The 111,542-nt window shown below is 73.1% G+C and carries 84 protein-coding genes, 1 tRNA gene and 1 rRNA gene; 30 read left to right on the plus strand and 56 right to left on the minus strand.

What is annotated here, in order from left to right; genetic code table 11:
• The 4 genes from ABT084_RS19070 to ABT084_RS19085 all read right to left on the minus strand — a co-directional run.
• The coding region (locus tag ABT084_RS19070) for an ATP-binding cassette domain-containing protein (protein WP_351045009.1) at positions 1 to 1,076 on the minus strand (1,076 nt) is incomplete at its 3' end.
• A 110-nt stretch (positions 1,077 to 1,186) separates the two neighbouring features.
• On the minus strand, positions 1,187 to 1,936 hold the full coding sequence (locus ABT084_RS19075) for an NUDIX hydrolase (RefSeq protein ID WP_351045012.1): 750 nt from the start codon (positions 1,934 to 1,936) through the stop codon (positions 1,187 to 1,189).
• 132 nt (positions 1,937 to 2,068) lie between these two features.
• Positions 2,069 to 4,036 carry a glycogen debranching N-terminal domain-containing protein gene (locus tag ABT084_RS19080; protein ID WP_351045015.1) on the minus strand — a complete coding sequence of 656 codons (1,968 nt, stop codon included), beginning with the start codon at positions 4,034 to 4,036 and terminating at the stop codon, positions 2,069 to 2,071.
• A 242-nt stretch (positions 4,037 to 4,278) separates the two neighbouring features.
• Entirely contained in the window at positions 4,279 to 5,595 is a 1,317-nt protein-coding gene (locus tag ABT084_RS19085; RefSeq protein WP_351045018.1) for a DUF4192 domain-containing protein, read from the minus strand.
• Between the two features lie 110 nt (positions 5,596 to 5,705).
• Here ABT084_RS19085 and ABT084_RS19090 point away from each other — a divergent pair, with 110 nt between their 5' ends.
• Positions 5,706 to 7,865: a RecQ family ATP-dependent DNA helicase gene (locus ABT084_RS19090; RefSeq protein WP_351045020.1), complete on the plus strand. Its 2,160-nt coding sequence runs from the start codon at positions 5,706 to 5,708 to the stop codon at positions 7,863 to 7,865.
• 214 nt (positions 7,866 to 8,079) lie between these two features.
• On the plus strand, positions 8,080 to 8,709 hold the full coding sequence (locus tag ABT084_RS19095) for a hypothetical protein (protein ID WP_351045023.1): 630 nt from the start codon (positions 8,080 to 8,082) through the stop codon (positions 8,707 to 8,709).
• Between the two features lie 207 nt (positions 8,710 to 8,916).
• Here ABT084_RS19095 and ABT084_RS19100 read toward each other — a convergent pair whose 3' ends face one another.
• From ABT084_RS19100 to ABT084_RS19110, 3 genes are read right to left on the minus strand one after another with little or no spacing between them, the layout of a single operon-like run.
• Entirely contained in the window at positions 8,917 to 9,597 is a 681-nt protein-coding gene (locus ABT084_RS19100; protein ID WP_351045026.1) for a hypothetical protein, read from the minus strand.
• A gap of 59 nt (positions 9,598 to 9,656) precedes the next feature.
• Positions 9,657 to 10,367 (minus strand): ribonuclease HII, encoded by a 711-nt coding sequence (gene rnhB, locus ABT084_RS19105; protein ID WP_351045029.1) that lies wholly within the window; start codon positions 10,365 to 10,367, stop codon positions 9,657 to 9,659.
• Positions 10,368 to 10,424: 57 nt separating this feature from the next.
• Complete coding sequence (locus ABT084_RS19110; protein ID WP_502968970.1) at positions 10,425 to 11,027, minus strand: TetR/AcrR family transcriptional regulator; 603 nt, start codon at positions 11,025 to 11,027, stop codon at positions 10,425 to 10,427.
• 142 nt (positions 11,028 to 11,169) lie between these two features.
• On the opposite strand from ABT084_RS19110, the gene ABT084_RS19115 reads away from it, so the two are divergent.
• Entirely contained in the window at positions 11,170 to 12,723 is a 1,554-nt protein-coding gene (locus ABT084_RS19115) for an MFS transporter (RefSeq protein ID WP_351045035.1), read from the plus strand.
• A gap of 137 nt (positions 12,724 to 12,860) precedes the next feature.
• Here the strand turns inward: ABT084_RS19115 and ABT084_RS19120 are convergent, their stop codons facing one another.
• The 8 genes from ABT084_RS19120 to nrdR form a co-directional block, all read right to left on the minus strand.
• The gene (locus tag ABT084_RS19120; RefSeq protein ID WP_351045037.1) at positions 12,861 to 14,687 is read right to left on the minus strand and encodes a DUF4153 domain-containing protein; all 1,827 of its coding nucleotides are present in this window, start codon (positions 14,685 to 14,687) and stop codon (positions 12,861 to 12,863) included.
• A 155-nt stretch (positions 14,688 to 14,842) separates the two neighbouring features.
• The gene (locus tag ABT084_RS19125) at positions 14,843 to 15,754 is read right to left on the minus strand and encodes an ADP-ribosylglycohydrolase family protein (protein ID WP_351045040.1); all 912 of its coding nucleotides are present in this window, start codon (positions 15,752 to 15,754) and stop codon (positions 14,843 to 14,845) included.
• 11 nt (positions 15,755 to 15,765) lie between these two features.
• A complete protein-coding gene (locus tag ABT084_RS19130) occupies positions 15,766 to 16,425 on the minus strand; it encodes a histidine phosphatase family protein (protein ID WP_351045043.1) in 660 nt (219 codons plus the stop codon).
• A gap of 137 nt (positions 16,426 to 16,562) precedes the next feature.
• A complete protein-coding gene (locus tag ABT084_RS19135) occupies positions 16,563 to 17,168 on the minus strand; it encodes a YdbC family protein (protein ID WP_351045046.1) in 606 nt (201 codons plus the stop codon).
• 33 nt (positions 17,169 to 17,201) lie between these two features.
• A complete protein-coding gene (locus ABT084_RS19140) occupies positions 17,202 to 18,032 on the minus strand; it encodes an arylamine N-acetyltransferase family protein (RefSeq protein WP_351045048.1) in 831 nt (276 codons plus the stop codon).
• Positions 18,033 to 18,162: 130 nt separating this feature from the next.
• A complete protein-coding gene (locus ABT084_RS19145; protein WP_351045051.1) occupies positions 18,163 to 18,852 on the minus strand; it encodes a DUF6215 domain-containing protein in 690 nt (229 codons plus the stop codon).
• Between the two features lie 211 nt (positions 18,853 to 19,063).
• On the minus strand, positions 19,064 to 21,952 hold the full coding sequence (locus tag ABT084_RS19150) for a vitamin B12-dependent ribonucleotide reductase (RefSeq protein WP_351045054.1): 2,889 nt from the start codon (positions 21,950 to 21,952) through the stop codon (positions 19,064 to 19,066).
• Positions 21,953 to 22,070: 118 nt separating this feature from the next.
• On the minus strand, positions 22,071 to 22,583 hold the full coding sequence (gene nrdR, locus ABT084_RS19155; RefSeq protein ID WP_351045056.1) for a transcriptional regulator NrdR: 513 nt from the start codon (positions 22,581 to 22,583) through the stop codon (positions 22,071 to 22,073).
• Between the two features lie 482 nt (positions 22,584 to 23,065).
• Between nrdR and lexA the strand changes: the two genes are divergently transcribed.
• Positions 23,066 to 23,857: a transcriptional repressor LexA gene (lexA, locus tag ABT084_RS19160; RefSeq protein ID WP_351045059.1), complete on the plus strand. Its 792-nt coding sequence runs from the start codon at positions 23,066 to 23,068 to the stop codon at positions 23,855 to 23,857.
• A gap of 133 nt (positions 23,858 to 23,990) precedes the next feature.
• Here lexA and ABT084_RS19165 read toward each other — a convergent pair whose 3' ends face one another.
• Genes ABT084_RS19165 through ABT084_RS19180 form a run of 4 tightly spaced genes read right to left on the minus strand, consistent with a single transcriptional unit; the run spans position 23,991 to position 30,533 of the window.
• The gene (locus tag ABT084_RS19165) at positions 23,991 to 25,961 is read right to left on the minus strand and encodes an ATP-dependent DNA helicase (RefSeq protein ID WP_351045062.1); all 1,971 of its coding nucleotides are present in this window, start codon (positions 25,959 to 25,961) and stop codon (positions 23,991 to 23,993) included.
• A gap of 52 nt (positions 25,962 to 26,013) precedes the next feature.
• A complete protein-coding gene (locus ABT084_RS19170) occupies positions 26,014 to 27,870 on the minus strand; it encodes an IucA/IucC family protein (RefSeq protein WP_351045065.1) in 1,857 nt (618 codons plus the stop codon).
• Between the two features lie 50 nt (positions 27,871 to 27,920).
• Positions 27,921 to 28,577, minus strand: coding sequence for a GNAT family N-acetyltransferase (locus ABT084_RS19175; RefSeq protein WP_351045067.1), 657 nt, complete (start codon positions 28,575 to 28,577; stop codon positions 27,921 to 27,923).
• A 15-nt stretch (positions 28,578 to 28,592) separates the two neighbouring features.
• Positions 28,593 to 30,533, minus strand: a complete 1,941-nt coding sequence (locus ABT084_RS19180; RefSeq protein ID WP_502968974.1) for an IucA/IucC family protein — start codon at positions 30,531 to 30,533, stop codon at positions 28,593 to 28,595.
• Positions 30,534 to 30,753: 220 nt separating this feature from the next.
• Between ABT084_RS19180 and ABT084_RS19185 the strand changes: the two genes are divergently transcribed.
• A complete protein-coding gene (locus tag ABT084_RS19185; RefSeq protein WP_351045073.1) occupies positions 30,754 to 31,641 on the plus strand; it encodes a hypothetical protein in 888 nt (295 codons plus the stop codon).
• Between the two features lie 10 nt (positions 31,642 to 31,651).
• Here the strand turns inward: ABT084_RS19185 and ABT084_RS19190 are convergent, their stop codons facing one another.
• The gene (locus ABT084_RS19190; protein WP_351045211.1) at positions 31,652 to 33,046 is read right to left on the minus strand and encodes a diaminobutyrate--2-oxoglutarate transaminase family protein; all 1,395 of its coding nucleotides are present in this window, start codon (positions 33,044 to 33,046) and stop codon (positions 31,652 to 31,654) included.
• A gap of 939 nt (positions 33,047 to 33,985) precedes the next feature.
• On the opposite strand from ABT084_RS19190, the gene ABT084_RS19195 reads away from it, so the two are divergent.
• Positions 33,986 to 35,164, plus strand: coding sequence for a trypsin-like serine peptidase (locus ABT084_RS19195; protein WP_351045076.1), 1,179 nt, complete (start codon positions 33,986 to 33,988; stop codon positions 35,162 to 35,164).
• A gap of 107 nt (positions 35,165 to 35,271) precedes the next feature.
• Here the strand turns inward: ABT084_RS19195 and hflX are convergent, their stop codons facing one another.
• The 6 genes from hflX to miaA form a co-directional block, all read right to left on the minus strand.
• Positions 35,272 to 36,777 (minus strand): GTPase HflX, encoded by a 1,506-nt coding sequence (hflX, locus tag ABT084_RS19200; RefSeq protein WP_351045079.1) that lies wholly within the window; start codon positions 36,775 to 36,777, stop codon positions 35,272 to 35,274.
• Between the two features lie 188 nt (positions 36,778 to 36,965).
• Complete coding sequence (locus tag ABT084_RS19205) at positions 36,966 to 38,405, minus strand: M1 family metallopeptidase (protein ID WP_351045082.1); 1,440 nt, start codon at positions 38,403 to 38,405, stop codon at positions 36,966 to 36,968.
• 143 nt (positions 38,406 to 38,548) lie between these two features.
• The gene (locus ABT084_RS19210; RefSeq protein WP_351045085.1) at positions 38,549 to 40,645 is read right to left on the minus strand and encodes a RelA/SpoT family protein; all 2,097 of its coding nucleotides are present in this window, start codon (positions 40,643 to 40,645) and stop codon (positions 38,549 to 38,551) included.
• A 141-nt stretch (positions 40,646 to 40,786) separates the two neighbouring features.
• The gene (dapF, locus tag ABT084_RS19215; RefSeq protein WP_351045088.1) at positions 40,787 to 41,668 is read right to left on the minus strand and encodes a diaminopimelate epimerase; all 882 of its coding nucleotides are present in this window, start codon (positions 41,666 to 41,668) and stop codon (positions 40,787 to 40,789) included.
• Between the two features lie 34 nt (positions 41,669 to 41,702).
• Positions 41,703 to 42,272: a hypothetical protein gene (locus tag ABT084_RS19220; RefSeq protein ID WP_351045213.1), complete on the minus strand. Its 570-nt coding sequence runs from the start codon at positions 42,270 to 42,272 to the stop codon at positions 41,703 to 41,705.
• A gap of 132 nt (positions 42,273 to 42,404) precedes the next feature.
• Positions 42,405 to 43,343, minus strand: coding sequence for a tRNA (adenosine(37)-N6)-dimethylallyltransferase MiaA (miaA, locus tag ABT084_RS19225; protein ID WP_351045091.1), 939 nt, complete (start codon positions 43,341 to 43,343; stop codon positions 42,405 to 42,407).
• Positions 43,344 to 43,517: 174 nt separating this feature from the next.
• Here miaA and ABT084_RS19230 point away from each other — a divergent pair, with 174 nt between their 5' ends.
• Positions 43,518 to 43,736: a gliding motility protein gene (locus ABT084_RS19230; protein ID WP_351045093.1), complete on the plus strand. Its 219-nt coding sequence runs from the start codon at positions 43,518 to 43,520 to the stop codon at positions 43,734 to 43,736.
• 26 nt (positions 43,737 to 43,762) lie between these two features.
• Positions 43,763 to 44,008: an antitoxin gene (locus ABT084_RS19235; protein WP_351045096.1), complete on the plus strand. Its 246-nt coding sequence runs from the start codon at positions 43,763 to 43,765 to the stop codon at positions 44,006 to 44,008.
• A gap of 153 nt (positions 44,009 to 44,161) precedes the next feature.
• On the opposite strand, the gene ABT084_RS19240 is transcribed toward ABT084_RS19235, so the two are convergent.
• Both ABT084_RS19240 and miaB read right to left on the minus strand, forming a co-directional pair.
• On the minus strand, positions 44,162 to 44,884 hold the full coding sequence (locus tag ABT084_RS19240) for a class III extradiol dioxygenase subunit B-like domain-containing protein (protein WP_351045098.1): 723 nt from the start codon (positions 44,882 to 44,884) through the stop codon (positions 44,162 to 44,164).
• A gap of 352 nt (positions 44,885 to 45,236) precedes the next feature.
• Positions 45,237 to 46,766 carry a tRNA (N6-isopentenyl adenosine(37)-C2)-methylthiotransferase MiaB gene (gene miaB, locus ABT084_RS19245; protein ID WP_502968971.1) on the minus strand — a complete coding sequence of 510 codons (1,530 nt, stop codon included), beginning with the start codon at positions 46,764 to 46,766 and terminating at the stop codon, positions 45,237 to 45,239.
• Between the two features lie 63 nt (positions 46,767 to 46,829).
• Between miaB and ABT084_RS19250 the strand changes: the two genes are divergently transcribed.
• Positions 46,830 to 47,825: a TAXI family TRAP transporter solute-binding subunit gene (locus ABT084_RS19250; RefSeq protein ID WP_351045101.1), complete on the plus strand. Its 996-nt coding sequence runs from the start codon at positions 46,830 to 46,832 to the stop codon at positions 47,823 to 47,825.
• A gap of 9 nt (positions 47,826 to 47,834) precedes the next feature.
• Here the strand turns inward: ABT084_RS19250 and ABT084_RS19255 are convergent, their stop codons facing one another.
• From ABT084_RS19255 to ABT084_RS19265, 3 genes are all read right to left on the minus strand, one after another.
• Positions 47,835 to 48,770: an ROK family protein gene (locus ABT084_RS19255; protein WP_351045218.1), complete on the minus strand. Its 936-nt coding sequence runs from the start codon at positions 48,768 to 48,770 to the stop codon at positions 47,835 to 47,837.
• 88 nt (positions 48,771 to 48,858) lie between these two features.
• Entirely contained in the window at positions 48,859 to 49,896 is a 1,038-nt protein-coding gene (locus tag ABT084_RS19260; protein WP_351045103.1) for a LacI family DNA-binding transcriptional regulator, read from the minus strand.
• Between the two features lie 11 nt (positions 49,897 to 49,907).
• Positions 49,908 to 54,215, minus strand: a complete 4,308-nt coding sequence (locus tag ABT084_RS19265) for a glycoside hydrolase family 38 N-terminal domain-containing protein (protein WP_351045105.1) — start codon at positions 54,213 to 54,215, stop codon at positions 49,908 to 49,910.
• Between the two features lie 270 nt (positions 54,216 to 54,485).
• On the opposite strand from ABT084_RS19265, the gene ABT084_RS19270 reads away from it, so the two are divergent.
• Both ABT084_RS19270 and ABT084_RS19275 read left to right on the plus strand, forming a co-directional pair.
• The gene (locus ABT084_RS19270) at positions 54,486 to 55,763 is read left to right on the plus strand and encodes a glycoside hydrolase 5 family protein (protein ID WP_351045107.1); all 1,278 of its coding nucleotides are present in this window, start codon (positions 54,486 to 54,488) and stop codon (positions 55,761 to 55,763) included.
• Positions 55,764 to 55,805: 42 nt separating this feature from the next.
• The gene (locus tag ABT084_RS19275) at positions 55,806 to 57,911 is read left to right on the plus strand and encodes an endo-beta-N-acetylglucosaminidase (protein ID WP_351045110.1); all 2,106 of its coding nucleotides are present in this window, start codon (positions 55,806 to 55,808) and stop codon (positions 57,909 to 57,911) included.
• Between the two features lie 35 nt (positions 57,912 to 57,946).
• Here ABT084_RS19275 and ABT084_RS19280 read toward each other — a convergent pair whose 3' ends face one another.
• Positions 57,947 to 59,359, minus strand: a complete 1,413-nt coding sequence (locus tag ABT084_RS19280) for a sensor histidine kinase (protein ID WP_351045113.1) — start codon at positions 59,357 to 59,359, stop codon at positions 57,947 to 57,949.
• A 10-nt stretch (positions 59,360 to 59,369) separates the two neighbouring features.
• Positions 59,370 to 60,074 carry a response regulator transcription factor gene (locus ABT084_RS19285; protein WP_351045116.1) on the minus strand — a complete coding sequence of 235 codons (705 nt, stop codon included), beginning with the start codon at positions 60,072 to 60,074 and terminating at the stop codon, positions 59,370 to 59,372.
• Between the two features lie 258 nt (positions 60,075 to 60,332).
• Between ABT084_RS19285 and ABT084_RS19290 the strand changes: the two genes are divergently transcribed.
• The 8 genes from ABT084_RS19290 to ABT084_RS19325 all read left to right on the plus strand — a co-directional run bounded on the left by ABT084_RS19290 (position 60,333) and on the right by ABT084_RS19325 (position 66,594).
• A complete protein-coding gene (locus ABT084_RS19290; protein WP_351045119.1) occupies positions 60,333 to 61,118 on the plus strand; it encodes an amino acid ABC transporter ATP-binding protein in 786 nt (261 codons plus the stop codon).
• 82 nt (positions 61,119 to 61,200) lie between these two features.
• Positions 61,201 to 62,058, plus strand: a complete 858-nt coding sequence (locus ABT084_RS19295) for a glutamate ABC transporter substrate-binding protein (protein ID WP_351045122.1) — start codon at positions 61,201 to 61,203, stop codon at positions 62,056 to 62,058.
• Positions 62,059 to 62,141: 83 nt separating this feature from the next.
• Positions 62,142 to 62,816 (plus strand): amino acid ABC transporter permease, encoded by a 675-nt coding sequence (locus ABT084_RS19300; protein ID WP_351045125.1) that lies wholly within the window; start codon positions 62,142 to 62,144, stop codon positions 62,814 to 62,816.
• Positions 62,813 to 63,694, plus strand: coding sequence for an amino acid ABC transporter permease (locus tag ABT084_RS19305; protein ID WP_351045128.1), 882 nt, complete (start codon positions 62,813 to 62,815; stop codon positions 63,692 to 63,694). Before ABT084_RS19300 ends, ABT084_RS19305 begins: the two co-directional genes overlap by 4 nt.
• 164 nt (positions 63,695 to 63,858) lie before the next feature.
• Positions 63,859 to 65,466, plus strand: coding sequence for an FAD-dependent monooxygenase (locus ABT084_RS19310; RefSeq protein WP_351045130.1), 1,608 nt, complete (start codon positions 63,859 to 63,861; stop codon positions 65,464 to 65,466).
• A gap of 79 nt (positions 65,467 to 65,545) precedes the next feature.
• Positions 65,546 to 65,593, plus strand: coding sequence for a hypothetical protein (locus ABT084_RS38045; protein ID WP_311314449.1), 48 nt, complete (start codon positions 65,546 to 65,548; stop codon positions 65,591 to 65,593).
• A gap of 60 nt (positions 65,594 to 65,653) precedes the next feature.
• The gene (locus tag ABT084_RS19320) at positions 65,654 to 66,202 is read left to right on the plus strand and encodes a cupin domain-containing protein (RefSeq protein ID WP_351045133.1); all 549 of its coding nucleotides are present in this window, start codon (positions 65,654 to 65,656) and stop codon (positions 66,200 to 66,202) included.
• Positions 66,199 to 66,594, plus strand: a complete 396-nt coding sequence (locus tag ABT084_RS19325; RefSeq protein WP_351045135.1) for a rhodanese-like domain-containing protein — start codon at positions 66,199 to 66,201, stop codon at positions 66,592 to 66,594. Before ABT084_RS19320 ends, ABT084_RS19325 begins: the two co-directional genes overlap by 4 nt.
• A gap of 77 nt (positions 66,595 to 66,671) precedes the next feature.
• On the opposite strand, the gene ABT084_RS19330 is transcribed toward ABT084_RS19325, so the two are convergent.
• The 4 genes from ABT084_RS19330 to ABT084_RS19345 all read right to left on the minus strand — a co-directional run bounded on the left by ABT084_RS19330 (position 66,672) and on the right by ABT084_RS19345 (position 71,907).
• On the minus strand, positions 66,672 to 69,233 hold the full coding sequence (locus ABT084_RS19330; protein WP_351045136.1) for an FtsX-like permease family protein: 2,562 nt from the start codon (positions 69,231 to 69,233) through the stop codon (positions 66,672 to 66,674).
• A gap of 140 nt (positions 69,234 to 69,373) precedes the next feature.
• Positions 69,374 to 69,943 (minus strand): recombination regulator RecX, encoded by a 570-nt coding sequence (gene recX / locus ABT084_RS19335; protein ID WP_502968972.1) that lies wholly within the window; start codon positions 69,941 to 69,943, stop codon positions 69,374 to 69,376.
• Between the two features lie 2 nt (positions 69,944 to 69,945).
• Positions 69,946 to 71,073 carry a recombinase RecA gene (recA, locus tag ABT084_RS19340; RefSeq protein WP_351045139.1) on the minus strand — a complete coding sequence of 376 codons (1,128 nt, stop codon included), beginning with the start codon at positions 71,071 to 71,073 and terminating at the stop codon, positions 69,946 to 69,948.
• A gap of 216 nt (positions 71,074 to 71,289) precedes the next feature.
• A complete protein-coding gene (locus tag ABT084_RS19345; protein ID WP_351045142.1) occupies positions 71,290 to 71,907 on the minus strand; it encodes a TOPRIM nucleotidyl transferase/hydrolase domain-containing protein in 618 nt (205 codons plus the stop codon).
• Between the two features lie 93 nt (positions 71,908 to 72,000).
• Between ABT084_RS19345 and ABT084_RS19350 the strand changes: the two genes are divergently transcribed.
• Together ABT084_RS19350 and gap are read left to right on the plus strand one after the other, a co-directional pair.
• Entirely contained in the window at positions 72,001 to 72,957 is a 957-nt protein-coding gene (locus tag ABT084_RS19350) for a GlxA family transcriptional regulator (RefSeq protein ID WP_351045145.1), read from the plus strand.
• A gap of 117 nt (positions 72,958 to 73,074) precedes the next feature.
• Positions 73,075 to 74,076, plus strand: a complete 1,002-nt coding sequence (gene gap / locus ABT084_RS19355) for a type I glyceraldehyde-3-phosphate dehydrogenase (protein ID WP_351045148.1) — start codon at positions 73,075 to 73,077, stop codon at positions 74,074 to 74,076.
• 82 nt (positions 74,077 to 74,158) lie between these two features.
• Here the strand turns inward: gap and ABT084_RS19360 are convergent, their stop codons facing one another.
• The 3 genes from ABT084_RS19360 to ABT084_RS19370 form a co-directional block, all read right to left on the minus strand.
• Complete coding sequence (locus ABT084_RS19360) at positions 74,159 to 75,004, minus strand: S1 family peptidase (protein WP_351045151.1); 846 nt, start codon at positions 75,002 to 75,004, stop codon at positions 74,159 to 74,161.
• 396 nt (positions 75,005 to 75,400) lie between these two features.
• Positions 75,401 to 76,846, minus strand: a complete 1,446-nt coding sequence (locus ABT084_RS19365) for a glyceraldehyde-3-phosphate dehydrogenase (RefSeq protein WP_351045153.1) — start codon at positions 76,844 to 76,846, stop codon at positions 75,401 to 75,403.
• Positions 76,847 to 76,919: 73 nt separating this feature from the next.
• A complete protein-coding gene (locus ABT084_RS19370; RefSeq protein WP_351045156.1) occupies positions 76,920 to 77,879 on the minus strand; it encodes a TIGR04222 domain-containing membrane protein in 960 nt (319 codons plus the stop codon).
• Between the two features lie 109 nt (positions 77,880 to 77,988).
• Here ABT084_RS19370 and ABT084_RS19375 point away from each other — a divergent pair, with 109 nt between their 5' ends.
• Complete coding sequence (locus tag ABT084_RS19375; protein ID WP_351045157.1) at positions 77,989 to 78,789, plus strand: Clp protease N-terminal domain-containing protein; 801 nt, start codon at positions 77,989 to 77,991, stop codon at positions 78,787 to 78,789.
• Here the strand turns inward: ABT084_RS19375 and ABT084_RS19380 are convergent.
• On the minus strand, positions 78,722 to 79,882 hold the full coding sequence (locus ABT084_RS19380) for an AI-2E family transporter (RefSeq protein WP_351045223.1): 1,161 nt from the start codon (positions 79,880 to 79,882) through the stop codon (positions 78,722 to 78,724). The two genes, ABT084_RS19375 and ABT084_RS19380, sit on opposite strands and share 68 nt — an antisense overlap.
• A 222-nt stretch (positions 79,883 to 80,104) precedes the next feature.
• Positions 80,105 to 80,299, minus strand: a complete 195-nt coding sequence (locus tag ABT084_RS19385; RefSeq protein WP_351045160.1) for a DUF3046 domain-containing protein — start codon at positions 80,297 to 80,299, stop codon at positions 80,105 to 80,107.
• 87 nt (positions 80,300 to 80,386) lie between these two features.
• On the opposite strand from ABT084_RS19385, the gene ABT084_RS19390 reads away from it, so the two are divergent.
• A complete protein-coding gene (locus ABT084_RS19390; RefSeq protein WP_502968975.1) occupies positions 80,387 to 81,340 on the plus strand; it encodes a hypothetical protein in 954 nt (317 codons plus the stop codon).
• Here ABT084_RS19390 and ABT084_RS19395 read toward each other — a convergent pair.
• Together ABT084_RS19395 and ABT084_RS19400 are read right to left on the minus strand one after the other, a co-directional pair.
• A complete protein-coding gene (locus tag ABT084_RS19395) occupies positions 81,309 to 81,617 on the minus strand; it encodes an AzlD domain-containing protein (protein ID WP_351045165.1) in 309 nt (102 codons plus the stop codon). The genes ABT084_RS19390 and ABT084_RS19395 overlap by 32 nt on opposite strands.
• Entirely contained in the window at positions 81,614 to 82,384 is a 771-nt protein-coding gene (locus ABT084_RS19400; protein ID WP_502968973.1) for an AzlC family ABC transporter permease, read from the minus strand. The genes ABT084_RS19395 and ABT084_RS19400 overlap by 4 nt, the downstream gene beginning before the upstream one ends.
• A 112-nt stretch (positions 82,385 to 82,496) precedes the next feature.
• Between ABT084_RS19400 and ABT084_RS19405 the strand changes: the two genes are divergently transcribed.
• The gene (locus tag ABT084_RS19405; protein ID WP_351045168.1) at positions 82,497 to 85,517 is read left to right on the plus strand and encodes a hypothetical protein; all 3,021 of its coding nucleotides are present in this window, start codon (positions 82,497 to 82,499) and stop codon (positions 85,515 to 85,517) included.
• Here the strand turns inward: ABT084_RS19405 and ABT084_RS19410 are convergent.
• Positions 85,456 to 86,316, minus strand: coding sequence for an AraC family transcriptional regulator (locus ABT084_RS19410; protein ID WP_351045170.1), 861 nt, complete (start codon positions 86,314 to 86,316; stop codon positions 85,456 to 85,458). The genes ABT084_RS19405 and ABT084_RS19410 overlap by 62 nt on opposite strands.
• A gap of 80 nt (positions 86,317 to 86,396) precedes the next feature.
• Between ABT084_RS19410 and ABT084_RS19415 the strand changes: the two genes are divergently transcribed.
• The 4 genes from ABT084_RS19415 to ABT084_RS19430 all read left to right on the plus strand — a co-directional run bounded on the left by ABT084_RS19415 (position 86,397) and on the right by ABT084_RS19430 (position 93,625).
• Positions 86,397 to 91,010: an Lhr family ATP-dependent helicase gene (locus tag ABT084_RS19415; RefSeq protein WP_351045172.1), complete on the plus strand. Its 4,614-nt coding sequence runs from the start codon at positions 86,397 to 86,399 to the stop codon at positions 91,008 to 91,010.
• A 127-nt stretch (positions 91,011 to 91,137) separates the two neighbouring features.
• Positions 91,138 to 91,815, plus strand: coding sequence for a hypothetical protein (locus ABT084_RS19420; RefSeq protein WP_351045175.1), 678 nt, complete (start codon positions 91,138 to 91,140; stop codon positions 91,813 to 91,815).
• Positions 91,816 to 91,921: 106 nt separating this feature from the next.
• Positions 91,922 to 92,713, plus strand: a complete 792-nt coding sequence (locus ABT084_RS19425) for an Fpg/Nei family DNA glycosylase (protein WP_351045176.1) — start codon at positions 91,922 to 91,924, stop codon at positions 92,711 to 92,713.
• Positions 92,714 to 92,749: 36 nt separating this feature from the next.
• Positions 92,750 to 93,625, plus strand: coding sequence for an SDR family NAD(P)-dependent oxidoreductase (locus ABT084_RS19430; RefSeq protein WP_351045179.1), 876 nt, complete (start codon positions 92,750 to 92,752; stop codon positions 93,623 to 93,625).
• Here ABT084_RS19430 and ABT084_RS19435 read toward each other — a convergent pair.
• The 9 genes from ABT084_RS19435 to ABT084_RS19475 form a co-directional block, all read right to left on the minus strand.
• Positions 93,573 to 93,800 carry a hypothetical protein gene (locus tag ABT084_RS19435; RefSeq protein ID WP_351045181.1) on the minus strand — a complete coding sequence of 76 codons (228 nt, stop codon included), beginning with the start codon at positions 93,798 to 93,800 and terminating at the stop codon, positions 93,573 to 93,575. The two genes, ABT084_RS19430 and ABT084_RS19435, sit on opposite strands and share 53 nt — an antisense overlap.
• Before the next feature lie 164 nt (positions 93,801 to 93,964).
• Positions 93,965 to 94,348, minus strand: a complete 384-nt coding sequence (locus ABT084_RS19440) for a helix-turn-helix domain-containing protein (protein ID WP_351045184.1) — start codon at positions 94,346 to 94,348, stop codon at positions 93,965 to 93,967.
• 109 nt (positions 94,349 to 94,457) lie between these two features.
• Positions 94,458 to 94,937, minus strand: coding sequence for a CinA family protein (locus tag ABT084_RS19445; RefSeq protein ID WP_351045229.1), 480 nt, complete (start codon positions 94,935 to 94,937; stop codon positions 94,458 to 94,460).
• Between the two features lie 86 nt (positions 94,938 to 95,023).
• On the minus strand, positions 95,024 to 95,680 hold the full coding sequence (gene pgsA, locus ABT084_RS19450; protein ID WP_351045187.1) for a CDP-diacylglycerol--glycerol-3-phosphate 3-phosphatidyltransferase: 657 nt from the start codon (positions 95,678 to 95,680) through the stop codon (positions 95,024 to 95,026).
• Positions 95,677 to 97,197, minus strand: coding sequence for a 30S ribosomal protein S12 methylthiotransferase RimO (gene rimO, locus ABT084_RS19455; protein ID WP_351045190.1), 1,521 nt, complete (start codon positions 97,195 to 97,197; stop codon positions 95,677 to 95,679). Before rimO ends, pgsA begins: the two co-directional genes overlap by 4 nt.
• 136 nt (positions 97,198 to 97,333) lie before the next feature.
• The gene (locus ABT084_RS19460; RefSeq protein ID WP_351045193.1) at positions 97,334 to 98,227 is read right to left on the minus strand and encodes a helix-turn-helix domain-containing protein; all 894 of its coding nucleotides are present in this window, start codon (positions 98,225 to 98,227) and stop codon (positions 97,334 to 97,336) included.
• 224 nt (positions 98,228 to 98,451) lie between these two features.
• Positions 98,452 to 101,256, minus strand: a complete 2,805-nt coding sequence (locus ABT084_RS19465; protein WP_351045196.1) for a DNA translocase FtsK — start codon at positions 101,254 to 101,256, stop codon at positions 98,452 to 98,454.
• Between the two features lie 185 nt (positions 101,257 to 101,441).
• Entirely contained in the window at positions 101,442 to 102,122 is a 681-nt protein-coding gene (locus ABT084_RS19470; protein WP_351045199.1) for a response regulator, read from the minus strand.
• 274 nt (positions 102,123 to 102,396) lie between these two features.
• Positions 102,397 to 107,955 carry a hybrid sensor histidine kinase/response regulator gene (locus ABT084_RS19475; protein WP_351045202.1) on the minus strand — a complete coding sequence of 1,853 codons (5,559 nt, stop codon included), beginning with the start codon at positions 107,953 to 107,955 and terminating at the stop codon, positions 102,397 to 102,399.
• A 188-nt stretch (positions 107,956 to 108,143) separates the two neighbouring features.
• Here ABT084_RS19475 and ABT084_RS19480 point away from each other — a divergent pair, with 188 nt between their 5' ends.
• Positions 108,144 to 110,702, plus strand: a complete 2,559-nt coding sequence (locus tag ABT084_RS19480; protein WP_502968976.1) for a SpoIIE family protein phosphatase — start codon at positions 108,144 to 108,146, stop codon at positions 110,700 to 110,702.
• A 106-nt stretch (positions 110,703 to 110,808) separates the two neighbouring features.
• Complete coding sequence (locus ABT084_RS19485; protein WP_351045208.1) at positions 110,809 to 111,318, plus strand: DinB family protein; 510 nt, start codon at positions 110,809 to 110,811, stop codon at positions 111,316 to 111,318.
• A gap of 50 nt (positions 111,319 to 111,368) precedes the next feature.
• Here the strand turns inward: ABT084_RS19485 and ABT084_RS19490 are convergent.
• Both ABT084_RS19490 and rrf read right to left on the minus strand, forming a co-directional pair.
• Positions 111,369 to 111,444 (minus strand) — tRNA-Thr (locus ABT084_RS19490).
• Between the two features lie 5 nt (positions 111,445 to 111,449).
• Positions 111,450 to 111,542, minus strand: a 5S ribosomal RNA gene (gene rrf / locus ABT084_RS19495); the annotation flags it as partial.

Consider the following 111,542-nt stretch of genomic DNA (forward strand, 5'->3'; position numbering starts at 1 on the left):
GTCTGGAGCACGCCGAAGACGCTGGTCACGACCGCGGTGAGGATCATGCCGAGCGAGCCCCCGGCGGGGGCCGGCACGAGCGGCGCGGCAAGCCCGCCCTGTGGCCCGCTCTGTGGCCCGCCGTCCGCCGCGTCCTCCGGCGCCCGCCGCGGCCCCGCGACCGGGCCCGGGGAGGCCGCGGTTCGGACCTGCGGCACGGGGGCGCCGCTGTCGCCGGTCTCGTCGGCCAGCTGGTGGACGAGCACGCCGTGCCGGAAGGCGGCCTCGCCGACCTCGGCGCAGTTGCTGCCGTAGACGGAGAGGCGGCTGCCGCTCTCCTCGACGATCTCCACCGGCCGCCGGGCCGCCCGGGCCTCGCGGCCCAGTACGTCGGCCAGGCGGGCCGCGTGCGGTGTCCGCACGGCCACGCGCGGGCGCAGCCGGGTCCGAGCGAAGTCGGCGGCCTCCTGGTCGGCCACGAGCCGGCCCGCCTCGATGCTGACCACCCGGTCGGCGCTACGGGCCGCTTCCTTGGCGTCGTCGGTGGTGAACAGCACCGCCCCGCCGAGGGAGGCGTGACCGCGCAGCAGGCCGTGGATCCAGTTCCGCTCCCGCGGGGAGAGCCCGGCGGCGGGCTCGTCGAGGAGCAGGGTGCACGGATCGGCGAGCAGGGCGGCGGCGAGACCGACCCGGCGGTCCATCCCGAGCGAGAGCGAGCCGAGCCGCTGGTCGCGCAGGCCCGCGATGCCGACGACGTCGAGCATGGTGTCCGCCCGGGAGGCCGACACCCCGGCGGCGGCGCAGAGCATCCGCAGCTGACCGCGGACCGTGCGCGCCGGGTGCCCCGGCACGTCGCCGAGCAGGACGCCGACCTCGCGCCCCGGATGCGGGATCCGGTGCAGGGGGCGACCGCGGAAGTAGGTGACGCCTCGGCCCGGTTCGAGTTCGAGCATGAGCCGGAGCGCGGTGGTCTTGCCCGAACCGGGCGCGCCCAGCAGGGCGGTGACCTGCCCGGGGCGGGCCTCGAAGGTGAGGTCGTCCACCATAGGGGGAAGGCCTCGACGGGGTGCACTGGTGAGTCCGATGGCCTGGAGCATCGCTTCTCTCGCGGGGTGTGAGACCACTGTGCGGCGGTGTGGGTACCACAAGCAAGATAACGCGATATGTCCTATTTGCCCCGTATCTGGCAGACCGTGGTGTCGGCTCGTCAGACTTCCGGGCGCAGCATCGGCGGGTTGAGCAGGGTGGCTCCCCCGGCCCTGAACAGCTGTGCGGGGCGACCGCCCTGACGGGTCGTGGTGCCACCCGCGGGGACCAGGAACCCGGGGGTGCCGGTGACCTTGCGGTGGAAGTTGCGCGGGTCCAGGGCCACGCCCCAGACCGCCTCGTACACCCGGCGCAGCTCTCCGACGGTGAACTCGGGCGGGCAGAAGGCCGTGGCCAGCGAGGAGTACTCAATCTTCGAGCGGGCCCGCTCCACACCGTCGCCCAGGATGCGCGCGTGGTCGAAGGCGAGCCCCGCGGACGCCTCCTCCTCGGCGGCGAGCAGCTCGTCGACGGGGGCCCAGCGCGCGCTGTTGGCGTCCCCTCCGGCCCGGGGCGCGGGCAGGTCGGGTGCCAGCACCAGATGCGCCACGCTGACCACCCGCATCCGCGGGTCCCGGCGGGGGTCTCCGTAGGTGGCGAGCTGTTCAAGGTGCGCGCCGTGCACCCCGTCGCCACCGGCGGCCGATTCCTGGGCGCACAGCCCGGTCTCCTCGGAGAGTTCCCTGGCCGCCGCGGCGGCCAGGTCCTCGTCCCCGCGGACGAATCCGCCGGGCAGCGCCCATCGTCCCTGGAACGGCTGCTCACCCCGTCGGACGACCAGCGCGCAGAGCGCGTGGCGCCGCACGGTGAGCACGACCAGGTCGACGGTGACGGCGAAGGGCGGAAAGGCCGACGGGTCGTAGGGCGACATGCCGCGATCATAGTCGTCTGCCTGACGATAAACAGCGTTTTGGTGATCCGGGAGCCCCCGCGCGAGCACCCGATCCGGCCAGGACGCGTCCCCGCGGCGGCCCCACGCCCCGTCCGGGGCCACCAGAGCTTTCTAGACACCCAGCTGCAGCGCATCGGAGGCCTCCTCCACCATGCCCATGCCCTGGCGGCTGACCCGGACCGCGAACGGCTCGCCGGCCACCCGCAGCCCCGAGAGCCGCAGCTCACCGAGCGGCGCCCCGGACAGCGGGGCCAGCGCGACAGTGCCCGCGGGGGCGTCGGGGCGGATCCCCGCCAGGGCCGCCAGCACATGGATCGCGGCCGCCGCCGCCACCGCGGCGGGACGGCAGGCCGCGGGGTGCGGCAGCGGGGCGCTGCCCGCGGTGCGCTGCTCGGCGGCATACATCTCGGGCAGCCGGTAGCCGAACCGCTCCGCCGCGTCGAGGAGGCCCCGGAGCAGCCCGGCCGCCTCCTTCTCGAAACCGGCGCCCGCCAGCCCCGCCACCGCGACGGCGCTCTCGTACGCCCGCACGGCGCCCGAGTGGTGCCCGAACGGGTTGTGCCCCGGCTCGCGCACCGCCATGCTGCGCAGCCCCCAGCCGGAGTCCATGGACGGCGCTCCCAGCAGCCGGGCCAGCCGCTCGGTCCGGATCCGGTCCAGCAGACCGGGGGCGCGGCGCCCCCCGCCGAGCAGGCCCGTATCCAGCAGATGCGCGGCCGCCCCGGTCAGCCGGGGCAGCGGCCGCCCGTCCGGATGCAGCGCGGCCGCGGGCCGGCCGCCGTCGGGACCGTCGAGCCAGAAGGCCTCCGCGAACCGGGCCCGCAGGGCGGCGGCCCACTCGCGCCACTCCTCCGCGCCGGGCCGACCGCACCCGTCCAGCAGGTCCGCCCCGAGCAGCGCGGCCCGATGGGCATGGGCCTGTGTCTCGCACCGCCGCGGCCCCGGGTCCGGATCGGCCAGGAACCCGTCCTGCGACACGGCCCCGCGCAGCCACTCCAGGCAGCGCTCCGCGGTCGGCAGCAGCCGCTCCACCTCCGCCTCCGGCATCCCCCACCGCCGTGCCTCGGCGAGCACGGTGGGAAAGGCCAGGGTCGCCTCCGTACCGGTGCAGCCGGGCGGCAGCTGCGGCCCGGCCCCCCGCAACGGCCCGGGGATCTTCCCGGCGCCGGGCCCCTTCCCGGTCTCCTGGGCCCGGGCCAGGACGCGCAGGGTGGCGGCGGCGAGCCCCGTACCGAGCGGCAGCGCCATCCGGGCGGCCCACAGCGATTCGGCGGGAGCCAGCCCGCACCGCCACGGAACTCCCGCTGCCGCGAAGGCGTCCGAGGGGTCTTGGGAGTCTCTGAGCAGCAGGGCTCCCAGGTCGTCGAGGCTGGTGCGCAGCCACGGGTCGACCCGCGGGTCGTCGCACTCCGCGCGGGCCGGGGCGAGCGGGTTGGCGACCTGTCCGGCGGACGCACGCGCGCCGCGGTCGTGGGAGGTGCGCAGTTCGATGGTGCGCGACTCGCCGGGGGCCAGTTCCAGCTGCCAGCGCAGCAGGCCGGTCGCGGCGAGGGCGTCGTCGGGGGCCGGGTCCGCCGTGGTGACGGCCTGGGCCTGGCCGGTGCTCCAGCGCAGTCCCCCCGCGTGCACCGCGGCGGGCAGTTCGGGCCCGCCGCGCCCGGCGGCGATCGCCGCCAGCTCGGCCAGATCGGTGGCGAGGGAGATCTCGACGGGCAGCCGCACCCGGCGGCCCGTGTAACTGCGCAGGGTGATCCGCTCGGTGCCGTCGGCATGCCGGACCCGCTCCACACCGATGTCCGGGTCGGGCCCCGGTTCCGCCCCGATGCGGACGGTCGAGGTGAAGGCGGCCCGGTCCGCGGCGACGCTGCGGCCCTGGACGGCGACCGGGTCGCGGCCGCCGATCCGCAGGACACAGCGGGACAGCAACCGCCGGCCCGAGCGGTAGATCCCGTCGATCCCGTGCCCGGTCAGCTGTCCGTGCTCGGGCGAGATGACGAGGCAGGGCGCGGCGACGCAGATGAGCGCGCCGTGCACGGGCGGCAGCTCGGGCCGTCGGGCGGGGGGAACGGTGTGCACCATGCGTCGCCTTGTCTGCGCTCCGGTCTGCTGTTTCGCAGGGCGGCGGCGTGACCAGGGCCCCGCCTCCCCACAGCTGAACGCCCTCACCCCCGCCCGGGACACGGCTCGTGGGGGCGGCTGCGCCCGCCGGGTGTCCCTGCGGTGACTCAGGACGGCGCTCACCGTGCCCCACCAGCGGTGCGCCGCGCGTCGTACCAACGCTCCGTGCGCGGCTCCTCGGCGGCGCGGCGCCCGGTGCCGGTTCACTGCTCGCTCCCCGCCGTGCGGCGCGATCCGGGGCGGGAGTTCTTGGTGCGCCGCCCCGGCGGCCGGGTGACGGCGGCCGTGCGCTTGCGCCGCGGCTCCCGCCGCCCACGCTCCGCGCGCAGGCATTCCCGCAGGCCTTCCGGGTCGATGCCTTCGTTGCAGGCGTGGTGGAGCAATTGGGCGAAGCGGTAGTCGGCATCGGCCCGCAGGGCCAGCCCGAGGACGATGCGGGCGGTGGGCTCGTCACCGGTGGACCAGGAGACCCAGCCCGCCAGGGTCAGCGGGGCGGCCGCGTGCTCGCCGTAGGCACCGACGCAGCGCCGGGCGAGGGCCCGCCACAGCCGCAGTGCCGGGGCCGCCTCCTCGTCCTCCATCCACTCCGCGGCGATGTCCCTGGTCTCGCGGTCCTGGAGGCCGAGGATGAGGGAGGCCGCCTCGTCGTGTCCCAGGAGCGCGTCGTCCCAGTCCTCGGCGCAGGGACCGCCCTCCGCGGGCGGGGCGAGGGTGAGCCGCCGCATCAGCGTCCGCGCCAGCTCCAGGGTGTCCGCGCCCACCTCCTCCCGGGTCGCTCCGTCGAGGATCATCGGCACCAGGGCGGCGGCGGCCTGGTCCAGGGCCCGCTCCTGCTCGTCGGCGAGCGGTCCGCGCAGCGGTGCCAGGCGGCCCTCGATCTCCCGGAGCGAGCCCCTGACCTGGAGTCCGGCGTAGGTGGCGGCGGCTGCCATCACCGAGGTGCCCGGCGCATTGAGAGCGGTCCCCTCGGCCGGGCAGCACCGCGGATCGGGGCAGCAGTAGGACCAGTACCGGCCGCCCGAGACACACAGCGCCTCGAGCACGGGCACGTCCAGCGCTCCACAGGCGAGCCTGATGCGCTGGGCGAGCGGGCGCAGCCGGGTCATCACCCGCTGCCCGCTCTCCTCGCCCCGTGGGTCCTGGCAGAGGAAGACGACGATGCCGTCGGGCTTGGCGCCGCGCCGCTCGCTGCCGTGCACCAGGCAGTCGGCGACCTGCCGGGCGGTGTCCTCCCACTCCCCCCGGTCGGCGGGAATGCCGACCCGCAGGCGGCCGCCGAAGCGGCCGCCCTCACCGTGCACGGCGACCATGACGAGGGAGTCGGTCGGGTGGAAGCCGAGCATGTAGGGCAGCGCGTCGGCCAGTTCGGCCGGGCTGCGCAGCGTGATCGGCGGGTCGCCGGCGACCGGCGGAGCGGCCGGGCGGGCGGGCACCGCCGTGTGGTTGACGGAAGGCTTGCCGGGCGCCGCCTTACGGGGGCTGGTACCGGACGGGTCGTGGGATTCCTGGTTCTTCGTCATGGCTCGACGGTCCCGTGAGCGCTCGAATCGGGAAACCCCTGTGGATAACTTTATCCACAGGCCCAGGGCGCCATTGGCGCGATGTCACAGGCATCGGGTTGCATGGGGGCATGAACCCTGACCTGAGGTCTTCCGCAGATTCCGTACTCGCCCGCCTGGTCGGCGATCCGACGGGCACTGCTCGGCTGCGCGAGGACCAGTGGCGGGCGATCGAAGCCCTGGTCGCGCACAAGCGCCGGGCGCTGGTGGTCCAGCGGACGGGCTGGGGCAAGTCCGCCGTGTACTTCGTCGCGACCTCGCTGCTGCGGGCGAGCGGGGCCGGGCCCACCGTGATCGTCTCCCCGCTGCTCGCTCTGATGCGCAATCAGGTCGAGGCGGCCGCCCGCGCCGGGATCCGTGCCCGCACCATCAACTCCGCCAACCCGGAGGAGTGGGAGGGGATCCAGGCCGAAGTGGCGGCCGGGGAGGTCGATGTGCTGCTGGTGAGTCCGGAGCGGCTCAACAATCCGGACTTCCGCGACCAGGTGCTCCCCAAGCTCTCCGCCGCCACCGGCCTCCTGGTGGTGGACGAGGCGCACTGCATCTCCGACTGGGGTCACGATTTCCGGCCCGACTACCGGCGGCTGCGCACGATGCTCGCGGACCTGCCGCCCGGCGTGCCGGTGCTCGCGACGACGGCGACGGCCAACGCCCGGGTGACCGCGGACGTCGCGGAGCAGCTGGGCACCGGAGCGGGCACGGACGCGCTGGTCCTGCGCGGCCCGCTGGACCGGGAGAGCCTGAGCCTGGCCGTACTGGCGCTGCCCGACGCCGCACACCGGCTGGCCTGGCTCGCCGACCACCTGGGCGATCTGCCGGGCTCCGGGATCATCTACACCCTGACGGTCGCCGCCGCCGAGGAGGTGACGGCGTACCTGCGCCACCGCGGGCACACCGTCTCCTCGTACACCGGCAAGACGGAGAACGCGGACCGCGAGCAGGCGGAGAACGACCTCCAGGCCAACCGGGTCAAGGCCCTGGTGGCGACCTCGGCGCTGGGGATGGGATTCGACAAGCCGGACCTCGGCTTCGTGGTGCACCTGGGCTCGCCGTCCTCGCCGATCGCCTACTACCAGCAAGTCGGCCGGGCGGGACGCGGTGTGGAGCACGCCGAGGTGCTGCTGCTGCCGGGGCGCGAGGACGAGGCGATCTGGCAGTACTTCGCGTCGGTGGCCTTCCCGCCGGAGGAGCAGGTCCGCCGCACCCTGGACGTGCTGGCCCAGGCGGGGCGGCCGCTGTCGCTGCCCGCTCTGGAACCCCTGGTCGACCTGCGGCGGACCCGGCTCGAGACCATGCTCAAGGTGCTCGACGTGGACGGCGCGGTGCACCGCGTGAAGGGGGGCTGGACCTCGACGGGCGAGCCCTGGGCCTACGACGCGGAGCGGTACGCGTGGGTGGCCCGCCAGCGCTCCGCCGAACAGCAGGCGATGCGCGACTACGCGGCGTCCACCGGCTGCCGGATGGAGTTCCTGCGGCGCCAGCTGGACGACGAGGAGGCCGCGCCGTGCGGCCGCTGTGACAACTGCGCCGGGGCCCGCTTCACCGTGGAGGTGTCGGAGAAGGCCCTGGACACCGCGCGCGGGGAGCTGGGACGCCCGGGTGTGGAGCTGGACCCGCGCAAGATGTGGCCGACCGGTCTGGCGGCCGTCGGTGTGGACCTCAAGGGCCGCATCCCCGCCGGGGAGCAGGCCTCGACGGGCCGGGCCCTGGGCCGGCTGTCCGACATCGGGTGGGGCAACCGGCTGCGCCCGATGCTGGCGGCGCAGACGGCCGACCAACCGGTTCCGGACGATGTCGCCCAGGCCGTGGTGGCCGTCCTCGCCGACTGGGCACGGGGGCCGGGCGGTTGGGCCTCCGGAGCGGCGAACGCGCCCGCCCGCCCCGTGGGAGTGGTCGCGCTGCCCTCGCGGAGCAAGCCCCTGCTGATCGGCTCGCTGGCGGCGCGGATCGCGGAAGTCGGTCGGATGCCGCTGCTCGGATCACTCGAGTACACCGACCAGGCGCCGGAGTTCGGGCTGCCCTCGTCCAACAGCGCGCAGCGTGTGCGGGGGCTCCACCAGGCCTTGACCGTCCCTGCGGCCCTCACTGCGACGCTCGCGGAGGCCCCCGGTCCGGTGCTCCTCGTGGACGACCGGGCGGAGAGCGGGTGGACGCTGGCCGTCGCCGCCCGACTGCTGCGGCGGGCCGGCGCGAAGGAGGTGTTCCCGCTGGTACTGGCGGTCCAGCCCTGATCGGATGAGTCATCGGGGGCGCGGCCGGGCAAGGATATGAACGGCATACCAGCCAATTACGGTCCGCGTCGCCAATTGCTCGTTGCCGCATGCTCACGGGCCGCGCGAGAATTGTGGTGTTCCCGCTCGGCTCGTCGGCACTCTTGAGGGCCGCGCTGCGGCGCGCCCACAACCCAGCCGTGCCCGTCCGCGTCGCGTACCCGAAGGGAGGACCGTGACCTTCGGATTCGCCCCGCCCGCGACCACGTCGTCGGCAGTAGTCACCGGCGGCGCCAGCCGGCACGGCAGACTGCTGGAACCCTCCGAATGGACCGCCGCCGGGATCCCCCTGCTCCGCAATCCGCGCGAGGTCGTCAGCGGGCTGCATTCCCGCCACAGCCCCGTGCCCTCGACAGCTGTGATCGCCGTCCTCGGCCCCGAGGAACGGCTGGTGGCCAGCGCCTCGTTCGTGCAGCGCGCCGCGTCGGTGGACGGCTGGGAGTACCGCAACGCGCTGCTGGCGCGGCTGCGCCGGGTGCTTCCGCACGACCTGCGCAGACGGACCCCGGTGCGCACCGCGGTGCTGCTCTACTGCCGCGACGGCGACGAGCGCTGGACCGAGGAGGACGGCGCCTGGATGTGGGGGCTGCGGGACGCCTGCACCCTGCACGGGCTGCGCTGCGGCGCGTACATCACGCTGACCCGGGGCGGCTGGCAGGTGCTCGGCGAGGGCCGGGTGGGCCGGCGGCCCAGCTCGGACTCCCAGCCGGCCCGGATCGGCGAGATCGTGACGGATCCGACTCCGCTGACCCTGCGTACCGGCGGTGGCGCGGCCGAGGCGTTGCGCCGTACCGCCGCCCGCTGAGCCGACGCCGCGTGCGCACCCCGTCGTAGAACCGCGCGCGCCTGCGCGCAGACGCGCATGGAACACGGTCGCGCCAGCACGGGCGCACGAGCACCACGCATGCGCACCGGCCCACGGACGCCACACGGGCGCCGCCCACACCGCGGGAAGCGGTGGGGCGGGCACACGGGCCCGCCCCACCGCTCGCCCGCGGGTGGATACGGGACGTCAGACGCCCGCGCCCAGGACGGAGTTGATCCGCTCCGGGTCGCCACACACGACCAGCAGCGCACCGGCACGCGCGAGCGCCGTCGGCAGGGCCGTGGCGATCGCGTCGGCCGATTCGCCGTTGGCCGCGAAGACCACGACCGGGCGGGAGGCGGCGCGCTGCACCTGCGCCGCGTCCGCGTAGAAGACGTCGTCCCGGGCGTCCTGCTGGGCCCAGTACGCGCTCTCTCCGAAGGACAGCTCGTGCGTCGCCCACGGGTGCGGGTCGCCGCTGGTGAGCACCAGGATGTCGCCCGGCGCACGGCCGGTGTCGAGCAGCAGGTCCACGGCCTCTTCGGCCGCGTCCAGCGCGCCCTCGGCCGAGGCCGGGATCAGCTGGATCTGCGGCACCGCGGCGGAGACCGACGGTGCGGTGGGGGCCGCGGGCGCGGCCGGGGTGACGGAGGGGGTTCCGGGGGTGGCCTGCTGCGGCACGCGCTGTGCGGCCGGAGCGGGCCTGGGGGTACCGCCCGCGCGGCTTGCCGCTGCGGGGGAGGGACCGGGACGCCCGGGCCGAGGTACGGCGGCGGGACGCGGACCAGGTACGGGGCGGGGGGTCTGCGCGGTGCGGCTCGCGGCCGGTGTGACGCGGGGACCCTGGGCACTCTCGTGAATCTGAGGCTCCTCGTGGGTGAGAGGCATGAGTGGAGATCTTTCAAACACCGGTGCGAAACGTACCGGTGGGCTGCACATCGGTGCGATCAGAATTCGAAGCCGAGCTGGCCTCCGTTTTCCAGTTCGAGCGATTCCTCGCTGCGGCGCACCTTCTTGAGGTGGCGCCACTGCGGTAGCGCGTCGAGGTAGGACCACGAGAGCCGGTGGTACGCGGTGGGCCCCCGCTCCTCGAGCGCCGCCCGGTGCACGGGCGAGGGATATCCGGCGTTGGCGCCGAAGGCGAAGTCCTCGAGGCCGTCGCCCGGTTCACCGAGTCCGGCCATCATCCGGTCGCGCCACACCTTGGCGATGACCGAGGCCGCGGCGACGGCGACACAGGACTGATCGCCCTTGATCACCGTACGGACCCGCCAGGGCGAGCCGAGGTAGTCGTGCTTGCCGTCGAGGATCACCGCGTCGGGCCGCACGGGAAGGGCCTCCAGGGCGCGCACCGCGGCGAGCCGCAGCGCCGCGGTCATCCCCAGCTCGTCGATCTCCTCCGGGGTGGCGTGTCCGAGGGCGTGCGCCGTGACCCAGTCCTCCAGGACGACGGCGAGCTTGTCGCGGCGCTTGGGAGTGATCAGCTTGGAGTCGGTCAGACCTTCGGGCGGGCGGCGCAGGCCGGTGACGGCCGCGCACACGGTGACGGGCCCGGCCCAGGCTCCTCGTCCGACTTCGTCGACTCCGGCTACGACCTTGGCGCCGGTGGTTGCGCGGAGGGAGCGTTCGACGGCGTGTGTGGGTGCTTCGTACGGCATGGCGCCAGCAAGGTTACGCCGCTCGGCGCCGCCTGCACACCCCGGGCCCGCCCTGGCTCACGCACTGAGAAGCGGCACCAGCACCTGGTCGATCATCTCCCGGATATCCACATCCCCCCATTCGCTGCCGCACACCTTCGACCGGTACATCATGAGCGCCGGAATGACATCGGCGACAAACTCTCCGGTGGCGTCCGGCCGGACGTCTCCCCGCGCGATTCCACGCTGCACGAGGTCACAGAAGAGCCGATGGGAGGGCTCGGTGAGGCCGGTCCGGATCAGCTCGTGGAACCGCCCCGCACTCGCGTCATCGCATTCGTGAAGGACGGAGCGAAGCGCCGTACCGGCCCGGGAACTCATCGCGTCGCGCATGCCGCGGCACAGCACGACGAGGTCCTCGCGGATGGAGCCGTGGTCCGGGATCTCGCCGAGCGGCGGAAGCCCCGCCCGCAGCACGTCGGCGACCAGGTCGGCCTTCGAGGACCAACGCCGGTAGACCGCCGCCTTGCCCGTACGGGCCTGCGCGGCCACCCCTTCCATCGTCAGGCCGTTCCAGCCGACGGTGCTCAGCTGCTCCAGGGCCGCGTCGAGAATCGCCAAGTCCAGCTCGGGCCCCCGCCTGCGCCCCGGGGACCCCACTGACCAGCGCGAACCGACCACTTGTCGCCCCCTCCGCCCGGCGCGGACGCCGGTCGCACACGTTTTCCGCCTTAGTGAACGCTTGCGTTCACTAGATCGCAGCTCCTACCGTGGGCCCGCAGTGAACGAATGCGTTCACTATTTCACTTTGGGGGGATCCTCAGTGACAAGTCCGCAACTCGCCAAGCCCCGGATACCGGGCGCCGCCCGGCGCGAGGGGCGCCCCGGAGTGGCGCTGGCCGTCATCGCCGCCTGCCAGCTCATGGTGGTCCTCGACGCCACCATCGTGAACATCGCCCTCCCCCACATCCAGACCGCCCTGGCGTTCTCCACCACCGATCTCTCCTGGGTGCTGAGCGCCTACACCCTGACCTTCGGCGGCCTGCTGCTGCTCGGCGGCCGGGCCGGGGACATCCTGGGCCGACGCCGCGTGTTCATGGCCGGAATCCTGCTCTTCACCCTGGCCTCCCTGCTCGGCGGGTTCGCCCAGGAGCCCTGGCACCTGCTGGCCGCCCGCGCCCTCCAGGGGGTCGGCGGCGCCATCGCCTCCCCCACCGCGCTCGCCCTGATCACCACGACCTTCGCCGAAGGACCCGAGCGCAACCGGGCCTTCGGGGTCTTCGCCGCCGTCTCCGCGGGCGGCGGCGCCATCGGCCTGCTCACCGGCGGCATGCTCACCGAGTGGCTCGACTGGCGCTGGGTGCTCTTCGTCAACGTGCCCATCGGCGTGCTGATCGCGGTCCTGGCCCCGCTCTACATCACCGAGTCGGAGCGCCACCCGGGCCGCTTCGACCTCGCGGGCGCGCTCACCTCCACCGGCGGCATGGCCTCGCTCGTCTACGGCTTCATCCGGGCCTCGGAGAACGGCTGGCGCGACGGCCTGACCCTCGGCTCCTTCGCCGCCGCCGTCGTCCTGCTCCTGCTCTTCGCCCTCGTCGAGTCCCGGGCGCGCGAACCGATCACGCCCTTGCGGATGTTCGCCGACCGCAACCGCGCGGGCACCTACCTGATCATGCTCAGCCTCGCCGCCGCGATGTTCGGAATGTTCTTCTTCATCGTCCAGTTCGTGCAGAACGTCCTGGGGTTCAGCCCGATCAGGTCCGGCTTCGCCTTCCTGCCGGTGACCGTCGCGATCGTCACCGCCGCCGGTCTCTCCCAGCGGTTCCTGCCGCGCTTCGGCCCCAAGCCCTTCATGGTCATCGGCTCCACCCTGGTCGGATCCGGGCTGGCCTGGCTGACGTTCATCCGTACCGATTCCTCGTACGTCTCCGGCGTGCTCGGCCCGATGCTGCTCTTCGGCTTCGGCATGGGCCTCAACTTCGTCACCCTCACCCTGACCGCCGTCTCCGGGGTGGCCCCCCAGGAAGCGGGCGCCGCGTCCGGGCTCCTCAACGCCAGCCAGCAGGTGGGCGGCTCACTCGGCCTGTCCATCCTGGTCACCGTCTTCGGCACCGCTGGCCGCACCGAGGCCGAGAAGCAGATCCCGGACTTCATGGCCCACGCCGACCCGGATCAGCTGGCCGCGTTCAAGGAGACCGGCCGGCTGCCCGGGGTCTGGGGGCACGCGGTCCTGGCCCAGGGCATCTCCACCGCGTTCATCGCCGCCGTGGGCATGGCAGCAGTCGCCCTGCTGTCGGCGACGCTGGTGATCCGGGTCCGCAAGAGTGACCTGGAAGCCCTCAACGGCACGGCCACGAAGGCCGGCCCGGCGGCCTGACCCCGCTCGCGCCGGGGGACCGTACGGACATTCCGCACGGTCCCCCGCATCCCGGCGGATCAGCGCGTCGGACCGGTGCGTCGGTCCGGCTCGTCGGATCAGCGCGTCGGACCGGCTCGTCGGATCAGCGCCCGTCCTCAGCGCCCCTCGGACGGCACCCCGTGGGAGGTGAAGCCGTTCAGCCCCAGGCAGACCTCGAACGGCACCGTCACCGGGCGTTCGCGCAGGATCTCCCGGGCCCGGCGGTCGCCGAGGCTCATCCCGTACCAGGGGACCTCGCCCTCGTCGGCCAGATCGTTGTTGATCCCGTACAGCGCGCAGGAGCGCTGCGGCTCCGGGAGCCGGTCAAGCGCCGGTACTGCGTCCGCGGACAGTTCCTGGAAGTAGCCGAGGTCGATCTTGTGGTCCTCCTTGAAGCGGGTCACGTTGTTCTCCGCGATCATCCCGTCCGGCGAGAGCAGACCGAAGGCGAGTACGGTCACCCCCGCGCTCGCCATCACGGCCCTCGGCAGCCACCGCGCACCGAAGATCCCGGCCGCGATGATCAGTACGATCACCACGCCGAGCCACAGCTCCATCGTGACCACCGAGATCCGCAGCCGTGACAGCCCGAAGGCAGCCACGTAGAAGTCCATACGGCGTACCGCCGAGGCCACCACGACGAGCGTGAGCAGGCACAGCGTGCCCAGCACGCCCCGTACGAGCCGCTTGTCCCCGGGTCCGGAACGCGGCGCCCAGCGCAGGGCGAAGGCGATCACGGCGAGGGTGAGCACGGTGGCCCACAGCAGCTGCCAGAAACCCTGGCGGGCGTATTCGGCCGGGTAGAGGCCGGTGCGCTCCTTCACCTTGTCGTACCCGCCCAGGAGGACGGCGAGCTGGACGGCGATGAAGCCGGCGAAGAGCAGGTCGAGCAGCACCAGCGGAAGGGCCCACTCCACCCGGGACCGGGGCGTGCCCGGCGTCGGCGTGACCCGGTCCCAGCGCAGCGGGGCCCCTGCGGCCCGCGCGGCCGCCAGCGCCACGACCGCACCCAGCACGAACAGCGGCACCCGCACCGGCCCGCCGGAGACGGACAGGTCGGGGACCAGATCGCCGAGGACATCGGCGAAGGCCGCGTCGGCGGACGCGAACAGGCCACCGAAGACCACCAGCAGAGCGAGCCCCACACCCGCTGCCTTCACAACGGGCCACCAGTTGCGTCCGTTCCCGCTCCGGCGTTCCAACAGCCCGTGCCACGCCCAGCGCACGCCGGTCGGCGCCGCTTCGATGAACCCGAGCGGGCTGAGCAGCACCCCGAGCCAGGTCCGGCTGCCGAAGAGGGCGAGGGCGCCGAACCCGATCGCGGCCAGGATCGCCAGCGTGGAGGGCCACGCGGATTCCCGCAGGGCCGGTACGACGAGCAGCGCGAGGCCGCCGACCGCCCACACCAGGGTCCAGGGCCGGGGCCCGCGCCCCGCCGCGCGCGCGGCGACGTAGGCCGCGGCGGCGACGGGTACGGCGGCGATCAGCAGCCCCGGACCGAGCCCGTCACCCAGCAGCAGGGCGGCGGCGAGGCCGCTCACCAGGGCGGCGACCAGAGTGCCGGTCCGGATCGGCGCCAGCTCGGCCGGCCGCAGCGCGGCGGACCAACCCTCGTTGCGGGCCTGCTTCTTGGCCAGGCGCTCCGCCTGGCGGGCGGCTTGCTGCGCCTCCCAGTACCGCTGCCGCTCCCAGTGCTGGGCCATCCTGGCCTGTTGCACGGTCACCTGCCCGGCGTGCTGACCGGCGTCATGCCCGCCCTGTGACGCGGCGGGCATGACGGGTGCGGCCGCCACAACGGGCGCGGCAGGTACGGCAGGCGAGGCAGGCGCGGCAGCAGCTGCGCCGGGTTCGGCGTCGGCGTGCGCGGTGGTCTGCGGCGGCGCCTGGGGTGCCGTCCCCTGGCCGCCCGGCGCCTCGGCCCCATCGGCGTTGTTCTCTGTCATTGGGTCCCCTCCCGACAACCGCCCCGATCACTCGGCAGAGGGGCGGCGAAGCGGTCAGAGTAGGGGCCTGACGTGCGTATTCGGCCAATCGGGAAGTCGCCTGTGGCAGGACCGTGACAATCCGCGGAGGCGGCGGCCAGGTCGGATGAGACGGCCTAGAGCGCCGCGGCCTCCGGCAGCCACGCGGGCAGCGCCTCCGTCTGCGCCAGCCAGGCCGTCGGCAGCACCTCGTCGCCACGCGCCCCCAGCACCCCGCCGACGATCGCGCAGGTCGTGTCCACGTCTCCGCCGACCTGCGCCGTCGTCCAGAACGCCCGCTCGTAGTCGTCCAGCGAGCGCGCGGCCGACCACAGGGCGAAGGGCACGGTGTCGTGGGCGCTGGTGCGCCGCCCGCAGCCCAGTACCGCCGCGACGGTGGTGGCGTCGGCGTAGTCCAGCATGTCCCGCGCGCGGCGCAGCCCGGCGCCGACCGCGCTGCGCGGGACCAGCGCGATCACACCGTCCAGCAGCTGCCCGGGCGTCGGCGCTCCGGCGGGCGCCGCCGCCAGCGCGGCCGCGGCGGCCACCGCCATGGCACCGCACACGGCCTCGCGGTGCTGGTGCGTGGTGTAGGCGGAGATCTCCGCCTGGTGGGTGGCCTGCTCGGGGTCGTCGGCGTACCAGGCCCCGAGCGGGGCGATGCGCATCGCGGCGCCGTTGCCCCACGAGCCCTGCCCGTTGAACAGGGCGGAGGCCAGCTCACGCCAGTCCTGGCCCTCGCGCACGAGGCGCAGCATGCGGTTGACGGCGGGCCCGTAGCCGCGGTCGAAGTCGTGGTGGTCCGCGAAGGAGAGGGCCAGGGCGTCCTGGTCGATCCGCCCGTGGTCGGCGAGGACGGCGGCGACCGAGCACGCCATCTCGGTGTCGTCGGTCCACTGCCAGGGACCGGGCGGCAGCTCGCGCCTCTTGAGCAGGGGGTAATTGACGGGGACGAAGAACTGGGAGCCCAGCGCGTCACCCAGTGCCAGCCCGCGCAGGCTGGCCATGGCGCGTGCGTAGCGCCGGTCGGAAGCGGGTTCAGGGGTCATCGCGGGTCACTCTAGCCGTCCAGGTCGTAGGGCTCGGGTGTGGTCCATCTTTCAAATGGGCGGTCCATCCGATAGCGGCCGTCGTCCCCGAGCCGCAGTACCCGGAAGTCACCGTTCGGGGGGTTGGACAGGCACTCGAACTCGGCCACCGACCAGTGGAACCAGCGCATGCAGAACAGCCGCATGGTCAGCCCGTGGGTCACCAGCAGTACGTTCGGCGGGTGATCCGGGGCCTCGAAGCTGCGGTAGAGGCTCTCCAGGAAGGACCCGACCCGGTCGTAGACGTCGGCTCCCGACTCACCTTGTGCGAACCGGTAGAAGAAGTGCCCGTACGCGTCCCGGTAGGCCTTCTGGAGCCGGACGTCGTCGCGGTCCTGCCAGTTGCCCCAGTCCTGTTCGCGCAGCCGCGGCTCTTCCCGGACCCGCACCCGGGCCGGGTCCAGTCTCAGGTCGCGGAAGGTCTGCAGGGTGCGCCGGTAGGGGGAGAGGTACGCGCTGACGGGCTCGTCGCCGAAGAGCGCCCGCAGGCGTTCGCCCGTGGCCGCTGCCTGCGCGTGCCCGATGCGGGTCATCCGCAGGGCGTGGTCGGGCTCTCGCTCGTACACCGAGTCGTCGGCATTGCCCTCCGATTCCCCGTGACGGACGAGGACGATGCGCCGCGGTCTTGCCATTCCACGACCCTAATCCGGCCATCGGCGGTGGACGGCCGGAGCGCGCCGAACACGCATGTGGTCATGGCGACATTCCTACCGTCACACCGTCACACGGCCGCGCGCTCCTACCGTCCAGGACGGCTCGGGCCGCGCGCTCATACCGTCCAGGACGGTTCCAGATCGACGACGTCGCCGGTCAGCGCCTCGACGTCGGCCTCGGTCTGCGCCCGCAGGGTGAGCCGCTCGACGCGTTCCTGACGGTACTTGCCGTGCTCGGCCGCCGCGTGCCACATGGACAGCACCAGGAACTCCCGGCCGGGGGCCTCCCCGAAGAGCCCGCGCACCATGCCGGGGGAGCCCGCCATGGCCGGATTCCACACCTTTTCCTGCATGAGCGCGAAGTGGTCCGTCCGGCCCTCCCGCACCCGGCAGTGCGCCACGCGCACCACGTCGGCGTCGGTGAAGCGCGGTTCGAACCCGGTCTTCACGTCGAAGCGGTGGTCGAAGAGGGTGACCCGGGGGTTGGTGTACGTCCCGTGCTGGGCGGCGGCCAGCCGGTCGTGCGACCGCGCCATGAAAGAGTCGTAGAACGAGCGGCTCTCCCAGAACGCGAAGACATGCGCGACGCCTTGCCGGCCCCGGCTCCAGCCGCCGCCCTGCCCCCGGAATCCCGGTTCACCCGGCAGCCCCGCCCATTTGCGCTGCCCCCGCTCGAACCCGCGTCGGTCCGTCACCGTGCAGCGAATCCACTTGACCAGCACCGCGCCATCGTACGGTGCCCAGCCCGGCCCGGGTCAGTACTCGGCCCGGTACATCCGTACCAGTTCGCCCGCATCCCGCTCGGACAGCCGGATCCCGAACTCCCGGTCGAGGATGCCGTGCAGTTCGTCGGCCGCGACGGGACGCCGCTCGGTCCGCCCGTCGGGGTGGATCACGGTGAACTCGTCCCGCACGAGCGAGATCCGGTGGGCGGATCCGGGCACTCCGGGGCGGTGCGCGACGAGCTGGCCGACGAAGGCGGAGCGGGGGTGCGAGGAGCTGTAGTGGTTCATCAGGACGTAGTCGACGGGGTAGGCGGGCTGCGGGCCGAAGGCGTACAGATCCCGCCAGGCGCCCTCGCGCAGGAAGGTCAGGACCAGCACGCCGTCCCCCTCCTCGCGCACGGCGTACGTCCACTCCCCCTGCGGTACCTCGGTGCCCGGCCGGCCGAGCGGGACGGGCTCGCGCGGCCCCTGGTGGCCGAAGCCCGCATCGCACAGCCAGGGTTCGCCGTCCACGGTGACGACGAGGACGGCGTGGGTGACCGGCAGGAGCGCCTCGCCGCGGGTCCGGTTGCGGGCGCCGCGCCCGGCGACGGCGAAGCCGATCCGCTCCAGGGCGGCGGCGAGCAGCGTGTTCTGCTCGTAGCAGTACCCGCCGCGGCGGCCGCGCACGAGCTTGTCCTCGATGCTCTTGACCTCGAGCGAGATCGGGTGACCGAGCAGGACGTCGATGCTCTCGAAGGGGATGGCGGCGGTGTGCGCCCGGTGCACCGCGCGCAAGGTGTCCAGGTCCGGGAGGAGTTCCCCCGCGTATCCGATCCGTGCCAGATAGGCATCCAGATCCAGCTCGTCACCGCTCCACATGGCTCCCCCGCTCCCCGGCCCGAAGGCGCCCGTCCGGCGCGCCCCCGGACAATGATCCACACGAGGGCGCGCCACACCAAGGGTTATTCGCCCGGCCACGGCCTCCCGGCCGGAGGCGGTACGGACGTCCTCAGGAGGCGCTCCAGCCCGGGACCGTCGGCAGCACCTGCTCGGCGATGCGGGTCAGCGTCGCGTCGTCGGGCAGCATGCCGTCCGGACGCCAGACGACGAGCTCGTAGGAGCCACCGCCGTCCTTCGCGTCCTTGGCGACCAGCAGGCTGCGGGCCATGACACCCGGCTGCGAACTGCTCTTGCCGCCCGCGTTGAAGGTGAGGGCCAGGGTCCGGTCCGAGGAGAAGAACGCCGGGTGCCCCAGTACCGTCTGCTTCTGCACGGTCGTGCCCAGGAGCTCGGCCAGCTGGGCGACCGGGAACCGGTCGTAGGACGACGAGAGCTTCACATGGTGGCTCTTCAGCCCGACCTCGGCCCCGGGAGTGGCCGTCTTGGTGCCGTCGGCGTGCTCGATCGCACCGTCGTTGCCCCAGGCGTTCACCGCGTGCTCGTCCGGCGTCCCGAGGAGCGCCGGCAGGTCCGGCCGGTTCAGCGCCGCGCACATCTGCGCCCCCGTGACGATCTGCGATGTCGGCGGAGCGCTGTGCGAGGGCGAGCAGGTGGCCGGTTTGTCCGGGTCGTACGGCTTGCCGACCAGGTCCCCCACGCCCCACAGGGCGCCCAGGAGGCCCCCGACCACCACCACCGCCGCCACTACCTGAGCCCCCGCGCTCATGCCCTTCTCGGATCCGGCGATTTCGTCGACCATGTCCCCCACCTTGCGGTCCCCCACTCTGCGTTCACGCCGTGTGCGCGACGGTGGAGCCTAGCCGGTGATCGTTTTCTGGGAAACAGGGAAAATCACAGGTCACAGGTCACAGGTCGCTTGTCAGCGCGCGCGGGTACGACGAAGGGGACCGGCCAAAGACCGGTCCCCTTCGTCAGCCGAACATCAGCCGAACATCAGCCGCGCCCGAACATCAGCTGCAACCGCTGGTCGAGCCGCAGCCCTCGCAGATGTAGCAGGATCCCGCGCGCTGCATCTTCGTACCGCAGGAGAAGCACAGCGGTGCGTCGGCGCTCACGCCGAGCTGCATCTCCACCAGTTCCGCGCTCGAGTGCGCCTGCTTGGGAGCGGGCACCTCCACGACCGCGACCGGCTTGAGCACGGCCGGGACGACCGTGAGCGGGGCCGCCGGAGTCAGGGACTCCGTGTCCAGCTCCTCCTCGAGCGGCTCGTACGAACCGGTGTCGAGGTGACGCTGGCGCTCCTCGGCGGAGTGGATGCCGAGGGCGGAGCGGGTCTCGAAGGGCAGGAAGTCGAGCGCGACGCGCCGGAAGATGTAGTCGACGATCGACTGCGCCATCCGCACGTCCGGGTCGTCCGTCATACCGGCCGGCTCGAAGCGCATGTTCGTGAACTTCGCGACGTACGTCTCCAGGGGGACGCCGTACTGCAGACCGACCGAGACGGCGATGGAGAAGGCGTCCATCATGCCCGCGAGGGTCGAACCCTGCTTGGACATCTTCAGGAAGACCTCGCCCAGACCGTCGTCCGGGTAGGAGTTCGCCGTCATGTAACCCTCGGCGCCACCGACCGTGAAGGAGGTGGTGATGCCCGGGCGGCCCTTGGGCAGGCGCTTGCGGACGGGACGGTACTCGATGACCTTCTCGACCGCCGTGCGGATGGTGTCCTCGGCCTTGGCGGTGACCTCGGCCTTCTCCTCTTCCTTCTTCTTCGCGGAGAGGGGCTGGCCGACCTTGCAGTTGTCGCGGTAGATCGCGAGCGCCTTGACGCCGAGCTTCCAGGCCTCGAAGTAGATCTCCTCGATCTCTTCGACGGTCGCCGTCTCCGGCATGTTGACCGTCTTGGAGATCGCGCCGGAGATCCAGGGCTGGATCGCGGCCATCATGCGGACGTGGCCCATCGCGGAGATGGAACGCTCGCCCATCGCGCAGTCGAAGACCGAGTAGTGCTCGAGCTTGAGGCCCGGGGCGTCCACGACCACACCGTGTTCGGCGATGTGGGCGACGATCGCCTCGATCTGCTCCTCCTGGTAACCCAGGCGGCGCAGGGCCTGCGGGACGGTGCCGTTGACGATCTGCATCGAGCCGCCGCCGACGAGCTTCTTGAACTTGACCAGGGCCAGGTCAGGCTCGACACCGGTGGTGTCACAGGACATCGCGAGACCGATGGTGCCGGTCGGCGCGAGCACGGAGGCCTGCGCGTTGCGGAAGCCGTTCTTCTCGCCGAGGCGCAGGACGTCCTGCCAGGCCTCGGTGGCCGCGGCCCAGATCGAGTTGTCCAGGTCCTCGGTGCGCGGCGCGACGGCGTTGGCGTCGGCGTGCTGCTTCATGACGCGCTTGTGCGACTCGGCGTTGCGGGCGTAACCGTCGTACGGGCCGACGATCGCGGCCAGCTCGGCGGAGCGCCTGTACGCCGTACCGGTCATCAGCGAGGTGATCGAGGCGGCGAGGGTGCGGCCGCCGTCCGAGTCGTACGCGTGGCCGGTGGCCATCAGCAGGGCGCCGAGGTTGGCGTAGCCGATGCCCAGCTGGCGGAAGGCGCGGGTGTTCTCGCCGATCTTCTGCGTCGGGAAGTCCGCGAAGCAGATGGAGATGTCCATCGCGGTGATGACCAGCTCGACGACCTTGGCGAAGCGCTCGGCGTCGAAGGACTGGTTGCCCTTGCCGTCGTCGTTGAGGAACTTCATCAGGTTCAGCGAGGCGAGGTTGCAGGACGTGTTGTCCAGGTGCATGTACTCGCTGCACGGGTTGGACGCGGTGATGCGGCCGGACTCGGGGCAGGTGTGCCAGTTATTGATCACACCGTCGTACTGGATGCCCGGGTCGGCGCAGGCCCACGCGGCCTCGGCGAGCTTGCGGAAGAGCGCCTTGGCGTCGACCTTCTCGATGACCTCGCCGGTCATGCGGGCGCGCAGACCGAACTCGGTGCCGTTCTCGACGGCCGTCATGAACTCGTCGTTCACACGGACGGAGTTGTTGGCGTTCTGGTACTGGACGGACGTGATGTCGTCGCCGCCCAGGTCCATGTCGAAGCCCGCGTCGCGCAGGGCGCGGATCTTCTCCTCTTCCTTCACCTTGGTCGCGATGAAGTCCTCGACGTCCGGGTGGTCCACGTCCAGGACGACCATCTTGGCCGCGCGGCGGGTGGCGCCGCCCGACTTGATCGTTCCGGCGGACGCGTCGGCGCCGCGCATGAAGGAGACCGGGCCGGAAGCGTTGCCGCCGGAGGAGAGGAGCTCCTTGGAGGAGCGGATCCGGGAGAGGTTCAGGCCGGCGCCGGAGCCGCCCTTGAAGATCATGCCCTCTTCCTTGTACCAGTCGAGGATCGACTCCATGGAGTCGTCGACGGCCAGGATGAAGCAGGCGGAGACCTGCTGCGGCTGGGGCGTGCCGACGTTGAACCACACCGGCGAGTTGAAGCTGAAGATCTGGTGCAGGAGCGCGTAGGTCAGCTCGTGCTCGAAGATCTCGGCGTCGGCGGGCGAGGAGAAGTAGTCGAAGTCCTCGCCGGCCTTCGTGTAGGTCTTCACGATCCGGTCGATCAGCTGCTTGAGACCGGTCTCGCGCTGCGGGGTGCCGACGGCCCCGCGGAAGTACTTGCTGGTGACGATGTTGACCGCGTTCACCGACCAGAAGTCGGGGAACTCGACGCCACGCTGCTCGAAATTGACCGAGCCGTCGCGCCAGTTGGTCATGACGACGTCACGACGCTCCCAGGCCACCTCGTCGTACGGGTGCACGCCAGGGGTCGTGTGGATGCGCTCGATCCGAAGGCCGCTCTTCGAGGCCTTGGTTCCCTTGGTGCGGGAACCTCGTGCCGAGCCGCTCGCCGTCTCTGTCATTGCCGCCTCCCATATACGGGCGAAACGCCCTATTGTGCCCGCGAAATTCCGTGGCACGGTGTTGACTGTGATCTACGTACGTGGCCTGGCTGATCCCGGCCGCGCTGCGGCCGCCCGATCAGTCGGCGGCGGAGGCGGGCACGGGGACCGCGGAGGTCCCACCGGGCTCGCACTCTTGGGTGTGAGTCCGCCGGTCACGGAGTTCCGTGATGGCGGTCTCGAAGTCTTCCAGCGTGTCGAACGCTTTGTACACGGACGCGAACCTGAGGTACGCGACCAGGTCCAGCTCCTGCAGCGGACCGAGTATGGCCAGACCCACGTCGTGGGTGGTCAGCTCGGCGCTGCCGGTGGCGCGCAGCGCCTCCTCGACCCGCTGGCCGAGCTTGGCGAGGGCGTCCTCGGTGACCGGCCGCCCCTGGCATGCCTTGCGGACGCCCGAGATGACCTTGCTCCGGCTGAAGGGCTCGGTCACTCCGCTGCGCTTGATCACCATCAGTGACGCGGTCTCGACGGTGGTGAAGCGGCGGGAGCAGTCCGGACACTGACGGCGCCTGCGGATCGACGTCCCGTCGTCCGTGGTGCGACTGTCCACGACGCGACTGTCGGGGTGCCTGCAGAAGGGGCAATGCAAGGCTTCCGACCCTCCTTCTCGGCACGACTGAATGACCTCCCGAAAGGCCCGGACAGCAGCAGCCGACAACAGAGGCACGGCTCTGTCAGGGGCTCGGGAAGCAGCCACCAGCATATGCGATGTCGGGGCTCTCGGCAGACCGGGGACCACAACCTCTGGGCGGCTTCGCCCATCCAACCACTAGATCTTGGGTTGCGGAGGATTTACGTCGCTCCGCGTGTCGCGACCCGTGTCGGCCGGATATGGGGCCCGCGAGTGCCACACTGGGCGCAACCGGACCGGGGCGATCCAACCGGCAACGGTACCGTAAGCGGTGGATGCCGGACCGAACCCGCGTTCGGCAGACCGCTCGTCTATACACCCCTCAACATGGCCGCGATAAGCAATCTGCGATTTTTCACTCGAACGTGTGTTTGGCGCAACCTTTCGAAAGCAACTACCGTTGTCCAGCGAGGGAGAACATTTCGAGAGGGGCCGCAGACGTGACCACCACCGCAGACAGTGCCACCATCACTGCCCAGAACCGCTCCCAGAGCCGACTCGAGCCGGTGCATGCCATGAACGACGCCAGCCTGAACCCGGAGGCGGAGCCTGTGCGCCCCGCACGCTCGCTGCCAGGGCGCCCTCCAGGCATCCGCGCCGACAGCTCAGGACTCACGGACCGGCAGCGGAGGGTCATCGAGGTCATCCGCGACTCGGTGCAGCGCCGCGGCTACCCGCCGTCGATGCGCGAGATCGGCCAGGCGGTCGGCCTGTCCAGCACCTCTTCGGTCGCCCACCAGCTGATGGCCCTGGAGCGCAAGGGCTTCCTGCGCCGTGACCCGCACCGGCCGCGGGCGTACGAGGTGCGCGGCTCCGACCAGCCCAGCTCGCAGCCCACCGACACCACCGGCAAGCCCGCCGCCTCCTACGTCCCCCTGGTGGGCCGGATCGCCGCGGGCGGACCGATCCTCGCCGAGGAGTCGGTCGAGGACGTGTTCCCCCTCCCCCGGCAGCTCGTCGGCGACGGTGAGCTGTTCGTCCTCAAGGTCGTCGGCGACTCCATGATCGAGGCCGCCATCTGCGACGGCGACTGGGTCACGGTCCGCCGCCAGCCCGTCGCGGAGAACGGCGACATCGTCGCCGCCATGCTGGACGGCGAGGCCACGGTCAAGCGTTTCAAGCGCGAGGACGGCCATGTCTGGCTGCTCCCGCACAACTCCGCGTACCAGCCGATCCCCGGCGACGAGGCGACCATCCTCGGCAAGGTGGTCGCGGTCCTGCGGCGTCTCTGACGGTCGCCGCCACCATCCGGCCCCGGGACTCACTGCGCCGTGTCCCGGGGCTGCTCCATGCCCGCCGTGTCCGTGGGCTGGCCCGCCGGGTCCGGGGGCTGCTCCATGCCGACGGCGGGCAGCCGCTACCGGTCTACTTGCCGTCGGCCTTCGCGGTCGCGTCGATGGCGGCCAGCGAGCGGCGGACCTGGTTGCGGTCCGTGGTGTACCAGAAGTCGGGCAGCGTGGCCCGGACGAAGCTGCCGTAGCGGGCGGTGGCGAGCCGCGGGTCCAGCACCGCGACCACGCCGCGGTCGCCGGAGGCCCGTACCAGCCGGCCCGCGCCCTGGGCCATGAGCAGCGCCGCGTGGGTCGCGGCGACGGCCATGAAGCCGTTGCCGCCGCGCTCCTCCACCGACTTCTGGCGTGCGCTCATCAGCGGGTCGTCCGGGCGCGGGAACGGAATCCGGTCCATGACCACCAGCTGGCAGCTGGGGCCGGGCACGTCCACGCCCTGCCAGAGCGAGAGCGTTCCGAACAGACAGGTCTGCGGATCGGCGGCGAACGCCTTGATCAATTCGCCGAGCGTCTCCTCACCCTGGAGCAGGATCGGGTTCTCCAGCCGCCCGCGCAGCTCCTCGGCCGCCGCCTTCGCGCCGCGCATGGAGGAGAACAGGCCGAGGGTGCGGCCGCCCGCCGCCTCGATCAGCTCGGCCAGCTCGTCGATCATGTCCCCGCGGGTGCCCTCGCGGCCGGGCGTGGCCAGGTGCTTGGCGACGTAGAGGATGCCCTGCTTCGGGTAGTCGAACGGCGAGCCGACGTCCAGGCCCTTCCAGACCGGTGCGTCGTCCCCCTCGACCCCCTCGGGAGAGAGCCCCATCGAGGCCGCGACGCCGTTGAAGTCCCCGCCCAGCTTCAGGGTCGCGGAGGTCAGGACCACGGAGCGGTCCTCGAAGAGCTTCTCGCGCAGCAGCCCGGACACCGAGAGCGGGGCGACCCGCAGGGTCGCGCCGAAGCGGTCGTGACGCTCGTACCAGACCACGTCGTATGCGGAGCCGAGGGTGATCCGCTCCGCCACGCCGTGGATGCTCTCCACCGCGGCGAGGGCTTGCTTGCGCACCGCGTCCTCGTCGTGGACGGACTTGTCGCGGGTGCCGCCGATCGCCGAGATCACGTTGCGCGAGGCGTCGCGGAGCGCGAGCAGGGCGTAGCCGAGGTCCTCGGGGATCTCCTCCAGGCGGCCGGGCAGGGCCAGCTCCATCACCCGCTCGAAGGTCTCGGCGGCGGTCTGGAGGGAGTCCGCGATCTTCTCGTTGACCAGCTTCGCGGAGCGTTTCACGGCGCGGTTGACCTGGCCGGGAGTGAGCTCGCCGGTGGCGACCCCGGTGACCCGCGAGACCAGCTCGTGGGCCTCGTCGACGATCAGCACCTCGTGCTGCGGGAGCACCGGAGCGCCTTCGATGGCGTCGATGGCGAGCAGCGCGTGGTTGGTGACCACGACGTCGGCGAGCTTGGCGCGCTCGCGCGCGGCCTCGGCGAAGCACTCCGCGCCGTACGCGCACTTCGTCGCGCCCAGGCATTCCCGGGAGGAGACGGAGATCTGGGCCCAGGCCTTGTCGGAGACGCCCGGGGTCAGGTCGTCCCGGTCGCCGGTCTCCGTCTCGTCCGACCAGTCGCGCAGGCGCAGCAGGTCCTGCCCGAGCTTGCTCGTGGGGGCGGCCGCTTCGAACTGGTCGAAGAGGCCCTCCTCCTCGTCCTGCGGCGCGCCTTCGTGCAGGCGGTGCAGGCAGAGGTAGTTGGACCGGCCCTTGAGCATGGCGAACTGCGGCCGCCGGCGCAGCTGCGGGTGCAGCGCCTCGACCGTGCGCGGCAGGTCGCGCTCGACGAGCTGGCGCTGGAGCGCGAGCGTGGCGGTGGCCACGACCACGCGCTCGCCGTGGGCGAGGGCGGGCACCAGATAGCCGAGGGACTTTCCGGTGCCGGTGCCGGCCTGGATGAGCCGGTGGGAGCTGTCGTCGATCGCTTCGGCGACGGCTTCGGCCATGGCCACCTGGCCGGGACGCTCCGTGCCGCCGACGGCGGTGACGGCGGCGTGCAGCAGGTCGGTGAGAGAGGGCTTCGTCATAGCACTGCCAACCCTACGGGGCGCCACCGACAGCGAGCGCACCGGCGAGTGATCACGACGGGTACAGGGGGTTGGGCACGGTGCCGTGCACGACGGCGTGCGGACGGTCCGGGCGGTCGCGGTAGCCGTCCTCGTAGAGCCGGTTCCGGTTCAGGCAGAGCCGCGCGATCCGCTCGGTGAGCAGGTCGAACAGCTCGTAGCGCTCCTTCAGCTCGGGGAAGCGGGCCTGGTGACGGAGGATTTCCGCCCGTACGAGCGACCAGAAATCGCGCTCGGGAACGCCGAGCCGGTCCTCGCAGATCGCCGAGAGGTAGCGGAAGACCCCGATGAAGAGTCCCGAGTGGATGAACTGGGGCAGGAAGTCCGCGGGCTCGGTGAGGAGCACCGCGCGGACCTCGTCGGGCATGGTCGCCTGTTCGGGCAGCGGCTCGCGGCTGACGTTGATGTCGTCGACGAAGTCCTTGACCGCGAGCCGGACGGGAACGTCGCGCTCGTCGAAGATCACGATCGTGTTCTCGCCGTGGGGGGAGAACACGGTGCCGTAGCGGTAGAGGAAGTGGAGCAGGGGCGGCAGCAGGGCGGCGAAGAGGTGCCGTAGCCAGAGCGCCGGAGACAGGCCGGAGCGGGCGATCAGCTCGGCGGTGAAGGACCGGCCGCGCGGGTCGATGTGAAGCAGCGAGGCGAGCGTCCGGGCCCGCTCCCCCGGGGCGAGGTGGCCGGTGAGCGGTTCGCGCCAGATCGCGCCGAGCAGCTCTCGGTACTGGTAGGGGACCTCGGGCAGCTCGTCGTACACCGGATGCCGCACGGTGACGGAGGCGACCTCGCCGAGCAGCACGACCCGGCATTCGTCGCGCAGGAAGGGATCGGCGTCGCGCAGGGAGTGGACCCAGGCCGTGACGGCGGGCGCGGCGAGGGTGAGGTCGGTGGGCAGGCCGCGCCAGACCATGGTGTTGAAGACGGACAGGGGGAGCTTGACGGTGTGCCGGTCGGGGCGGGTGAGGTTGAGGAAGGTCCGGATCGACTGCTGCGGAAGGCGTACGTCGAGGTCCGCGGGCAGCGGGACCAGGGCGCCCGACGCCAGGGCGGGGGCGAAGAGCGGGAGCACCACCTCGTCCCACTGCCAGGGGTGGACCGGGAGGTAGAGGTAGCCGCTGGGGTCGAGGCCGCGGTCGCGCAGGGTCCGGTCGAAGGCGGCGCGGGTGACGGGGTCCAGCTCGGCGGCGTAGAGGCGGGCGGGGTCCGCGAGGCCGGCGGTGCCGCGGTAGGCGGCGAGCGAGGTGTGGGCGGCGAGCCAGGGCAGGCGCTGGCGGGTCCGCGCCTCAGGGGCCCAGGCCGCGGCGTCCGCGGCGGAGAAGCCGAGGCGGCCCTTGTTGAGGACGAGCCAGGGGTGACCGCTCTGGTGTCCTTCGAGCGCCGCGTGGTCGAGGTCGGCCAGGAGGTCCGCGGTGAGCGCGGTGTGGTCGACGCGCGCGTCGGCGGCGAGGGTCGCGCTCAGTTCGCGGACGAGGTGGCCGAGGGTGGTGCCGTCGAGGCCGAGGAGGTTCCGGGCGCGGACGAGGAAGCCGTAGGGGTCCCCGAAGGCGGTGGCGGGGGCGGTCGAGGGGGCCGGGGCGGCGAGGGTGATGGTGCCGGGGTCGACCTGCCAGCTCCCGTAGACGCGGCGGCGGGCCCGGAAGCCGAGGGAGCCGCCGTCGTCGAGGGTGAGCGTCCAGGCGTCACCGTCGGCGGCCGGGGCCGGGACGGGGCGGATGATTTCCTCGTAGGCGAATTCACCGAGCATCTTGGCCAGGAGCCGACGGGCGACCACGTCCCAGGTCACCCGGTTCAGTTCGGGTGGGGTGCGGGGGTCCTGCGGCGACGGTGGCAGCGCCGCCTCGGCGGAGTCCGGGGCAGCGGAGAAATTCGGCACAAGACTCCTCGGGATCGGGAACTTAGCTGCGTGGCGCAGAGTTTTCATGGTCAGAGGAGATTGCGCAGGGCCCTCTCGCGGATCATCAGGGCGGCGCGCTTCTCGGGAAGGTCGATTTCCGCGGAACAGCGGAAACCGGAGTTGAGGAAGGCTGATACGGAGGGGGTGTTGCGCATGTCCGGTTCGGCGATGACGCGCGCGCAGCGGGGGCGGTTGTCGAGCACCAGGTCGGCGACGGCCCGCAGCAGAGCGGTGCCCAGCCCCCTGCCCCGGTTCGTTCCGTCCCCGATGAGCAGATGGATACCGGTGTCGTGGGGGCGCGCCGGGTAGTGGCGCGCGATCGGGTCGAGGTCGGCCCGGTAGATCTCCCAGTAGCTCATCGGGGTGCCGTCGAGCATGCCGAGACAGGGAATGCTGCGGCCGTCTCCGTCGAGCTGCTCCCGCAGGTGCGCGGCGGTCACGGAGGCGGGGCCCTCGAGTTCCCAGAAGGCGGCCACCTCCGGGTCGTTCATCCACCGGGTCAGCAGTTCCAGGTCGCGCCCGATGCGTACGGGCTCCAGGCGGAAGGCACCGAACGGGGTGGCGGCGGCGCCCCAGGCGGCCGGTGACTCCAGGAGGTCGGCCTCGGCGAGCAAGGGCAGCAGCTCGGCGGGAATGCGCAGTTCGAGTGTGTCGGCGGCGGCGAATCCGGCGTCGGTCGGGGGCATGGGCTCTTCTCCGCGTCAGTCGTGAAGGGGGTTGGCGATGGTGACGTAGACGGATTGGGTGTCGACGGGGCCGACGAGCTCGTCGAGGCCGCCGAGGCGGGTGAGCAGATTCGCCTTGCACCGCAGGGTGGGTGAGTCGAGCAGCTGCGCGGGAAGCGGTCCGAGGGCGGTGGCCTTGCCGAGGAAGCGGCGGAAGGCGGCGAGCAGGACGCGTTCGTCGGCGAGCCGCTGGGAGCCGAAGGCCCCGATGAGACCGAACACGTTGTTGATGGCGAGGTAGTACGCGAAGCGCTCGTCGGTGACGGCGTCGGAGACGAAGGTGTCGCTGGCGCTGCCGATACCGGGCAGCCGGTGCTCCAGTTCCGCGCGGTGGGAGTCGCGGAAGTAGTAGCCCTGGTTGTCGCGGTAGCGGCCGCCGACGGGCCAGCCCGCGGGGTCGAGCAGGACCAGGGTGTTCTGCTGGTGCGCTTCGAGGGCGATGCCCGCGAGGGCGTCGAGGGCCAGCACCGGCAGGACGACGTGGTCGAGGTAGCGCAGGAACCACTCGGCGGCGACGGCGGATGTGGGCCGCCCGGTGGCGAAGGCGAGCCGGGCGACCAGCTCGGCCAGGCGTGAACGCATCGTGGTGCGGCCGGGCCGAGGCCGGGGGGAGGTGAGCGCGGCGACGCAGACGGCGTCGTCGCCCGGACGGAAGGGGTTGTGGCGCAGCAGGGCGTCGAGGCCGGGGACGGGGGCGCCGTCCAGGGCGTCGACGGCGACCCAGGCGGGGTCGCGCACGATGTCGAAGCCGGGGTGGACCGCCTGCCACTCCTCGACCAGGCCGGAGCGCAGCAGTCGGTGCACCTCGACGCCCCGGTGGAGTTCCTTGCGGAGGTTCTCCCGGCGGGAGTTGGTGATGCGCAGGCCGAGCGACAGCTTGATCATCGCCGCGGCGCCGGGGCGATGGACGGTGCGGATGGAGGAGGTCGGGTACCAGGGGTCGCCGTGCGGCCCGAGGTCGTGCAGGAGTCCCGCGTCGAGGAGGGCCGCGACGGCGGGGCGCTGGAAGAGGTCGCGGGCCTGCCAAGGGTGCAGGGGAAGGGGGGTGGTGCCGTCGGGGAGCCGGAGTCCGGGGGCGAGCCGGCCGAGCAGCCGCTCGGCCGGGACGAGCCGGCCGCGTTCGGTCCAGGCGGAGTCGGTGGCGAGGACGCAGGGGTCGACGGCGGTCCAGTGCAGGGGGAAGGAGCCGTGCAGTTCGGGTGAGTACCGGCGGACCTCCGCTTCGGAGAGGCCCTCGCGGCTCTTCGGGGTGGGATGAAGGGGGTGACCGAGGAGCAGGGACTGCTCGGCGGTGAGGAAGAGGTCACCGTCGACGGGGGCGGGGGCGACGGGGCGGGTGCGCCGGTCGGCGATGAACTCGGCGGTGCGGCGGACCGAGTCGGCGACCCGGCCGACCAGATCGGCGCCACCGCGCGCGCCGCCTTCGCGGGCGATGAGTCCGGCGAGGGTGACCGCGTCCAGCGCGGGGGCGTCGGCGGGAGCGCCCTCGAGCCGGGCGGGGGCGAAGCGGTGCCAGCCTGCCGGGGACCAGTGCCGGACCGCGATGAGCAGGGCCGTGCCCGAGGCGGGCAGGGGGATGCGCAGCGGGGTGCCGGGGGGCCCGTCGGGGCGGCCGACGCCACTCTCACGTACCCAGCACCGCAGCAGGTTCTCCACGGCCGCCGCCTCGGCCGCGACGGCCGGGTCGGGATGGTCCAGCAACTCGGGCAGCACCACCGGCCCGGCCTCGGGCAGGCGGCCCGCGGGCGAGGGCCCGGCTGCATCGGTCCGGGGCAGGCGGGTCGCGGGCGGGGAGCCGGCCGTAGGCGGGCGAGCACCGGGCGAAGCCTCGGCCGTCGGCAGGCGGCCACCGGGCGGGGCCCCGGCCGTCGGCAGGCGGCCCCCGGGCGGAGCCCCGGCCTCTTCGGTCCCGGGCAGGCGGGTCGCGGGCGGGGCCCCGGCCGCCAGCAAGCGGCCACCGGGCGGAGTCTCGGCCTCTTCGGTCCCGGGCAGGCGGGTCGCGGTCGGGGCCCCGGCCGTCGGCAGGCGGCCCCCGGGCGGAGCCCCGGCCGTCGGCAAGCGGCCACCGGGCGGAGTCTCGGCCTCTTCGGTCCCGGGCAGGCGGGTCGCGGGCGGGGCGCCGGCTGCGTCGGTCGGGGTGCTGGTCGCACCTTGCCCGGGTGCCGGGATCCCGGGTGCGCTGGGCTCGGGTGCGCTGGACTCGGGCGCGCTGGGCTCGGGCGCGCTGGGGGTGGATGCGCTGGGGCCGGGCGGTCGGAGCCCCGTCGGGGCGAGCCTGGGCGTCGCGGTGCTGGTCGGTGCGGCGCGGGTCGGCTCGGGGGTGGCTGGCCCGATGCTGGCCGGTGCGGTGCTGGCCGGTGCGAGCCCGGCCGCCCCGGTGCCGGTCGGCTCGGGGGGCGTCAAGCCGCTGGTAGTCGGTGCGGTGCCGGCCTGTGCGGTGCTGGCCGGTCCAAACCCGGCCGCCCCGGGGCTGGTCGACTGGGGGGTGGTCGGCCCGCTGGTAGTCGGTGGGGTGCCGGCCTGTGCGGTGCTGGCCGGTCCAAACCCGGCCGCCCCGGGGCTGGTCGGCTGGGGGGTGGTCGGGGCGAGCTCGGGCGCCCGGGCGGGGACCGGGTCGGTGCTCGCCGGCTCGGCGCCGACTACTCCTGGCCCGGCCGCACTTGTGCCGGCTGCGCCGGTCCCGGTCGGTGTGGGCGCGGCTGTACCCCCGGCCGCCTGGGTGCCGGTCAGTCCGGTGCTGGTCGGTCCGGTGCTGGTCGGTCCGGTGCTGGTCGGTCCGAGGTGGGTCCCCTCGGCCCCGGCCGCTCGGGTGGTGGTCAGGTTGGACCCTGCCACCCAGGTGCTGGCCGGTGTGGTGTGGGTGAGCCCTGGGCCGGCCGTGCCCGCCGCTCCGGAGGCGGTGGCTTCCGCGCTCGTCGCGGCCGGGACGGGGGTTGCCGGGGTGCAGTCCTTCTGGCGGGGGACGGTGGCCGGGGCGTGGGGGTGGGGGTGGGGGCCGGGGGTGGGGGTCACGGGGGTTCCTTGAGGGGCTCGGTTCAGGGGTGCCGGGTGCGTTCGGCCGCGGTGATGGCGTCGGCGAGGCGGTCCAGGACGGCCGCGGCCTGCTCGTCGGTGATGGTGAGCGGGGGCAGCAGCCGGACGACGCTGGAGTGGCGCCCGCCCAGCTCGACGATGAGGCCGCGGTCCAGGCACTCCTGGCGCACGGCGGCGGCGAGGTGCGGGGCCCCGCCCCCCGCTCCGGACCCGGCCCTGCCGTCGCTCGCGTGGTCGAGGCCCTCGGGAGCGCCCGGGGCGGCGGGCGCCGTGGGGGCGGCGGGATCGACGAGTTCGACACCCAGCATCAGGCCGCGGCCTCGAACGTCGCCGATGCAGGGGTGGTCGGCGGCCAGCCCTCGCAGGGCGGCGAGCATCCGGTCGCCCACCTCGGCCGCGCGTGCGGCCAGGCCGTTCTGCCGGACGTGGGCGAGGGTGGCGGTGCCGGCTGCCATGGCCAGCTGGTTGCCCCGGAAGGTGCCGGCGTGGGCGCCCGGTTCCCAGACGTCCAGTTCGGCCCGGTACACGATCACGGCGAGCGGCAGGCTGCCGCCGATCGCCTTGGACAGCACCATCACGTCCGGGACCACCCCGGCGTGGTCGACGCCCCAGAAGGCACCGGTGCGCCCGACGCCGGTCTGGACCTCGTCGGCGATCAGCGGGATGCCACGGGCCGCGGTGATCTCGCGCATCCGGCGCAGCCAGGCGTCCGGGGCCGGGATGACCCCGCCCTCACCCTGGAGCGGCTCGACGATCATCCCGCCGGGCGTGGGCACCCCGCTCTTGGGGTCGTCCAGGAGGCTCTCGGTCCAGCGGGCGCTGAGCCGGACGCCCTCCGGTCCGCCGACGCCGAAGGGGCAGTCGTGGTCGCGGGGGTAGGGCAGCCGGGTCACCGAGACGTCCCGGGCTCCGCCGGAGGCGGCCAGGGCCCCGGCGGTCATGCCGTGGTAGGCGCCGGTGAAGGCGAGCAGACCGCTGCGGCCAGTGGCGGTGCGGACGAGTTTGAGCGCGGCCTCGACCGCGTCCGTACCGGCCGGTCCGCAGAACTGGACGCGCGCGTTGGCCGCCAGGGCGGGCGGCAGGTTCGCGAACAGCTCGGTGGTGAAGGCGTCCTTGACCGGTGTCGCCAGGTCCAGGACGTGCAGCGGGGCTCCGGAGTCGATGACCTTGCGGATCGCCTCCAGAACCACGGGGTGGTTGTGCCCGAGGGCGAGCGTTCCGGCGCCGGAGAGGCAGTCGAGGTACCGGCGGCCGTCGGCGCCCTCGATCGTCATCCCGCGCGCCCGGACAGGGACGATCGGCAGCGCGCGGGCGTAGGTCCGGGCGGCGGACTCCCGGAGGGACTGCCTGCGCAGGATGCCCTCCGCGCCCCCGCCCGGCCCGGTCGCCGACGCCACGGAGAATCTCGCGGGCGCGTGCTGCGCGGGCACCCGCGCAGCGGGCTCGCAAGGCGACGGAGGGGACAGCGTCGGCCCGGGCGGCGCAGCCGCGCACAGTGCGGGCTCGGCCGGCGCCTCGACGGACGACCCGAGAACGGCCGGCGCGGGCTCGCAAGGCGCAGCAGCCGGAAACGTCGGCTCAGGCGGCGCAGCAGCGGACAGCGCGGGCTCACCCCCCGCGAGGGCGGACAGCGCAGGCACGGGCGCCGTAAGTGCTGAAGGCGACGCGGCGGACGCCACCGGGGCACACCGCGTCGGATCGGCCGGCGCCGCGGCGAACGGCGCGGGCTCGCACCGCGCAGCAGCGGACAGCGCCGGCTCAGGCGGCACAGCCGCGCACAGTGCGGGCTCGGCCGGCACCGCGGCGCACGGCCCGAGGACCGACGGCGCAGCCGCGGACAGCGCGGGCTCGGGCGGCACAGCCGCGGGCAGCGCGGGCTCCGCCGCCGCCACGGCGGACAGCGCCGGCTCGGGCGCCGTGGGGGTGGAAAGCGGTGGGGTGGACGGCGCGGGGGCGGTCCGTGCCGCCGCCGCGGCCGGCTCGGTCAAGGCCACGGGTGTCGGTCCTCCCACTTGGTTCGCCCGGTGCGCGCCGGTGCGCGCGGCCGGGTCTTCGGTCCGGGTGATCTCGCGGCCCGCGCCGCCGGGTTGCCGGGCCCGTCCGGGCCGCGGTTCCGGACTGCTCGTCCGGATTGCGCCTCGAACACGAACGCTGCTTCCCCATCCCCCGTACGTACCAACGACGATGACGGCGACGGATCACGGCCGAACGCCAAGATCCTTATGGGCAGGGGGCGTCCGGCCGCAACCGCCGCCCCGCCCGGTGTCGTCCCCCAGGGCAGCGGCATAGTGGGGTGCTGCACTCCACGCCTCGACCCACCCAGGGGGATTCACGACATGCGACGACCGAACCGACCGGTCACCGCCGTACTGTGCGCGGCCGCGCTCGCGCTGACCGCCGCGGCCTGCGGACCCGGCAACGGTGAGGCCGGCGGAGACGCCAAGCCGACCGCCGCGGCGAGCCTTCCGTCCGGATCCGACACCATCAAGATCCCGGACGAGCTGAAGGACAAGCTCAAGCAGCACGGCTTCGACATGGACAAGTGGAAGGGAGGTGCGTGGAAGAACTGGAAGAAGGAGGACTGGCTCCGCGAGGCGGGCGACTACGTCAACCCGATCATCGCGGGCCTGTGGGACCCGGACCGGATGCGTGACGCCGACGTCCCGCCGGACCGCCCCGTCACCGACCCCGACATCGGCAAGGACCAGGGCGTCACCGACCCGACGCCCGCCCCGGTCACCGCGAAGGCGGCGACCCCGCCCTTCCACACGAGCGTCCCGGAGGCCGGCAAGGTCTTCTTCGACGGACCCGAGGGCTCGATGGTCTGCTCGGCGACCGTCGTCAAGGACCCGGCACACCCCGGCAAGTCCAACATGGTCTGGACGGCGGGCCACTGCGTGCACGCGGGCAAGAGCGGCGGCTGGTACCGCAACATCGCCTTCGTGCCCGCCTACAACAACTCCGGCAAGACCTCGGCGCAGCTCAAGGGGGCGGCCCGCGAGCAGGTGGCGCCGTACGGCGTCTGGTGGAGCGACTGGGCGCAGACCTCGGACCAGTGGATCGCCCAGGGCGGTCCGACCGGTGGCGCGGGCGCCCCGTACGACTTCGCGGTGCTGCATGTGACCCCGGAGGAGGGTGCCGGCAAGTCCCTGGAGGAGACGGTCGGTTCGGCCCTCCCGGTGGACTTCAACGCCCCGGCCGTGGGCAAGGTCGCGAGCATCACCGCGACCGGTTTCCCGGCGGCGGCCCCGTTCGACGGCCAGAAGGCCTACCAGTGCACCGACAAGCCGGGCCGGCTCTCGCTCGTCGCGTCCGCGCCGGTGATGTACCGCATCGGCTGCACCATGACCGGCGGTTCCTCGGGTGGCGGCTGGGTCGCGACCGGCTCCGACGGCAAGCGCGCGCTGGTGTCGAACACCTCGATCGGCCCGGTCAAGGCCGGCTGGCTGGCCGGTCCGCGGCTGGGCCCGGAGGCGAAGGGCGTCTACGACGCGGTGAGCGGCAAGTTCAAGTAGGCCGGACGTACCCGCACACAGGACGTACCCGCACACAGGGAGGGCCCCCCCATCGCGGGGGCCCTCCCTGTGTGTCTGTTCCTGTTCCTACGCCGCGCCGCGCCCCGTCAGTGCTTCGCGGGGACGTACGGCGCGAGGTCCGCCGCCAGTTCGGGGTGGACCCGTGCCTTGAGCAGGGTGCCCTCCGGGGTGTGCTCCTCGGAGATGACCTCGCCCTCGGCGTGTGCCCGGGCGATCAGACCGCCGCGCGTGTACGGCACCAGCGCCTCCACCTCGACCTCGGGCCGGGGCAGTTCGCGGTCGATGAGCTCGAGCAGTTCCTCGATGCCCAGGCCCGTGCGGGCCGAGACGGCGATGGAGTGCCGCTCGATGCGCAGCAGGCGCTGCAGGACCAGCGGGTCCGCGGCGTCCGCCTTGTTGATGACGACGATCTCGGGCACGTTGACCGCGCCGACCTCGCGGATCACCTCGCGCACCGCCGCCAGCTGCTCCTCCGGCGCCGGGTGCGAGCCGTCCACGATGTGCAGGATGAGGTCGGAGTCGCCGACCTCCTCCATCGTGGAGCGGAATGCCTCGACGAGGTGGTGGGGCAGGTGCCGGACGAAGCCGACGGTGTCGGCCAGGGTGTAGATCCGGCCGCTCGGCGTCTCGGCCCGGCGCACGGTCGGGTCGAGGGTGGCGAACAGCGAGTTCTCCACCAGCACGCCCGCGCCCGTGAGGCGGTTGAGCAGCGAGGACTTGCCCGCGTTGGTGTAACCGGCGATGGCGACCGACGGCACCTTGTTGCGGCGCCGTTCCTGCCGCTTGATGTCACGGCCGGTCTTCATCTCGGCGATCTCGCGGCGCATCTTCGCCATCTTCTCGCGAATCCGGCGCCGGTCCGTCTCGATCTTGGTTTCACCGGGACCACGCGTGGCCATGCCGCCACCGCCGCCGCCACCCATCTGCCGGGAGAGCGAGGCACCCCAGCCGCGCAGTCGCGGCAGCATGTACTGCATCTGCGCGAGCGCGACCTGTGCCTTGCCCTCGCGGGACTTGGCGTGCTGGGCGAAGATGTCGAGGATCAGCGCGGTCCGGTCGACCACCTTGACCTTGACGACGTCTTCGAGGGCGATGAGCTGGCCGGGGCTGAGCTCGCCGTCGCAGACGACGGTGTCCGCGCCGGTCTCGGTGACGATGTCCCGCAGCTCGCGCGCCTTGCCGGAACCGATGAAGGTGGCCGGGTCGGGCTTGTCACGGCGCTGGATCACGCCGTCGAGTACGAGGGCGCCCGCCGTCTCGGCGAGGGCGGCCAGCTCCGCGAGGGAGTTGTCCGCGTCCTGCACGGTGCCGGTGGTCCAGACGCCGACGAGGACCACGCGCTCCAGGCGGAGCTGGCGGTACTCGACCTCGGTGACGTCTTCGAGCTCGGTGGAGAGGCCGACGACGCGCCGCAGCGCGGCGCGCTCGGAGCGCTCCAGCTGCTCGCCGTCGCGCTCCCCGTCGATCTCGTGGCTCCAGGCGACGTCCTCTTCCATCAGGGCATCGGCCCGAAGGCTCTCGGTGAAGCTCTGCGCGTCCTTCGCCTCGGGCGAGTCCTGCGCGTCCTGGGAAGGGGAAGAAGAGGAGGTCATTGGATCCTTACGTCGTTTTCGGATGGTCACCGCATGCGGTGTCCCGGGCGGGAGTGCGGGCCCGTACGTACAACGTGTCACACCGGCCGGAGATTCCCTACGGGGCCCCGGTCCGGCGGCCGCGTCGTCGTGCTGTCGATGGTGACATGCCCGTTCCCCGGCCGTCACACCCTTTTCCGCCCGGCCGCTCAGGTGCTCTTCGGCGTGGACCACTCCGGGTGGCCGGGCATCGGCGGGGTCGTCTTGCCGTACAGCCACGGCCGCAGGAAGGCGGCGAGGTCCCGCCCGGCCACCTGCGAGGCCAGTCGTACGAAGTCCTCCGTGCCCACGACCTCGTCGCGGTGCTCCGCCACCCAGCGGCGCTCGAGGTCCTCGAAGGCCGCCGCGCCGATCTCCTGGCGCAGCGCGTACAGGATGAGTGCGGCGCCGTCGTAGACCACCGGGCGGAACAGTCCGATCTTCTCGCCGGGCGCCGCCGCCTTGGGGGCGGCCGGGGGGCCGCCCGCCGCCCGCCACTGGTCGGAGCGCTGGTAGGCCTCGCGCATCCGGCGCTCCAGGGAGTAGGTGCCGAGCCCGTCGGCGTACAGGGCCTCGTACCAGGTGGCGTGTCCTTCGTTGAGCCAGAGGTCGGACCAGGTGCGCGGGGAGACGCTGTCGCCGAACCACTGGTGCGCCAGCTCGTGGACCATGATCGAATCGACGTACCACTCGGGGTAGCCGGGCTGGGTGAAGATGCCGCGTTCGAAGAGCGAGAGGGTCTGGGTCTCCAGCTCGAATCCGGTGCTGGCGTGCGCGATCAGCACCCCGTAGGTCTCGAAGGGGTAGCGGCCGACCCGCTTCTCCATCCACTCCATCTGGGCCGGGGTCTTCTTCAGCCAGGGCTCCAGCCGCGCCCGGTCCGCGGTCGGCACCACGTCGCGCAGCTCCATCCCGTGCGGGCCCTCGCGGTGGATCACCGAGGAGGCTCCGAGCGAGACCTGGGCCAGTTCGGTCGCCATGGGGTGCACCGTGCGGTACGTCCAGGTGGTCGCGGCGGCGGAACGCTCGGCCGAGACCACTGGAAGGCCGTTCGCGACCGCGGTCGTGCCGTTCGGGGCGGTGATCCGGAAGGTGAAGAACGCCTTGTCGGAGGGGTGGTCGTTGCAGGGGAAGACCCAGTGGGCGACGTCCGCCTGGTTGGCCATGGCCAGGCCGTCCGCGGTGGTGACCCAGCCGCCGTCCCCGCCGCGCGGGTCGCTGGTGTGGTGGATGGTGATGTGCAGCGGCTCTCCGGCCGCGAGGGAGCGCTCGGGGGTCAGTACGAGGTCCTCCCCGGCGCTCGCGAAGGGCGCGGGACGGCCGTTGACCTCGGCGGACAGCACCGTGCCGTGGGTGAAGTCCAGGTTGACCCGCTCCAGCGCGGCCGTGGTGCGGGCGTCGATGACGGTGACCGCGTCGAGGGGGGTGCGGTTGTTCTTGTACGTGAAGGACAGGTCGTACGAGCGGACGTCGTAACCCGGGTTGCCGAGCTGCGGGAAGAGCGGGTCGCCGATGCCCAGCGGCTGCGGCGGGGGCAGCACGGCGGCGACGAGGGTGAGGGAGGCCACGGCGAGCAGGGCGGCACGCGTGCGGGAGGAGGTGAGGCGCATCCCCACCGCATACCAGCGGCCGTCGCCCGGGCCCGCGCGACGCGTCGGCGGCGCGGACGGCCCCACCCGAAGGGGTGACTCCGCGGCCCGCCCCGCCCCTTCCCCCGTGGCGCCTCACGTGCCGGCGCGAGGCGCGTCCCGCGCTACACGCGGCTCACGTCGTAGACCCCCGGCACGTCCCGCATGGCCCGCATCAGTCCCGGCAGCCCGGTCGCGTCGCGCAGGTGCAGCGTGTAGGTGTGCCGGACGCGCTGCTCGACGGGCGGCTCGACCGTGGCCGAGATGACCTCGACGCCCTCGTGGGCGATGGCCTCGGTGAGGTCGGCCAGCAGGTGCGGCCGGCCGAAGGATTCGGCGACCAGGGTCACCCGGCAGTCGGCGGTGGCCCGCCAGTGCACGGCGACCGAGGTCCGGCCCACGGACCGCATCCGCTCGACGGCCGGGCACGCGATGCGGTGCACGGTGACGGCCCCGCCACGGACGACGAACCCGGCGACCGAGTCGGGCGGGACCGGGGTGCAGCACCCGGCGAGCCGTACGGTCGCGTCCGGCAGGTCCGCGACGGCGTTGCGCCCGCCGGGCCGCAGGCTGACCATCGGCAGCGGGGCGCGGGGCGGGGCGGTGGGCGGCTTGACGGCGGCGGGGTGGGACTGGAGCCAGGCGCTGATCGCGATCCGGGCGGCCGGGGTGCGCGCGTGGTCGAGCCAGTCGGGGGCGGGACCGGAGGACGCGTCCTGCGCCAGCAGCAGCTGCACGGTGTCGGCGTCGGCCAGCGGGGTGGCCAGGGAGGTGAGGCGCCCGTTCACACGGGCGCCGATACAGCCGTGCGCGGCCTCGCCGTACTGGGCGTAGGCCGCGTCGATACAGCTGGCCCCGGCCGGCAGGCTGATGGTGCCGTCGGCGCCCCCGCCGTCGGCCCGGAAGACGGTGATCTCCCGGTCCTGCGCCAGCTCGGCCCGCAGCGAACTCCAGAAGGTGTCGGGATCGGGCGCGGACTGCTGCCAGTCCAGCAGCCGGGAGAGCCATCCCGGCCGGGTGGGGTCGACCCGCTCCTCGTCCCCTTCGGCCTCGCCGGAGCCGCCGGGGGGCGCCGGGGCGCCGGACGCCACGGGGTTGCCGAGGGCGACGACCCCGGCCTCCGCGACCCGGTGCATCCGGTGGGTGCGGACGATGACCTCGGCGACGTTGCCCTCGGGGGTGGCGATGGCGGTGTGCAGGGACTGGTACAGGTTGAACTTGGGTACCGCGATGAAGTCCTTGAACTCGGAGACGACCGGGGTGAAACAGGTGTGCAGCTCCCCCAGCACCCCGTAGCAGTCGGCGTTCTCGGCGACGAGGACGAGGATGCGGCCGAAGTCGGAGCCGCGCGGTTCGCCCCGGGTGAGGGAGATGCGGTGGACGGAGACGAAGTGCCGGGGACGGATCTGGACCTCGGCCTGGATGCCGGAGTCGCGCAGGACGGCGCGGACGGAGTCGGCGATGCCGGGCAAGGGGTCGCGCTCGCCCGCGTGGGCGGCGATGAGGGCGCGGGTGCGCTCGTACTCCTCGGGGTGCAGGATCGCGAAGACGAGGTCCTCCAGCTCGGTCTTGAGGGCCTGTACGCCGAGCCGCTCGGCCAGCGGGATGAGGACGTCCCGGGTGACCTTGGCGATGCGGACCTGTTTCTCCGGGCGCATCACGCCGAGGGTGCGCATGTTGTGCAGCCGGTCGGCGAGTTTGATGGACATGACGCGGACGTCGTTGCCGGTGGCGACGAGCATCTTGCGGAAGGTCTCGGGCTCGGCGGCGGCGCCGTAGTCGATCCGCTCGACCTTGGTGACGCCGTCGACGATGAAGCAGACCTCGTCGCCGAATTCCTCGCGGACCTGATCGAGGGTCACGTCGGTGTCCTCGACGGTGTCGTGGAGGAGAGAGGCCGTCAAGGTGGTGGTCTCGGCGCCGAGTTCGGCCAGGATGAGGGTGACGGCGAGGGGGTGGGTGATGTAGGGCTCGCCGCTCTTGCGCATCTGCCCCCGGTGGGAGCTCTCGGCGAGCATGTAGGCGCGGCGCAGCACGGACAGGTCCGCGTCCGGGTGGTGGGCGCGGTGGGCTTCGGCGACGTGACCGATGGCATCGGGGAGCCGGTCCCGGGACGTCGGCCCCAGCAGGGCCGCGCGTCCCAGCCTGAGCAGATCGAGCCGGGTCCGGCCACGTCTGCGGAACTCGGGTCGTGCGTCGGGGTTCGTGGCCTCTGCACTCATGGGGCACCTCCGGCGGCTTCGACCGGCGGTGGTGGGCATGGGGTGAGCCCGCAGGGCCGGTGCCTGATGCTACCGACCCCACCACGTGGCGCAGTCCAGCTCTCGCTCAGCGTGAAACGGATCACCCATTAGAGGGAAGCTCTAGCCGAAAGCCGTTTCGGTGAGCCAGGCGGGATCGAACTCGCCCGTGGCCACGATGACGGCCGCTCCGGTCATGTCGACCGAGCCGTCCGGATGCTCGGTGATGGTCAGCGTGCCGCCGGGCAGGTCGACGGTGTACGTCACCGGCTCGCCGGTGACGGCGGGGTCGGCCCCGTCGCGGCGGGCGGTGGCCACGGCGACCGCGCAGGCGCCGGTGCCGCAGGAGCGGGTCTCGCCGGAGCCGCGCTCGTGGACGCGCATGGCGACGTGGCGGGGGCCGCGGTCGACGACGAACTCGACGTTGACACCCGTCGGGTAGGCGGACGCCGGGGCGAAGTCAGGGGCGGCGAACAGGGTCCCGGCGTCGTCGAGGGATTCAACGAAGGCGACGGCGTGCGGGTTCCCCATGTTCACGTTGCGCGCGGGCCAGCTGTTCGGGCCGACCGCGACCGTGACCTCGCCCTCGGGGAGGGCGGCGCGGCCCATGGCGACGGTGACGTTCCCGTCCTTGTGGAGGTGGACGTGCTTGACGCCGCCGCGGGTGGCGACGGCGAGGTCGCCCGCCTCGACGTGCCCGGCGTACTGGAGGTAGCGGGCGAAGACGCGCACGCCGTTGCCGCACATCTCGGCGATGGAGCCGTCACCGTTGCGGTAGTCCATGAACCACTCGGCCTCGCCGGCCATGGCCAGGGCCTCGGGGTGCGCGGCGGAGCGCACCACGTGCAGCACTCCGTCACCGCCGATCCCGGCCCGGCGGTCGCACAGCCGGGCCACGGCCGCGGCGGGCAGGTCGACGGCGTTGTCCGGGTCCGGGACGATCACGAAGTCGTTCTCGGTCCCGTGGCCCTTGAGGAAGGCGAGCGGCGCGGTGGTGGTGGTCACGTTCACATCGTACAAACCCGCGCCGCGGACGGGCTCAGCGGAGCCGGGCCACGCGCAGCACGGCCAGGGCCGCGACGGTCAGGACGACCAGCGCGTAGAGGGCGGCGATGCGCCAGTCCAGGCGGCGGCCGGAGCCGCGGGCGGGGAGTCCCGGCCAGGTGTAGCCGACGCGGCGGGCCGCCATCATGCCCCAGCCGCCCGCGCAGGAGCTGATCAGCAGGCCCAGCATGGCGACGACGGCGCCACCGTCGCCGAACTCGAAGGCGAGTGGGAAGGCGAACATCAGCGATCCGGCGGCGGCCAACATCACGATGGGCGCGATCTGCCAGATCCGCAGGCGCCGCTGCGGGCGCAGCTCGACCTCGAATTCGGGGGCCTGCGCGGCCGCGGCGTCCGCGGGGTCCAGACCCGACAGGTCGTCCAGGCCGCCCGGCAGACCGTCGATGCCCGCCAGGCCGTCCAGGCCCGCCAGCGCGCCGGGTCCGTCCGGGCCGTCGGGAGTCAGCCGCACGGGTTCGGCGGGCAGGCCGAGTCCGTCCTGAAGCACCGGATCCGTTTCCTGCCGGTCGCTGTCCCGCCCGGTGTCTCGAGGGCCGGCCTCCATCGCCACGCGCCCTCCCCACTCGGACTTCGTACGTTGTTGATCACCGCCGGTGTCCACACCGGCCGGAGTTTGATGATGGCACGCCCCTGGGCTCCGAACAGGCGCCCGGAGCGTCCCGATGCCATCACGTGATCAGGCTGTGACCGCTCGTTCGACCAACGACTGCGCGAGTCCGGGGAGTTCCGCGCGGTCCCGCGCCGCCCCGCTAAGCCACTGGACCCGGGGATCACGGCGGAACCAGGAGTCCTGACGGCGCGCGAACCGCTTGGTGGCCCGGACCGTTTCGGCCTTGGCCTCCGCCTCGGTGCAGCGGCCCGCCAGGGCGTCCAGCACCTGCTGGTAGCCGAGTGCCCGGGAGGCGGTGACGCCCTCGCGCAGCCCCTGGGCCTCAAGCGTCCGGACCTCGTCGACGAGGCCGTCCTCCCACATCCGGTCGACGCGCAGGGCGATCCGCTCGTCCAGCTCGGGCCGCGCCACGTCCACCCCGATCTGCACGGTGTCGTAGACGGACTCGTGACCGGGCAGGTTCGCCGTGTACGGGCGCCCCGTGATCTCGATGACCTCCAGCGCCCGGACGATCCGGCGGCCGTTGCTGGGCAGGATGGCGAGGGCCGCGGCCGGGTCGGCGGCGGCGAGGCGGGCGTGCAGGGCGCCGGGGCCGCGCAGCGTGACCTCCTCCTCCAGCCGGGCCCGGACGGCCGGGTCGGTCCCGGGGAACTCCATGGCGTCCAGGGCGCCGCGGACGTACAGGCCGGAGCCTCCGACGAGGACGGGCGTACGGCCCTCGGCGAGCAGCCGGTCGATCTCGATCCGGGCAAGGCGCTGGTACTCGGCGACGCTGGCTGTTTCGGTCACGTCCCAGACGTCCAAGAGCCGGTGGACGACGCCGCCGCGCTCCTCGGTCGTCAGTTTGGCGGTCCCGATGTCCATCCCCCGGTAGAGCTGCATGGAGTCGGCGTTGACGACCTCGCCGTCGAACCGGCGGGCCAGGGCGACGCCCAGATCGGACTTTCCGGCTGCCGTGGGGCCGACGACGGCGATGACCCGCGGTGCGGGGGCTGGGCTTTTCACCGGTCCAGTCTCGCAGCCCCCGGTCAAGGCACGGCCATGTACCCGATCGAGTTACGTGACGGGGCGGGGACGGGGTCGTTGCCTTGGCGGGGTTCCAGCCGGGCGTACGCCGGGCGGTGGCCGGTCCGGCCAAGGCGGAACTTCACCCGCACGAGTAACGTTATGGGAGTAGACATGGGCGTTTTTGATCGGTTTCGCCGGAAGGCCGCGGAGGCTCCTGCCGAGGTGGCCGCGGAGGGTGCCGAGTCGACCGCCGCGGCGGAAGCCGAGGTGACCGACGAGGCCCCGAAGGCCGAGACGGAGAGCGCCGCGCCGGAGGGCGTGGAGATCCCCAAGCAGCAGTGCGCGGAGGAAGCCGCGGACAGCGAGGCCGGTGAGGGCGCCCGTACGTAGGAGTCACTGCCACTGGAAGGTGTCCCATGGGCCTGCTGGACAATTTGAAGGCCAAGCTCGCGCCGGCCAAGGACAAGCTGGGTGACCTCGCGCAGCAGCACGAGGGCAAGATCGGCGATGGTCTGGACAAGGTCGCCAAGGTCGTGGACTCCAAGACCAAGGGGAAGTACAGCGACCAGATCTCCTCCGGTACGGGCAAGGCGAAGGGCGCCCTGGGCAAGGTCGCGCACAAGGACAGCCCCGGCGGGCCGACACCGCCGGCGTCTGCTTGACGTGATCCGGAAGGGGCGCGAGGGAATTCCCCCCGCGCCCCTTTTCCGGTTCCTCGTGCGGTTCCGCTCCCGGGTTCCGCTCCCGGGTTCCGCTCCCGGTTTCGCCACGGGGCGTTCTGTGTCAGGTCGGGGCGGCCCGATGACCCGTACGGCCTAGGACCAGGCGGCCACGAAGTACCCGACCCCGTAGGGCGCGTCCTCGTACAGCAGGCGGCCCTCCAGGCCCGCGCCCTCGGCGGCGCCCGCGAGCACCTGCCAGGAGGCCCGGCCCGCCGCCTTCAGCTCGGCCGCGAGGCCGGTGTCGATGGCGGCCAGGGCCGTGACGTCGGCGGCGCCCAGCGCGCGGGCGGCGGCCTCGTCGAAGGCGGCGGCCCGCTCGTCCAGATAGCCGGGGGCCTTGAGGGTCCGGCAGGCGCTGCCGTCACCCATGACGAGCAGCGCCACCCGCTCGGCGCGGGCGGCCAGCTCGCGGCCCGTCTCCAGGCAGCGGGCGGCCTCCAGCGGCTCCTCGACGCCGAGGCCTTCGACCGGCGCCCCGGACCAGGCGGTGTGGCCGAGCAGCCAGGCGGCGACGGACAGGGACGCGGGGAGCGGGCGGGCGCCGTCCGGGAGGTCGCCCTCCGGTGCTTCGCCCAGGCGTACGTCGTCCGGGACGCCGAAGGCGTGGAAGCCGCCGCGGGCGCCCTGCGGGTACGGGCCCCCCGCGCCCGGGCCGGCGGGGCCGACCACGACCAGCCGGTCGGGGCGGGAAGCGGCGAGCACCGCGAGGGCGTCGGAGCAGGCGGTGCGGGCGTCGGCGAGTTCGCCGGCGGCTCCGGCGGCCACCGAGGGCACGAGGAGGGGCGGAGCGGGGCAGACGGCTGCGGCTACGAGCATGATCGGCAGCCTAGCCCCCGGGCCCGCCGGTGCCCCTCCCCCGGTTCGGCCGGGCCGCCGGACCCGCCCCTGAACCGGGCTTCGCGCCCGCCGCGATGCGGGTCGGCGAGCGGCGGGGCGGTGAGTGACCGGCCTGCGGCCGGGGTGCCTCCGGCGGCGCCTCAAACGCCGGCGGGGCTGGGGGTTCCACCCGGCCTGCGGTCGGGCCGAGGGCACCGCGCAACCCGAAGGGGAGGCCGACAGCAGGACCGGGCACCCAGGGCCCGGCACCTCAAAACGCCGGCGGGGCTGGGGGTGCCAGCGGGGCCGGGGGTGCCGACGGGGCGGTGACCGGCCCGCGGGCGGGGGCGCGTCAGGGCGTGGGGGCCGCGCAGCCCGCGGTGGTCGGGGGGAGCGGGGTCGGGACGCCCAGGGTGGGGATGCCCAGCATGACGCCGGCGGGCTGGGGCGGGGCGGCGTTGCGCTTCTCCCACGCGTCGCCCGCGCGGGTGCGGCGGACCGACAGTGTCGGGCCCTCGGCCAGCAGGTGGTGCGGGGCGGCATAGGTGATGTCCACCGTCACCACGTCACCGGGGCGGACGTCCTCGTCCGGCTTGGTGAAGTGGACCAGGCGGTTGTCGGGCGCGCGCCCGGACAGCCTGTGCGTGGCGCCGTCCTTGCGGCCCTCGCCCTCCGCGACCATGACCTCCAGGGTCCGGCCGACCTGCTTCTTGTTCTCCTCCCAGGAGATCTCCTCCTGGAGCGCCACGAGCCGCATGTAGCGCTCCTGGACGACCTCCTTGGGGATCTGCCCCTCCATGTCGGCCGCCGGGGTCCCGGGCCGCTTGGAGTACTGGAAGGTGAAGGCGTTCGCGAAGCGGGCCTCGCGCACGGCGTGCATCGTCTGCTGGAAGTCCTCCTCGGTCTCGCCGGGGAAGCCCACGATGATGTCGGTGGAGATGGCCGCGTGCGGGATGGCTGCGCGGACCTTCTCGATGATGCCGAGGAACCGGTCCTGCCGGTACGAGCGGCGCATCGCCTTGAGGATCGCGTCCGAACCGGACTGCATCGGCATGTGCAGCTGCGGCATCACGTTCGGCGTCTCGGCCATCGCCGCGATCACGTCGTCCGTGAAGTCCCGCGGGTGCGGCGAGGTGAAGCGGACCCGCTCCAGGCCCTCGATCTGTCCGCAGGCGCGCAGCAGCTTCGAGAAGGCCTCGCGGTCGCCCATGCCGGAGCCGTAGGCGTTCACGTTCTGGCCGAGCAGGGTGATCTCGGAGACGCCCTCGGCGACGAGGGCCTCGATCTCGGCGAGGATGTCGCCGGGGCGGCGGTCCTCCTCCTTGCCGCGCAGCGCCGGGACGATGCAGAAGGTGCAGGTGTTGTTGCAGCCGACGGAGATCGACACCCAGGCCGCGTACGCGGACTCGCGGCGGGTCGGCAGCGTGGACGGGAACGCCTCGAGCGACTCGGCGATCTCGACCTGCGCCTCCTCCTGGATCCGGGCGCGCTCCAGCAGCACCGGCAGCTTGCCGATGTTGTGCGTGCCGAAGACCACGTCCACCCACGGGGCCCGCTGGACGATGGTGTCGCGGTCCTTCTGGGCGAGGCAGCCGCCGACGGCGATCTGCATGCCGGGACGCTTGGTCTTCATGGGCGCGAGGCGGCCGAGGTTGCCGTACAGCTTGTTGTCGGCGTTCTCGCGGACCGCGCAGGTGTTGAAGACGACGACGTCGGCGTCGCCGTCGCAGCCCTCGGGGGCGCGGACGTATCCGGCGCCCTCCAGCAGACCCGAGAGCCGCTCGGAATCGTGCACGTTCATCTGGCACCCGTACGTGCGCACCTCGTACGTGCCCTTGGCTTCCATGACGTCCACTGCTCCACCCGGCTCCACGCTGCTCATGTGACAAGGGTAGGCGCTCGGCGCGCCGTGACAGGACGCCGGTCGGCTGGCAGGATCGCGGCCATGCTCCTCGCACGCGACCCGGTCCGCAGGCGCCGCGCCCTGCGGGGCCTGGTGGCCGTGCTGGCCGTGCTCGGGGTGCTGCTGTGGTGGCTGTGGCCCTTCGGCCCGGCCGAGCTGCGCGGGCGGCTGGTCTTCAGTACGGGCGTGCGCTCCGGGGTCTACCAGCGGTACGGGGAGCTGCTCCAGCAGGAGCTCGCCACCGACGTGCCGGGGGTCGACGTACGGCTGGTGACCAGCGAGGGATCCCAGCAGAACCTGGAGCGGGTGGCCGGCGGCCAGGCGGACTTCACCGTGGCGACCGCGGACGCGGTGGCCAAGTACAAGCGCGACGGGAAGCCCGGTGCGGAGCACCTGCGCGGGGTCGCGCGGCTCTACGACGACTACGTGCAGCTGGTGGTCCCCGCGGTGTCGAAGATCCAGTCGGCCAAGGACCTGCGGGGCAAGCGGGTCGCGGTCGGCCAGCCGGGATCCGGGGTCCGGCTGATCTCCGACCGGATGCTGACGGCGGCCGGACTGGATCCGGCGCGGGACATCACGGCCGTGCCCATCGGCATCGACACGATGCCGGCGGAGCTGGAGGCCGGGCGGATCGACGCGTTCTTCTGGTCGGGCGGGCTGCCGACCAGCGCCGTGCGGGGGCTGTCGGAGCGCTTCGAGATCCGGCTGGTGCCGCTCGGGGATCTGGTGCCCGCGCTGCAGCGCGGCGGCAGCCCGACGCACTACTACCGGGCGGCGGTGATGCCGCAGGACGCCTACGCGCGGGCCCGGAACACCTCGGCGGTCGCGACCCTGGCGGTGCCGAACCTGCTGGTCACCACGGACCGGACCGGGCAGGAGCTGACCGAGGCCTTCACCAGGACCGTGATCCTCAGCCGGGACCGGATCGGCCACGAGGTGCACGCGGCGCAGCTCGTGGACCTGCGCACGGCGATCTACACGGAGCCCCTGGACCTGCACGAGGGCGCGAGCCGGTACTACCGGTCGGTCAAACCCTGAGGGTGCAGCTCAAGCCTCCGCGCCGAGCAGCATCGCCGCCGAGGCGGCGGCCCCGATGAGGCCCGCGTGGGTGCCGAGGGTGGCCGGGACCACCTGGAGGCCCTGGACGAAGGAGAGCGTCGCGTACGAGGCCAGGTGGGCGCGGATCGGGCCGAGGAGGGTGTCCCCGGCGGCCGCGACCCCGCCGCCGATGACGACGATGTCCGTCTCGACCAGGGTCGCGGTGGCCGCGATGGCGGCGGCCAGGGCGCGGCCCGCGCGGTCGAAGGCGGCCAGGGCGACGGGATCGCCCGCCGCGGCGGCCGCGGCGACGCCCGCGGCGCTCCGGTCGGCCCCTTCGGCGGGGGTCCAGCCCTGGTCCAGGGCGCGCCGGGCGATGGCGGTGCCGGAGGCGAGGGATTCCACGCAGCCGCGGCCGCCGCAGGCGCACGGTTCGCCGTCGAAGGCGACGCTGATGTGACCGATGTGACCGGCGTTGCCCGTGGGGCCGGGGTGGAGCTGGTTGTTCAGGATCAGGCCTCCGCCGACGCCCGTGGACACGACCATGCACAGCGCGTTCGCGTGCCCGCGGGCCGCGCCCAGCCAGTGCTCGGCCGCGGTCATGGCCACGCCGTCGCCCGCGAGGACGGTCGGCAGCCGCGCCCCGTGCCGCTCCAGCTCGGCGACGACCCGGTCCAGGACCGGGAATTCCCGCCAGGCGCCGATGTTCACCGGGCTGACGGTGCCCCGCGAGGTGTCCACGGGGCCCGCGCTGCCGATCCCGCACCGCACCGCCGAGGGCCACAGCGGGGACCGGGCGAGGTCGGCGACGACCTCGGCGACGGCCGCCATCACGGCCTCGCCGTCGGTCCCGCGCGGGGTGGGGCGCCGGGTGGTGGCGCTCATCGTGCCGTCGGCGTGCACCAGCGCACCGGCGATCTTCGTACCGCCGATGTCGATGGCCACGGTCGGCCCGGCGGCCTGGGCGGCCGCGAGGCGGGGCGCCGGGAAAGCGGAGGTGGGAGTGGTCACGGGAGGCTCCTGGGGTTCTCAGTCAGTATGCCGTCGGCGGCGGAGCCGTACTCTCGCGGGGCTCCAGCCTGGGCTGTTCGCCCTGCCGGGCGCGCGGGGCGCCGCCCGCCAGGACGGCGAGGAGCTCCTCGGCGGCGAGCCGGCCGAATCCGGCGGTGTCGCGGACCAGGGCGGTGAGCCGGGGGTGGGTGACCCTGCACAGCGCGGAGTCGTCCCAGGCGACCACGGAGAGCCGCCCGGGCACGGCGATGCCCGCCTCGGCGGCGACGGCGAGCCCGGCCACGGCCATCACGTCGTTGTCGTAGACGAGGGCGGTCGGCGGGAGCGGCCCGCGCAGCACCCGCCGGGTGGCCTCGGCGCCCTGCGCGTCGGAGTAGTCGGTGGTGATCGAGGAGACCTCGGCCCCGGTGAGGCCGCGCCGGTCGGCCTCGGCCCGCAGCGAGGCGATGCGGCGGGCGGTGTGGGCGAGGCCGGGCAGGCCCGCGATGTGGGTGATCCGACGGTGCCCGAGGGAGTGCAGGTGGTCGAGGATGCGGGCCATGGCTCCGGCGTCGTCGGCCCACACGGAGGACAGCACGGCGGGCTCCGGGCCGCCCGGGGCGCCGACGGTGACGGCGGGCAGGCCCAGCCGGTCGAGGAGGCGCGGGCGCGGGTCGTCCGTCCGGGGGTCGACGACGAGCACGCCGTCCACGCGCCGCTCGGCCCACCAGCGGCGGTAGAGGGCGCATTCGGCGTCGAGGTCGTCGACGACCTGGAAGAGCAGGGCCGTGCGCTGGGCGGCGAGGACCTCCTGTATCCCGGAGACCAGCTGGAGGAAGAAGGATTCGACGCCGAGGGTGTGCGCGGGGCGGCCCAGCACCAGCCCGACGGCGCCGGCGCGCTCGCCGGACAGCGCGCGGGCCGCGATGTTGGGCTGCCAGCCCAGCTCCTCGGCGACGCGCCGGATCCGGGCCCGGGTGTCCTGGGAGACGCCCGGGCGGTCGTTGAGCGCGAAGGACACGGCGCTTTCGGACACCCCGGCCTGGCGGGCGATGTCCTTGATGGTGGGTCTGCGGGCCATGGCCTGCCTCTTCATCCTTCGGGTGCGTGCGGTGCGGGCGGCGCGGGGGGCGCACCGGCCACACGGAGGGCAATGGCCGGACCGTACGCGATCCTGCCCTGGCACACCGCCTTGACCGCGGCCCAGTACGTCCCCGGCACGGTGCCGGGCGGCGGGTGGACCTCGAACTCCAGCTCGGCCGGGGCTCCGTCGGGCACGCGCAGGGGCAGGGTGGCGGGCCCGACGAGCCGCCGGGTGCCGTGCGGGGAGACGAGGTACGCCCGCCCGGTCAGCGGGGTGCGCGTGCCGACGGCGCCGATGGTGGCCCGTACGACGGCCCGCGCGCCCGCGGTGACGCACACCTCGGCGTCGGGCGCGGCCACCCACAGCCCGGCCGGGGTCTCGCCGCCGGGGACGGTCACGGTGAGCACGTCCTCGAAGCGACCCGCGGGGGTGGAGGCGAGCACCCGGACCAGGTGGTCGCCGGGCGCGGCCGCCGGGCCGGGCTGGACGGCGAGCGTCCGCCGCACGTGCCCGCCGGCGGGCAGCTCGGCCTCGTGGACCGTCCAGGCGGTCCACCAGCCCTCGGGCGGGAGGACCTCCAGGCGCACCGGGCCGCCCGCGCCGTGGGCGGCGAGCGTGACCCGGGCCTCGCGGGCGGTGCCCTCCACGGTGACCGTGCAGGGGGCGTCGCCGAGGGGGGCGGTGCCGGTGTTGTGCAGCCAGTAGCGGCTGAAGACCGGCTGGTGGGGCTCCTGTTCCCCGGTCCGTTCCGGCAGCGGGGCGCGGGCCGGGAGCAGGACGGTGGTGGTCGCACCCGCGGGGACCGCGCCGCCGAAGGGGCGCAGCGGCCGGTCGAGGAGGTCGGCTTCCACGGCGGTGCCGACTTCCGCGGGGGCGGGGGTGGAGGTGGTGAGGCGGGCCCGGGCGGGGCTGCCGTGCGTTTCGCGCAGCCGCACGGCGAGGTCGCCCGTCGTGGCGGCCCGTTTCACGGTTTCGACGAGGACGCGGTCGGCGGCTTCCACGGCGAGCAGGGAGCGGGCGGCCGGATGCGGACCCGGGGCGGGCGCCGCCGTGACCGCGGTGAGGGGTTTGCTGAACTCCCGCCCCAGGCGGACCAGGTCGGCCGCGCGCCAGTCACCGTCGGCGGCGATCAGGGCGTGCTCGAAGACGTGGGTCCAGTGCTGGAGCTGGAAGGAGCTGCCGTCGGGGGCGGTGCGCCGGGGCGGGTCCATCCACGCGCCGCTGGGGCGGCCGGTGCAGGAGCGCATGAGGGAGCTGTGCAGGCGGCCCGCGGTGTCGACGGCGCATCCGGGGGTGCCCCGGCCGAGCAGGGCGACCGTGCGGTCCTCGAAGGCGGCGTGTTCGGCGGCGCCTTCGGCCGGGAGCGGGTGGTGCGCGTCGATCCGGCCGGCCTCGGCGAGGGCGCGCGCGAGGGCGGCGGCCCCGGCGGTGACCACCAGGACGGGCAGGTCCCGTACGCCGGTCAGGTCGCAGCCGGGCCGCCACACCTCGCGGAGCGGGGCCCGGGCCGGAATCCACACGGTGGAGTGGTGTCGCAGGGCGTCGGCGTACGTACGGTCGCAGGCGGCCAGGACCTGTGCGGTGAACGCGTTCTCCGCGGGTCCGCCGAGGGCGATCCGGACGTCGGGGAGGCTGCTGTCGACGGCCAAGTCCCCCCACCGCGGCCCTGCCGGCCGGGTCGGGGCGGCCGTGACCCCGCGGTGTCCTAGCGCGGTGACCAACTCCCGCAGCCCCGCCGGGGCGCCCGCGTCCGGCAGGACGATCTCCGCCGCGCCGAGCGCCCGCTGTCCGGCCGCGTCCCCGTCGGGGCCGGTCAGCGCCGCGCGGAGGGTGGAGGAGAGGGCGAACCAGTTGAGGCAGGCGCTGTCCAGGGTCCAGGGGGCCCGGGTGTGGTCGGCTCCGGTGTCGGCCTCGGGGAAGGCGAAGCCGCGGCCGACGGCCGAGGCGGCGGTCTCGGCCACGGGGAGCGCGCCGGGCACATCGGCGGGAACGCGCAGCCGCAGCAGCTGGTCGCTGCCGTCGAACGCGTCGACGCGCGTGGTGAGTTCGACCCGGTCGAGGCCGTCCCAGAGGGTGGTGGTGCGGGTCCAGCGGACGGGCCCGGTGCGGCCGGTGGCCACGATCCGCGAGCCGAGCGGGCCGCGTTCGGTGAGGCAGGTGAGGGCGGGCGCGGCGCCCGAGCCGATGCCCGGGCCCCGGGGCAGCAGGTGCCAGGGGCCTTCCCCGAAGGAGGGGTGCTGGTCGTACTCGTCCTGCACGACCAGCTCGTCGACCTGGCCCTCGGTGAACAGTTCGCGGCCGGTGCGCCGGTCGCGCAGGCGGGCCAGGCCGCCGCCGCGCGCGGGGTCGGCCTCGGCGCGGAAGGCCTCGTTCTCGATGGCGAGCCCGGGCGCGGGCGCCCAGCCGCCGGACCGGGCGGGGCCGTCGGCGGTGAGCCACCAGGTGCGGTGGCCGAGCGGGGGGACGTCCGCGGCGAGGAAGGCGACTTCGGCGGTGCCGTCGGCGACGGCTTCCAGATGGACGGGGGTGCTGCGGCCCGCGGCGTCGCACAGGGCGATGCGGCGCGGGTCGGCGGGGCCACCATCACTGACGGCGACACCGCCGTCGCCGTCGCCGTCGCCGTCGCCGGAGAAACCGTCGCCGCCGAGTGCCGCGAGGTCCACGGTGGCGCGGACGAGGTCCGTTCGCGTCCAGGACAGCGGGTTGTGCACGGTGACCGCGAGGCGCGCGCTCAGGGGGGCCGGCGCGCGGGTGTCGGCGGCCGCCGTCAGGGCCCTCAGGGCGCCCGTCCGTACGGCGTCGGCGAGGTCCTGGGCCTCGCGCCACGTGGGCAGCAGGTCCAGGTAGACCTGGTCGGAGAAGGTGCCCGTGACGGCGTCGTGATGCGCCGCGTGAAGGATGTGACGCCAGGCCTTGTCGAGGGTCTGGCGCGGATAGTCGGCGAGGCCTTCGGCGCAGGCCAGAGCGGCGAAGGTCTCGGCTTCCTCGACGAGGTTCTCGGCCGCCCTGTGAGCCTGTTTCACATCGATGTAGGTGACGTCCTTGCCGGTGTAGACGGGTCCCATCTCACGGGTGACGGGGAGCGGTTCCTCGCCGCGCGCGGCGAGTTCGGCCCGGACGGCGTCGAAGTGGGCGCGCGGGCCGGAGTGTTCCATGCGCGGCCAGCAGTAGCGGCGGTTCCATGCGTGCTGGACGTCCAGGCCCCAGCGGTGCGGCCAGGAGAAGTCGGTGCCCATGGGGATGAGGACGTTGCGGGTGGTCGCGCTCTGGCGCAGCAGCTCGTACAGGTCCAGGAGCTGCTCGGCGGCGCTCTGCGCGTCGGGTGCCTGGTGGGAGAACCAGCCCGCCGAGTAGTGGGCGGGCAGGTAGTGCAGCAGCAGCCCTTCGCCGCTGGGCGCGATCCATTCGTACTCGGCGGGCAGCTGCATGGCGGTCGGCGCGCGCAGCGCGGCGCCCCAGGTGTCCATCATCGGCCCCCAGTGGTGGTGGGGGCCGCGGGCGATGACCGCCGAGTCCAGACCCGCGCCCGCCATCAGCGCGGGGAAGGACGGGTCGTGACCGAAGACGTCGAGCTGCCAGGCGGTGCGGGGGTCGGCGCCGAGGGTGCCGCGGTGCAGGGCCTGGCCGTGGAAGGTGCTGCGGACGGTGGATTCGGCGGAAGTGAGGTTGGTGCTGGGCTCGTTGTAGGTGCCGCCGACGATCTCCACGCGGCCTTCGGCGATCAGGGCGAGCAGCTCGGCGCGCTCCTCGGGGTGGCTGTCCCACCAGGGCTTGAGGTAGTCGACCTCGGAGAGGACGAAGGTGTACGCCGGGTCGTCGCGGGCCTGTTGGAGGTGGAGCGGGACGAGGGTGAAGGCCGGTACGCCGGTGTACTCCCAGCCGCGCGCCGGGGCGCCGGGCGCCGCCGGGCCGTCCCACAGGGCGGTGTAGGCGGCCTGGGTGTTCCACCACATGGGGTCGTAGTGGAAGTGCGGGACCAGGCGGACGGTCCAGCCGGGTTCGGCGACGGTCAGCTCGAAGGGGCGCGCGGCGAGCGGGCGGCCGTCGGCGGAGGCGACCGTGACGGTCGCGGGCAGCCGCGCCCCGGGGGCCGCTCCGGGCGTGCGGACGGCGACCTCGACGGTGGCGTCCGCGGTGTCGGCGCGCAGGATCCGCGGGTGCGGGGTGGAGACGCCCGGGCCGCGCACGCCGACGTACAGCGGCCCGGCCGGCCCGGGCCGGTGGATTCCGACCCGGACCACCTGGAGCGGATCACCGGGAGAGCCGGTGAAGAGGGCCGGGGTGGCGACGGACATGACCGAGATACCGCTGTCCATTTTCCGCACGCTTCCTTGTCCACGGCCATTGAGGAGGTCAAACTAAAGCGCATTAGTCACGCCAGCTTCCCGTTCCAGAACCCTGCTGTCAACGGGACTGAAGCGCATAAGTACCGGATTACCCCAGGCCCGGGACTTTGATCCCCCGACTGCGGGGCGTTCGGCGATATGGGCCCTGTTGACTTTCCCCCGGAGAGGACGGCAGCGTGGGGCACCCCGGCGAATTCCCGAGATGCACGACGCCCCGGTTCCTCCGACTCCAGGACACTCATGCACCACGCTGCCGTACCCGCCCCCCGTCCGCGCGGCCTCCGGTTCGGGGCGAACTACACGCCGACGCGCGGGTGGTTCCACCACTGGCTGGACTTCGACCTGGACGAGGTGAAGGCGGACCTCGACTCCCTCGCCGCCCTCGGCCTGGACCACGTACGGGTCTTCCCGCTCTGGCCTCTCTTCCAGCCGAACCGGACCCTGATCCGGCCGCGCGCCGTCGAGCAGCTCGTCGAGCTGGCCGACGCGGCGGGCGAGCGCGGTCTCGACGTCACCGTGGACGGCCTCCAGGGCCATCTGTCGAGCTTCGACTTCCTGCCCGCCTGGACGCGGACCTGGCACCGGCGCAACCTCTTCAGCGACCTCGAGGTCGTCGCCGGGCAGGAGGAGTACCTGCGCACGCTCGCCGCCGCCCTCGCCGACCGGCCGCACTTCATCGGCATGACCGTGGGCAACGAGGTCAACCAGTTCTCGGACGCCCCGCACCCCGACCCGGACCGGATCACCCGGGAGCAGGCGGACCGCTGGCTGGAGCGGATGCTGGCCGCCTGCGAGCGGGGGGCGCCGGGACGGTTCCACCTGCACGCCGCATACGACGCCGCCTGGTACCAGGACGGACACCCTTTCACCGTGGCGCAGGCGGCCCGGCTCGGCGCGGCCACCGCCGTCCACTCCTGGGTCTTCAACGGCACCGCCCAGCGCCACGGCCACGCCGGAGCGGCGACCGAGCACCATGCGGCCTACATGATCGAGATGTCCAAGGCCTGGGCCACGGATCCGCGCCGGCCGGTCTGGCTCCAGGAAGTGGGCGCCCCGGCCCCGCTGATCCGGCCCGAGCACGCCGCCTCCTTCACCGAGGCCACCGTGGCCAACGCCCTGGACTGCGCGGACCTGTGGGGCGTGACCTGGTGGTGCTCGCACGACGTGAGCCGCGAGCTGGCCGACTTCCCGGAGCTGGAGTACGGCCTCGGCCTGCTCACCAACGACCGCGCCGCCAAGCCCGCGGGCGAGTCCGTCGCCCGGATCGCCAAGGAGTGGCGCGGCCGCGAGCACCGCCCCGCGGTTCGGTCCACCGCGCTGGTGGCCGATGTCGGCGGGGCGCTGGCCGCTCCCCGGCGCTCGGTGTGCGCGCCCGGCGGCGCGTTCTTCGAGGCGTGGGCCGTGCTGGCCGCCCAGGGCGTGCGCCCCGCGGTGGTGCTGGCCGACCACGCCGAGGACCGGGCCCATCTGGCCGCGCGCGGGATCACCGAGGTGGTCCGCGTGGCCGACGTCCATTGACCGCACCATGCCACCCCCACTCCCCCTCTTGAGGAGACCTCCATGTCCGAGACCGACAACGGCGTCGACGCTCGTTCCCCACGGCCCACCCGGCGCGGACTGCTGCTCGCGGGCGCCGGGGCCGGAGCGGGCGCGCTGCTGGGCGGGCCCGCCCTGAGCGGCGTCGCCTCGGCGGCTCCCCGGGCGCCGCTGGCCGCCCCGGCCGACCCGGCCCCGTACGCCTCGTACTGGTTCCCGGACTCGCTCCCGGCGGGCAGCCCCGGCGCGGGGATCGTGTGGCGCTCGCTGAAGCAGTGGCGGGCCGAGAGCGACCCCGATCTGGCCCACAACACCGCGACCGTGCCGCTGGCCTCCCGGTTCACCCCGGTGGCGGCCAACGCGACGGCCCGGGCCGGGCAGGCCCGGATCTCCTCGCTGGTCTCCTTCGGGCCGACGGCGGGGAACCCGTCCCAGGGCAGTGCGAGCGCCGACTACTACGCGCTGACGCACTGGGCGTACCTCGACGAGCTGGTCTTCTGGGGCGGTTCCGCCGGCGAGGGCATCGTGCTCGCGCCGAACGCTCCGGTCATCGACGCGGCGCACCGCAACGGCGTACGGGTGCTGGGCAATGTGTTCCTGCCGCCGGTGGCCTACGGCGGCGACCTCCGGTGGACCCGCGACCTGGTGCAGCAGGACGCCCTCGGCCGCTGGCCGATCGCCGAGAAGCTGGTGGAGGTGGCCGCGGCCTACGGGTTCGACGGCTGGTTCATCAATGCGGAGACCGACGGCGGCGACAGCGAACTGGCCACCCGGATGCGGGGGTTCCTGCGCGCGCTGCGCGCGGCCGGGGAGCCTAAGGGGCTGCGGATCACCTGGTACGACGCGATGAACAGCACCGGCCGCGTCGGCTGGCGGGGCGCCCTCGACCCGTCCAACCAGGATTTCTTCGAGGACCGCCAGGGCAAGGTCGCCGACACCATGTTCGTCGACTTCCGCTGGACGGCGGGCTCGCTGGCCTCCTCGGGCGCGCTCGCCGGGCAGCTGGGGCGCGACCGGTACGAGCTGTGGGCGGGCGTGGACGTCGAGTCGGCGGGGTGGAACACCGATCCCGGCTGGGACGCGATCGTGCCGCGCGGGCGCGATCACGTCGTCAGCTACGGCTTCTACCGGCCCGAGTGGACCCGCAACCACCTCACCGACCGCTCCCCCGGCGCCTTCCACGCGGCCGACGACCGGTTCTGGACCGGGGAGTCCCTGGACCCGTCCCGGCCCGCGGCGGGCAGTGCCTGGCGGGCCCCGGCCACCGTGGTCGCCGACCGGTCCACGGTCACCGCCCTGCCCTTCGCCACCACCTTCAACACCGGGCACGGGCTGCGCTGGTACCAGGACGGCAAGGTCACCTCACCGGCCCCCTGGAACCACCTCGGGCTCCAGGACCGGCTGCCGGGCCGCCGCTGGGCCGTGCGGAGCTCCGGCGCGCGGCCCGCGGTGACCCTGGACTTCGCGGATGCCTGGCGCGGCGGTTCCAGCCTGCTGGTCGCTGGGGCGCTGGCCGCTCCGGCCACCGTCGGGCTGCACGCGACGCGGCTGCCGCTGACCCGCGCGAGCGTGCTGGAGCTGGTGCACCGCACCGATTCCGGCGCGGTGGACGTGGAGGTCGGGGTGGCCGTGCGCGAGCCCTCGAAGCCGGGCGGGGAGGTCCCGTACACCTGGCTGAAGGCACCGGCGGCCGGCGGCGTCCAGGGCTGGCGGACCTCCCGGGTGCCGCTGGCCGCGCTGGCCGGGAAGACGGCGTACGGCCTGGCGGTCCGGCTGACCGGGCGCGGGGGTGCTGCCGTGCGCTGGCGGCTGGGCAGCCTCGCGGTGGCGGACGCGGCGCAGACGCCCGCGGCTCCGGGCGCGGCGGGCGTGGACGCGGCGGTCCGGGAGGGGGCGAAGGTGTCGCTGCGCCTGTCGTGGCAGCGGGCGCCGGGCGCGGTGCGGCACTACGAGCTGTACCGGGTGCTCGCGGACGGCACCCGGAGCTTCCTGGGCGGCACCTGCGGTACGGCCCTGTACGTGCCGGGGCTGGAGCGGTCCGGGCCGGAGCCGAGGACCGCCTTCGAGGTGCGGGCGGTGGGCGAGCTGTTCACGGTATCGCCGCCCGCCGGCGCCTCGTACACCTGGTGACGCACCGGCCGGCCCGCGCCGGATGAGGGAGCGCGTCAGGACGCGTGGGGCCCGGTGCGCGGCACCGTGACCGTGACGCGCAGCCCGTGCGGCGGGTTCGTCTCGTACGAGAGGGACCCGCCGCCCGCGGCCAGCAGGGCGCGGGAGATCGACAGGCCCAGCCCCGAGCCCTTGACGTTCTGGTGGCGGCCGCTGCGCCAGAACCGGTCGCCGACGCGGGCCAGCTCCTCCTCGGTCAGGCCGGGTCCCCGGTCGGCGACGGTCACCAGGACCGAGCGCGCCTCGGCGGTCACCGAGACCCGCACCTCCTCGCCCGCGGGGGTGAACTTGAGGGCGTTGTCGATGACGGCGTCGAGGGCGCTGGACAGCGCGATGGGGTCGGCCCAGCCGGTGACGGCCGTGCGGCCCTCCTCGGTGAGCCGGACGCCCTTCTCCTCGGCGAGCGGGCGCCAGGCGGCGACGCGCTCGCCGGTCAGCTCCCCGATGTCGGTGAGGCTGATCTCGGCGGAGGCGTGCTCGGCCAGCGCCAGGTCCAGCAGGTCGTCCAGGACCTGGGTCAGGCGCTTGCCCTCGGTGCGCACCGAGGCGATCTCCTCGTTGCCCTCGGGGAGTTCGAGGGCGAGCAGCTCGATGCGCAGGAGCAGCGCGGCGAGCGGATTGCGCAGCTGGTGGGAGGCGTCCGCGACGAACGCCCGCTGCTGCTCCAGTACCTCTTCGACGTTGTCGGCCATCTCGTTGAACGACCGGGCCAGGCGCCGGAGTTCCGGCGGGCCGCCACCGGCCGCGACGCGCGAGTTCATCCGTCCGGTGGCGATCCCGTGGGCGGCCGCGTCCAGGGTGCGGACGGGCTTGAGCACCCAGCTGGTCAGGCGCAGCGCGGCCCCGAAGGCCACGAGCATCGCGGCGCCCAGGCCCCCGATGATGAACAGCCAGCCGCGCAGGGTGCTCGCGCGCATCCGATCGGTGGGCGATTCGGTGACGACCACGGCGACGACATCGCCGTCGAGGACCACCGGGGAGGCCACGAGCAGTTTCCCGCCGCGCTGCCAGGGCCAGACCTGGGCGGGGTCGTGGCTGCGCCGGCCCGCGAGGGCCTCCTCGAAGGCGCGCCGGCCCTCGCCGGTCTCGGGGAGCTGCCACCAGCCGGGGGCGCGGGCCATGGCGTTGTCGTCGCGGTAGAAGATGCCGACCCGGATGCCGTACAGCTCCTGGTAGCGGGCGAGTTCGAGCTGGAGGGTCTCGCGGCGGTCGTCGGAGCCCTTGTCCCCGGAGCCCTCGGAGTCGATGACGAACTGGGCGAGGGCCGCGAAGCGGGCGCTGTCGTCGATCCGGTCGACGACCACGCGCTGCTGCTGCGCGGCGGCCAGGCTGACCGCGAGCGGGAAGCCGAGGGCGAGCAGGGTGCCCGCCATCAGGATGACGAGCAGGGGCAGCAGGCGGGTGCGCACGGCCGGTCCGTTAGGGGGTGGGCGGGGCGACGAGCCGGTAGCCCACCCCGCGGACGGTTTCGATGAGCGCGGGCATCGCGAGCTTGGAGCGCAGCGAGGCGACGTGCACTTCGAGGGTGCGTCCGGTGCCTTCCCAACTGGTGCGCCAGACCTCGCTGATGATCTGTTCGCGCCGGAAGACCACACCGGGGCGCTGCGCGAGGAGCGCGAGCAGGTCGAATTCCTTGCGGGTGAGCGGGACGTCGGTCCCGTCCACGCAGACGCGCCGGGTGGGCAGTTCGATGCTGACGCGCCCGAAGCGGACGACGGCGGGGGCGCCGCCGGGTGTCGTGGAGCCGTCGTCGGAGACGCCGGTGCGCCGGGCCACGGCGTGGATCCGGGCGAGCAGCTCACCGGTGTCGTAGGGCTTGGTGACGTAGTCGTCGGCGCCCATGTTGAGGCCGTGGATGCGCGAGCGGACGTCGGCCCGCGCGGTCACCATGATCACGGGGGTGCTGGTGCGCTTGCGGATCTTGCCGCAGACCTCGTAGCCGTCCTGGTCGGGCAGGCCGAGGTCGAGCAGGACCACACCGAAGGGCGGGGCGCCCGCGGGCAGCAGGGCCTGGAGGGCCTCCTCGCCGTTGCGGGCGTGCGTCACCTTGAAGCCGTGGCGGGCGAGGATCGCGGACAGGGCCGCGGCGACGTGGTCGTCGTCCTCCACGAGCAGCAGTCTCATGCGTCCCCCTTTCCTCATCCCGGTATGTGGGCAAACATGGCCACCATGCATCCACGCCGATGCGGAGCCCCACGTCAAGGGGGTTCAGGTCCGGCGCGCCCACCGTTATGCACCCGGTACGGGTACGACGAGACCGTACACGGAGCGTGTCGGGTCGAGGCCGGATCGTTATCCTCAATTCTCGCTCAGATGTGATGACGGTGTGCGCATTGCCTCATTACTGTCCTCCCCAACCGAGGTGGACGGAGCAAGAGGCCGATGAGCGGAGTATCAGTGACCGATGGCACGCAGGACGCGGCGCCGGCCGCGGACGGCCTGGTCGTACTGAGCAACGTCAACAAGCACTTCGGCGCGCTGCACGTGCTTCAGGACATCGATCTGAGCATTGCCCGCGGCGAAGTCGTCGTGGTGATCGGCCCCTCGGGGTCGGGCAAGTCCACGCTGTGCCGGACGATCAACCGGCTGGAGACGATCGATTCGGGCACCATCACGCTCGACGGCCGCCCGCTGCCCGCCGAGGGCAAGGCGCTGGCCGGGCTGCGCGCCGATGTCGGCATGGTGTTCCAGTCCTTCAACCTCTTCGCGCACAAGACGGTGCTGGAGAACGTGATGCTGGGCCAGCTCAAGGTCCGCAAGACGGACCGGCCCGCGGCCGAGGAGAAGGCGCGGGCGCTGCTGGACCGGGTGGGTGTGGGCACGCAGGCCGACAAGTACCCGGCGCAGCTGTCCGGTGGCCAGCAGCAGCGCGTGGCCATCGCCCGCGCGCTCGCCATGGACCCGAAGGTGATGCTCTTCGACGAGCCGACGTCGGCGCTCGACCCGGAGATGATCAACGAGGTGCTGGAGGTCATGCAGCAGCTCGCCCGGGAGGGCATGACGATGGTCGTCGTCACGCACGAGATGGGCTTCGCCCGCTCTGCGGCCAACCGGGTGGTCTTCATGGCGGACGGAAAGATCGTCGAAGAGGCCACGCCGGACCAGTTCTTCAGCAATCCGCGCAGCGACCGCGCCAAGGACTTCCTGTCGAAGATCCTGCACCACTGACGCCTTCGTCTGGTAGTGATCCGGTCGACGGGGAACATCGTCGCCCGTCGTACAACAACGTCTCATCCGAGGGAAGTTCACCATGAAGGTTCTGAAGGCCGGCGCGGCCGTGGCCATCGCCGTCGCCCTGACGCTGACCGCCTCCGCCTGTGGCAGCAGCAAGAAGGACGACACCGCGAGCGACGCGGGCAGCTCGGGCGGTGCCAAGAAGGACAAGATCGTCATCGGCATCAAGTTCGACCAGCCGGGTGTGGGCCTGAAGACCCCCGACGGCAAGTACGCCGGTTTCGACGTCGACGTGGCGACCTACGTCGCCAAGGAGCTGGGCTACGCGCCGGACCAGATCCAGTTCAAGCAGGCCGTCAGCGCCGAGCGCGAGAACCTGATCTCCAACGGTGACGTCAAGTTCATCGTCGCGAGCTACTCGATCAACGACAAGCGCAAGGAGAAGGTCGACTTCGCCGGCCCGTACTTCCTCGCGCACCAGGACCTGCTGGTCCGCGCCGACGACACCTCGATCACCAAGCCCGAGGACCTCAACAGCAAGAAGCTGTGCTCGGTCACCGGCTCGACCTCGGCGCAGAACGTCAAGACGAAGCTGGCCCCCAAGGCCGACCTTCAGGAGTTCCCGGGCTACTCCGAGTGCCTGACGGGCCTGGAGAGCAAGGCCGTGGACGCGCTGACCACGGACAACTCGATCCTGGCCGGTTACGCCGCGCAGGACAAGAACAAGGGCAAGTTCAAGCTGGTCGGGCTGAGCCTGAGCAACGAGAACTACGGCATCGGTCTGAAGAAGGGCGACAAGGAGCTCCAGACCAAGATCAACGCCGCCATCGCGAAGATGGAAGCGGACGGTTCCTGGGAAGCGGCCGTGAAGAAGAACTTCGGTCCGGCCAACTACAAGAACGAGCCGGCCCCGCAGATCACCGAAGGCAAGTGATTCATCGGTGAGGTGCGTCGCCGCCCGCCTGTCACGGGCGGCGCCGCACCTCACCGGCCATCCTGGGGAGAGCGCAGGGCATCGTGTTCGATTTTCTTGATTCCGGGCAGTACGACCTGCTCGGAGCCTTCTGGGTGACGGTTCAGCTCACCCTCTACTCGGCGGCCGGATCCCTGGTCTGGGGCACCGTCCTGGCCGGGATGCGGGTCAGTCCCGTCCCCCTCATGCGGGGCTTCGGCACCGCCTACGTCAACGTGGTGCGCAACACGCCGCTGACCGTGCTGATCATCGGCTGCTCCCTGGGCCTGAACCAGACGCTCGGCATCACACTCGGCGGCGGCAACTTCAAGGACATCGGCTTCCGGCTCGCCGTCCTCGCGCTGACCGCCTACACCGGCACCTTCGTCTGCGAGGCACTGCGCTCGGGCATCAACACCGTGCCCGTCGGCCAGGCGGAGGCGGCCCGCGCGCTGGGGCTGAGCTTCTTCCAGGTGCTCACCCTGATCGTGCTCCCCCAGGCCTTCCGGGCGGTCATCGGACCGCTCACGAACGTACTGATCGCCCTCACCAAGAACACCACGGTGGCGGCGGCCATCGGCGTGGCCGAAGCGGCCCTGCTGATGAAGGAAATGATCGAGAACGAGGCGCAGGCCCTCTTCACGGTCTTCGGCATCTTCGCCCTCGGCTTCGTCCTGCTGACCCTGCCCACCGGCCTGATCCTCGGCTGGGTGGCCAAGCGAGTGGCGGTGAAGCGATGACCTCCGTGCTGTACGACACGCCGGGCCCCAAGGCCAAGGCGCGCAACTGGATCTATTCCGCCGTCTTCCTCGTGGTGCTCGGTCTCGCCCTGTGGTGGATCCTCTCCACCATGTCGGACAAGGGCCAGCTCGACGGCGACAAGTGGTCGCCGTTCCTCACCGACGGCGAGATCTGGACGACCTGGCTGATCCCGGGTCTGCTGGAGACGCTGACGGCCGGCCTGATCGCCATGGTCATCGCACTGCCGCTGGGCGCGGTGCTCGGCATCGGCCGGCTCTCCGACCACGCCTGGGTCCGTCGGTCGGTCGGCGCCTTCGTCGAGTTCTTCCGCGCCATCCCGGTGCTGATGCTGATGCTCTTCGGGTCCGCGCTGTACGTGCGGTTCAGTGACGTCAGCTCGGAACTGCGGCCGATCTACGCCGTGGTGACCGGCCTGGTCCTGTACAACGCCGCGGTCATCGCGGAGATCGTCCGGGCGGGCGTGCTCTCGCTGCCCTCGGGCCAGACCGACGCGGCCAAGGCGATCGGCATGCGCAAGGGCCAGACCATGGTCTACGTGCTGGTCCCACAGGCCGTGACGGCGATGCTCCCGGCGCTGGTCAGCCAGCTCGTGGTGATCCTCAAGGACACCGCGCTCGGCGGTTCGCTGCTCGGCCTGGCCGAGCTGCTCTCGATGGCCCGGCAGATCTCGGCCAACTACAGCAACACCATCCCGTCCCTGGTGGTGATCGCCGCGCTCTTCATCGCCATGAACTTCGCGCTGACCACGGCCGCTTCCGCGCTGGAGAAGCGCCTGCGCAAGTCGAAGAAGAGCACCGGCGCGACGGTCCACATCACCGAGGTCATGGACGCGGGCATGGGCGGCGGCGCGGTCTGACGCGCGCCTGACACCCGGTCAGTATGATGGCGTGATCCCTGTGGTGCGGCGGAAGTCTTCCGTCGCACCACAAGGCGTCACACCTACCAGTGTCACTTGACGCATGCGCATTCAGTGGGTTGCATACGTTCTGTGATCGCATACCGGACATCGGGAGCCGTGCCGTGGACCCGGTGATCGTCGTGGGCGCGGGACCGGTCGGACTGACCCTCGCCCTCGCCCTGGCCGGCGCGGGCGTCCCCTCCGTCGTCCTCGACGAAGGTCCGGGCAAGGAGGAGCCCCGCCCCGCCCGCACGGTCGTCCTGCATGCCGACACCGCCGCGATGGCGCACCGCCTGGGCTGTACGACCCTGCGCGACGAGGGCGCCCACTTCGCGGCCTGGCGCACCCTGCGGCGCGGCCGGGACACCCAGCGGATCACCTTCGAGGACGGCGCCGCCCCGCTGCACCTGCCGCAGCACGCCCTCACCCGGGGCCTGCGCGACGCCGCCGTGGCGCACCCCTTGGTCCAACTGGTCACCGACAGCCGCCTCGACGCCCTGGAACAGGACGCCCTCGGGGTCACCGCCCACACCCGGGGCGGCGCGGCCACCTGGTGGCGCGGCAGCCATCTGGTCGGCTGCGACGGCGCCCGCTCGACCGTCCGCAAGCTGCTGGGCATCCGCTTCCCCGGGCGCACCGCCGTGGAGCGCTACGCGGTGGCCGCGCTGCGCACCGAACTCCCCTGGCCCGGCGAGGCCCTGCTGCACCGCGGCCGCCCCGGCAAGAGCCTGGAGGTGACGGCGCGGCCGCTGCCCGACGGGGTCTGGCGGCTGGACTGGCTGCTGCCGCCGCGCGGCGACCTGGTCACGCCCGACGCGCTGATCGGGATGATCCGCGACACCCTCGCCACCTGGTGCGGGGGCAGCACTCCCCCGTACGACCTGATCGACACCGGCGTGTACACGCTGCACCACCGGCTCGCCCGGCGCTGGCGCGACGGCCGTGCCTTCCTCGCCGGGGACGCGGCCCACCTCCTGGGCGCGCTGGGCACGCAGGGGGTCGAGGAGGGGCTGCGGGACGCCGAGAACCTGGCCTGGCGGCTGTCGCTGGCCTGGCACCAGGGCGCCTCGGAGGCCCTGCTCGACGGGTACGAGGCCGAGCGGCGCACCGCCGTCGCGGCCCGCCTGCGCGCCGCCGACCAGGCCATGCCCGTCCTGCGCGGCGGGGGCGGGCTGCGCACGTACGTCCCGGGCGCCGCGCGCAGCCACGAGACGCTGCTGACGGACGGCCACTTGGGGCGCGGGCCGCTGGGCGCGCCCCCCGCGTACGCCCCGCCCGTCGCCGTCCGCGAGGTCCCGACCGACACGCCGCCCGGCGGCCCGGCGGCGAACGTCCCCGTGACCGCCCCGGACGGGGCGACCGTACCGCTGCGCGACCTGCTCGGCCGGGGGCGGCTGCTCGTCCTCCTCGTCGCCCCGGGGACCGGGGTGTGGGACCGGCGGCACTGGGTCGGAGCAGGGCTGATGCCCCGGCTCGCGGCCGCGGTCAGCGCCCTGCCGGTGCGCGCCGAGCTGCTGGTCGCCGACGGATATCCGGGGGCCGCCGCGCACACCGTGCTGCTGCTGCGCCCGGACGGCCACCTCGCGGCGACCTTCGCGGGGGTCCGCCCGGCCGAGCTGTACGACGCGGCGGACGCGGTACGGGCGGGCGCCCCGGGGGACGCGCTGCCCGCACTGCCCGCCCCCGCGCCGCGAGCCCTGCCCGAGGCGTCCGCCACACCCCACCCGTGATCGATTGACCCTCAAGTCCGCTCGTGCTTCACTCGCGGACATGACCGGTCACGACGTACGCCTGTGGCGGAGGGTCCATATGGACCTCCTCCGCTATGCGGGCTGCGTCTGTCGTCCTTCCTGCTGACTCGCCTTCTTCCCGCGCGCCCCCGCGCGCTTTCGCGAACTCCCAGGACGGTCCTTGCCGATGTCTGCATCCCTGCTCAGCCCTGCCCCGACCGGGTCCGGCCGCTCCGGCGCCGCCGGACCCGGCGCGGCGGAACTCCTCGACTTCGCCCTGCGCACCGCCGCCGACGCCGAGCTGATCTCCTCGCTCCCCCTCGACCCCGAGGGGCGGACCTGGGTGCGGCTCGACGGCCCCGGCGGCAGCGAGGCCTGGCTGATCGGATGGCCGCCCGGCACCGGTACCGGCTGGCACGACCACGCCGAGTCGCGCGGCGCCTTCGCCACCGCGCGCGGCCGCCTCACGGAGCACTCCCTGTCCGTCCGGCTGCCGTCGGAGGGCTGGCGGTCCCTGCACCTGGCCAACGGCCTGGACCGCAGCCGGACCCTGGAAGCGGGCGCCGGGCGCGCCTTCGGCGAGCACCACGTGCACGAGGTGCTGAACGCCTCCCCGTCCGAGCACGCCGTCTCGGTCCACGCGTACTACCCGCCGCTCCCGCTGATCCGCCGCTACAGCCGCAGCGGCGCCGTGCTGACCCTGGAGCAGGTCGAGCGTCCGGCGGACTGGCAGTGAGCGCCGCACCCGTCGGCATCGACGAACTGCTGGAGCGGGTCCGCGCCACCTACGAGCGGATCGGGGCGGCCGACGCGCACGCCGCCTCCCTCGACGGCGCCCTGCTGGTGGACATCCGCTACCAGGCGCTGCGCGAGCGCGACGGCCTGATCCCGGGCGCGCTGGTGATCGAGCGCAACGAGCTGGAGTGGCGCCTGGACCCGCGGGGCAGCCACCGGGTCCCCGAAGCGACCTCCCACGACCTGCGGATCGTCGTGATCTGCAACGAGGGGTACGCCTCCACCCTGGCGGCGGCCTCCCTGCACGCCCTGGGCCTGACCGGGGCCACGGACCTGACCGGCGGCTTCCAGGCCTGGAGGGCGGCGGGCCTGCCGGTGACCGCCCCGGGCTGACGGACCGCCGTACGACGTCAGGGCGCCCGGGACCCGTTGCGGTCCCGGGCGCTCCGGCCGTCGTAGCCGGACGGGGTCTACCCCTTGGCGGAGGCCACGTCCACGGGGCGGACCCGCAGCGCCACCCGGCCCGGGAGGGCGGTGGCGGCCAGGGCCAGCACCCCGGCGGCGGCCACCACCACGCCCCACACCAGCGGCAGGACGGCGGGGGCCGCGCTCCCCGTCATGCCCACGCTGAAGGCGGTCAGGACCGCCAGCGCGATCCCCGACCCCAGCCCCACCCCGATCAGCAGGACGGCCAGCGCCTCGGTCCGCAGCATCCGCAGGACCTGGCGCCGCGTGGCTCCGGCGAGGCGCAGCATCGCGAACTCGCGGAACCGCTGGGCCGTCGACATCGACAGCGTGTTGACGACCGAGATCGCGGTGAAGGCGAGGACCAGGCCCATCGCGAGCAGGTTCAGCTCCGCCTGCGCGCCCTGGCGCTCGGCCCGGGCCCCGTCCGCCTCGGCGGCGCTCAGCACCACCGTGCCCGGGAACTCCTTGACCGCGGCGGTCAACTGCTCGCGCCCGGTGCCCGGTTCGGTCGCCACCAGGACCCCGCCGGCCAGCGGGTCGTCCACGTGCGCGGCGACCAGGTCGTGCGCCAGGGTCAGGTCACCGAAGCCGAGGCCCCGGGCGTAGACGGCGGTGACGGTCACGGTGACGGGGGTGCCGTCGCCCAGGGTCAGGGCGAGCGGGCTGCCGGGCCGCAGGCCCAGTTGCTCGGCGGCCAGTTCGCTGACGGCCGCGCCGTTCTGTCCGGCGCCGGTGAAGGCGTCGAGGCTGCCCGCGGTGACCCGCGGGTCCCAGGTGCGGGTGAGCCCCTCGGGGGTGACGCCCTGGGTGGCGTACTTCGTCAGGCCCACGCGGACGGTGGTGCCCACCAGCTCGGTGGCGGCGGTGACCCCCGGCGTCGTGCGGATCTTCGCGGCGGCCGCGGCGGAGACGCCCGGGCCCTGCCCCGCGAGCATCCACGGGGCCCGGATCCCTTCCCGGGCCTGGCTCCGGGCCGCGTCGCCGAGCGTCGGGGTGACGAACAGGACCGTGCAGGTCATCCCGACGAGCAGGGCGAGCGGGGTGACCGCGGAGGCCATCCGGGTGGCGTTGCCGCGCAGGTTGGCGGTGGCCAGGCGGCCGTTGGCGCCGGCCAGCCGCATGGGGCCGGCCAGCAGCGCGGTGGCGGCGCGCACCAGCAGCGGGCCGAGCAGCGAGACCGCTCCGGCGAGGACCACGACCGCGAGGAAGGTGACCGGGGTGGAGGCGGGTTCGGTGCGCAGGGTGGCGAGGACCGCGACCAGGACCACGCCGCCCGCCAGCAGCAGCGCGCCGATGACGATCCGGGTCCAGGCGGGCCTGCTCCGCTCGACGGCGGCTTCGGCGAGGGCTTCGGCGGGGCGGATCCGGGCGACCCGGCGGCCGGTGATCCGGGCGGCGGCCCACGCTCCGAGCAGGGTGGCGGCGACGGCGGCGATCATGGGGAAGATGCCGGCGGTGCGTTCCAGGGTCGCCGGTATCGCGCCGGTCCCGATGAACCGGCCGTGCAGCCAGGCGGCGAGCGGCAGCCCGGCGAGGGCGCCGGGCACACCGGCGGCCAGCCCCACGACGAGTGCCTCGCGGCCGAGCAGCCGGCGCAGCTGGCGGGGGGTGGCGGCGATGGCCCGCAGCAGGGCGAGCTCGCGGTGGCGCTGCTGGACGGAGAGGGCGAAGGTACCGGCGACGACGAGGACGGCGACGAGGAGCGAGGTGCCGCCCATCGCTCCGCCCATGGAGACGAGCTTGGTGCGGGCGCCCGCCGCGTCGAGGAACTCGACGGGGCCGCGGCCGTCACCGTGGGAGACCTGCGCGGTGGTCCCGGCCAGGGCCTTGCCGACCTGTGCGGCCAGGGCGGCGGCGCTCACTCCTGGGCGGGGCAGGACGCCGATCGCGGTGATCCGTCCGTCGCGGGCGGCGAGGCGGTGGGCCTCGCCGGACGCGAAGAAGAGCGAGGTCTGGTGGGCCAGGCCGCCACCCGCGGCGCCGGCCGGAGCCTGGGCGATGCCGCTGACGGTGTACGTACGCGGTGCGGCGGTGGCCTGGACGGTGAGCGGTGAGCCGGGCCGCAGGCCCGCCCGGGTGGCCAGCTCACGGTCGACGACCACCTCGTCGGCGCTGCGCGGGGCCTGCCCCTCGGCCAGCGCGAAGGGGGTGAGGGCGGCGGATTCCCAGGCGTGGCCATAGGAGCGCTTGCCGGTGCCGTGGGCCACCAGGGGGACGGCCTGGAAGGTCAGCTCGGGGACCGCCTGCGCGACCCCGGGGACGGCCCGGACGGTGTCGAGGGCGGCGGCCGGGAGCCAGGCCCGTTCGGCGACGGGCTTGGCCTTCTCCTTGACCTTGGTCTTGCCCTTCTTCTCCGTGACCGTGGTCTCGTGCACGTCCTGGTCGGCGGAGACGACGACCGGAGCGCCCGCGTAGCGCTCGGTGGCGATCACCCCGCGCAGGCCCGTCTCGAGGAGGGTGCCGCAGGCGGTGATCAAGGCCGCCGCGCACAGGAGGGCGACGAAGGCGCCGAGGAAACCGGCTGTGCGGTCCCGGACGCTCTGGAGGGCGTAACGCAGCATCATGGGGGTAACTCTGCTGCTCAGGACCCCTGTTGAGCAGTGGAGCGCCCCGGCGTCCCACCACGGGGGCTACCCCTACCCCGCTCGGGCGGCGGGCACCCGCCGCGTCCGCCGCGGTCCGGCGGACCGCCGGCCCCGGCGGGTCAGAACGCCCGGTACTCCAGACCTTCGTCGTCCACGTCCTCGCCCTCCTCCTCGAGGGCGCGCCGCACCACGCGCAGGGCCATGCCCTCCCCGTAGCCCTTGCGGGCCAGCATCCCGGCGAGGCGGCGGATCCGCTTGTCCCGCTCCAGGCCCCGGGTCACGCGCAGCTTGCGCTCCACCAGCTCCCGGGCCGTCTGCTCCTCCTGCTCGGAGTCGAGCTGCTCCAGGGCCTCGTCCACCAGGGTGGCGTGCACGCCCTTGGTGCGCAGCTCGCGGGCGAGCGCCCGACGGGCGAGGCCGCGGCTGTGGTGCCGGGACTCGACCCACGCTCCGGCGAAGGCGGCGTCGTCGATCAGGCCCACCTCCTCGAACCGGGAGAGGACCTGCTGCGACACCTCCTCGGGGATGTCGCGCTTCGCCAGGGCGTCCGCGAGCTGCTGCCGGGTCCGCGGGGACCCCGTGAGCAGGCGCAGGCAGATCGCCCGCGCCTGCTCCTCAAGGCTCTGGGGCGGCAGTCCCCGCTCGGCTCGCGGCGTGCCGGAACCACGCGCCCCGTTCTCCTCCCGCACAGTCAGCTCTTGGCTACGGCGGCCTTGGCCGTCTTGGCCTTCGTCGCCGGGGCGGGAACGGACTTGGCCGCGTCATCGGCCGCCGCGGCGACGCCGCCCGCCGCGTCCGGACCCGGCTCGGCGCCCGGGGCCTTGCGGATGCCCACGCCCAGCTTCTCCTTGATCTTCTTCTCGATCTCGTCGGAGAGGTCGGGGTTGTCGCACAGGAACTTGCGCGCGTTCTCCTTGCCCTGGCCGAGCTGGTCGCCCTCGTACGTGTACCAGGCACCGGCCTTGCGGACGAAGCCGTGCTCCACGCCCATGTCGATCAAGCCGCCCTCGCGGCTGATCCCGTGGCCGTAGAGGATGTCGAACTCGGCCTGCTTGAAGGGCGGCGCGACCTTGTTCTTGACGACCTTGACGCGGGTGCGGTTGCCGACCGCGTCCGTGCCGTCCTTGAGGGTCTCGATCCGGCGGATGTCCAGACGCACCGAGGCGTAGAACTTCAGCGCGCGGCCACCGGTGGTGGTCTCCGGCGAGCCGAACATCACACCGATCTTCTCGCGGAGCTGGTTGATGAAGATCGCGGTGGTCTTGGACTGGTTGAGCGCACCGGTGATCTTGCGGAGCGCCTGGCTCATCAGCCGGGCCTGCAGACCGACGTGCGAGTCGCCCATCTCACCCTCGATCTCCGCGCGCGGCACGAGGGCCGCGACGGAGTCGATGACGATGAGGTCGAGGGCGCCGGAGCGGACCAGCATGTCCACGATCTCCAGCGCCTGCTCACCGGTGTCCGGCTGGGACAGGATGAGGTTGTCGGTGTCGACGCCCAGGGCCTTCGCGTACTCGGGGTCGAGCGCGTGCTCGGCGTCCACGAACGCGACGGTACCGCCGGCCTTCTGCGCGTTGGCCACGGCGTGCAGGGTCAGGGTCGTCTTACCGGAGGACTCCGGTCCGTACACCTCCACCACACGGCCGCGCGGGAGCCCGCCGACACCGAGGGCGATGTCCAGGGCGGTCGACCCCGTGGGGATGACGTCAATGGGGTCATTCGGCTTGTCGCCAAGACGCATGACCGCGCCCTTGCCGAACTGCCGTTCAATCTGCGCGAGCGCTGCGTCGAGCGCCTTCTCGCGGTCGGTGCCTGCCATGGGTTCCACCCGATTTGCTTGAGTCGATCGCTTCACGCCATTGACGCTAACGCCTGCCACTGACAACGCGCCTCCACGCACGATTCGCCTGTGGATAACCCATCAGAATGGATGTTCGATTTCCCTGTCAAGCGAGCCACGCCAGCTCCGCCGCGGAGCTGCCGGCGGCCGCCGTGGAAGTGCCGGCATCCGCCGCGCCGAAGGCCCCGCGCCGGATCACAGGCCCGCGAGGAGCTCGTCCAGCGGGGCCGGTGCCTGCCCGGGGCCCAGGGCCTCCGCGAGCAGCCGCCCGTAGCGGATCTTGCGGCCCTTCTTCGTGCCGAGGAAGCGGCGCAGCTGCCGCTCCCGGGACCGGCCGTGCTGCGCGGGCTGGCGCACGAAGGTCTGCCAGGCCCGCAGATCGCCCTCCCCCCGGATGATCTCCTCGACCCGCGCCGTGCCCAGCGCGCGGATCAGCTCGTCCTCCAGGTCCGCCACGCACACGGAGAAGCCCCGCTGCGGCGCCCCGGCCCGCTCCAGGCCGCGCTCGTAGAAACCCCGCTCGCCCTCGTCGCACAGCCCCCTCAGGCGCAGGCCGAGACCGGGCGGCCCGAGGAGCGCGGCGTAGCGGGCGATGCTCATGGCCCCGCCCATCGGTACGACGCACACCCCCTCGGCGGCCAGGTCCCGGCCGCGCCGCGCGGCCAGCGCCCCGACGGCCTCGAGGTCACTGGGCCCCTCGAGCAGCACCGCCGTCCGCAGTCCCAGCCGCCCGGCCAGCTCCTTCGCCGGTTCGCCGGCGCCACCGGCCGCCCAGCGGCCGACCGCCTCCCGGAACGCGCGCATGTCCGTCATGACCCGAGTCTGCCCGCCCGGGGCCCGGCACGGCACCGGATATCCGGCGCCCTCGCCCGGGGACGGCCGCGCCCGGCCCCGTACGCTCGTCCCGTGCCAGCCTCCCGTCCGCACCGCGTCGCCGTCCTCGTCCTCGAAGGGGCGAAGCCGCTCGACGTCGGCATCCCCGCCCAGGTGTTCACGACCCGCGCGAGCATGCCGTACGAGGTGCGGGTCTGCGGCGCGGAGCCCGGGCTCGTGGCCGGGGGCGACGGGCTCTCGTACGCGGTCGCCCACGGCCTGGACGCCCTCGCGTGGGCCGACATCGTCTTCGTCCCCGGATACCGGTTCCCGGACCGCGAGGACCCGCCACCGGCCGTCGTCGAGGCGCTGATCGCCGCCCACCGCCGGGGCGCGCGGCTGGCCGCCATCTCGACCGGCGCCTTCGCCCTCGCCGCCACCGGCCTGCTCGACGGCAAACGCGCCACGACGCACTGGCACTACGCGCGGGCGCTCGCGGCGAAGTGGCCGCTGGTCCGGGTCGACGAGAACGTGCTGTTCGTCGACGAAGGCAGCGTGCTGACCTCGGCCGGCGCCGCCTCGGGCATCGACCTGTGCCTGCACATCCTGCGCGGCGACCTCGGGGTGGCCGCGTCGAACCACACGGCCCGGCGGCTGGTCGCGGCCCCCTACCGCAGCGGTGGCCAGGCGCAGTACGTACCGCGCAGCGTCCCCGAGCCGCTCGGCGAGCGGTTCGCCGCCACCCGCGAGTGGGCGCTGCACCGGCTCGGCGAGCCGCTCACCCTGGAGGTGCTCGCCCGGCACGCGGCGGTGTCGCCGCGCACCTTCTCGCGGCGCTTCGCCGACGACACCGGGTACACGCCGATGCAGTGGGTCATGCGCGCCCGCATCGACGTGGCCCGTGAGCTGCTGGAACGCTCGGAGCGCGGCGTCGAGCAGATCGCCGCGGACGTCGGTCTGGGCACCGGGGCGAATCTGCGGACGCACTTCCAGCGGATCCTGCGGACCACGCCGAGCGAGTACCGGCGCACCTTCGCCCGGGGCGAATAGCCCGGAGCGGCCCCGCCCCCGCGGCCCGTGGCGCGATCCTTGCGGACCGTGGCGATCACGCCGCTGTCACCGGCGGCCTCCGAGCGCGACCCTTGAAGCGAACCGAAGGGATACGCCATGACTCGCATCGCCATCAACGGATTCGGCCGCATCGGACGCAACGTGCTGCGCGCGCTGCTCGAGCGCGACACCGGCCTCGAGGTCGTCGCCGTCAACGACCTCACGGAGCCCACCGCGCTCGCGCGGCTGCTCGCCTACGACACGACGGCGGGCCGGCTCGGCCGCCCGGTGACGGTCGACGGCGACGCCCTCGTCGTCGACGGCCGCCGCATCACCGTCCTCGCGGAGCGCGAACCGGACCGGCTGCCGTGGGAGAAGCTCGGTGTCGACATCGTGCTCGAGGCAACCGGCCGCTTCACCTCGGCCACGGCGGCCCGCGCCCACATCGACGCGGGTGCGAAGCGGGTGCTGGTCAGCGCCCCGGCGGACGGCGCCGACGTCACGCTCGCCTTCGGCGTCAACAACGCCGCCTACGACCCGGCCGTGCACACGATCGTCTCGAACGCTTCCTGCACGACCAACGCGCTCGCGCCGCTGGCCTCGGTCCTCGACGACCTCGCCGGCATCGAGCACGGCTTCATGACGACGGTGCACGCCTACACGCAGGAGCAGAACCTGCAGGACGGTCCGCACCGCGACCCCCGCCGCGCCCGCGCCGCCGCGGTCAACATCGTGCCGACCACGACCGGCGCCGCCAAGGCGATCGGGCTCGTCCTGCCGAACCTCGCGGGCAAGCTGTCGGGCGACTCGATCCGCGTGCCGGTCCCGGTCGGGTCGATCGTCGAGCTCAACACGACCGTCGCCCGCGGCGTGACGCGCGAGGAGGTGCTGGCGGCGTACCGCGCCGCGGCGGACGGCCCGCTCGCCGGCGTCCTGGAGTACTCGGACGACCCGCTCGTGTCTTCCGACATCACCGGCAATCCGGCCTCGTCGATCTTCGACTCGGCCCTCACCCGCGTCGACGGCCGCCACATCAAGGTGGTCGCCTGGTACGACAACGAGTGGGGCTTCTCGAACCGCGTGATCGACACGCTCGAGCTCCTCGCCGCCACCGCCTGAGGGGAGTCCCCCGCGATGGCCGCCGATCCCCCGGCGCCGTCCGCCCCCGTGCGGGGACGGACGGGCCGTGGGGCGGTCGGTGTTACGGCCGGGGCAGGGTGCAGCCGGGGCGGGTCAGGTCGATCGTGCTGCCGGCGCCTATGCAGGGGACGATGATGTACGTCTCCTGGGCGTAGTTGATGCCCTGGCGGACCGTCACGTTGCCGTTCTGGTCGACCTCGCACGGGTTGTTCTCCGTGCAGCGCTGGCCGTCCTCGTTGCCCGTGTTGTTGACGGCGACGACCCGGCCGGTGGCGGTGTCGATCACCGGCGAACCGGAGGTGCCACCGATGGTGTTGCAGGCCGAGGTGTAGCGGATCGAGTCCTTCCAGGTCCAGTCCCCCTCCTTGAGGCGGTAGACGAACCCGTCGGCGTTGCAGGTGTAGATCCGCTTCCAGTACCCCGACACGACCTTGATCGAGGCGCCCTGCACCGGGTGCGCGTCGTTGAGGGTGAGCGCGCTGATGCCGTACTGGCTCTGGATCTGCGCGTACGTCTTGGTCAGCTGGTAGATCGAGATGTCGGTGTCGGTCATCGTCGCGTACGAGACCTTGCTGGCCCGCAGCGTCGCGACCTTCGAGCCGGATCCGTTGAGCAGCGAGAACGAGCGGCTGGACGGCTGGTCCTTGATGACCTCACCGGCGGCCGGGAAGCCGGTTTCCAGGCAGTGGCCGTTGGAGAGCACGAGCGCGGGGTCGCTCGCGAGGGAGTTGGGCGTCCGCACGACCGAGCCGGAACAGTTGCTGAGCGCGACCGTTCCCGCGAAGTTGACCGTGACGGCCCGCGCGGCCTTCTCGGCCTTCGCTTGGGGGCCGGAGGCCACGGCCGGGGCCGCTGCCGCGCCCATCAGGAGCAAGGAGAGCAGCGCGCCGGCGAGAGGCTTCTTCATGTGGGGGTTCCCCTCTGAATGACGATGCAACCGAAGATCCTCCGGTTGTCATGCGCATTGTTGGGACCCCCGCCCCAACTGGCAAGAGGGCACGGTGCGTTGCGGAACCACCGGATCCGGCCATGATCGGCACCGGACGGCGCGCGACCCGGCGGGACACCACGGGACACGGCGGGCCGCCCCGGGCGCGATCAGGGGCGGGGCCGGGTAGTCTCTTTCGGATCTTGCCGGTGAAGCCCGCCACGGCCCGGCGCAAGCCACCCGTCGGCCGGATTCCGCGCGCCGGCGCCGCGGGAAGGGCCCGGAAAAACCACTGCCCGCCCGGTCCCGGCCCGCGGTGCGGGGTGGGGAACGGACGGGCAGCGCGGCCGGGCCGCGGGCGTCGGACCGCCGGGGTCAGACCGCCGGAGCCGGGTAGGTCGGGTACTCGACCCCGGAGACGTACTGGACGACCCGGATGACCTGGCAGGAGTAGCCGAACTCGTTGTCGTACCAGAGGTAGAGGATGGCGTTGTCGCCGTCGACCTTGGTGGCGCCCGCGTCGACGATCGAGGCGTGGCGCGACCCGATGAAGTCGCTGGAGACCGCGTCGGGGGCGGTGGTGAAGTCGATCTGGCGCTTGAGCGGCGAGGTCAGCGAGACGCCCCGCAGGTACTCGAGGACCTCCTCGCGGGTGGTCTCGCGCCCGAGCCGCAGGCTGAGGATCGCGATCGAGACGTCCGGCACCGGGACGCGGATCGAGCTGCCGCTGATCGGCGCCTTGAGGTCGGGCAGCGCCTTGGCGACGGCCGAGGCGGCACCGGTCTCGGTCATGACCATGTTGAGCGGCGCGGAGCGGCCGCGGCGGTCGGCGCTGTGGTAGTTGTCCAGCAGGTTCTGGTCGTTGGTGAACGAGTGGACGGTCTCCACGTGGCCGCGCAGGACGCCGTACTCGTCAGCCATCGCCTTCAGCGGCGGGACGATCGCGTTGGTGGTGCAGGAGGCGCAGGACAGGATCTGCTCGTCCGGCTTGATCGTGTCGTGGTTGACGCCGTGGACGATGTTCGGGACGTCGCCCTTGCCCGGAGCCGTCAGGACGACCTTGTCGATACCGGGGCGCAGGTGCTTCGACAGACCCTCGCGGTCGCGCCACTTGCCCGTGTTGTCGATGAGGATGGCGTCCTTGATGCCGTACGCCGTGTAGTCGATCTCCGACGGGTCGTTGGCGTAGATCACCTTGATCTCGTTGCCGTTGGCGATGATCTTGTTGTTCGCCTCGTCAACGGTGATCGTGCCCTGGAACTGACCGTGGATCGAGTCGCGGCGCAGCAGCGAGGCGCGCTTGACGATGTCCTGGTCACCGCCCTGGCGGACGACGATGGCGCGCAGCCGCAGACCGTTGCCGGACCCGGCCTTCTCGATCAGCAGGCGGGCGACGAGGCGGCCGATGCGGCCGAAGCCGTAGAGGACCACGTCCCGCGCCTCGCGGCGCTCGATCTTGTCGTCGCCCGTGGCACCCGCGACGGCGGCGGCGGTGAAGTCCGCCACCGAGAGGCCGCGGCTGTCGGCCTTGTAGGTCGCGGCGAGCATGCCGATGTCGATCTGCGACGGACCGAGATCGAGGGTGGTGAGAGCCTGCAGGAACGGAAGCGTCTCGGTGACCGAGAGTTCCTCACCGGCTATCTGCCGGGCGAATCGGTGGAGCTTGAGGATGCTCACCACCGACTTGTTGACCAAGGAGCGGCTGTGCAGCAGGACGGTGACGTCCTGCTCGCGGTGCAGCTTCCCGATGATCGGAATCATCGACTCCGCGATCTCCTCGCGGTGCTTCCAGTTGGTGAACGCGTCGTCATTGACAGTCACAGGTTTATCTTTCGAGCTAGGGGGCGCTCATATGCTATCCCGACCGCTTTTTGATCGTTCAAACGGTGCCCCCTTATCCGCACCCGCACCCCCCGCAGCCCCCGCCGCAGCCGCCCCCGCAGCCACTCCCGCACCCTCCTCCACAGCCGCCCGAGCCCCGCCCCCCACCGGAGTCCGAGGAGCCCGAGGAGTCCGAGGAGCCCGACGAGGACGCCGGGGCGGCGGCGGGCACGCGCGGCCACGGCACGGACAGCAGCGGGACCAGCGCGGCCGGGGCCCGGTCCCTGCCGTGGCGGGCGACGTCGGCCAGTACGTCCGCCTCCGCACCCACGATCGGGACCCCCGCCACCAGCCGCGGCTGCCAGGTCCGGTCCTCCTTGACCTCCCGCAGCCGCCGCAGCCCCGCCCGCGTCGCGTGACCCGAGGGCATCCGCCCGAAGCGCCGCGGGAGCAGCCAGACGCCCGCCGTCACCACGCCCAGCACCAGGAACGCGATCAGCGGCGCGAGCCCGTCGCCCTCCCCCGTGAGCGAGTCGGTGACCAGGGCCGCCATGCAGAGCAGCGCCGCGAGCACGGCGAAGACGCCCACGGCGCCGTTGACCCGGCCGAGCGTCCCCACCCGCTTCCGGTCGGCCGCCAGCCCGCGCCGGGTCAGCGCCTCCTCGATGTCCAGCACCGGCGGACTGAGCGCGACCCGGCGCCTGACCTCCGGGGCGGTTTCCCCCCGGGCCGCCCCGCCCGCGCTCGCGTACGCCGCCACCTGGACCAGATCACGCTCCGGCGCCGCGCCCACCTGGGCCAGCCGCCGCTCCGGGCGCACCTCGATCCGCCCGGTCAGACAGAGGGCGGTCAGCGCCACGTCGACGACGGCGGGCCGGCCGCCCCGCAGGTACGCCGCCTCGTACAGCGTGAGCGCCTCGTGATCGACGGGCGGGAACAGGGCCCGGTACGCCCTGACCCGCCACGCGGCCGCCCCCAGCAGCGGCACGGCCGCCGCGACGAAGAGGAAGATCCACACAACTACCCCCCGCATCAAGCTCCTTGGCGTCGAGTGTGCGGCCATCGCCCGCGCCGGGCAATCTTCCCACCCGACTGACAACCCAGGGTTGACACCCCACAACTGTCAACCTACGGTTGCACTCATGACGAACCCGACGAACCCTCCGGCGGGCTCCGCAGAGACTGCGGCCCCCGCACGCATGACGAACCCGGTCCGCCTCGACGACCTCATCGCGGGCATCAAGCAGAGCCACCCGGACGCCCTGCACCAGCTCAGCGGCGCGGTCGTCGTCGCCGAGCACCTCGGGGACGTCGCCGACCACCTCATCGGCCACTTCGTCGACCAGGCGCGCCGCTCGGGCGCCTCCTGGACCGACATCGGCCGGAGCATGGGCGTCACCCGCCAGGCCGCGCAGAAGCGCTTCGTCCCCAAGGGCGACGGGGACCTCGACATGAGCCAGGGCTTCTCCCGCTTCACCCCGCGCGCCCGCAACGTCGTCGTCACGTCCCAGAGCGAGGCCCACGCGGCGGGCGGCACCGAGATCCGTACCGAACACCTCGTCCTCGGCCTGCTCTCCGAGCCGGAGGGGCTCGCCGCCCTCGCGCTGGGCGCCCAGGGGATCGACCCGGCCGCCGTCCGGGCCGCCGCCACCGCCGCCCTGCCGCCCGCCGCGGCCGAGGCCCCCGACCCGTCCGGCCACGTCCCCTTCGACGCGAACGCCAAGAAAGCCCTGGAACTCACCTTCCGCGAGGCCCTGCGGCTCGGCCACAACTACGTCGGCACCGAGCACATCCTGCTCGCCCTCCTCGAGCTGGAGGACGGCCGGGGCGTGCTCAGCGACCTCGGCGTCAGCAAGGCCGCCGCCGAGGCGAACGTCACCGAGGCCGTGGACGCCGTACTCGCCGCGACCAGGCAGCAGCAGCCCGGGGCACCGGCCTCCTGACGACGGAGCCCGGCTCCCCGCCGGGGCCGCCCCCGCTCTCCTCGTCGGTCTCGCCGGTCTCGTCGTGGACCACCGCGTACCGCCGTACGTACGCTCCGAGGAAGGCCTGCAGGGTCGCGACCGCCGGGATCGCGATCAGTGCACCGACCGCGCCCAGCAGGGCCGTCCCCGCGATGACCGAGCCGAAGGCCACCGCGGGGTGGATGTCGACCGTCTTCGCGGTCAGCTTCGGCTGGAGCACGTAGTTCTCGAACTGCTGGTAGACCACCACGAACCCGAGGACGTACAGCGCGTACCAGGGCTGGACCGTGAAGGCGAGCAGCATCGGCAGCGCGCCCGCCAGATAGGTGCCGATGGTGGGGATGAACTGGGAGACCAGCCCCACCCACACCGCGAGCGCGGGCGCGTACGGCACCCCGAGCACCACGAACACGACGTAGTGCGCGATCCCGGAGACCAGCGCCATCAGCCCGCGCGAGTAGAGGTACCCGCCGGTCTTGGCGACGGCGATCTCCCAGGCGCGCAGCACCTCCGACTGCTTGGCCGGCGGCAGTACGGAGCACAGCGCGCGCCGCAGCCGCGGCCCGTCGGCGGCGAAGTAGAAGGCGAACAGCCCGACCGTCAGCAGCCGGAAGAGCCCGCCGAGCACCGTGGCGGAGACGTCCAGCACACCGGACGCGCTGTTCTGCACGTACTTCTGCAGCCAGTCCGAGTGCAGCACGCTGTCCTGGATGTCCAGCCGGGACAGGTCGGTGTGGAAGGTGCGGTTGATCGAGCCGATCACCGAGTCGAGGGTGGCGGGGAAGCCCTCCACCATGTCGACGATCTGCCCGGCGAGCATCGAGCCGAGCAGCACCACGAACCCGGCGGTCGCGGCGAACACGCCGAGGAAGACCAGGAAGGTGGCCAGCCCGCGCCGCATCCCGCGGGCCGCCATCCGGGCCACGGCCGGTTCGACCGCGAGCGCGAGGAAGAACGCGATCAGGATGTTGACGAGCAGCCCGATCAGCTGGTGGAAGGCCCAGCTGCCGAGCTGGAAGCAGGCGACGAGGGCGAGGACGAGGACCACCGCGCGCGCCAGCCAGGGCGGCATCCGCTCGCGCACGCCTCCCCCGGAGGGCGGCGGCCACCCGGCGGGCGGCCCGTCGGCGGCCCGCCCGGTCGGCGCGGTCGGACCGGCCGGATCCATCGGGTCGGCCGGGGCGGGGTCGAACTGGTCAGTGGCTGCCACACGGACAAGTCTCCCGTACGGCCGACCGTGGCGCGGACCCCTCGGCGCCGTGGTCGCCGGTACGACTCCGCGGTCCCCCGCGGCTCAGCGCAGCGTCGCCGGCACGTCCATCGCCGCACAGACCGCGCGCCACACGTCCTTGGTCTCCCAGCCCGCGTCCAGCGCCTCGCTCACGGTGCGCCCGCCCAGCTCGGCCATCACGTGATCGCGCGCGAAGGACTCCGCGTAGCCCGCTCCGAAGTGCTCCGCCATCCGTTCCCAGAAAATCGTCAACCGCATGAGTCCATTATCCCGCCCCGGGAGAGTGCACCCGGGGCGTTCCCGCCGCCCGCGCCGCCCCGGCCGCCCTACGGTTCCCCCATGGCCATGGCAGGAGACGAAGCAGCGGCGCCGCTCGCCCGCGCCGAGCGGTTCATCTGGCTCACGGCGCGGGTGCTGGAGCAGCGGCGGTTCGCGTTCCATTTCCTCGGCGCCGACGCCGACGCGGTGGACACCGCCCTCGGCTCCTACCTGAACGGCGACGGCGGTTACGGGCACGCGCTCGACCCGGACCTGCGCGGCCCGCTCAGCCAGCCGCTGCACAGCGTGCACGCCCTGCGCGTGCTCGACAGCCTGGGCCGCTGCTCGGGGCGGCGGATCGAGCAGCTGTGCCGCCACCTGACGGGGGTCTCCACGGCGGACGGCGCCCTTCCGGTGGCGGTCCCCTCCCCGCGCACCTATCCGGCGGCGCCCTACCACCCCGTCCAGGACGATCCGCCGGGCGAGCTGGAGATCACCGGCCCCGTGGTGGGGCTGCTCCACCGCAACCGGGTCTGGCACGCCTGGCTGTTCCGGGCCACGGACTTCTGCTGGGACCGGGTCGAGACCCTGCGCAGGTCGCATCCGTACGAGGTCCAGGGCGCCGTCGCGTTCCTGGACGGCAGCCCGGACCGGCCGAGGGCCGCGGCGGCCGCCGACCGGCTGGGGCGGCTGGTGCGCGAGCAGGGCCTGGCCGTGCTCGATCCCGGGCGCCGCGCCGAGTTCCCGGTGGGCCCCGGCTACGCCCCCGGCGAGCACCTCTTCCCGCACGACTTCGCCCGCCGCCCCGAGTCGCTGGCGCGCGGCTGGTTCACCGACGAGGAGACCGCGCGCTCCCTGGACTTCCTCGCCGCCGAACAGCAGGAGGACGGCGGCTGGCCGGTGCGCCGCCGGGCGTGGGCCCCGGGCAGCGCCCTGGAGCGGCGCCCGATCGCGACGCTGGAGGCACTGCTGACCCTGAGGGCGTACGGGCGCCCGCTGACCGGCGTCGCTAGCCGCCCAGCGCCCGTACCCCCGCCGTGACGGCGACGGCGACGGCGATGACCACCAGGAACGGGGCCCGCAGCAGCAGGGCGGCACCGGCGGCCACCAGCCCGGCGGCGCGGGCGTCGACCACCAGCGCGGAGCCGGTGCTGAAGGTCTGCTGCGCGGTGAGCGCGGCCAGCAGGGCGACCGGCAGCAGGGCGGAGAGCCGCCGCACCACGGGCCGCTCCAGCACCCCGGCCGGGACGAGGAGCCCGGCGAGCTTGACGGCGTAGCACCCGAGCACGGTGAGGCCGATGGCGATCCAGACGTTCACGGGCGGGGTCCCTTCGTGCGACGGCCGCTGAAGAAGAGCACGGCCGGTGCGGCGAGCGCGGCCACGAGCACCGGCACCCCGGCAGGCAGCACGGGCAGGAACCCGAGCCCCAGCACCAGGGCGAGCAGGGCCACGGCCCGCTCGGTCGTGGTGCGCAGCATCGGGGCGAGCAGCGCGAGGAAGACGGCGGGCCCGGCCGCGTCCAGGCCCCAGGCGGCGGTGTCACCGATGGCCTCGGCCCCCAGCGACCCCAGCAGGGTGGTGAGGTTCCACAGCAGGTAGAGGGTGAGCCCGGTGACGGTGAACCCGAGGCGGGCGTGGGCCCGGCCGCGCTGCGCCAGCGCGACGGCGGTGGTCTCGTCGATGACCCAGTGCGCGGCGAGCGGGCGCACCGCGCGGGGCAGGCCGAGCAGCGGGGAGAGCCGCAGGCCGTAGAAGGCGTTCCGGGTCCCGAGGAAGAAGGCGCCCGCGGCGGCCGTGAACGGGTTGCCGCCCGCGGCCAGTGCCCCGACCAGCGCGAACTGGGAGGCACCCGTGAAGACGAGCAGGCTCAGCACGCAGGCCTGCGCGGTGCTGATCCCGGCTCCGGCGGCGGTCACGCCGAAGGCGAAGCCGGACAGCCCGACCGCCACGCCGACGCCCAGCGCGTCCCGCACGACGCCCCGGCGCCCGGCCCGGTCGTCGGCGCCGCCGACGTCGCTCGGGTCGCCCGGCTCGCCCGGGCCGTGTGCCGGGCCGGTCCGTTCCACTGTTCGCTGCTCTCTCACCCCGCGACGTTATGCGCGCGCCCGTCGGCGGGTCTTGTACGTTCTTGCGCCGGTCCGGTCCGACACGGAGACGCACCCGCACCACAAGTGATCATCTCGCTACGGTGAGCACATGAAGCGTGTTCGCTTGCTGCCGGTTGAGCGTCCTTCTCATGCCCGATGGGCTCCGGCCCTGTCCTTCGCCGCCCTGATCGCCGCCGCCGCCCTGCTCGCGCAGTACGCCACCCTGCACCCCCGGAACGTGCCGGGCGAGGTGGCTCTGCAACTCGCGGGGGGCCGGGAGGCCGCCTGCCGGATCCTCCGCGGCCAGTCCCTGTGGTGCCCTGCCCACGGGGACCGGCTGCAGGCCCAGTACACGGCCCTGCGGCTCGACACCGCCTTCTTCATCCCCGGATACACCCTCGCCCTGCTCGGCGTCTTCGGGCTCGGCAGCTGCTTCCTGTTCCGCCAGATGTCCCGGCGGTACGCGGTCCGCGCCCTGGCCGCCACCCTCGTCATGGCCGTGGCGGACCTCGGCGAGAACCTCTTCGAGTACCGCGCCCTCGACCGGCTCGCCACCGGCGCGGACCGTGACTGGGCGGCGGCCGCGTGGTGCTCCCTGCTGAAGTGGTCGATCGCCCTTCCCCTGGCGGGCGCGGCGGTGTGGATCCTCGTCACCCTGATCGCCCGCGCCGTCCTGCACCGGGTCCGGGTCGCGAACGCGCCGCCGTGCGAGGAGCCGGCCCGCGTCCAGCACGCCCACCGCCTCGCCGACGGCTCCGAGCGGTGGGCCGACCCGGACATCATCGCGGCCCCCGTCGCACCGCACGCGAGCACGGCGGTGCGCGAGTGGTCCGACCCCGCACTGCCCGAGGCGCCGCCGGACAGCTCCCGGGCGCGCTGGCGCACCCGCGCCTACCAGCCGCCCGGCCGGGAACCGGCGAGCGTGGGCGTCTGCGTGTCCGGCGGCGGGATCCGCTCCGCCGCCGTCACCCTGGGCGCGCTGCAGGCCCTGCGGGAGGGCGGGGTGCTGGGCAGGGCGCGCTATCTGGTCTCCGTGTCCGGCGGGGGCTACATGGCGGGGGCCTTCCAGCTGGCGCTGACGCGCGAGCAGCCCAGGGACCCCGGGGCCGGCGGCGCGCCGCTCGCCCGGGCCGGGCTCGCCACGGCGCGGGACGCCTTCGCGCCCGGCAGCCCGGAAGAGGACCACATCCGGCGTCACGCCAAGTACCTCGCGGACAGCCCGCGCGAGAAACTGCTGGCCGCGGGCGTGATCCTGCGGGGCCTGGGGGTCTCGCTGGGGCTGCTGGGGCTGGCGTTCGTGGTCGCCGGGGTCTGTCTCGGCGGCTACTACGAGGCGGTCCCGCTGACCGATCTCACCCGGCTGCGTCCACGGCCCGGCGAGGCCTTCCCCGCCTTCTCGCCGCACGCCCGCTTCCTCGCCCCGGCCCTCGCCCTGATCGGGATCGCGGCCGCCGTCTCCGTGGTGGCCTCCCTGTTCCGGGCGCACAGCGGCAAGTCCCGGCCCGCCTGGGTCCGCACCACCGTGCGCGGCTTCATCGCGCTGGCGGCGGCGATGTCCCTGCTCACCGTGGTGCTGCCCGCCGTGTTCTGGTTCTTCGCGTGGCTGTCCCACCGGACGGACGTCCTGCCCGATGGCCCCCGGGGCATCTCGATCCTGGGCGCGCTCACGGCCGCCGCCACCGCGGTCGGCGGGGTCTTCACCGCCCTGAGCGGCCGGGTGAAGAAGCTGAAGCCGAGCGGCGAGGGCGCCGGGCCGTTCGCGGGCTCCGCCACGTCGGTCATGACCCGGATCGGTGGCGGCCCGCTCACGACCGCCGTCGTCTGGCTGGTGCTGCTCCTGCTCGCCTTCTTCGGTCTCGCGCTGCTGTCCTGGTCGGCGGTGTCGGCGCACGGCTGGCCCGCGGCGTGGCGCCTGGGCCTCCCGCTCGCCCTGCTGCTGGCCGCGATCCTCGTCGACCAGACCACCTTCAGCCTGCACCCCTTCTACCGGCAGCGGTTGGCGGGCGCCTTCGCGGTGCGCCGGGCCGTACTGAGCGACGGCTCGGTGGGTGCCCTTCCGTACGACTACAACGCCGAGTCCACCCGGCTCAGCGCCTACGGCAAGCGGGCCGAGGGCTTCCCCCAGGTCATCTTCGCCGCTTCCGCGGCCATGTCGCTGCGCAACCGGACCGCGCCCGGGCGCCCGGCGGTGCCGTTCACCTTCTCCCACGACTGGGTGGGCGGCCCGGACACCGGATGGGTGCGCACGGCCACGATGGAGGCGACCGCGCATCCTCTGATCCGGCGCGACCTCACCGTGCAGTCCGCGGTGGCCGTGTCGGGGGCCGCGTTCGCCTCGGCGATGGGCAGTCAGGGCAGTTCCGTCCAGCGCCTGCTCGCCCTGTCCAACCTGCGCCTGGGCACCTGGGTGCCCAATCCGACGTACCTCGCCGAGGTGGCCCGCCACCGACCGGACTGGACGATGCCCCGGCTGCCCTGGGTCCGGCGGCTGCGCTACCAGCTCCAGGAGCTGGCCGGGCGCTATTCCGACACCAGCCCCATGGTGCTGTGCACCGACGGCGGGCACTTCGACAACCTGGGGCTGGTGGAGCTGCTGCGGCTGCGCTGCGAGACGGTGTACGTGATCGATTCCAGCGCCGACTCCCCGCCGCTGGCCACCACCCTCGCCGAGGCCGTCACCCTCGCTTACGAGGACCTGGGCGTCCGGATCACCTTCGACCAGCCGGAGGTGCTGCGGCTGGTGCCGGGCAGCGCCGCGAAGGTCGAGCCGACGGAGCCGATGGCCGCACTCAACACCCGCTTCTCGGCGGACTGCGTCGTGCGCGGGGTCATCGAGTACCCGGAGCCGGTCGCCTTCCCCGGGCGCCGCAAGCCGTCACGGTTCGCCACGCTCGTCTTCGCGAAGGCGAGCCTGACCCCGGACATGCCGTACGAGCTGCTGGCCTACGCCCTCAAGGAGAAGGTGTTCCCCCGGCAGAGCACCTTCGACCAGTGGTTCGACCACGCCCAGTTCGACGCGTACCGGGCGCTGGGCCACCACCTCGGCGCCGAGGCCGCGAAGCTACCGGTCAAGAGGCGCCGGTTCGGCCCCTGCGGTACGCCCCCGGGGGCACCCCCACGATCCGGGTGAAGTGCCGGTTCAGGTGCGGCTGGTCGGTGAAGCCGACCGCGAGGGCCGCCTCCGCGGGGGGCGTGCCCGCCTCCAGCAGCACCCGGGCCCGCCGTACCCGGGCGTCCGTCAGCCAGGTGTGCGGCGGCATCCCGTACCGCTCGCGGAAGGCCCGGAGCAGCGCGAAGGGGCTGGTGCCGAGCGAGGCCGCGAGCTGCTCCAGGGACGGCGGCTCGCACATCCGCGCCTCGAGTACGTCCCTGGCCCGCTCGGCGTCGGAGGGGCCCGCGGCGGTGGCCCCGCGGGCGGGCAGCGGGGCCGCGTGCCGTTGCAGCATCCGCGCCACCACGCCCCGCAGCAGGGTGTCGGCGGCCAGCGGGTTGCCCGCCTCGGCGGCCCGGTGGACCTCGGTGATCATGCGCGCGGCCTGCGGATCGATGACCATGTCCGGGGTGAACCCGGGGGTGCCGCCCGGGGCCCCGGTCTCCGCGGCCACCTCCGCGATCAGTTCCCGCGTGGGGTACAGGGTGGCGTAGGCCCAGCCCTCGGGGACCCCGGCGCGCGCGGAGTGCGGGACCTCGGGGTTGATCAGGACCACGCTGCCGGGCCCCGCGCGCACCACTCCGCCCGGCAGCCCTATCTCCTCGACCCCGCCGGTGACGGCCGCGATGACGTACCCGTCGTGGGCGTGCCGCGGGAAGGTGTGGCGCACGTAGTGGGCGCGCAGCAGATCGAGGCCGGGCAGCTCGGCGTACTGCCAGTGCCGGGCCCACTCGCCGGTCCCGCGCGCGCCTCGTCCCGCACCCTCCGCCGCCGCCATCCCTCCATTCTGCGCCCCCGGCGCCGGGCGCGTTCGCGCAGGTCCGGGCCGTTGTCAGTGGCGGGGTGCACGATGGGGGCATGGCAGGCTCCGCGCTCGATTCGTTCTCCCCCGCGACCCGCTCCTGGTTCACGGGGGCCTTCCGTACGCCCACCGCCGCGCAGGAGGGCGCCTGGCGGGCCATCGGGCAGGGCTCGGACGTCCTCGTGGTGGCGCCCACCGGCTCCGGCAAGACCCTCGCCGCGTTCCTCGCCGCGCTGGACCGGCTGGCGGCCGTACCCCCGCCCGCCGAGCCGAAGAAGCGCTGCCGGGTGCTGTACGTATCGCCGCTGAAGGCCCTCGCGGTGGACGTCGAGCGCAATCTGCGCAGCCCGCTGACCGGCATCCGGCAGGAATCCCTGCGCCTGGGGCTGCCCGAGCCCGACATCCGGGTCGGGATCCGCTCCGGCGACACCCCGCCCGCCGAGCGCCGGGCGCTGGCGACGCGGCCGCCGGACATCCTCATCACCACCCCCGAGTCCCTGTTCCTGATGCTGACCTCGGCCGCCCGCGAGGCCCTGACGGGGATCGAGACGGTCATCCTCGACGAGGTGCACGCGGTGGCCGCGACCAAGCGCGGCGCCCATCTGGCCCTGTCCCTGGAGCGGCTCGACGAGCTGCTGCCCCGCCCGGCGCGCCGGATCGGGCTGTCGGCGACGGTGCGGCCGGTGGACGAGGTGGCCCGCTATCTGGCGCCGCGCGGCAAGGTGGAGATCGTCCAGCCGCCCTCCACCAAGGAGTTCGACCTGTCGGTGGTCGTCCCGGTCCAGGACATGGGCGAGTTGGGCGGCTCACCGGCCACCGAGGGCAAGGAGGGCGGGGACAAGCCGTCGATCTGGCCCCATGTGGAGGAGCGGATCGCGGACCTGGTGCAGGCCCACCGCTCGACGATCGTGTTCGCCAACTCGCGGCGGCTCGCGGAGCGGCTGTGCAACCGGCTCAACGAGATCGCGTACGAGCGGGCGATGGGCGAACCCCTGCCCTCGGGCGCTCCCCCCGCCGAGATCATGGCCCAGTCGGGCGCCGCGCAGGGCGCCCCGCCGCTGATGGCCCGCGCCCACCACGGTTCGGTGTCCAAGGAGCAGCGGGCGCTGGTCGAGGAGGACCTGAAGGCGGGGCGGCTGCCCGCCGTCGTCGCCACCTCCAGCCTCGAACTGGGCATCGACATGGGCGCGGTGGACCTGGTGGTGCAGGTGGAGTCGCCGCCGTCCGTGGCCTCGGGGCTCCAGCGCGTGGGCCGGGCCGGGCACCAGGTGGGCGCGGTCTCCACGGGCGTGGTGTTCCCCAAGTACCGCGGCGACCTGGTGCAGGCGGCGGTGGTCACCGAGCGGATGCGCAGCGGGTCCATCGAGTCCCTGCGGGTCCCGGCCAATCCGCTGGACGTGCTGGCGCAGCAGCTCGTCGCGATGACCTCCATGGACACCTGGCAGGTGGACGACCTGCTGGCCCTGGTGCGGCGCGCCGCGTCCTTCGCGGCGCTGCCCGAGTCGGCGTTCACCGCGGTGCTGGACATGCTGGCCGGGCGCTATCCGTCGGACGCGTTCGCGGAGCTGCGCCCGCGCGTGGTGTGGGACCGCGTGGCGGGTACGGTCACGGGCCGGCCGGGGGCCCAGCGCCTCGCGGTCACCTCGGGCGGCACGATCCCCGACCGCGGCCTGTTCGGCGTCTTCCTGGTGGGCTCGGACCCGAAGAAGGGCGGCGGCCGGGTCGGCGAGCTGGACGAGGAGATGGTCTACGAGTCCCGGGTGGGCGATGTGTTCACCCTGGGCACCACCTCGTGGCGGATCGAGGACATCACCCGGGACCGGGTGCTGGTCACCCCGGCGCCGGGCGTGCCCGGGCGGCTGCCGTTCTGGAAGGGCGACCAGCTGGGCCGCCCGCTGGAGCTGGGCCGCGCCGTGGGCGCGTTCGCCCGCGAGATCGGGGCCCTGTCCGAGGAGGACGGGCGGCTGCGGCTGCTGGCCGCCGGGCTGGACGCCTGGGCCGCGGAGAACGTCCTGACGTACCTGGCCGAGCAGCGCGAGGCGTGCGGTCACGTGCCGGACGACCGGACCATCGTGGTCGAGCGGTTCCGCGACGAGCTGGGCGACTGGCGGGTGGTGGTCCACTCCCCCTTCGGCGCCCAGGTGCACGCGCCGTGGGCGCTCGCGCTGGGCGCCCGCCTCGCCGAGCGGTACGGCATGGACGCGCAGGTCATGCATGCCGACGACGGGATCGTGCTGCGGCTGCCGGACGCCGACCTGCTGGGCCTGGGCGGGGAGCCGCTCGATCTGCTGGACCACGATCCGGCTCCGGCCGGAACCCCGGCCGCCTTCGATTTCGACGACGGGAAGGCCCCCCTCGGCGCGGCCGACGTCACCTTCGACCACGGCGAGATCCAGGGCATCGTCACCGAACAGGTGGGCGGGTCCGCGCTGTTCGCGTCCCGGTTCCGCGAGTGCGCGGCGCGCGCCCTGCTGCTGCCGCGCCGCAATCCGGGCAAGCGCACCCCGCTGTGGCAGCAGCGCCAGCGCGCTTCCCAACTGCTCCAGGTCGCCTCCGAGTTCGGTTCGTTCCCGATCGTCCTGGAGGCGGTGCGCGAATGCCTCCAGGACGTCTTCGACGTCCCGGGCCTGACCGAGCTGATGGGCGACATCGAGGCCCGCCGGGTCCGCCTGGTGGAGGTCACCACGACGGAGCCGTCCCCCTTCGCCCGGTCCCTGCTCTTCGGTTACGTCGCCCAGTTCCTCTACGAGGGGGACTCGCCGCTGGCCGAGCGCCGGGCGGCCGCCCTGTCCCTGGACTCCCGGCTGCTGGCCGAGCTGCTCGGCCAGGCGGAGCTGCGCGAGCTGCTGGACGCGGAGGTACTGGCCGAGCTGGAGCGGGAGTTGCAGTGGCTGACCCCGGACCGGCGGGCCCGGGACGCGGAGTCGGTGGCCGACCTGCTGCGGCTGCTGGGCCCGCTCACGGAGGCGGAGCTGGCCGACCGGGGCGCCGAAGCGGGCTGGGCGCGGGCCCTGGCGGAGGCGCGCCGGGTGATCGGGGTGCGGATCGGCGGCGCCGAGCACTGGGCCTCGATCGAGGACGCGGGGCGGCTGCGGGACGCGCTGGGGACGGCGCTCCCGGTGGGCGTGCCCGAGGCGTTCACCGAGCCGGTCAAGGACCCGCTCGGCGACCTCCTGGCTCGGTACGCCCGTACGCACGGCCCGTTCACCACGACGGCCGTCGCCGCCCGCTTCGGCCTGGGCACGGCCACCGCCGACGGGGCCCTGCAACGCCTCGCGGCGGCGGGCCGCGTGGTGCAGGGCGAGTTCCACCCCGCGGGCATCGGCCAGGAGTGGTGCGACGCGACCGTGCTGCGCAGGCTGCGCCGCCGCTCCCTGGCCGCGCTGCGCCAGGAGCTGGAGCCGGTCCCGCCGACCGCCCTGGCCACCTTCCTCCCGCAGTGGCAGCACCTGGGCGGCGCGCTGCGCGGCATCGACGGCCTGGCCCGGGCGGTGGAACAGCTCCAGGGCGCCCCGGTCCCGGCGTCGGCGCTGGAGCGGCTGATCCTGCCGTCGCGGGTCAGCGGCTTCACCCCGGCCCTGCTGGACGAGCTGACCACCAGCGGCGAGGTGGTCTGGGCGGGCGCCGGAGCGCTGCCCGGCAAGGACGGCTGGGTCTCCCTCTACCTCGCGGAGGCGGCCCCGCTGCTGCTCCCGCCTGCGCATCCGCTGGATCCGTCCCCGCTCCACCAGGGCGTCCTGGACGCCCTCTCCGGCGGGTACGGCCTGTTCTTCCGCCAGATCGCGGAGTCCGTGCGCCGGCAGCTGCCCGAGGCGAGCGACCTCCGGCTCTCCGAGGCCCTGTGGGACCTGGCGTGGTCGGGGCGGCTGACGAACGACACGCTGGGCCCGCTGCGCGCCCTGCTGGGCTCGGGCCGGACGGCGGGCGCGACCGCCCACCGGGCCCGGCGGACGGTGCCCCGCGGGCGGTACGGCACGCTCGGCGCGCAGGTCTCGCGGTCCGGGCCGCCGACGGTCGCGGGGCGCTGGTCGCTGCTGCCCGCCCGCGCGGCGGATCCGACCCACCGGGCGCACGCGCTGGCCCGGACCCTGCTGGACCGGCACGGGGTGGTGACCCGGGGCGCGGTCGCCGCGGAGGGCGTGGAGGGCGGTTTCAGCGCGGTCTACCGGATCCTGTCCGCCTTCGAGGACAGCGGGCAGGCCCGGCGCGGCTATGTGGTGGAGGGGCTGGGGGCGGCCCAGTTCGCGATGGACGGCGCGGTGGACCGGCTGCGGTCGGCCGAGCGCAATCCGCCCCCGCTGGCCGCGGTGGTGCTGGCGGCGGCCGATCCGGCCTCCGCGTACGGCGCGGCCCTGCCGTGGCCGGAGCCCCCGGCCGGGTCGTCCCACAAGCCGGGCCGCAAGGCCGGTTCCCTGGTGGTGCTGGTGGACGGGGAGCTGACGCTGTATCTGGAGCGGGGCGGCAAGACCCTGCTGGCCTGGCCTCCGGTGGACGACCCCCGGCTGACGGCGGCGACGGCGGTACTGGCTTCCGCCTGCCGGTCGGGGACCGTGGCGCCGCTGACGGTGGAGCGCATCAACGCGTCCCCGGCGCTGACTTCGGAGCTGGGCCCGGGTCTGGAGGCCGCGGGCTTCCACGCCACCCCGAGGGGGCTGCGACTGCGCCCGTAACCAAAGCGGAACGTCTGGTACCAGCTTGAGACGGTCTTGGGACGCGACCGGCGCAATCCCGCCCGCGCGGCCGATTACGATGCTCGCTGATCGTCAAATTGACGATGCACAGTCATGGGGGACCACAGTGAGCGTTTTCGGTACGCGTAGAACCATCCTTGCCACCACGGGAGTTGCGGTAGCCGCCGTCCTCGCCCTGAGCGGCTGCAAGAGCGGCAACGAGGAGACGGCCCCGGCGAAGACCGCCTCGCCCTCCACCCAGGCGTCCTCGTCCGCGGATCCCTACTCCAGCGGCGCGCCCAGCTCCTCCGCCTCCGCCGCCGCGAGCGCACCCGCCGCGGGCGGCGCCGCGGGCACGGCGAAGGCCGGCCAGCAGTTCAAGATCGGTGAGCAGGCACAGTTCCCGTTCACGTCCGGCAGCACCAAGGGCACCATCGCCCTCGCCGTCACGGCCATCGAGAAGGGCCAGCCGGAGGACCTCGCCCCGTTCAAGCTCGGCGACAAGGTGAAGGGGATGGTTCCGTACTACATCCGCTACCAGGTCAAGAACGTCGGCAGCACCGATCTGTCCTTCACCTCGGTCAACCACGTCAAGGGCCACCTCGGCGACGACAGCGAGGCCCAGGAGCTCATGGTCATCGGCAAGTTCGAGAAGTGCCCCAACGACTCGCTGCCCAAGGGCTTCGTCAACGGACAGACCGCTCCGGGCTGCGCCGTCGCGCTGGCCCCGGCCGGGGCGAAGGTCGCCTCGGCCGAGTACTGGGGCGACCCGTTCACCCTGGGCAAGGGCCTCATCTGGAAGTAGTACCGGTCCGGACATGACGCACGGCCGGGCGTAGCGATCACCACGAGCGACGCACGGCCGCGCGCGACGCACGGCGCGCCTTCGGGCAGGGGGCCACAATGGCCCCATGCCCGAAGGTGACAGCATCTGGCGCGCGGCCGCCCGTCTGCACGCCGCGCTGGCCGGCCGTGAACTGGTCCGCAGCGACCTGCGCGTCCCGCGCCTGGCCACCGTCGACCTCACCGGCCGCGCCACCCTCGAAGTCGTCCCGCGCGGCAAGCACCTCCTGCACCGCGTCGAGGACGGGCTCACCCTGCACAGCCACCTGCGCATGGACGGCGCCTGGAACGTCTTCGGCGCCGGCGCCCCCTGGCGGGGCGGTCCCGCGTACGAGATCCGGGCCGTCCTCGCCACCGCGGACCACACGGCCGTCGGCTACCGCCTGCCGGTACTGGAACTGCTCCGCACCGCTGACGAGCACCGCGTCGTCGGCCACCTCGGCCCCGACCTGCTGGGCCCGGACTGGGACCCCGAGCTCGCGGCCCGCAATCTGCTCGCCGACCCGGACCGCCCGCTCGGCGAGGCCCTGCTCGACCAGCGCAACCTCGCCGGGATCGGCAACATCTACAAGGCCGAGCTGTGCTTCCTGGCCCAGGTGACCCCCTGGACCCCGGTCGGCGCCCTCACCGACCCGGAGCGCACCGTCCCGCGGCTGGCCGCCGCCGCCCACCGCCTGCTGGACGCCAACAAGGACCGCCACCGCAACACCACCGGCAGCCTCCGGCGCGGCCAGGACCTCTTCGTGTACGGGCGCGCCCGCCGCCCCTGCCTGCGCTGCGGCACCCCGGTCCGCAAGGCGTCGCAGGACGACCGCCCCACCTACTGGTGCCCGCGCTGCCAATCCGGCCCCGTACGGTAGTTGACGCTCCGTCAGATTCGGTCGTACGGTCCCGGCATGTCCCTACCCAGCCCCGCACCCGCCGTCACCCCCGGCCCCGGCACCGGCCCCGGCACCGGCCCCGACGCCATACCCGTGCCCGCCCCGGCCGCCGCCGCGGCCCGCCCCGCGCCGCAGGCCGCCTACGACCTCACCGGCCGCACCGCTCTGATCACCGGAGCCGCCAGCGGCATCGGCCGCGCCACCGCCGTGCTCCTCGCCGAGGCGGGCGCCGCCGTGCGCTGCGTGGACCTCGACGCGACGGGGCTCGCCGAGACGGCCGCCCTCGTCGCCAAGGCCGGGGGCGTCGCCGGCGTCCACGTCCTGGATGTCACCGACCGCGCCGCCCTGAGGGCCGCGGTCGAGGCGGGGGGCCCGCCCGACATCACCGCGGCCGTGGCCGGGATCATGCACACCAGCACCGTGCTGGAGACCCGTGAGGAGGATCTCGACCGGGTGATGAGCGTGAACTTCAAGGGGATCCTCTTCACCTGCCAGGAGTCGGCCCGGGCCCTGATCGCGGCCGGCCGCCCCGGGTCGATCATCACCATGGCCTCCGGCGCCATGGACGCCGCCCAGCCCGGCCTGCTCTGCTACAGCGCGGCCAAGACCGCCGTCGTCCAGCTGACCAAGACCCTGGCGACCGAGGCGGGCCCGCACGGCATCCGGGTCAACGCGGTCGCGCCCGGGTGGATCCGTACCCCGATGACCGGCCGCCACGGCCCGGAGGTCCAGGAGCAGACGGAGGCCGCGATGATCCGGATGTCCCCGCTGCGCCGGGTCGGCGAGCCGCAGGACATCGCCCAGGCGGTGCTCTTCCTCGCCTCGGACGCCTCGTCGTTCATGACGGGTCAGATCCTGCGGCCGAACGGCGGCGTCGCGATGCCCTGGTAACGGCTCCGCGGCGGGCGCAGTGCACCGGCAGGAGCCCCAGCCCCCAGCCGCCCACGGTCACCGCCCCCTCGACCGGCCCGGCGGCCGCGGGCTCCAGCGCGAGCCGCAGCACCGCCCACCACCACAGCACGCCCAGCACCAGGGCCAGGGGTATGCGCAGGTTCCGTAACCACACGGCAGCCTCCCAGGGCCGGGACGGACTCGATCCATCCTCGCGCACCCCCCGCGCGCCCGCACCCAGAAGCCCGCACCCAGAAGCGGACCGCCCGCAACGGCCGGGAGCCCCGGCCGGCGCATCACACGCCGACCGGGGCTCCGGCCACACTCACGCTCAAAAAATCAAGCGGCGACGACATCCACCGCTTCCACGGGCGACTTGATGGTCACCCGCTCCGGCGGGCCACCCGTGACCGAGGCCACGGAGACCGAATTGAGCATCGCGCGCACCGGTGCCGGGACCGGTTCGCTTGCCGCGGCCGACTGCGCGAGCTCGGCGAGCGACAGTTCGTCGCTCACTTCGCGCATCAGCTCGGACATCCGTACGTCCAACGCGTCGCAGATCGCGGAGAGCAGCTCGGAGGATGCCTCCTTCTGCCCCCGCTCCACCTCGGAGAGATAGCCGAGCGAAACTCGGGCGGACGAGGAGACTTCGCGCAGAGTACGGCCCTGGCGCTGGCGCTGCCGACGCAGCACGTCACCCAGCAGGCGACGGAGCAGAATCATCGGTGGCTCCCTCCTCTGACCGTGTAGCCGTAACCTTCACGCCCCACCGTACCGCCTCGCGCGGCGGCCGTGCGGGGAGCGATGTCGTGTTCACTCAGGGCTGCAAACATCAAATCCCCCCGTTCCGTTCCGTGTCTTGCCTTCGCAGATTCTCGCGGAGTTCGCTCGAGAGAAGTTCGAGCACTGTCCGTACACTCTCTCTACGGATTTCCGCCCGGGAACCGTTCAACCGCAGCCGGGCCGATTTCCTGCCCGCAGGACCGTCGACGGCGATGAAAACCGTCCCCACCGGCTGCCCGTCCTGAGGCTCCGGACCGGCCACTCCGGTGGTCGCGATGCCCCACGAGGCGTCCAGCACGCGCCGCACTCCGGCCGCCATCTCCTGCGCGACCTGCGCGTTCACCGCGCCGTGCGCCGCGAGCAGCTCCGCGTCGACGCCGAGCACCCGGTGCTTGAGCTCCGTCGCGTACGCCGTGACCGAGCCGCGGAAGGCGCGCGAGGCGCCGGGGACCGCTGTCAGCTCGGCCGCGACCAGCCCGCCCGTGAGCGACTCCGCGACCGCGACCGTCTGGTCACTCTCCGCAAGCAGATTGAGGACGTACGCGGCCGTCCCGGCGGCGTCCGCCGCCGCTTCGCGGCCCTGCGGGGGCCCCGCCGGCCCCGTCGTCCCGTCCGTCACCTCGCGGCCCGCTCCGCCGCGATTCCCTGCCGGCGCAGCACGACGGCCTGGCGAATGTAGTCCAAACCGGTGACGACTGTGAGAAGTACGGCCACCGCCATGACCCAGAACCGGAGCGTGGCCAGCGGCCCGGTCAGCGCCAGCACGTACATGCCGACCGCCGTGCCCTGGGCGAGCGTCTTGAGCTTCCCGCCCCGGCTGGCGGGGATCACCCCGTAGCGGATCACCCAGAACCGGAGCAGGGTGATCCCCAGCTCCCGCCCCAGGATCACCCCGGTGACCCACCAGGGCAGGTCCCCGAGCCAGGACAGACACACCAAAGCCGACCCCATGATCGCCTTGTCGGCGATGGGGTCGGCGATCTTCCCGAAGTCGGTGACCAGGTTGTAGGTCCGGGCGAGGTGCCCGTCGAAAATGTCCGTGATCATGGCGACGGCGAACGCCGCCCACGCCAGCGCCCGCCAGACGGGGTCGTAACCCCCGTCGGCGAGCAGCAGCAGGACGAATCCCGGCACGAGCACGAGCCGGATCATCGTCAGGATGTTGGCGATGTTCCACAGGCTGGCCTGGTTGACCGCCGCGGCCCCGAGCTTCGCGCCGGGCGCGGGCCGACTGCCGGTCCCGCCCGCCGCGGGTGCCGGGACTCCGGTCATCCGGCCGCCTCCTCAAGATCTCCGAACAGGGCGCCCAGGGGCTCGGCCACCAGGTCCACACCCAGGGTGCCGACCACCTTTGCCGTGACGATACGCCCGGGGACCAGACCCGCGCCGTCCGTGAAGACGACCTGGCCGTCGGTCTCGGGCGCCTGGTGCGCGGCGCGCCCGTAGGCACCCGCGGCGTCGTCATCCTCGTCGTCGACCGCGACGACGGTCTCGACGAGTACCTCCAGGGTCTCCCCGATCCGCTCTTCGGCGCGCTGCGAGGTCAGCTCCTCCGCGAGCCGCTGCATGTGCGCGAGCCGCTCGGCGATGGTGTCCTCGTCCAGCTTGTTCTCGTAGGTGACGGCCTCGGTGCCGTCCTCGTCCGAGTAGCCGAAGACGCCGATGGCGTCGAGGCGGGCGTGGGTGAGGAAACGCTCCAGCTCGGCGAAGTCCGATTCCTTCTCGCCGGGGAAGCCGACGATGAAGTTGGACCGGACACCGGCGGTGGGCGCCTTGGTGCGGATGGTGTCGAGCAGCTCCAGGAACCGGTCGGTGTCACCGAAGCGGCGCATGGCGCGCAGCACGTCCGGGGCGGAGTGCTGGAAGGACAGGTCGAAGTACGGCACGACCTTGGGGGTCGAGGTGAGGACGTCGATCAGGCCGGGCCGCATCTCGGCGGGCTGGAGGTAGCTGACGCGGACGCGCTCGATGCCGTCCACCTCGGCCAGCTCGGGCAGCAGGGTCTCCAGCAGGCGGATGTCGCCGAGGTCCTTGCCGTACGAGGTGTTGTTCTCGGAGACCAGCATGATCTCCTTGACGCCCTGCTCCGCGAGCCAGCGCGTCTCGCCCAGCACGTCGCTGGGGCGGCGCGAGATGAAGGAGCCGCGGAAGGAAGGGATGGCGCAGAAGGAGCAGCGCCGGTCACAGCCGGAAGCGAGCTTCACGGAGGCGACGGGGCTGTTGCCCAGACGGCGGCGCAGGGGCGCGCGCGGCCCGGAGGCGGGCGCGAGCCCGTCCGGCAGGTCCGAGGGCGCCTCGGCCGGCTCCTCGGCGGGCGCCGACTGGGCGTGGCCCGGCAGGGCCACCTCGGTCTCCTGGCGCGCGGCCGGGCTGATCGGCAGCAGCTTGCGCCGGTCCCGCGGGGTGTGGGAGGCGTGGATGCCGCCGTTGAGGATCGTCTGGAGGCGGTCGGAGATGTCGGCGTAGTCGTCGAAACCGAGGACTCCGTCGGCTTCGGGGAGCGCTTCGGCAAGCTCCTTGCCGTAGCGCTCGGCCATACAGCCGACGGCGACGACGGCCTGGGTCTTGCCGTGATCCTTCAGATCATTGGCTTCCAGCAGGGCGTCTACGGAGTCCTTCTTGGCGGCTTCGACGAAACCACAGGTGTTGACGACGGCTACGTCCGCGTCTGCGGCGTCCTCGACGAGCTCCCAGCCATCCGCCGCCAAGCGGCCTGCGAGCTCCTCCGAGTCCACCTCGTTACGGGCGCAGCCAAGAGTGACAAGGGCGACGGTACGGCGTTCGGGCATGGACTCAAGACTACTTCGTCCCGGCACCGGCCCCCGCCCCCGTCCCGCGCCACGCCCCGACAGCAAGATCCCCGGGGTGCGGCGGGGCGCCCCGGGGTCTGCTGGAACAGTGGGTGAAGAAGGGTGAAACGGCCGGTCAGCCCGCCTGTGCGGCGCCCTGACGCTGATCGTCCTTGGTGTAGGTGAGACGTTCCACCTGCCCCGACTGGAAGTCGCCCTTGATCTCCTTGCCGTTCACGAAGAGCTGGACGGCCCCGGCGTCGCCGAGTACGAGATCGATGGACTGCTTGTCGGTGAAGGTCTTGGAGTCGCCCGGCTGGAGGGTTCCGTCGAAGAGCAGGCGACCACTGTGGTCCTTCGCGGAGATCCAGCTCTCGGCGGTGTTCGCCGTCAGGACGACCGTGACGACGTCCTTGGGGGCGGCCGCGATGGCACTGTCCGAGGGTTCCGGCTTGGGTGCCTGCGGGGCCTTCGGGGTGGGGGCGGCCGGCTTGGCGCCCGGCTGCTTGGGGGCGGGCTTCGGGGAGGCGGAACCTTCCGCCACCGGTCGCTTGGTGTCGTCGTCGCCGCCCTTGAGGGCGGTGAAGCCGACGAATCCGATCACGGCGACGATCGCCGCGACCATGGCGGCGGTCCAGTTGGGCCGCTGCCGCTCGGGACGGATCCGTTCGGCCTCGAACATGGGGGCGGCGGGGGTCGGCGCCGGGCGACCCCCGTGGGCGGCGTCGTAGCTCTCGACCAGGGGTTCGGGATCGAGGTGTACGGCGCGGGCGAGCGTACGGATGTGGCCGCGGGCGTAGACGTCGCCGCCGCAGCGCGTGAAGTCGTCCTGCTCGATCGCGTGCACGATCGGGATGCGCACGCGGGTGGTGGAGCTGACCTCGTCGACGGTGAGCCCGGCGGCGATCCGGGCCTGCTGGAGGGCCGTCCCGATGGACGGACCGGCGGCCGGCCGCTCGACGATCACGTCGATCACGTCGTCGGTCGAAGGCCGGTCATCTTCGGGGGACTTGGAGTTGCCGATGGACACGGGGGCGCCTTTCGAGCGTGTAGCCACCTGCTGGATGTCCAGTCTAGGGGGGTGACGAAAGGGTGGAGCAACCGGAGGGTCGTCTCCGTACGCCATCCGAATGGCATCGGAACTCCCGCGCCGGATCCGTGCGGAACCGGCGGGCGGGCGCACGGCGCCACCCCTTTCCTCAACTTGACGAGCGGCCGGGGGAAACGGTTGCCCCGGGATTCTTTACGGACCGGTCACGGTCCGGTCTCGCCCCGGATGACCGCGAGGACGCCGTCCAACTCGTCCGGTTTGACCATCACGTCACGCGCCTTGGAGCCCTCGCTGGGCCCGACGATGCCCCGCGACTCCATGAGGTCCATCAGCCGTCCGGCCTTGGCGAAGCCGACCCGGAGCTTGCGCTGGAGCATGGAGGTGGAGCCGAACTGCGTGGTGACGACCAGTTCGGCCGCCTGGCACAGCAGGTCGAGGTCGTCGCCGATCTCCTCGTCGATCTCCTTCTTCTGCTTCTGGCCGACCGTGACGTCCTCCCGGAAGACGGGAGCCATCTGGTCCTTGCAGTGCTGGACGATCCCCTGGATCTCCTCCTCGGTGACGAAGGCGCCCTGCAGCCGTACGGGCTTGTTCGCCCCCATCGGCAGGAACAGTCCGTCACCCTTTCCGATGAGCTTCTCGGCGCCCGGCTGGTCGAGGATGACCCGGCTGTCGGCGAGCGAGGAGGTGGCGAAGGCGAGCCGCGAGGGCACGTTCGCCTTGATCAGACCGGTGACCACGTCCACCGAGGGGCGCTGGGTGGCGAGCACCAGGTGGATTCCGGCCGCGCGCGCCAGCTGGGTGATGCGGACGATGGAGTCCTCGACGTCGCGCGGGGCGACCATCATCAGGTCGGCCAGCTCGTCGACGATCACCAGCAGGTACGGGTAGGGGCTCAGCTCCCGCTCGCTGCCCGGCGGCAATTTGATCTTGCCGTCGCGGATCGCCTTGTTGAAGTCGTCGATGTGCCGGTAGCCGAAGGCCGCCAGGTCGTCGTAGCGCAGGTCCATCTCGCGCACGACCCACTGGAGGGCCTCGGCGGCCCGCTTCGGGTTGGTGATGATCGGCGTGATCAGGTGCGGGATGCCCTCGTACGCCGTCAGCTCGACGCGCTTGGGGTCGACCAGCACCATCCGGACGTCCTCCGGGGTCGCCCGGACCATGACGGAGGTGATCAGGCAGTTGATGCAGGACGACTTTCCGGAACCGGTGGCTCCGGCGACCAGCACGTGCGGCATCTTCGCGAGGTTGGCCATCACGTAGCCGCCCTCGACGTCCTTGCCGAGCGCGACGAGCATCGGGTGGTCGTCCTCGGCCGCGTCCGCCAGGCGCAGCACGTCGCCGAGGTTCACCATCTCGCGGTCGGTGTTCGGGATCTCGATGCCGACCGCGGACTTGCCGGGGATCGGGCTGATGATCCGCACATCCGGCGAGGCCACGGCGTACGCGATGTTCTTGGCCAGGGCCGTGATCCGCTCGACCTTGACCGCCGGGCCCAGCTCCACCTCGTAGCGGGTGACCGTCGGGCCCCGGGTGAAACCGGTGACCTTCGCGTCGACCTTGAACTCCATGAAGACGTTCGTCAGCGAGGCGACCACCGCGTCGTTCGCGGCACTGCGGGTCTTGCCCGGGCCGCCCCGCTCCAGCAGGTCGAGCGAGGGCAGGGAGTAGGTGATGTCCCCGCGCAGCTGGAGCTGCTCGGCCCGCGGCGGCAGCTGCTGGGTCTGCGGCGGGGTCTTGGTCAGGTCGGGCACGCCGACCGGACCGACGGTCGGCGCCGCGGCCGGGACCGGCGGGACCGCGGGGGCGGCGGGAGCGGCGGGGACGGGCGGGGCGGCCGGCGCGGCCGCCTGCCCCTGCTCGCCGCGCTCCTCGCGGGCGGGCGGCACCGGGGCGGTGACCTCGGCGCCCTCGCGCGCGGGCGTCACCCCGTGGGTCAGGCCGGCGACGATCGGGGAGGGCGGCAGGCCGCCGTACACCGCGCCGTCCAGGGCGGCGGCCGCCGCCGCGGCGACGTCGACCGCGTCCATCTCCCGGTCCATCGCGGGGCGCGCCGGGGCCCGCCGGGGCCTGCGCCGCCGGGCGGCGAGCGCCTCCTCCTCCGCGGCGTCCGCCGGTCCGGCCGGGTCCGCGCCCGCGCCCTGCCGGTTGGCCCGCCACCGCTCGGGATCGTGGCGCTCGCCCTCCCGCCCGGCGTCCTCCGTGTCGTACTCGTTGGGCGCGATCACCCCGAGCCGGATCCCCAGCCGGCGCAGCCGCTGCGGGATGGCGTTGACGGGGGTGGCCGTGACCACGAGCAGCCCGAAGACGGTGAGGAGCACCAGCAGCGGCACGGCCAGCGGCGCGCCCATGGTGAAGATCAGGGGTTTGGAGGCGCCCCAGCCGATCAGGCCCCCCGCGTTCTGCATGGCGGTGGTGCCCTCGTCCCGGCCGGGCGCGCCGCAGGCGATGTGGACCAGCCCGAGGACCCCGATGGCCAGGGCGGTCAGCCCGACGCCGATCCGGCCGTTGGCGTCGCTCTGCTCGGGATGGCGGATGAAGCGCACGGCCATGACCCCGAGGAGGATCGGCACGAGCAGATCGAGCCGTCCGAAGGCACCGGTGATCAGCATGGTGACCAGATCGCCGACGGGACCGCTCAGGTTCGACCAGGTTCCGGCGGCGACGATCAGCGCGAGGGCGAGCAGGAGCAGTCCGACCCCGTCCTTGCGGTGGGCCGGGTCGAGGTTCTTCGCCCCGCGGCCCACCCCGCGGAAGACCGCGCCGACGGCGTGCGCGATGCCGAGCCACAGGGCGCGCACCAGGCGCACGACACCCCCGGTCGGGGACGGTGCGGGTTTGGGCGCCACCTTGCGGACCGGCGCGCGCTTGGCGGCCGCCGCCTTCTTCGCGGGCGGCCTGCCCGCGGGCTGCGCAGCCTTCTTCGCCGGCGCCGTCGTACGGCCGGAGCGGGCTTTCGCGGCACCCGCGGCGCTCTGGGAACCCTTGCCGGACGTACGTGAGGCCATGGCCCCGAGGTTACCGGTGCGCGCGCCGGTGGACACGCGTGCCCACCCCTTCACCCGTTCGTGTCGGCCTTCCGGTGCGTCATGTGACGTACGGCCAGAGCTGACGCGCCCTCAGCGACCGGCCCGCACACGGAGAACGGGCGGGCTGCTCGCCGCGGCCCGCCCGTCCCTTCCGCCGAGATCGCTCAGGCCTGCGCGGGCAGCATCGCCTGCCCGCCGCCGGTACCGGGCTCCAGCGCGTCCAGCGCCCGGCGCAGACCGGTCAGTTTCCGCTCCAGATGGGCCGCGGTGGCGACCACCGCGGGATCGGCCGCTTCCTCGCCGAGCTGCTTGGTGAGCGCTTCCGCCTGTTCCTCGACGGCCGCGAGCCGGGCGGACAGCTCGGCCAGCAGGCCCGCCGTCTCCTTGCCCTCGACGCCGCCGGACCCGCCGCCCTCCAGCTGGAGCCGCAGCAGCGAAGCCTGCTCCCGCAGCTGGCAGTTCTTCGTGTACAGCTCGACGAAGACCGAGACCTTCGCCCGCAGCACCCACGGGTCGAAGGGCTTGGAGATGTAGTCCACGGCTCCGGCGGCGTAGCCGCGGAACGTGTGGTGCGGACCGTGGTTGATCGCGGTGAGGAAGATGATCGGGATGTCCCGGGTCCGCTCCCGCCGCTTGATGTGCGCGGCCGTCTCGAAACCGTCCATCCCGGGCATCTGCACATCCAGCAGGATGACCGCGAAATCGTCTGTCAGCAGCGCCTTGAGCGCTTCCTCCCCCGACGACGCCCTGACCAGTGTCTGATCGAGCGCGGAGAGGATGGCCTCCAGCGCCAGCAGATTCTCCGGCCGGTCGTCGACCAGGAGGATCTTGGCCTTCTGCACCATGCCCTGTCCTCCTCGCCCCGGCAGGGGGCCTCCCCGGGTCCTGGCTCCAGCGCTCAGCCCGGGTCCCGCCCCAGCGGGCGGCTTCCGTGCGCCGTCCGTCCTTGTGCCGGTCATCGTAGCCCCAGTCCCGAGATCGCCACACCCTGTCACCAAGATGTCACTGTGCACGAAGCAGAAACGGTGTGGGGGAGCAGAAGGTTCCCCGTATACCGCCCTCCCACACCGATGTGGACACACTGAGTCAGCAATTGGTATCTCTTCGTTCCCCGGTCGATCACTTCGCGCGCATCCACTGCTCCATCACCGACAACAGGAAGTCGGGATCGACGGGCTTGGTGACATAGTCGGAAGCGCCCGAGTCGATCGCCTTCTCCCGGTCCCCCTTCATGGCCTTTGCCGTCAGCGCGATGATCGGCAGCCCCGCGAACTGCGGCATCCGCCGGATCGCCGAGGTCGTGGCGTACCCGTCCATCTCCGGCATCATGATGTCCATGAGCACGAGCGAGACGTCGTCGTGCTGCTCCAGCACCTCGATGCCCTCGCGCCCGTTCTCCGCGTAGAGCACGGCCAGCCCGTGCTGCTCCAGCACGCTCGTCAGCGCGAAGACGTTGCGCACGTCGTCGTCGACGATGAGCACCTTCTCGCCGTGGAAGTCGTACGTCCTCGGCACCACCGGGAGTTCGTCCTCCGGGCTGCCCCACTGGTCCTCGGTGCCCTGCGCGCCGTTCTGCGCCCCGAGCAGCCCGGGCCGCGCGCCCGAATCACCCATGGCCTTGCGGCGGCGCCGGAACAGCGCCGCGGCGCCGTGCCCCTGCCCCGCGCCGGACCCGGCCTGCGTCCCGGCCCCCGGCGGCAGCGCCGACACGGGCTGTACGGGCACGGCGGGCCCCGCCGGAGCCACCGGCGCCGCCGGCAGCGCGGGCATCACCGGAAGCGAGGAAGCCACCTCGGCGGCCCGCCGGTACAGGTCCCCGCGGCCACCGGCCGCGGGCTGCGCGTACCCCTGCGGCGGCAGCTCGCTCGGGTGCAGCGGCAGGTACAGGGTGAAGGTGGAACCGCGGCCCGGCTCACTGGCCGCGTGGACCTCGCCGCCCAGCAGCCGCGCGATCTCCCGGCTGATGGACAGCCCGAGCCCGGTGCCGCCGTACTTGCGGCTCGTCGTACCGTCCGCCTGCTTGAACGCCTCGAAGATCACCAGCATCTTGCTGGCCGCGATCCCGATCCCGGTGTCGGTCACCGAGAAGGCGATCAGGTCCGCGTCCGGCTCCCGTAGCGAGCCCGCCTCCAGCAACTGCTCCCGGATCGCCTGCGGCACGTCCGCCCCGGCGGGCCGGATCACCAGCTCCACCGCGCCGCCGTCGGTGAACTTCACCGCGTTCGACAGCAGGTTGCGCAGCACCTGCAACAGCCGCTGCTCGTCGGTGTGCAGGGTGGCCGGCAGCTCCGGCGAGACCCGCACCGAGAAGTCCAGGCCCTTCTCCGCCGTCAGCGGCCGGAAGGTGGCCTCCACGTAGTCCACCAGCTGCACCAGCGCGATCCGCGTCGGCGAGACGTCCATCTTGCCCGCCTCGACCTTCGACAGGTCCAGGATGTCGTTGATCAGCTGGAGCAGATCGGAACCCGCCCCGTGGATGGTCTCGGCGAACTCCACCTGCTTGGGCGAGAGGTTCTCGTCCGCGTTGTCCGCGAGCAGTTTGGCCAGGATCAGCAGCGAGTTGAGCGGGGTGCGCAGCTCGTGCGACATGTTCGCCAGGAACTCGGACTTGTAGCGCATCGAGACCGCGAGCTGCTCGGCGCGCTCCTCCAGGACCTGCCGGGCCTCTTCGATCTCGGTGTTCTTCACCTCGATGTCCCGGTTCTGCTGGGCCAGCAGCTCGGCCTTCTCCTCCAGTTCCGCGTTGGCGGCCTGGAGCGCCTTCTGCCGGTTCTCCAGCTCGTCGGAGCGCTCGCGCAGCTGCTCGGTCATCTCCTGCGACTGCTTGAGCAGCATCTCCGTCTTGGAGTTGACGCTGATCGTGTTGACGCTCGTACCGATCATCTCGGCGATCTGGCTGAGGAAGTCCTTCTGGATCTGCGTGAACGGCTGGAAGGACGCCAGCTCGATGACGCCGAGCAGATTCCCCTCGAACAGCACGGGCAGCACGATCACATGGGCGGGCGGTGCCTCGCCCAGCCCCGAGGAGATCTTCAGATAACCGGGCGGGGTGTTCTCGACCAGGATCGTCCGCTTCTCCTCGGCGACCGTCCCGATCAGCCCCTCCCCCGGCCGGAAGGAGGTCGGCATCGAGGTGCCCGCGTAGGCGTAACTGCCGCGCATGCGCAGCTCGTACGGGCCGTCCTGGCCGCCGTCGGCCGCGATCTCGGTGGCCGCGCCGGACGGCAGCGCCAGGAAGAACGCGCCGTGCTGCGCCGAGACCACCGGGGTCAGCTCGCTCATGATGAGCGAGGCGACGTCGTCCAGCTCGCGGCGGCCCTGCATGAGGGCCGAGATCCGGGCCAGATTGCCCTTCAGCCAGTCCTGCTCCTTGTTGGCCAAGGTGGTGTCGCGCAGGTTGGCGATCATCGTGTTGATGTTGTCCTGGAGGACCTGGATCTCGCCCGCCGCGTCCACGTCGATCTTGAGGTTCAGGTCGCCGCGGGTCACCGCGGTGGCCACGGCCGCGATGGCCCGCACCTGCCGGGTCAGGTTCCCGGCCATCTCGTTCACGGACTCGGTGAGGTCGCGCCAGGTGCCGTCGACGTCCCGGACCCGGGCCTGCCCGCCCAGGATCCCCTCGGTGCCCACCTCGCGGGCGACCCGGGTGACCTGGTCCGCGAAGGAGGACAGCTGGTCGACCATCGTGTTGATGGTGGTCTTCAGCTCCAGGATCTCACCGCGGGCGTCGATGTCGATCTTCTTGGTCATGTCGCCCTTGGCGATGGCGGTCGTGACCATGGCGATCTGCCGCACCTGACCGGTGAGGTTCGAGGCCATGAAGTTCACCGAATCGGTGAGGTCCTTCCAGGTCCCCGAGACCCCCGGCACGTGCGCCTGACCGCCGAGGCGGCCCTCCGTACCCACCTCACGGGCCACCCGGGTGACCTCGTCGGCGAACGACGACAGGGTCTTGACCATCGTGTTGACCGTGTCCGCGAGCTGCGCGACCTCGCCGCGCGCCTCGACCGTGACCTTCTTGGTCAGGTCACCGTTGGCGACCGCCGCCGAGACCTGCGAGATGTTGCGCACCTGCGAGGTCAGGTTGTTGGCCATCAGGTTGACGTTGTCGGTCAGGTCCTTCCAGATGCCGGTCACCCCGCGCACCCGGGCCTGCCCGCCGAGGATGCCCTCGGAGCCCACCTCCCGCGCCACCCGCGTCACCTGCTCGGCGAAGGAGGACAGCTGGTCGACCATCGTGTTGACGGTCGTCACCAGCTCCAGGATCTCGCCCTTGGCATCGACCGTGATCTTCTTCGACAGGTCGCCCATCGCGACCGCCGTGGTCACCTCGGCGATGTTGCGGACCTGCGAGGTCAGGTTGTTCGCCATGAAGTTGACCGACTGCGTGAGGTCCTTCCAGGTACCGGAGACCCCCTTCACCTCGGCCTGGCCGCCCAGGATGCCCTCGGTGCCCACTTCCCGCGCGACCCGGGTCACCTGCTCCGCGAAGTTCGAGAGCTGGTCGACCATGGTGTTGAGGGTGTTCTTGAGCTCCAGGATCTCGCCGCGCGCGTCCACGTCGATCTTCTGCGACAGGTCACCGCGCGCCACCGCCGTCGCGACCTGCGCGATGTTGCGGACCTGCGAGGTCAGGTTCCCGGCCATGCCGTTCACCGAATCCGTCAGATCCCGCCACACACCGGCCACGCCGGGCACCTGCGCCTGGCCGCCGAGGCGGCCCTCCGTCCCCACGTCCCGGGCGACCCGGGTCACCTGCTCGGCGAAGGCCGAGAGCTGGTCGACCATCGTGTTGATGGTGTTCTTGAGCTCGAGGATCTCGCCCCGCGCGTCCACGTCGATCTTCTGCGACAGGTCACCCCGCGCCACGGCCGTGGTCACCTGGGCGATCTGGCGCACCTGGGACGTCAGGTTCCCGGCCATGAAGTTGACCGAGTCGGTCAGCTCCTTCCAGGTACCGGAGACCCCCTCGACCCGTGCCTGACCGCCGAGGCGGCCCTCCGTACCCACGTCCCGCGCCATCCGCGTGACCTGGTCCGCGAAGGACGACAGCTGGTCCACCATCGTGTTCACGGTGTTCTTCAGCTGGAGCATCTCGCCGGAGACGTCCACGGTGACCTTCTGCGACAGGTCGCCGTTGGCCACGGCCGTCGTCACCTGGGCGATGTTGCGCACCTGGCCGGTCAGGTTGCGGAAGGCCGTGTTCACCGAGTCGGTGAGGTCCTTCCATGTGCCCGCCGCACCCGGCACCTGCGCCTGGCCCCCCAGCTCGCCCTCGACGCCGACCTCGCGGGCCACCCGCGTCACCTCGGAGCCGAAGGACTGGAGCTGGTCCACCATCGTGTTGACGGTGTTCTTCAGCTCCAGCATCTCGCCGGCCACGTTGACGGTGACCTTCTGCGACAGGTCGCCGTTGGCCACCGCCGTCGTCACCTGGGCGATGTCCCGCACCTGCGTGGTGAGGTTGCGGAAGACCGTGTTCACCGAGTCGGTGAGGTCCTTCCAGGTGCCCGCCGCACCCGGCACCTGCGCCTGCCCGCCGAGCAGGCCCTTCGCGCCGACTTCGCTCGCCACCCGGGTGACCTCGTCCGCGAAGGTCCGCAGCGTCTCGGTCATCTGGTTGATCGTTTCGGCCAGCTGCGCCACCTCGCCGCGCGCGCTGACCGTCACCTTCTGCGACAGGTCACCGCTGGCCACGGCCGTCGTGACCTGGGCGATCCCGCGCACCTGGGCGGTCAGGTTGCCCGCCATGGTGTTGACGGAATCCGTCAGGTCCTTCCACACGCCGGCGACCCCGGGCACCTTCGCCTGGCCGCCCAGCTCGCCCTCCGTACCCACCTCACGGGCGACGCGCGTCACCTCGGAGGAGAACGACGACAGCTGGTCCACCATCGTGTTCACGGTGTTCTTCAGCTGGAGCATCTCGCCGGCCACGTGCACGGTGACCTTGCGCGACAGATCGCCCTTGGCCACCGCCGTCGTGACGAGAGCGATGTCACGCACCTGGGCGGTGAGCCGGTACGCCATGGTGTTGACGGAGTCGGTCAGGTCCTTCCAGGAACCGGACATCCCGCGCACCTGGGCCTGGCCGCCGAGCTTGCCCTCGGTACCGACCTCCAGCGCCACCCGGGTCACCTCGTCGGTGAACGCCGACAGCTGGTCGACCAGGTTGTTGACCGTCCGGCCGATCTTGAGGAACTCCCCGCGCAGCGGGTGCCCCGCTCCCTCGGCCGCCTGCGTCCGCAGGTCCATCCGCTGGTCCAGATCACCGTCGGCGACCGCCGAGAGCACCCGGCCCACCTCGGAGACCGGCCGGGCCAGGTCGTCGACCAGCTGGTTGGAGGCGTCGATCGCGGCCGCCCAGGAGCCCTCACAGGCCCCCGTCTCCAGCCGCTCACTCAGCTTCCCCTCGCGCCCGACCATCCGCCGGACCCTCGAGAGCTCACCCGTCAGGTGGAGATTGCGGTCGGCGACCTCGTTGTAGACGGCGGCGATCTCCGCCATCACGCCGTCGCCGGACACCGTGAGCCGCTTGCGGAAGTTTCCGTCCCGCATCGACACCAGGGCCGTGAGCAGCCGGTTCAGCGCCGCCGTATCGACCTCGGTCGTGCTGCCCCGCCGGGACCGTCCGCCCTTCGCACGCGCACCTGTCCTGCGCGCTGCTACGCCAGACTCCACCGTGTCCCTCCCGAAAGGGTCGACCGCACCGCCGGGTCCTGACTCCACGCAACCCGGCTCTTCAAGCCTGCCCAGTGTTTCACCCCGTCCGAACCAGGCCATAACACTTCGGCACCTTCGCACAGGGTCCACACCCCGTGGGGGGAATACCGGACGACCGCACCGCACCGACCGCGAAGGTAAGTAACCTGGCACCCGATGTCCAACCGCGTCGGAGGAGACTTGTGATCACGGCACGGGCCGCTGCCAGCTTCGACCCCCTCGGGCGTTCGGTCGCCGCCGCCCGCGCGTTCGTCCGCGACGCCCTCCAGGGATGGGGCTTCGCCGACATCGTCGACGACGCGGTGGTGCTCACCAGCGAGCTGGTCACCAATGCCGTGGTGCACGCCGGAACCCGGGCCGAGGTCCTGTGCCTGCGCACCGAGGACGGCGTACGCGTCGAGGTCGCCGACCGGTATCCGGAGCGCGCCCTCCCGCTTGAATACCCGGGAGAGCGGCCCTACGCGGACCCGGACCGCGAGAGCGGCCGCGGCCTGATGCTGTGCGCCGCCCTCGCCACCCGCTGGGGCGTCGAATACACGGCCACCCACAAACACGTGTGGTTCCGCCTCGACCTCCCGGACCGTCCGGTCGGTACCCGCTCCGCCGGCCCCGTCGTCCCCGACCAGCTGCTGCCGCTCGCCGACAGCCGCGTCCGGGTCGCCGTCGTCCAGATCGACGCGGAGGACCGGGTCACCGCCTGGAACGAGGACGCCGAGCACATCTTCGGCCACCCCTCCGAGAAGGCCGTCGGCCGCCCCCTCGCCGAGCTGGCCGCCTGGCCCCAGACCCCCGGCACCGGAACCGGCATCGCCGAGGCCCTGCGCCTGTCCCGCTGGGAGGGCAGCTACGGCATCCGCGGCGCCGACGGCCGCGTGATCCCCGTCTACGCCTCCCACCTGCGCGTCCGTGACGCCCACGGCGAGCCGTCCATCGTCTGCCTCCTCGTCCACGACGACGAGCGGGCCTTGCTGCAGACCCCCGCCCGGATCCCCTCCGACGGCGGCATGCTCACCGAACCGCGCGCCGTCGACCCCTTCGAGATCTTCATCGGCTCCCCCGCCCCCGACGACCTCGACGGCCTGCTCCAGCGCACCGTGGAGCGCGCCCGCGACCTCCTCGACGCCGACTCCGCCTTCCTCCTGCTGGCCACCGACGACGAGACCGAGCTGGAGGTACGGGCCACCACCGGCCTGCCCTCCACCCGCCAGCGCTTCGCCCGCGTCCCCGTCGAGGCCGGCACCAACCGGTACGGCTCCGCCCGGATGCCCGCGGTCCACGACGACCTCGCCGCCGTCCCCGGCGCCGTCCCGTTGCTCGAAGCCACCGGCATGCGCTCCGCCGTCACCGTCCCCCTCAAGGTCGAGGGCCGCCTCACCGGCTCCCTCGGCATCGCCGCCGAAAGCCCGGGCCGCTACTCCAACGAGGACGCCCTGCGCCTCCAGTTCGCGGCCGACCGGATCGCCCTCGCCGTCGAGTCCGCGCGCCTCGGCGAGCTGGAACGCCTGCGCCGCGGCTCGCTCTCCTTCCTCGTCGAGGCCTCCGACCTGCTCGCGGGCACCCTCGACCGGGACCAGACCCTGGCGCTCATGGCCCAGATGACCGTCCCGACCCTGGCCACCTGGTGCGCCGTCTACACCATCGCCGACCAGTCCTCGGACCCGTTCCTCTCCTTCGTGCTGCACGAGGACGAGGAGCGCATCGACGACCTCAAGATCATGCTGGGCCGGGTCACCCCGCCCGACGCCCTCCCCGAGGCGGGCGCCTGCACCTGGCCCGAGGCCGCCGTCGCGGTCGGCGGCGAGACCGTCGTCCTGCCCCTGCGGGCCCGCAACCGGGTCATCGGCCTGCTCACCCTGGGCAAGCCCAGCGAGGAGCACTTCCGTCAGGAGATCCTCGAACTCGCCGAGGACCTCTCCCGCCGGGCCGCCCTCGCCCTCGACAACGCCCGGCTGTACTCCGAGCGCACCGCGATCAGCCGCTCGCTGCAGCGCAGCCTGCTGCCGCCCGGCTCCCCCGCCATCCCCGGCATGGAGGTCGAGGTCATCTACCGCGCCGCGGGCGAGGGCAACGAGGTGGGCGGCGACTTCTACGACGTCTTCCCGATCCGCGCCGGTGTGTACGGCTTCGCCATCGGCGACGTCTGCGGTACGGGCCCCGAGGCGGCGGCGGTCACCGGCCTCGCCCGGCACGCCCTGCGCCTGCTGGCCCGCGAGGGCCTCGGCGGCCCCGCCGTCCTGGAGCGCCTCAACGCGGCCATCCTCGACGAGGGCTCCCGCAGCCGCTTCCTCACCCTGCTCTACGGCGAACTCCACCCGCAGCCCGACGGCAGCGCCCTGATGAAGGTCGTGTGCGCGGGCCACCCGCTCCCGCTCCGGCTCCGCCCGAACGGCGAGGTGCTCCCGGCCGCGGAACCCCAGCCCCTGCTCGGCGTGATCGAGGACCTCGACCTCTACGAACAGACCCTCACCCTCGACGCCGGTGACGTCCTGCTCTGTGTCACGGACGGCGTGACCGAGCGCCGCGAGGGCACCCGGATGCTGGGCGACGACGGCCTCGCCGAAGTCCTCACCACCTGCACCGGCCTCACCGCGGGCGCGGTCGCCGCCCGCGTCCTGCGCGCGGTCGAGCGCTTCGCCGCGGAACCCGCCTCGGACGACATGGCCATCCTCGCCTTCCGCGTCCCCCACCCCCGCCCGGGCGACTGACGACGCCCGCCGAGGTCCGCTCCTCCCACGCGCTCACCTTTCGTCTCCGGCCCCGCAGCGGAAACCCTCGTGCGGCCCGGGGAGGCCTGCGCTAGCGTCGGCCGCTATGCCGATCTCACGCACGCGCCCCGAATTCACCGCGGACGAACGCACCCAGCTGGTGGGGTGGCTCGATCTCCAGCGCTCCATCATCCAGTGGAAGTGCGAGGGCGTCTCCGAGGAGGACGCGCACCGGTCCGTACTCCCCGCCTCGCCCCTGATGACCGTCGCGGGCATCGTCTCCCACCTGCGCTGGACCGAGCAGTGCTGGTTCGAGGTGCTCTTCCTGGACCACCCGGCGACCGGCCCGCAGTTCGTGGGCGAGGAGGACGCCGACTTCATGGTCGAGGGCACCCCGCTCGCGCAGCTCCTCGCCGAGTACGACGCCCAGTGCGCGGCCTCGAACGCCATCGTCGCGGCGCACTCCCTGGACGACACCGGCCGCAACACGGAGTTCAAGGCCGGCGCGGCCTCGCTGCGCTGGATGCTGATCCACATGATCGAGGAGACGGCCCGGCACGCGGGCCACCTGGACACGATCCGCGAACTCCTGGACGGCGAGGTCGGCTACTACTGAGGGCCGTGAACGCAAAAAAGGCCCCCGCCAATTGGCGGGGGCCTTTTTCTTGGAGCCCTTTAACGGAATCGAACCGTTGACCTTCTCCTTACCATGGAGACGCTCTACCGACTGAGCTAAAAGGGCGGGTTGTTCGGCGGCGTCCTACTCTCCCACAGGGTCCCCCCTGCAGTACCATCGGCGCTGAAAGGCTTAGCTTCCGGGTTCGAAATGTAACCGGGCGT

The organism is Streptomyces sp. NPDC002138, assembly GCF_040296485.1.
In the GTDB taxonomy this organism is placed as follows: Bacteria; Actinomycetota; Actinomycetes; order Streptomycetales; family Streptomycetaceae; genus Streptomyces.

Excerpts from the sequence above, each read along its gene's own strand:
- ABT084_RS19075 (WP_351045012.1), bottom strand. The coding sequence starts at position 1,936 with ATGTCGCCCTACGACCCGTCGGCCTTTCCGCCCTTCGCCGTCACCGTC.
- ABT084_RS19080 (WP_351045015.1), bottom strand. The coding sequence starts at position 4,036 with ATGGTGCACACCGTTCCCCCCGCCCGACGGCCCGAGCTGCCGCCCGTG.
- ABT084_RS19085 (WP_351045018.1), bottom strand. The coding sequence starts at position 5,595 with ATGACGAAGAACCAGGAATCCCACGACCCGTCCGGTACCAGCCCCCGT.
- ABT084_RS19090 (WP_351045020.1), top strand. The coding sequence starts at position 5,706 with ATGAACCCTGACCTGAGGTCTTCCGCAGATTCCGTACTCGCCCGCCTG.
- ABT084_RS19100 (WP_351045026.1), bottom strand. The coding sequence starts at position 9,597 with ATGCCTCTCACCCACGAGGAGCCTCAGATTCACGAGAGTGCCCAGGGT.
- rnhB (WP_351045029.1), bottom strand. The coding sequence starts at position 10,367 with ATGCCGTACGAAGCACCCACACACGCCGTCGAACGCTCCCTCCGCGCA.
- ABT084_RS19120 (WP_351045037.1), bottom strand. The coding sequence starts at position 14,687 with ATGACAGAGAACAACGCCGATGGGGCCGAGGCGCCGGGCGGCCAGGGG.
- ABT084_RS19125 (WP_351045040.1), bottom strand. The coding sequence starts at position 15,754 with ATGACCCCTGAACCCGCTTCCGACCGGCGCTACGCACGCGCCATGGCC.
- ABT084_RS19130 (WP_351045043.1), bottom strand. The coding sequence starts at position 16,425 with ATGGCAAGACCGCGGCGCATCGTCCTCGTCCGTCACGGGGAATCGGAG.
- ABT084_RS19140 (WP_351045048.1), bottom strand. The coding sequence starts at position 18,032 with ATGTGGAGCGGTGACGAGCTGGATCTGGATGCCTATCTGGCACGGATC.
- ABT084_RS19145 (WP_351045051.1), bottom strand. The coding sequence starts at position 18,852 with ATGGTCGACGAAATCGCCGGATCCGAGAAGGGCATGAGCGCGGGGGCT.
- ABT084_RS19150 (WP_351045054.1), bottom strand. The coding sequence starts at position 21,952 with ATGACAGAGACGGCGAGCGGCTCGGCACGAGGTTCCCGCACCAAGGGA.
- ABT084_RS19165 (WP_351045062.1), bottom strand. The coding sequence starts at position 25,961 with ATGACGAAGCCCTCTCTCACCGACCTGCTGCACGCCGCCGTCACCGCC.
- ABT084_RS19175 (WP_351045067.1), bottom strand. The coding sequence starts at position 28,577 with ATGCCCCCGACCGACGCCGGATTCGCCGCCGCCGACACACTCGAACTG.
- ABT084_RS19195 (WP_351045076.1), top strand. The coding sequence starts at position 33,986 with ATGCGACGACCGAACCGACCGGTCACCGCCGTACTGTGCGCGGCCGCG.
- hflX (WP_351045079.1), bottom strand. The coding sequence starts at position 36,777 with ATGACCTCCTCTTCTTCCCCTTCCCAGGACGCGCAGGACTCGCCCGAG.
- ABT084_RS19205 (WP_351045082.1), bottom strand. The coding sequence starts at position 38,405 with ATGCGCCTCACCTCCTCCCGCACGCGTGCCGCCCTGCTCGCCGTGGCC.
- ABT084_RS19210 (WP_351045085.1), bottom strand. The coding sequence starts at position 40,645 with ATGAGTGCAGAGGCCACGAACCCCGACGCACGACCCGAGTTCCGCAGA.
- ABT084_RS19220 (WP_351045213.1), bottom strand. The coding sequence starts at position 42,272 with ATGGAGGCCGGCCCTCGAGACACCGGGCGGGACAGCGACCGGCAGGAA.
- ABT084_RS19230 (WP_351045093.1), top strand. The coding sequence starts at position 43,518 with ATGGGCGTTTTTGATCGGTTTCGCCGGAAGGCCGCGGAGGCTCCTGCC.
- ABT084_RS19235 (WP_351045096.1), top strand. The coding sequence starts at position 43,763 with ATGGGCCTGCTGGACAATTTGAAGGCCAAGCTCGCGCCGGCCAAGGAC.
- ABT084_RS19240 (WP_351045098.1), bottom strand. The coding sequence starts at position 44,884 with ATGCTCGTAGCCGCAGCCGTCTGCCCCGCTCCGCCCCTCCTCGTGCCC.
- miaB (WP_502968971.1), bottom strand. The coding sequence starts at position 46,766 with ATGAGCAGCGTGGAGCCGGGTGGAGCAGTGGACGTCATGGAAGCCAAG.
- ABT084_RS19250 (WP_351045101.1), top strand. The coding sequence starts at position 46,830 with ATGCTCCTCGCACGCGACCCGGTCCGCAGGCGCCGCGCCCTGCGGGGC.
- ABT084_RS19260 (WP_351045103.1), bottom strand. The coding sequence starts at position 49,896 with ATGGCCCGCAGACCCACCATCAAGGACATCGCCCGCCAGGCCGGGGTG.
- ABT084_RS19265 (WP_351045105.1), bottom strand. The coding sequence starts at position 54,215 with ATGGACAGCGGTATCTCGGTCATGTCCGTCGCCACCCCGGCCCTCTTC.
- ABT084_RS19270 (WP_351045107.1), top strand. The coding sequence starts at position 54,486 with ATGCACCACGCTGCCGTACCCGCCCCCCGTCCGCGCGGCCTCCGGTTC.
- ABT084_RS19275 (WP_351045110.1), top strand. The coding sequence starts at position 55,806 with ATGTCCGAGACCGACAACGGCGTCGACGCTCGTTCCCCACGGCCCACC.
- ABT084_RS19285 (WP_351045116.1), bottom strand. The coding sequence starts at position 60,074 with ATGAGACTGCTGCTCGTGGAGGACGACGACCACGTCGCCGCGGCCCTG.
- ABT084_RS19290 (WP_351045119.1), top strand. The coding sequence starts at position 60,333 with ATGAGCGGAGTATCAGTGACCGATGGCACGCAGGACGCGGCGCCGGCC.
- ABT084_RS19295 (WP_351045122.1), top strand. The coding sequence starts at position 61,201 with ATGAAGGTTCTGAAGGCCGGCGCGGCCGTGGCCATCGCCGTCGCCCTG.
- ABT084_RS19305 (WP_351045128.1), top strand. The coding sequence starts at position 62,813 with ATGACCTCCGTGCTGTACGACACGCCGGGCCCCAAGGCCAAGGCGCGC.
- ABT084_RS19320 (WP_351045133.1), top strand. The coding sequence starts at position 65,654 with ATGTCTGCATCCCTGCTCAGCCCTGCCCCGACCGGGTCCGGCCGCTCC.
- ABT084_RS19330 (WP_351045136.1), bottom strand. The coding sequence starts at position 69,233 with ATGATGCTGCGTTACGCCCTCCAGAGCGTCCGGGACCGCACAGCCGGT.
- recA (WP_351045139.1), bottom strand. The coding sequence starts at position 71,073 with ATGGCAGGCACCGACCGCGAGAAGGCGCTCGACGCAGCGCTCGCGCAG.
- ABT084_RS19345 (WP_351045142.1), bottom strand. The coding sequence starts at position 71,907 with ATGACGGACATGCGCGCGTTCCGGGAGGCGGTCGGCCGCTGGGCGGCC.
- gap (WP_351045148.1), top strand. The coding sequence starts at position 73,075 with ATGACTCGCATCGCCATCAACGGATTCGGCCGCATCGGACGCAACGTG.
- ABT084_RS19360 (WP_351045151.1), bottom strand. The coding sequence starts at position 75,004 with ATGAAGAAGCCTCTCGCCGGCGCGCTGCTCTCCTTGCTCCTGATGGGC.
- ABT084_RS19370 (WP_351045156.1), bottom strand. The coding sequence starts at position 77,879 with ATGCGGGGGGTAGTTGTGTGGATCTTCCTCTTCGTCGCGGCGGCCGTG.
- ABT084_RS19375 (WP_351045157.1), top strand. The coding sequence starts at position 77,989 with ATGACGAACCCGACGAACCCTCCGGCGGGCTCCGCAGAGACTGCGGCC.
- ABT084_RS19380 (WP_351045223.1), bottom strand. The coding sequence starts at position 79,882 with ATGCCGCCCTGGCTGGCGCGCGCGGTGGTCCTCGTCCTCGCCCTCGTC.
- ABT084_RS19385 (WP_351045160.1), bottom strand. The coding sequence starts at position 80,299 with ATGCGGTTGACGATTTTCTGGGAACGGATGGCGGAGCACTTCGGAGCG.
- ABT084_RS19390 (WP_502968975.1), top strand. The coding sequence starts at position 80,387 with ATGGCAGGAGACGAAGCAGCGGCGCCGCTCGCCCGCGCCGAGCGGTTC.
- ABT084_RS19405 (WP_351045168.1), top strand. The coding sequence starts at position 82,497 with ATGAAGCGTGTTCGCTTGCTGCCGGTTGAGCGTCCTTCTCATGCCCGA.
- ABT084_RS19410 (WP_351045170.1), bottom strand. The coding sequence starts at position 86,316 with ATGGCGGCGGCGGAGGGTGCGGGACGAGGCGCGCGCGGGACCGGCGAG.
- ABT084_RS19415 (WP_351045172.1), top strand. The coding sequence starts at position 86,397 with ATGGCAGGCTCCGCGCTCGATTCGTTCTCCCCCGCGACCCGCTCCTGG.
- ABT084_RS19425 (WP_351045176.1), top strand. The coding sequence starts at position 91,922 with ATGCCCGAAGGTGACAGCATCTGGCGCGCGGCCGCCCGTCTGCACGCC.
- ABT084_RS19430 (WP_351045179.1), top strand. The coding sequence starts at position 92,750 with ATGTCCCTACCCAGCCCCGCACCCGCCGTCACCCCCGGCCCCGGCACC.
- ABT084_RS19440 (WP_351045184.1), bottom strand. The coding sequence starts at position 94,348 with ATGATTCTGCTCCGTCGCCTGCTGGGTGACGTGCTGCGTCGGCAGCGC.
- pgsA (WP_351045187.1), bottom strand. The coding sequence starts at position 95,680 with ATGACCGGAGTCCCGGCACCCGCGGCGGGCGGGACCGGCAGTCGGCCC.
- rimO (WP_351045190.1), bottom strand. The coding sequence starts at position 97,197 with ATGCCCGAACGCCGTACCGTCGCCCTTGTCACTCTTGGCTGCGCCCGT.
- ABT084_RS19465 (WP_351045196.1), bottom strand. The coding sequence starts at position 101,256 with ATGGCCTCACGTACGTCCGGCAAGGGTTCCCAGAGCGCCGCGGGTGCC.
- ABT084_RS19470 (WP_351045199.1), bottom strand. The coding sequence starts at position 102,122 with ATGGTGCAGAAGGCCAAGATCCTCCTGGTCGACGACCGGCCGGAGAAT.
- ABT084_RS19485 (WP_351045208.1), top strand. The coding sequence starts at position 110,809 with ATGCCGATCTCACGCACGCGCCCCGAATTCACCGCGGACGAACGCACC.